Source organism: Azospirillum sp. CT11-132 (assembly GCF_047302835.1).
GTDB lineage: Bacteria > Pseudomonadota > Alphaproteobacteria > Azospirillales > Azospirillaceae > Azospirillum.
In genome coordinates this window covers 114,069-197,500 of sequence record NZ_JBGLZA010000006.1, presented here as the reverse complement: position 1 = coordinate 197,500, position 83,432 = coordinate 114,069, and the positions used below count along the sequence as shown (strand labels likewise).

Below are 83,432 nucleotides of genomic sequence, written 5' to 3'. Positions count from 1 at the left end.
TCGGCCCCTCCACCAAAGCGTCGGCGGAGCAATGAGCGGAAACGACCCTGCCCCAATCCATCGGGGCCTCAACCACCAGCGTCTTCGCTTCCGCAGGGCCGCCGCCGGTCGAGGGCAGGGTATATACGCAGACACTTGAGGCTCGTCCAGTGCAAAATGCACCGTCTCGCAAATTTGCCGTACCCCTCCTGCCTCGCCAACAGAGCACCCCCGGCGGCAATTTGATGCCGTCCTGCGCCATCGCACTTGCGGGACGGGCGAGCGGGAGACGATACAGGGGCGCTCCTGCCCTTTCCCGATCCGGCCATGCACGACCCTACCCTTCTGCTCGACGTTCTGTTCCTGCTGCTGGCCGCGATCCTGGTGGTCCCGCTGTTCCAGGCCCTGCGCATTCCGGCGGTGCTGGGCTATCTCGTGGCGGGCGCGATGCTGGGTCCGCACACTCCGGGGCCGGTGGTCGATCTGGCGGTGCCCCAGGTGCTGTCAGAGTTCGGCGTCGTCTTCCTGCTGTTCGCCATCGGATTGGAATTGCCGGTCTCGCGCCTGCGCGCCATGCGGCATTACATCTTCGGGCTGGGACTGATGCAGGTCGGGCTGACCAGCGCCGCCATCGGCCTTGCCGCCTGGTGGCTCGGGCTGTCGCCGGAGGCCGCCCTGATCGTCGGCGGCATGCTGGCCTTCTCCTCCACCGCCACGGTGCTGAAACTGCTGGTCGAACGGGGCGAGACGGTCGCCCGCTTCGGCCGGATTTCCGTTGCAGTGCTGATCTTCCAGGACCTCGCGGTCGTTCCACTGCTGACCCTGCTGCCGCTGCTGGCCGATCCGGATGCCAGCATTCCGCTGGCGCTGGCGCTCGCCGCGGCAAAGGCGGTGGCGGCGATCCTGGTCATCATGCTGCTGGGCCGCTTCGTCGTGCGGCCCGCTTATCGGTTCATCGCGTCGGCCGGCAATCCGGAGCTGTTCACCGCCACCAACCTGTTCGTGGTCCTGGCGGTCGGCTGGCTGACGGCGGAGGCCGGCATGTCAATGGCGCTGGGTGCCTTCCTGGCCGGCATGTTGCTGGCCGACACCGCCTATCGCCATCAGGTGGAGGCGGATATCGAGCCGTTCCGCGGGCTGCTGCTCGGGCTGTTCTTCATGACGGTGGGCATGTCGCTGGACCTGCCAGCCATGGCCGCCGAGGCGGAGACCATCGCGGCGCTGACCGCCGCGCTGCTGGTCGGCAAGAGCCTGCTGCTGTTCGTGCTGTGCCGGCTGTCGGGGCTTGGGCTGGCCACCTCGCTCAGGATCGGACTGCTGCTGTCGCAGGGCGGCGAGTTCGCCTTCGTCCTGATCGGCAAGGCGGTCGGACTGTCGGTTCTGGACGGTCATACCGGCCTGCTGCTGTCGTCCTCGGTGGCGCTCAGCATGGCGGTGACGCCGGCGATCGGCGCGGTCGCCCAACGCCTCACCCAATTGATCGAAGCGCGGATGGGTGCCGAAGCCTTCGGGATCGAGACCAGCGATCTGAAAAGCCATGTGCTGATCTGCGGCTATGGCCGCGTCGGCAAGGCGGTCGCCAAGCTGCTGACCGAGCACAACATCGCCTATGTGGCGCTGGACCTGGAGCCGCAGCGGATCGCCGCCGCCCGCCATGACGGGCTGCCGGTCTATTACGGCGACGCCAGCCAGGGAACCGTGCTGCGCGCCGCCGGGATCGAGCGGGCGCGGGCCGCCGTCATCACGCTGAACCGACCGGATGCCGCCCACCGCGCGGTGGAGGCGATCCATGCCACTGCCCCGAAGCTGCCGATCATCGCCCGCGCCCATGATCTGGGACAGAGCGCCACCCTGACAGGAGCCGGCGCCAGCGCCATCGTGCCGGAGACCATGGAGGCAAGCCTGCAACTGGCCGGTCTCGTCCTGCGCAGCGCCGGTGTCGAATCCGCCGCCATCGACCTCAGCCTGAAATCCTATCGGGACGGCAATTACCGCGCCTTGGCCGAGCAGAAAGTGGCTGAATAAAGGTCCTACCGCGCGAACACCCGGGCCCGGTCGATGTGGACGGCACAGCGGTCACCGGCGACGATGCCGAGCGTGGCGAGGCGCTCGCGGTCCATCTCGGCTTCCAGCACCAGACCGGCGAGGTCGATGTCGATGCGGGCGTCCGGGCCGACGACATGGATGCCGGAAATGCGCGCCGGCCCCCCTGCGGCCGGTGTGATACCGAGATCGTGCGGGCGGACATAGGCCACCGCCGGCCCCTGCACCCCGCCTTCGGTCGCAATGGCGAGCGCGCCGCCGCCGACGCGGGCGATGCCGCCGTCCACCGTGCAGTCGAGCCGGTTCACCTGTCCGAGGAACTCGTAGACGAAAGCGGAAGCCGGGTGATCGTAGACCTCCGCCGGGGTTCCGATCTGCTCGATCCGGCCCTGGTTCATCACCACCACGCGGTCGGCAAGTTCAAGCGCCTCCTCCTGGTCGTGGGTGACGAAGACGGAGGTGACGTGGATGTCGTCGTGCAGCTTGCGCAGCCAGCGCCGCAACTCCTTGCGGACCTTGGCGTCGAGCGCGCCGAAGGGTTCGTCGAGCAGCAGCACCTTCGGTTCGATGGCGAGCGCACGGGCGAGCGCGACGCGCTGGCGCTGGCCACCCGACAGCTGCGCCGGATAACGGCCGGCGAAGGGCGACAACTGCACCAGATCCAGCAGTTCGGTCACCCGCCGCCGGATTTCGGCGGAGCTTGGGCGTTGGCCCCGCGGTCGAACCTTCAGGCCGAAGGCGACGTTGTCGAACACGGTCATGTGGCGGAACAGGGCGTAATGCTGGAAGACGAAGCCGACCTGCCGGTCGCGAGGCTTCAGCCCCAGCGCCTCCTCCCCATTCAGCAGCAGGCCGCCGGCGTCGGGGCTTTCAAGCCCGGCCATGATGCGAAGCAGCGTGGTCTTGCCCGAGCCGGAGGGGCCGAGCAGGGCCAGAAGCTCTCCCGACCTCACCTCCAGATCGACGGAGTCGAGCGCGGTGAAGTCGTTGAAGCGCTTGGTGATGCCTGAAACCTGGATCGCCATGGATTGCGTTTCCTCTGCCTGCCGGCGATCAGTGCCGGGTCGCCGCCAGTTCGTCCCCGAAGCGCCACTCCAGCGCGGTCTTCACGACCAGCGTGACCAACGCCAGCATGGCCAGGAGCGAGGCGACCGCGAAGGCGGCGACGAAGTTGTATTCGTTGTAGAGAATCTCAACATGCAGCGGCATCGTGTTGGTCTCGCCCCGGATATGGCCGGAGACGACCGACACCGCGCCGAACTCGCCCATTGCGCGGGCGTTGCACAGCAGCACGCCGTAGAGCAGGCCCCATTTGATGTTGGGAATGGTCACCCGCCAGAAGGTCTGCCAGCCGGACGCGCCCAGCACCAGCGCGGCCTCCTCCTCGTCGGAGCCCTGTTCCTGCATCAGCGGGATCAGTTCGCGCGCCACGAAGGGAAAGGTGACGAAGATGGTGGCGAGCACCAGCCCCGGCACGGCGAAGATGATCTGGATGCCCATGTCGCGCAGATGGGCGCCGAACAGCCCGTTCAGGCCGAACAGCAAAACATAGATCAGGCCCGAGATCACCGGCGACACCGAGAACGGCAGGTCGATCAGCGTGATCAGCAGGTTCTTGCCGCGGAAATCGAACTTGGCGACGCACCAGGAGGCGGCGACGCCGAACAGCAGGTTGGCCGGCACAGAAATGGCGGCGACGATCAGCGTCAGCTCGATGGCGGCGACCGCGTCCGGTTCGGTCAGCGCCGCCCAATAGGCGTCGAAGCCGTGGCGCAGAGCCTCGACGAACACCGCCACCAAGGGGAGCAGGAGGAACAGCGCCAGGAACAGCAGGGCACCGCCGATCAGGAGGATGCGGACCCAGGCCGGTTCGGTCAGCGCCGACCGGGCGGGCGCCACCACCACGGAGGCCGGGGCGGTCAAGCTGGTATCAGCGGGCATGGCGTGACCTCATCCATTGCTGGAGGAGATTGAGGATCAGGAGCATGACGAAGGACACCCCCAGCATCGCGGTGCCGACCGCGGCTGCCCCCGCATAATCGTACTGTTCCAGCTTGATGACGATCAGCAGCGGCAGGATTTCGGTCAGGCCCGGCATGTTGCCGGCGATGAAGATGACCGAGCCGTATTCACCGATACCGCGGGCGAAGGACAGTGCGAAGCCGGTCACCAGGGCCGGCAGAATCGCCGGGACGATGACGCTGCCGAAGGTCTGCAGACGCGACGCGCCGAGCGATGCTGCGGCCTCCTCCTCCTCCGGCGGCAGATCCTGGAGAATCGGCTGCACGGTGCGGACGACGAAGGGAAGCCCGATGAAGGTCAACGCGATGGCGATGCCGAGCGGGGTGAAGGCGACCTTCATACCGAACAGCTCGTTCAACGGCTTGCCCAGCCAGCCGTTCGGGGCATAGAGTGCGCTGAGCGCGATGCCGGCCACCGCCGTCGGCAGGGCGAATGGCAGATCGACCAGCGCATCCACCAGCCGCTTGCCGGGAAAGTCGTAGCGCACCAGCACCCAGGCGACCAGGAAGCCGAAGATCGCATTGGTCAGCGCGGCGGCGAAGGACAGCCCGAAACTGACCTCGAAGGCAGCCAGCACCCGCGGCGTCGTCACCGCCGACCAGAAACCGCTCCAGCCGAGACCGCTGGACCTGACGATCAGCGCCGCCAGCGGAACCAGCACGATGACGCTGAGATAGCTGACCGTGAAGCCCAGCGTCAGCCCGAAGCCGGGAAGGACGCTGGGCTTCCGGAAGAGGGGAACGGTGGCGCGGACCGTCACCGCGCGCCCCTTTCCCGCCAGAGCAGTGTCGCTGTCGGCAGCGGCGACCATGGGTCAACGGCCCTTCTGGAAGATCTGGTCGAAGACACCACCGTCCGAGAAGTGCTTCTGCTGTGCGGCACGCCAACCCCCGAATTGGTCGATGGTAACCAGCTTAACATCGGCGAAGCGTCCCGCATACTGGGCCGCCAGTTCCGGCGACCGTGGACGGTAGAAGTTCTTGGCGGCGATCTCCTGTCCTTCGCGGGTGTAGAGGAACTGGAGATAAGCCTCCGCCACCTTGCGGGTTCCCTTACGGTCGACGACCTTGTCGACGACGGCGACCGGTGGTTCGGCGAGGATCGACAGGCTGGGAACCACGATCTCGAACTTGTCGGCGCCGAACTCCTGCAGCGACAGATAGGCCTCGTTCTCCCAGGCCAGCAGGACGTCGCCGATTTCACGCTGGGTGAAGGTCACAGTGGCGCCGCGGGCGCCGCTGTCCAGAACCGGGACGTTCTTCAGCAACTGCGCTACGAATTCCTTGGCCTTCGCCTCGTCGTTGCCGTTGGCCTGCATGGCATAGGCCCAGGCCGCCAGATAGTTCCAGCGGGCGCCGCCCGAGGTCTTCGGGTTGGGGGTGATGACCTGGACGCCCGGCTTCACCAGATCGTTCCAGTCCTTGATCCCCTTCGGATTGCCCTTCTTCACCAGGAACACGATGGTCGAGGTGTAGGGGGAGCTGTTGTTCGGCAGACGCCCCTGCCAGTCCTTCGGCAGCAGGCCGGCGTCGGCGATGGCGTCGATGTCATAGCCAAGCGCCAGGGTCACGATGTCGGCGTCCAGCCCGTCGATGACCGAGCGGGCCTGCTTACCCGATCCACCATGCGATTGACGCACGGTCAGGACCCGGCCGGTTTCCGCCTGCCAGGTCTTGGCAAAGGCCTTGTTGAACTCGACGTAAAATTCCCTGGTTGGATCGTAGGACACGTTCAGCAGCGTATCCTTGGAATCTGCGGCGGCGACACCCAGCCAAGCCACCGTCAGACCGGCAGCGAGAAGAGTGAGACGACGAAGCGACATGGCAGTGACCTCCTTCGGTGGCTGCCGATTTCCACGATATTCTTTCGTGGTATATCCGGCGCTTTTTCTATCTCTCTCGTAGAGTTTGCATGCGGACGGCGTGCTTGGGAAGCGGTTTTTTGCATCCGGCTGCGGGAAAACCGCGCGCTGCCGTCAACCCGTTGGCGTTACGGCGAAAAGTGGCTGGGGGAACTCCGTTCGGCATGGCGTGGCCATTCCCGTGTCTGACGGGGGATCATGATCGGAACCGGCAACTTTGCCGGTCTTGCCCTGTTGAGTACCGACAGATCGACATTGTCAGGAGCAAACACGATGGCTGGCCCTTTCCGGAAAGTGGGCACTGAACTCCCGAAGGCCGGCACCTCGCGGGGCATGGGGCGCCCCGCCATGTGGAGCATTCTGGGTATTCTTGCGGTTCTGGCCCTGCTGCTGCTGTTCTTCCCGACCTGGTAACGGTGGCCGGCGGCGATGCTGGTCTATGGCGATCAGGAGGTTTGCGAAGACCCGCGCCGCCGGATCGCGAGGCTGCGGTGCGGCCTTGCCGGCGGCGCCATGGCCGCCCCCGGTCCGGAGCGGCACGGCGCCCTGGTGACGCTGTTCATCGAAGCGGCCGAACTGGCGCAGGGGCTGGCCGATTGGGAATTCCACGCAGCGGGCATGGATGACCGCACGCCCGTGCAGGATGCGGCCATGGCGGTGGTGATGGAGCTTGCTGCCGGCGTCGCCGCATCCTGGCTGTTAGGCGGGCGGGTGGCCGTTCCACCGGACACCGCCGAAACTCTCGACGCGCTCGACCGGCTGGCCGCCCTGCCGCTGCCCGAGACGATCGGCACGCGCAGGGCCGAAGGCTATGCCTTCTACAGCCTCTACCCGGAAGCCTATCTGGAGGCGGCGGCGCGTCTGCCGCCGCGCTTTGCCGAATCGCCGGTGGTGATCGGACTGCGCAGCATCGGCACCGGGCTGGCGGCGATGGCGGCGGTTGCGCTGAAGGCGGCGCCGCCGGTGACGCTGCGGCCGATCGGCCATCCCTTCCGGCGGGAACTGCGGCTGTCGGAGAGAGTGCGCGCCGCCTTGCTGGCGGGTCCCGAGGCCGCCTATGTCATCGTGGACGAAGGACCGGGGCTGTCGGGCAGTTCCTTCGGCGCCGTGGCCGACTGGCTGGAGGCACAGGGGGTGGCGGCGGACCGGATCGCCTTCCTGCCCGGCCATGGCGGCGAGCTTGGCCCGCAATCCTCCGACCGCCACCGGCAGCGATGGGCAGAGGCGGTACGCCCGGTGGTCGGCTTCGACGACCTGTTCCGGTCCATGGATAGGCCGTTCCCGCCGCTGGAGCGATGGTTCGTGGACAGTCTCGGCCCACCCGTCGCACCGTTGGAGGATCTGTCGGGAGGCGGTTGGCGGCGGCTGTACGGCCGTTGCAATGGACTGCCGGCCAATCCGCAACAGGAGCGTCGCAAATTCCTGCTGCGCACAGCCACGGGATCATGGCTGCTGAAATTCGCCGGGCTGGGTAGTGCGGGGGAACAGGCGCTGGAGCGCGCCCGCGCCCTTCACGCGGCCGGCTTCACCGCGGAGCCGTCGGCGCTGCGCCACGGCTTCCTTGCGGAACGCTGGCTGGAGGACGCACGCCCGCTGACGGAGGGGACACCGGATGCCGTGGAGCGCCTCGCCGCCTATCTGGCCTTCCGCGCCAAACGCTTTCTCGCTCCGTCCGGGTCGGGCGCCGCCCTGACGGAACTGTTGACGATGGCGCGCACCAACATCGGCGAAGCGTTGGGCGACGGCGCCGCCAAGGCGCTGGAATGCTGGACGGCCGACCGGCTGGCCGAACTGGAAGCGGGCCTGCGCCGGGTCGTCACCGACAACCGCCTGCACCGTTGGGAATGGCTGCGGCTGTCCGACGGACGGCTGATGAAGAGCGATGCGCTGGACCATGCCTTCGCCCATGACCTGATCGGCTGCCAGGACATCGCCTGGGACGTGGCCGGCGGCATCGTGGAGTTCGACCTGTCGGACACGCAGGCCGAGGGCCTGTGTCGCTTGGTCGAAGTGGTCGTGCCGCTCGACCGCGGGCTGCTGGCCTTCTGCATTCCCTGCTACATCGCCTTCCAAATCGGTTATTGGACCTTCGCCACCGGCAGCGACCCGTCCGCAGCCAACGAACGACGTCGATACGAGGAGCGGTGGCTGCGAATCCGCTCGCCGTTCGAGGACGCGGGGATGATGACGTTGACACCCGATGGCGTCACTCCTATGGGTGGAAACGGATGCTGACCGAGTCCCGCCCGTCGAGGCGCCGCCGGCGGTCGTCGTGCCAACCGGGACCGTTCGAACGATGCATGCCTCCGACCTCCACGCCACCACGCTCACCGACCTGATCGCCCGGCTGCACGGTCCGGCCGGCACCGGGGAGGCCTTGAAGGCGATTTCGGAAAGCTGCGAAGCCGCGAGGGCGACAGGGCTGGGCGGCGATGCCGGGGCGATGGAGGCGCTGGACGCCGCGACCGCCAACCTGGACCCGATCCTGCGGGAATCGGCCCTGGCTGCCGTGTCCGGCGACCTGCGGCGATACCTGCGCATTCTGGACATGCTGGACGCCGTACTGGATCTGGCGTCGCTGGAGGGGATCAACCAGATCTACTGGTCCATGCAGCGCCAGCTTTTCCTGATGCGCATGGACATGGCGTCCGTGCCCGATTTCGTCACGGAGCACCTGTTTGCCTTCTACGAGCGCTTCCTGCGGCAGATCGCGTTGCGTCTGGGGCTGAGCCCGGCGGCAAGGCAGGCGGGGATGCCCGAGACCGGACGGGTCCTCATCGTGACGAACCAGTTCCTGTCAGCCGAACACCAGCCGTCGCGCGACCTGCTGCTGCTGGCGGTGCGGTTGCAGCGCGACCTTGGCAGGACGGTTCTGGTGCTCAACACCAACATGATGCCGGACCGCTATTACAGCCCCTTCATCCCGCCCTTCGCCGCCGCGTTGGAAGAGAGGCTGGCGGGGGAGCAGACGATCCGCTGCGGCGGCGAACGGATCCGCATGCTGTCGTCCACCGCGCCCGGTGTCACCGCGGAAAAGCTGGGCGGTTTCCTGTCGGCGGTGGAGGCGTTCGATCCCGATCTGGCGATCGCCTTCGGCGGCTCGGTGATCGTCGCCGACCTGCTGGAATGCGCGCGTCCGCTGATGTGCATCCCGACGACCAGCGGGCGGATCGTTTCGCTTGCCGACATCGTGCTTGATTTCGGCGGCCATGCGCCGCCGGCCGGCCATGGGCGGCTCGCCCGGTCCTGGCGCCCGTCGCGCTTCGGCCTGTCGCTGCGCCGCACCGGGGATACCGCGACGCGCGCCGAATTCTCTCTGCCGGACTCCGCGTTCGTCTGTGTCGTGGTCGGCAACCGCCTGGATGCCGAGGCTGACGGCGCGTTCCTGGAGCTGCTGGGGCGGATTCTGGACGCCGTGCCGCAGGCGCTGGTGCTGTTCGCCGGCGGGGTGGAGAGTTTGCCCGGACGGCTGGCCCTGGACGGGCATGCCGGGCAGCTGCGCAGCCTCGGCCATGTCGACCGGATGGAGGCGCTGATGTCGGTCTGCGATCTGTTCGTCAATCCGCGCCGCACCGGCGGCGGAGCGGGGGCGGCGCAGGCGATGGCGGGCGGCGTGCCGGTGCTGTCCTTCGACGGTGGAGACGTCGCCAGCGTGGCCGGCCCCTCCTTCCTGGTGGCCGACGACGCGGCCTTCGTCGCCCGTGCCGCCGCCCTGGCCGGCGATCCGGCGCTGCTTGCCGAAGCGCGGCAGCAGGCCCGCGCCCGCATCGCCGCGGTGGAGCGGGAAGGCGCCGACAACGCGCAGCTCTCCGCCTACATGGCCGAGGCGACCGGCCTGTTCGCGGCGCGGAGATAGCGCATGCGCTTCCTGCTCTGCGGACAGGGCACATCGGAAATCCTGTGGTCGATCCACGCCGCCCTGGTCGATCTGGGGCACGAGTCCGTGCTGGCGCTGCCCGACATCTCGCAGGATGTGATCGACCGCCGCATCGACGTCCTGTTCGTGCTGAATCTGTTCGAGATTCCCAGGCCGACGGTGGAGATGCTGCGCGCCTACATCGCACAGTTCGGCGGCCAGCCGGGCAAGGGGCCGGCCATCGTCCACATCTGCCTGAAGCACCCGCTGGAGGAGATCGGCGCCGGCACCGCGGAGCAGATCCGCGACGCCGACCGCTGGATGGCCGACAACGACGTTTCCATGTGGTGCATGTGCCAGGGTTCGGCGGAGCAGGCCGTCCGCCTGGGACTGAGCCGGGTCTTCCACGAGCCGCTGGGGGTTCATCGCTCGATCTGCACTGCTCCGGCAGCAGACGGCTCGGTCGACCTGTACAAGCGCTGGATGGCGCAGGACACGCCCGGGCTGCGGCGCCACCCCTATGCCGCGATGAAGGGGCACTCCGATGCCGGGGCCGATGCCGAAGCATCGGTGCGCGACCGTTTCCTCTATCTGGGGCAGGGTTGGCCGGAGCATCTGGAGTCCGGGCGCGACCCGGTTTCCCCGGCAATCCGGCGCGATGCGGAGGCGGTGGCCGCGGCGATGATGGAACGGCCGATGCTGCACCGGCTGCAGGCCATGGATTGCTGCGGGCTGGCGGACCGGGCGGCGGATCCAGCCTGGACCCTGGAGTTCAACCGGGCCTTCACCATCGCCTTCGCGGTGGAGAACCGGCACCGCTTCGCCAGCGCCCTGCGCCGTGGCTTCGGCGAGGGATTCTCGCTGTGGGGCAATGGGTGGGAGCGGTTCGGCCTCGAAGCCGGTCCGGTGTCGGCGGCGCCGCGCAACGCCTACCCCACCGCGGCGGCCTGCCTGGATTTCGGCAGCCTCGCCTACGACACGGTGATCTTCCCGAGGACGCTGGAGATCGTCAAACGGAACGGGCTGCTGGTGAGCTGGCGCCACGCCGACACCGCCCTGCTGTTCGGTCCATATGAAGATGAGCTGACCTTCACCGGTGAGGACGACGCCGTGCGCCTCCTCTCCGCATTGAGGGGCGACGCCGACCGCCGCGCGAGGCTGCGGTCGGCGTATCTGGAGCATTGCTTCGACGCCCTGGCACTGACCGCCATCCTGCCGCGGGTCATCACACGCGCCTGCGGCTGACCGAGCCTATCCCCGCTTTCGCCGCTGCGCCTTGCGGACGATCGCCTCGATGCAGTCGAGCACGCGGGCCGCGTTGGTGAGACGCCCGTCGGCGTCCGGCGCCTCCAGCGCGGCGGACAGCCGATCGTTCTGGGCGCGCAGGAAGCCCTTGGAGCGTTTCGCCAACGTCGCCGCCTTGGCCGCGGCGCGGTCGCCCCGCAGGGTGACGGCGACGCCAGCCGGGCCGCAGCCAAGCGACGCGATGCCCAATGCCCGGCAACGGCAGCGCAGGTCGGCGATGGCCAGCAGCCGCTCCACCGGGTCCGGCAGCGGGCCGAAGCGGTCCTCCATCTCCTCGCGCAGGGCGTCCAACTCGCCCGCCTCGCGGGTGCGGGCGATGCGGCGGTGCAGGCCGATGCGCAGCTCCTCCTCCGGGATGTAGGCGGACGGGATGCAATGCGGCACAGCGACCGTCACCTCCGGGTCCCAGCGGTCATCGGGCTGGCGGCGCAGCGTCCGCAGGGAGTCGGCCAGGATGCGCTGGTAAAGTTCGGTCCCCACCGCGCGCAGATGGCCGCTCTGGTCCTCGCCCAGCAGGTCGCCCGCCCCGCGCTGGTCGAGGTCGAGCATGCTCAGCACGAAGCCGCCGCCCAAACTCTCGATCACCTCCAGCGAGCCGAGCCGGCGGGCCGCCCGCTCCTCCAGCGGGTGGTCGGGATCGGTCAGCAGATAGGCGTAGCCCTGCACCGCCCCCCGCCCGACCCGGCCGCGCAGCTGGTGCAGCTGGCCCAACCCGAACAGGTCGGGGCGGAACAGCAGCAGCGTGTTGGCGCGCGGGATGTCGATGCCGGATTCGATGATCGGCGTCGCCAGCAGGATGTCGCTCTCGCCATCGACGAAGCCCATCACCGCATCGTCCGGCGCCGCCGCCCCCAGCCGGCCATGCGCCACCGCGATGCGGGCCGACGGCGCCAGTTCGCGGATCCACGCCTCCAGTTCGCCGAGGTCGGCGATGCGCGGAGCAACGCAGAAGGCCTGCCCGCCACGGCCCAATTCGCGCAGCAGGGCGGCGCGGGCGGTGGCGGGGTCGCGCGGAGTGACGGCGGTGCGCACCGGCCGGCGGCGGGCCGGTGGCGTGTCGATGATGCTGAGCCCGCGCAGGCCCGCCAAGGCACCTTGCAGGGTGCGGGGGATCGGCGTGGCGCTGAGCGCCAGACTGTGGACGCCCTTGGTGCGCCGCTTCAGCGCCTGCTTCTGGGCGGCGCCGAAGCGCTGTTCCTCATCCACCACCATCAGGCCGAGCCGGTCGAACCGGACATCCTTGGACAGCAGCGCATGGGTGCCGATGACGATGTCCACCGATCCGTCGGCCAGCCCGGCGCGCACCCGGTCGGCCTCGGGCTTGGCCATGGCGCCGGTCAACGGCTCCACCGTCACGCCGAAGCCGGCGAAGCGGCGGCGGAACACATCCAGATGCTGGCGGGCGAGAACCGAGGTCGGAGCCATCACCGCCACCTGATGGCCGGCAAAGGCCACCGCCGCCGCGGCACGCAAGGCCACCTCGGTCTTGCCGTACCCGACATCGGCGCAGACCAGATGGTCCATCGGATGGCCCTGCTGCATGGCGTCGAGCACGGCTTGTACGGCGCGCCGCTGCCCCTCGGTGGGGTCGAAGCCGAAGCGGGCGCCGAAACGACGCATGCGGTCGGCCGACGGGTCGATGACCGGAGCCACTTCGCGGGCGCGGCGGCGAGCCTCGCGCAGGATGCCCTTGGCTGTCTCGGCGATCTCCGCCTCCAGCACGGCGCGGCGTTCCAGCCAATGGGCGTTCTTCAGGCTGTCGAGCCTGGCGCCGGTGTCGGCGGAGCCATGGCGCCACAGCCGGTCGAAGTCGGCGGTCGGCACCAGCAGCCGGTCGTCATGGGCGTAATCCAGCACCAGGAAATCGGCAGCCGAATCCTCACCGTCGCCGGATGGAACGGTCTCCAGCCCGATCAGCCGACCGATGCCGTAGTCGAGATGCACGACGAAGTCGCCGGTCGCCAGTTCCGACGGGGCCAGCGGCGGCCGGGTCGCCGCCTCCGCGCCGCGATCCTCTCCATGGCGCGGCGCCACCAGCACCGTCATGCCATCGCAGACGAAGCCGTCGACGGTCCGCAGTGGCAACACGGCGCAGTCGCCCGCCGCCAGAGGCGGGTCGGGCCAGCGGTCCAGACACGGCACCGGACGCCCCAACAGCGAAGATGCCCGCTCCGCCAATCGGTCGGCCTCGCCCGAACCCGCGCCGGAGCGGGCGGCGAGCAGCACGGCCCTGCCCTCGCCGATCAGGGCGGCCGCACGCCGCAGCAGCGTGCGTTCGGTGCGCGCCGGCTCCACAGGGGGAACGGCCTTCACCTCGACCGGCCGCACGGAGCGGGCCGCCAGTTTCTCCTCCAACGCATCGGCGTCGATCAGCCGGCGTTCCAGTGCCGGGACCGGTAGCAGGCAGGGATCGTCACGGCGGATGCGCCGGTCCAGTCCGGCTTCCGTCAGATCGTCAGCCCGCGCCTCGATGCGGTCGCGCGCGCCGGCATCCAGCACGATCAGCGCATCCGGCAGCAGGTCGAGCAGCAGCGGGCAATCGTCGAAGACGTTGGGAAGCTGAAGATCGAAGCCGTAGGGTCGCCGCCCCTCCTCCAACTGTCGCCGCAGACCATCCGGCAGCGCGGACCCAAGTCCGGCAAGGCTTGCAGCCAGCCGGTCGAGCATCTCGGGCCCGACGATCAGGTCGGTGACCGGGCCCAGCGTAAGCTCGTCGATCGACTCCACCGAGCGCTGGGACACCGGGTCGTAGAGGCGCAGGTCGCGCACGATACCGTCGGCGATGTCGCAACGGACGGGGCGGTCGCAGTCGCCGGGGAAGACCTCCACCACCGCGCCGCGGATCGCCACCTCGCCGGGCTCGTCCACCCGGTCGTCCAGCACATAGCCGGTCCGGGCGAACCAGCCGCGCCACACCGTCTCGTCAAAGGCCATGCCCCGCGTCAGGCGGAAACATCCGCCCGCCCAGGCGTCTTGCGGCGGCAGCCGTTGCAGAGCCAGATCGGCCGAGGCCACCACCAGCCGGCCGGCGGTGGGCTTCCCCCCGTCGGCAAGCCGCATCAGGCCGGCGGCACGGCGGCCCAGCACGGCCCGCGATGGCGCGGCACGGTCACCGGCCGCGGTTTCGTCGATCGGAAGCAGGACGGTGTCGAGATCGGGGAACAGGTCGCCCACCAGCCGTGCCAGCCGGGTGGCGCGCGCGTCGCTGCGGGCGAGCAGCAGGATACCGCCCGGCCGGCGGGCGAGCGCGGCCAGCCGAATGGCAAGTTCGCCTTCGCTCTGCACGGATACTGTGGCGGGAGACGACGCCGGAACCGGGGTCGGCGCGTCGGGCGACGGATCGGCGACGGGGACTCCGTCAAGCATGATAGGCGTACATGGTGGGCAGGCTCCGGTCGTTGGCTCCGCGCACCCCTCGGGAGGAGGGACGGCGGGGCTGCGGAGGTTCAACACCGCCGGGTCCCCCCCGGTTGCCTACCCTTCAGTCTAGCGGAACTTTCCGGTTCAGTGCAGCACCAGCCAGCCGACCAGAACCGCCAGGAAGGCGCCGGCCGTCGACCCCAGCACGGTCAGCAGCGGCGACCAGCCCGCTCCGCCCGTCATTTCCGCCGATGCGCTGTCCAGGCCGCGCAGGCTCTGGTCCATCCGCATCAGGAACACTTCCAGCCCGCTGACCCGCTCCGTCAGTTCGCGCAGAGAGTCGGCGAGGGAGTCGGACCGTTCGCCCTGGGCCGTTTCCAGACGGGAAACATCGGCCCGCAGCCCCGTCACCCCCTCGCCCGCATCGCGCAGCATTCGGCCGATGGTCTGCTGGGCGGCGGCAAGCTGGCGCTGGTCGCGGCGGACCGCGTCGATCCGCTCGCCGATGCGCTGCAGATGCGGCGCCAGCAGCCGGTCGAGCCGCTGGTCCTCCGGGTTCGGCTGGGCGAAGGTCGCGGTCTCGCCGGTGGAGGGCGAGCGCACCACCGCCACCACCCGCGAGGGGTCCGCCCCCTCCGGCAAGGTCACCTCCGCCTCGAAGGCATGGGCACCGTCGCCGATGCCGCCGCCGACGAGATCGGGCCGCGGCCGGTCGGCCGCCACCCGCGCCAGCATTTCCGGCGGACCGCCGTCCCGCTCCAGCCGCAGTTCGACCTCCAGCCGGTCGGCCGGATGGTTGCCGTCCCAGGCCCAGCCGAACACCCGGCCACCCTGCAGGGCGTCGATGTGGCCGACGATGGCCGCCGCTTGCGGTGCGTCGATGGGATCGGCCACGGGGGTGGTCTCGCGAAGCTCGACGATCTTGGCGGTGGCGGACATGGGACCGGCTTCCGGTTGTTAGGCTGGAGAGTGCGTTTTCGCTTACGCCGCCTTGCGGTCGGTGGCGCGGCGCAGGGTGTGGCTGGGCATGCGGTGGGGGACGTAGTTCTCGTCCAGGAATTCCCGCATGTCGCGGTAGCGCTGGTAGTAGGTGCGGTTGAACTTCTCGAACAGGCTCTGGTCCCAATATTCCTCAAGGACGAACGGCTTGTCCGAATAGACGTTGTAGCAGGGGATCGCGAAGGTCTCCGCGAACTCCGCCGTGCGGCTGTCATAGCTGAAGTAGACCGACGGCGTGGCGTTCGACAGCGCCATCAGATTGCCGTGCAGGCGATAGCCCAGCACGAGGTCCTTCGACCGCACGAGGTTCTCATAGTCGGCGACGACGTCCGAGTACCACAGACGCTCACGGTACAGCGCGTCCATCTCGTCGTCGAAATACCATTGCTTCAGCCAGGCGCTGTCATGCAGGTGCGTCCAGGCCTCCGCCTTCTGCTCCTCGGTGCCCCACAGCAGCTTCTTCTCCTCCACCTCGCCCTGCATCATCAGCACGGTGTCGAAGCGGCGGGAGATGTCCTTCACGAAGTCGCGGTGGCGCTCCAGATACTTGCGCACGTCCGGCGAATAATGCTTGGAGACCTCGCGGCGCATGGTGATGCCGACCTTGCGCACGCTGTCGAGCGCCGGCAGGTCGATGCGCAGTTCCGGGTCGCGGTTGCGGAAGGCGGTCGGGCAGCCGACGATGCGGGTGTTCTTGATGCCCAGGTCCCACAGCACTTCGGCGGTGTAGGTGCCGCGAACGCCCAGCGTCGTCGACTTGTCGGCGATCATCCGCCAGATGCGCTTGCTTTCCTCGGTCAGCGTCAGCCTGCCGGTGGCCGGCGCCTGGGCGCCGACGCCGAAGGCGATAACGGGAATGCGCAGCTTCGCCAGCACCTGGATGGTCGCCGCCGGCCAGTCCATCGAATCGTGGATGTAGTTGCTGCCGCGCAGGAAGACGTAGTCGTATTCCGCATTGATCCGGTCGACGACCTCCTGCCGGAACTCGCGGATCTCCAGAACATCCAGCTTGTCGTAGGTCAGCAGCTTCAACGACGAGTCGAAGACGAACGCGTCACCGATGTTGTGATAGTGGTCGATGCTGCGCTGAATGTCCTGGTAGCTGTACCAACGCACGCAGTCGTGATCGTAGACTTCGCCCGACGGAATCATGACGAGGATGTTGGCCACGGCGGCTCTCCCTGGGTTGGGCGATAATAGGGGCGGATATTGCCCGGATCACCGCCGGGCTAAATCGAATCTTTGCACTGGGACTATGCTATAGGCCCTGCGGTTTTCGATCCAACATTACCAATATGTTCGGCGCTCTGTAGAATGGAATCTTCTCGATATTCGAAAATATCACAGCGCATTCCAACTTTTCCTTATCACGCCCGCTGCGCCACCGCGCGCTCAGGCATCGAGGGCGCGGCGCCGCCGGCGGCCAGCAGGGCGTCGAACACCTCAGAGTGCTGACGGGCGCATTCAGCGCGGTCGATTGGGCGGCGGATGCGCAGGCGCAGGCGGTCCCACAGGTCGGGCGTGGTCAGCGCCTCCGTCATGCGGTCCACCAGATCCTCGACGCTGCCGTTGCGGAAATGCAGGCCGTCGACGCCGTGGGTCACCTTCTCCGCCATGCCGCCGATGTTGCTGGCGATGATCGGGCGGCCATGCAGGAAGGCCTCCTGGATGACGACGGGGGAGTTCTCCCACCAGATCGACGGGATGATCATCCAATCGACGTCCTTCATCAGACCCGGCAGCTCGGCAGAGCGGTAGCTGCCGTAAAAGCGCACCCGGTCGCCGGCCTTCTCCACCGCATCGTTGAAGCGCTTCTGATAGGCTTCCGGCTGGCGTTCCAGGTTGCCGCCGAAAATCATCAGCGCGCCGTCCTCGCCCCAGGCCTTGTCGGAGATACGCGACACCGCCTCCACCAGCAGATGGGCGCCCTTGAACTCGGTCAGCTGGCCGAAGAAGGCGAAGCGGTTGCGCTTGCCGGCGCGGGTGACCGGACGCGGCGGGGCGATGCCCTCGATGGTCAGGCCGTTCTCGATCATGCGGAACTTCTCGCGCGGCAGTCCCCAATCGACATAGCGGTCGATCAGGAAGTTCGACGGGCTGATGTAGAAGTCGGCCTGTTCGAGGAAGGTCTTCAGGAACAGCTCGCGCTTGAAGAACTCGGCCTCGCCGATGTGGGGGAAGCAGCCGGCGCAGTCGGCCGGGCTGGCGCGGTAGCACAACGTGTTGCGGCTGGTCTTCACCATCTGGCCGTGGTGGTGGCAGATCGACAGGTATTCATGCAGCGTCACCACGATGGGCACGCGCGGCAGCGCCTGGCGCACCGCCTGGATGGTCTCGATCCCCAGCCCGAGGAAGTGGTGGAAGTTCACCACGTCCGGCTGCAGGTCGCGGACATAGCGGACGAAGTCCTTCTCCAGCCCCGGCAGGTTGCGGTTGGACAGGCGGAAATGGTCGTAGTCGTTGGCGTAATACAGCACCTCCCGCTCCTTCTGGCGCAGAGCCATCAGGGCGGAGCCGCGATGCTGGGCGATGGGCGGCGCCACGCGGGCCAGATAATGGCTTTCCCAGCCCGGCAGGTCGTGCAGGCCGTTGTGCAGGTTGTAGGAGGCGACCTCACCCCCGCCCAGCGAGAAGGAGGGGTGGCCATGGCTGATGATCAGCGCGCGCTTGGTCTTGCTCATCGTGTGACCGTTTGTCCGAGGCTGGGGGAGAAGTGGTTGTGTCGCTTGCCCCCACCCCGACCCTCCCCCGCTGGGCGGGGGAGGGAGTTTAGTGCAAGGGCGGCGGAGTTCCCTCCCCTGCGAAGCGGGGGAGGGTTAGGGTGGGGGCAATAACTCAGGCCGCGATCGACGCCTTCCAGCGCTCCGCGAAGCTCCATTCGTCGACCAGCGCGCTCATGCGCTCCAGCCTGGGGTCGCGGGCAGTGCGGGACTGTTCGTCGACGGCCACCAATCGAACCTTCGGCAGCCACAGGCAAGAGCCGCCGGCCGCCCGCACCCGCAGGCACAGGTCCAGTCCCTTCGGCTCCGGCCCGAGATAGCGGCCTCCGTCGGCCATCGCGCGGACCAGCAGTTCGCGCGGCAGCAGCGCGCAGTCGGCCGAGGCGGCATCGACCGCCGACGCCTCCTGCTCCTTCAACCAGTCGCGCGGGTAGCCGGCGAAGCGGCGCTCGTAGGTGACCATGCCGCCCGGACCTTCCACCGCGACGATGCCGGCGAAGCGGACCGAATGGTCCTCATACAGCAGGGTCGGGCTGGCCATCACCGGCGCCAGCGCGGCGGAGCCGACGGCGTTCGGCTTGCGGATCGCACGCTCCAGCGCCGACAGCCAGCCGCGCTCGGTCGGCAGAACCGACGGGGAGAGCAGCAGGACGCGGTCGGCGCGGACATGCGGCAGGGCCGCTGCGACCGCCTCGAACGGATCGGCGGCGCCGGGTGCGGCGACGAAGCCGACCGAGAGACGATAGAAGCCGGCGGCCTGCCGGACCATGCCGGCCAGCCGCTCATGCGTGCCGGCACCGGCGACCACCAGGATCTCCGCTTCGGCGAAGTCCGGGTCGTTCGCCATGCGGGCGAGGTTCAGGTCGACATCCTCGCGCCCGTCGCAGACCGGCAGGACCACCGACACGCGCGGGCTCTTCAGGGCGCGGCCCATCGGGTGCAGGACGGAGGACGGAGCCGCCTGCGACGCCGCCGCGGTGCGCAGCATCGGCCCCAGGTGGGTGGCGACGACGCGGTCGATGGAGGGGCTGTCGGGATTGACCGCCCCCAGCATGCGGCGCAGTGCATCACCGCTCGGCGGCTGGCAGGGCAGCGGCAGGAAGGCGATGCCGTCGGCCAGCGTCAGTTCCAGATGGAATTCGGCGTCGGCGGCGATGCCGGCCGGCTCGCGGGCGAAGGCGGTGAAGCCGTGGGAGTCGTTGCCCGGAGCCAAGCGGCCGGCGAACAGCGGGTCGTGGGCGAAGGCGTCGGACACGTCCTTGCGGGACAGCCGCGACCAATCGGTGTCCAGCCGCGCCGTCACGCCGGCGCCCTTTACCGTCACCGCGCGGACCGCCTGGGTGGGGTCAAGCAGCCAGCCGCAGACGAACAGCCCGGCCCCCGGAACCCGCACCGCCATGTCCAGCCCCATGCGCACCGGCGCCTGGATCTGAGACACCGTCTCCACCCCATTGTAACGGGCGGCGATGGCGGCGGCGACACCGCGGCGGGCGGCATCGCCCTGCAATTGGCCCAGCATGTCGCGGGCATGGGCGGAGGCGACGCCATCGGCCAACAACTGCCGGTGCTCGAAAATCGCCAGATGGCGCCAGCCGTCGGCGGCGCGGAAATGGATGCGGCGAATGGTGTCCGGCGCGGCGACCGGGCCTTCCAGAACGGTCAGCAGGCCGGAGGCATCGTCGGGCAGGTCGGGACGGTGGAAGGGCGCGGCGGCGCTGGCATGGGGGCGCAGATCGTCGGCCTCGACCAGCACAGGAGCAGTGCCGGCCGGAAAGCCGTGCGACCAGCCCTGCACCATCAGCGCACCGTCGCGGAAGCGTCCCAGCACCTCGGCGAAGCCATCGGGGCGGGAGGCCTCCTGCGCCAGACCGGACAGCAGGCGGGTGCGGCGGTCGCCGTCCCCCGCCTCGCCCTCGCCCATCTCCGGGCCGGAGAGCAGGGTCACGGCGACGTCCAGCGCCACGCCGAGCGACTGCGGCTGCACCTCGCGCAATGCCGCGACCAGATGGGCCGGGTTGGTGCGGACGTTGGACAGGCGCGGCAGCAGCAGGTGCTTGCCGTGGGCATCCTCAATCTCGATGCGGGACGGGCGCATGTGGGACAGTCCGGTGACACGGATGACGCCCAGGAACCAGCGCTCCCCCGCCCCGTCGGTCCAGCAGCCGCCACGGAAACGCCCGTCGATCATGCCGTCCAGCATCACGACGCTGTCGACCGGCAGGGGCTGGTCGATGGCGCCGAACAGCATCAGCGTGTCCTCGTCCAAGAGGACGGCGGCGGTGATGTCGGCCTTGGTGCTGCGGTCCTTCATCGGGTGCGATTCCCCTGGATAAGAGCTGCGGGTGCGAGAGTGGCGGATGTTGGGGACAGAAGTTCGCCGTAAAGCGCGAGGTGGAGCGACGCGGCCTCCTCCGTCGGGCGGACGGCGGGGATGTTGGCCGACAGGCGTTCCCACAGGTCGGGGTCGGTCATCGCGCGGGTCATGACACGGGCGAGGTCGGCGGGGTCGTTGGGGCGGACATGCAGGCCGTCGACGCCGTCGCGCACAGCCTCCGCCATGCCGCCGATGCCGCTGACGATGACCGGGCGGCGGTGCTGGAAGGCCTCCTGGATCACAAGCGGCGCGTTCTCCCACCAGATCGATGGCATCACCACCCAGTCGGCGGCAGCCATCAGCGCCGGCATCTCCTGCGGCCGGTAGGGACCGTGGGCGGAGGCGAGGCCGCGCGTCGCCTCGAAGCCGTCGGCCACCCGCTGGCGGAACTCCGGCGCCTGATAGAGGCTGCCGCCATGGACGGCAAGCGACGGGGAAAGGCCCTGCCACGCCATGCGGGCGACGGCGTCGAGCGCCACGGTGACGCCCTTGAACGGGTTCAAATTGCCGAAATAGGCGAAGGCGTCGCGCACCGCACCGGGGGCGAGGTCGCGCGCCGGGGCCGGCTCCACCGAGGGGCGGCTGTTCGCCATCACCTCGATCCGGGCGGGATCGAGGCCCCAGGCGACATAGCGGTCGCGCAGGAAGCGGCTGGGCGCCAGGAAGCGGTCGACAAGCCCGAACATCGCCTTGATGTGCTTCTCGCGCAGCAGGAACTGGTCGGCCGGCCGGTCGGGGAAGCAGCGGTGACAGGCATCCGGCGACGCCTTGCTGCAAAGCGCACGTGCTCCGCCTTCGCCGCGCGGCGGGGTGACCATCTGCCCGTCATTGGCGCAGATCGGATAATAATCGTGCAGCGTATAGACGATCTTCGCGTCCGGGCAGACGCGGCGGATCAGGAACAGCATCTCCACGCCCAGCAGAAGCGTGTGATGCACATGCACGACGTCCGGCCGAAAGGCGCGCAGCAGGTTGGACAGGTCGGGAACCAGCCCGTGCAGGTCGATCTGGCTTTGGTGGAAATGGTCGAAGTGACCCGCCCACAGCAGCACTTCGTCGGCGCTGCGGCCCAGCGTCTGGAAGCCGGTGCCGGGACGCGGCGCGCGGTGGGTGTCGTTGGTGCAGGCCAGGAACAGGCACTCGGCCCCCGCCGCCTTCAGGCCGCCGAACAGCTCGTGCGCGAAGATCTCCGTGCCGCCGGGATGAAGGCTCGGGTGATTGTGCGCAATCAGCAGCACCCGCGGCGGCCGGGCAGCCACCAGCGGACGCGCCGGCTGGCGCGGGGCGGGACCGGCCGCCGTGTGGTTGGCCGGGACCAATGGAAGGCGGCGGCGGCTCATGGCGCGGTCGCCTTCTCCAGAACCAGCAGGTCCTGGAAATTCTCGGCTTCGCGCTGGCCGCTCCAATGGCCGCGCATCACGGCGCGGGCAGGACGCAGGCCATGGGCGGCGAAGCGGCCGAGCAGGAACTCCTCGTCATAGGCGACGGCGGCGTTGGGATGCTCGGGATCAGCCAGCAGCTCAACGCCCGGCGCATCGCGGAAAGGCGGGCGCGCGGTGCCCTTGGCGATGCCGGCGCGCGCGGTGGCGTCCGCCAGGAACAGGCTGAGGAAGCAGCGCCCGCCCGGCTTCAGCATCCGCGCGATCTCCGCCGCATAGCGCTCGGTGTCGGCCGTGCGCAGGTGGGTGATGACGGAGGTCAGGATGACGAAATCGTAAGCACCCGCCTTGAAGGGCAGCGTCGCCGTTTCCCCCTCGATCCGGCCATCGGGATTGTAGAGGCCGTTGGCGACATCGAGATGGTGGAAGCGGAACTCCGGATAGGCCGGCGTGATGGTCGAGGCGCACCAGCGGATGCCGTCCAGCACGATGTCGATGCCATCGTAGGACGAGTCCAGATACTGGGTCAGTGGCAGCGCCATGCGGCCGACGCCGCAGCCGATCTCCAGCACCTTGTGGTCGGGACGCAGGCCGCCCAGCCGGACGAAATGGCGCAGGAACTCCGCCCCGATGGCGCGGAAATCGCCGTCGCCGATGAAATGCAGTTCGGGCGGCGGCACCGGCAGGAAGCGGTTGCGCGCGATCTGGGCGCAGAGCCATTCCAGCCGCGGATCGGTCTGGCGGCGCAGGACGGCAAGCTGCGGAGTCGGCACGATCGCGTTCATCGAGTCACCTGTGCTGTCTTGCGGGTGTGGCCAGCCTTGGAGGGCCGCACCTCGTCGTCGGCGCACCAGTCGCGCGCCATCAGTTCGTCCATGCGGTCGGCCCAGCGGCGGCCATGGAGCCAGCGGTTGTATTCGGAGGCGACCCCGCGGGTGTAGCCCTGGTGCCGGCCGATGGAGCGGCGCTCCAGATGGTACAGCTCGACCGACGGGGCATAGCGGATGTCGAGACCCTGGCCGCGGATGCGCAGGCACAGGTCCGAATCCTCGAAGTCGCCGATGATGTAGTCTTCGCAGAAGCCGCCGGCTGCGGTGAAAGCGGCGCGCGTGGTCAGCAGGCAGGCGCCGGTAACGCCGGGCACCGACCGCGGACGGCAGGCGGCGGCGAAGTCGCGCGGCAGGCCCTTGAAGTAATGATGGTTGTACCAGGCGCCCTGCAGGTCGCGGTCGAAATAGAGGCCGGCATGTTGGAGACTGTCGTCGTCGAACAGCAGCTTCGGCCCGATGGCGCCGATGCCGGGACGCTCCTCCAGCGCCGCGATCAACTGCGGCAGCCAGCCGGCGCGGTCGGGCACCACGTCGGAGTTCAGGAACAGCAGGCGGTTGCCGCGGGCGACCGCGACGCCGGCGTTGTTGGCGGCGGAATAACCGTAATTGGCGCTCTGCACCAGCAGCAGCATCGGCAGCCCGTAGAGGCCGTGGAAGCCGCGCAGCAGATGCACCACCTCGTCGCGCTGCTCCGGGCTGTCGAGCACGAAGACCAGTTCGGCATCGGCCATCGCCGGGTCGGTGGCGAAGCTGGATATCTGGAAGCGCAGGAACTCCAGCGTGCGGTAGAGCGGGATGATCACCGACACCGCGGGTTTGGCCTTGCGCTCGCCATAGACGACCAGTTCCGGTTCGCCACGGGTGGCGAGATGGGCGGCGTGCAGCGGGGCGACGGCCGGGCCGATGACGGTCTCCAGCAACTCCGGCGTGGCGAAGCGCGGCGGCAGGCTGCCCAGCACGGAGGCACGGGCGTCGGCATGGGCGCGCGGCCGCGGCGGCGGGACGAGGCGCAGGGCGCCACCCGACGCCAGCCGAAGCTCCGCCGTCACCTGAAGCGCCTCCGCCGGTTCCGGATTGCCGGGCAGATGCAGGACGAAGCCGCTGCGGTCGATGACGCCAGCGCCCGTGATGCCGTAGAGCTTGGCCACATCCTCACGCGGGAAGCGGTTGCCGAAGCGCTCCACACGGCGTTCGCCGCCGAAGGGAGTGCGCACCACCAACTCCGACGCCAGACCATGCGGATCATGCAGCCAGCCGGCGAGGAACAGCCCACCGTCCGAGGTGGGAACCGCAAGGTCGAGCGAGGCGCCGATCGGCCGCTTGGCGTCGGCGGCCTGCCGGCGCGGCAACGGGGCCAGCGCCTGCAGCTCGCTGACCGCCGATGCGGCGGACGCATCGCTTCGGCCGCGTTGGGCAAGGCTGGTCAACAGATAATGGCGAAGGGTGGCCGGCGTGTCGGGACGGGCGTTCAGCCGGTCGGTCAGGGTCGGCAGGCCGACCGGCTCCTCGGGGAAGCGGCGGCAGGCGACGCCGTTGGCGCCCAGCACCACCAGCAGGTTGCCCGGCGCGCACAGCCCACGGTCGATCAGCAGGTCGAAGGCGATGCGCCCCTTCCCCGCCGGATCGGCACCGACGCAGACATCGAAGGGCGCCCGCGCCAGCCCGTTCGGCGACAGCACGACCAGACCGCTGATGGCGCCGAAGCGACCGGACAGCGCGCCGGCACACAGCAGAAGTCCACCGCCCGCCGTCGCGCGGACCGCCAGATCGGCCGGCTCCACTGCACGGTCCAGCACCAGCCGGCGGCACAATGCTGCGAAGGCCGCATCGCGGCGAAGGGCCGGAGTGGAGCAGGCAAAGTCGAACAGGAAGCGCAACACCCGCAGCCGGGCCGTACCGTCCAGACTGCCGAGCAGCCCGGTGGGATCCAGATCGGCGGCGCCGGATTCGGTGCGAAGCTCGGCGATCACGCGGTTGTTGGCGATGAAGTGGATGGGCATCCGCGGGTCACGCGGTGCCGGCAGGATCGACAAAGCACGCCGCCCGCCCCAGCCGGTCTCGACGGTCAGCGTGGTGAAGGGCGGACGCACCGGCTCGCCGTCGACGCTCGGCGTGATCGAACCGACAGGGTCGGTCGTGCCGTCCGCCTTCCCGTCCATCGTCCAGGAGACGAGGAGGAAGCGGCGGCCCAGCGCCAGACGTTGGGCGGGGGCGATCGACACCGAATTCGGCAGGACGGCGATGACGGTCATTGATTGGGATTCCGGCAGCGTCGATGGATTTGAAAGTCGTAAAGGCGAACTTCGGGCAAAGGGGGACCGGCGGCGGCTTTGACACCACCGGTCCGTCCTTCTCAGGCGTCGCTTAAGAAGCGTCGTCCGATGAGTGCCCGGTTAGTGGATGACGAAGAAGTCGTTCGGGTGGTTGTGGATGTCCGCAGCGGAGACACCCTTCAGCGTGATGCTGTCGCCATGGCCGAGGTCGATCACGGCGTCGCCATGCTGGTCGGTGACACGGGCGGCCAGATCGGCGGCGTCGGTCACCTTCAGACCATTGATGTTGCGGGAGATCTGCAGGACGTCCTCGCCAGCCTTGAAGTCCAGGACCACATCCTGGCCACCACCGCCGGAGAAGATGAAGACATCGTGGCCGGCGCCGCCGGACAGGATGTCGTTGCCCTTGCCGCCTTCGAGGATGTCGTTGCCGTCATCGCCGAACAGCACGTCGTTGCCATCGCCGCCGGACAGCACGTCGTTGCCGGTGCCGCCATGCAGGATGTCGTTGCCCTTGCCGCCGTCGAGGATGTCGTCGTGGCCGCCGCCGGACAGGATGTCGTCACCCTTGCCGCCGGTCAGAATGTCGTTGCCGTCCCCCCCGGACAGCACGTCATTGCCGTTGCCGCCATCCAGCACGTCACGACCGGCGCCACCGATCAGAACGTCGTCACCACTCCCCCCCAGGATGATGTCGTCGCCCGAACCGCCGTCGATGATGTCGTTGCCGTTACCCCCCAGCAGCACGTCCGCGGCGGTACCGCCATGGATCACGTCCGCCCCGTTCCCCCCGAACAGAGCGTCATGTCCATCACCGCCGAGCAGAGTGTCGCTCCCGTTGCCCCCCAGCACCAGGTCGTTCCCCTGCCCGCCAACCAGCAGATCGTCATGATTCGTGCCGACATGCACGTCGTAGCTGCCCCCAGGAACCGTAGCCATCGTAGGTGTCTCCTTGCGATGTGATTAGGATTGTTGGGCCTTCTTTCGGCCTCGCTCAAAAGGCTGAGCTCGCCTTTCGGTGTAACCAAATCTATCGGGGGGATAGTGTGATAAAACTCGGGCACATGGAAGAGAAAGTTGAGTCAAGACAACGGATTCTTGCAGTAGAACGCATTGTCGATATTTTCAAAAAGACAGTTAGTCTGATTTGCATCGAATTTCTAAGCAGTTTACGTTTTAAAAAATGCTGGTCTATCCCTCATTCTGATTCCAAAAAGGCCCCGGACCTGTGTCCGAGCCAACCAAGATCCATTTTCGTTAAAGGATGGTTTTCAAATCCGGTTGGTCCAAACAAAGCCACAGAAGCCAAGGACGCATTGTCGCCTGACGCGTCGTCCCATTCGCGGATGTGCAAAAGGGCCGGCGTGGGGGACGCCGGCCCTTCCACGGGGCCGCTTGGCAGGGGATGGACACCCAAGCAAGGACCCCAGCCCACACCGGCCCGAACGGGGGAGGGCCGGGGGGATGGCGGTTCCGCTTACCGCTCGCGGAAGGCCCTCTGCAGGCCGTCGGTCAGCGGTGTCAGGAAATAATCGATGGCGCGGCGGGCGTGGCCGTGGATCATCACTTCGGCCGGCATGCCGGGATGCAGCTCGACATTCGGCAGGGCCTTCAGCTCCGCCGCATCCATGCTGATCCGTGCCGCGAAGTAATAGGCGCCGGTGCGCTCGTCCTCCAGCTGGTCGGCCGACAGCGAAACCACCTGCCCGGCGACCGGCGGCACGGCGCGCTGCCGATAGCCGGTCAGCTTCACCATGGCCTTGCTGCCGACCTCCACATTCTGGACGTCGTGCGGGGAGACGCGCGCCTCCACGATCATGGCGTCGTCCTGCGGCACGATATCGAGGATGCCGGCGCCGGTGGGGATCACGCCGCCTGGGGTGAAGAATTTCAGACCGGTCACCCGCCCGGCCTGGGGTGCGGTGACCGCCTGGCGCAGCAGCACGTCATCGGCGCTGCGCAGCCGTTCCGACAGGTCGGAAACGCTGGCCTGGGCCGCCTGGAGGTCGATCGAGACCTCCGACCGGCGGGTGTTGCCGATGTTGATCATGGTCAGCTCGGCGGCGGCAATGGCCTGCTCCGCCTTGGACTTGTTCGCCATCAGCTCGCCCAGCCGGCCTTCGGAGTCGGCGACATTCCGCTGAAGCTCCAGCATCCGCGGCTTGCGCTCGTATCCCTTCGCCAGCAGGCCCTGCACCACCCGCAACTCGTCCTGGGTGTAGCGCAGCCGGTCAGCGGTGGCGACGCGTTGGGCCTCCAGCGCCACGATCTCGTCGCGCAGCTGGGAGATTTGCTTGCGCTGGATTCCCAGCTGGGCCTCGTAGCTGTCATGGCGGGACCGGAACAGCCGCTCCTCCACAGACATCGCTTCGGCCGCCACCGGATTGTCGCGGGCGGCCTTCACCAGTTCCTCGGCGAACAGAGGATTCGGCGCGTCCGACTGTTCGGCGCGCAGACGTCCCAACTTTGCCAGCGCGGTCCAATACTGTCCCTGCAACTGCGCGACCACGGCCTGGCTTTGCGTGGAGTCCATCCGCAGCAGCACCTGGCCGGCCTGCACCAGGTCGCCGTCCTTGACCAGCAGGTCGCGCAGGATTCCGCCCTCCAGATGGGAAACGGTCTTGCGGTGGCTTTCCACCATCACCGTGCCGGCGGCCAGTGCGGCGCTGTCCAGGCTGGCGGTGAAGCCCCAGGTCAGGAAGCCGCCGAATCCGACCAGCACGGCCAGGGCACCCGCCAGCGCGGTGCCGCGCAGCGACGGTTCGACCGGCGCCATGTCGATAGTGGCGGTCCAGACGGGCTGGGACGCCAGAAGGGGTGTATCGCCGGTCATCGCTGTTCTCCGCTGCGGACGAGGCGGGTCACGCCGGCGGGTACGCCGCCCGGCTGCACCAGTTTCAGGACGTCGCTGCGGGCGCCGAAATGCTCGACGGCGCCCTCCTTCATCACCACCAGCTTGTCGGCGATGGCGACGATGGAGGGGCGGTGGGCGATCATCACCACCGTCGTGCCGTCGGCCTTCACCTTGTGAACGGCGTTCAGCAACGCTTGCTCGCCCTCATGGTCGAGGTTGGAATTGGGCTCGTCCAGCACCAGCAGGCGCGGACGGCCGAACAGGGCGCGGGCCAGTGCGATGCGTTGCCGCTGGCCGCCGGACAGGGAAAAGGCACTGTCGCCCACCGGCGTGTCGTAGCCGAAGGGCAAGCGGCCGATCATCTCGTGCACCCCCGCCAGCCGGGCGGCGCGGACGATCTCCGCCGGATCGGCGCTGGCCATGCGGGCGATGTTCTCGCCGATGGTGCCGTCCAGCAGGGCAACCGACTGCGGCACGTAGCCGACATATCTGCCGAAGCTCTCGCGCTCCCACAGATAGGTGCTGGTGCCGTCCAGATAGATGCCGCCGGCCGTCGGCTGCCAGACGCCGACCAGCAGTCGGGCCAGCGTTGATTTGCCGGCGCCCGACGGGCCGATGACGCCAAGCACCTCCCCCGCCTCGATCGCGAAGGAGACGTTGCGCAGCACCGGGCGGTTCAGCCCGGCCGGCACATGGCTGACGCGGTCGACGGTCAGAGCGCCAGTGGGTTGCGGCAGCGGCATGGTGGAACGGGCCGAAGCGCCGTTGTTCAGCAGGTCGCGGATGCGGCGGTGCGCCTCCAGCGCCTTTACCCATTGGCGCCAGCCGTCCACCAGCTGTTCGAAGGGATGCAGCAGCCGCCCGGTGATGAGGCCGGCGGCCATCATGCTGCCAGGGGTCACCAGATTGTCGATCACCAGCGTCGCACCGGCGGCGATCACGCCGACCTGAAGGATCATCCGAAGCGAGCGGGAGGACGCCGCCAGCCCGCGCGACAGGGTGGCGCCGCGGTCGATCATCCCGGCCGATCCGCTCTGCGCCGCCTGCCAGCGCCGGGCCAGGGCCGGCAGCATGCCCATCGCCTCGATGGCTTCGGCATGGCGGACAGTGCCGGCAATGTCGGCGAAGACGCGGGCCGAGGCCTCGTTCGCCTGGGCCATCGGCCGGCGGGTCAGCATGTCGGTCAGCACGCCCATCACCAGCAGTACCAGCGCCGAGATGATGGCGAGCACGCCATAGACCGGGTGAAGCAGGAACAGGATCGCCAGAAAGATCGGCGCCCAGGCCAGTTCCAGCGGGGCGGTCACGGCGCTGCTGGTCATGAAGCTGCGCAGGTCGTTCAGGTCGCGCATGGTCTGCGCCGCGTTGCGCGGCCCGCCCGACAGCGCGTCGACGATGGAGGCCTCCAGCGCCGGGACGTTGAAGCGGTGCGCGATCACGGCGCTGGTCACCAGGAAGGCGCGGGCGCGGATGAAGTCCAGCACGCCGTACAGCGCCAGCGCCCCCACCGCGATGATCGCCAGCATCGTCAGCGTTTCCAGGCTGCGGCTGCTCATCACCCGGTCGTAGACCTGCATGGTGAAAAGCGGCAGCACCAGCATCAGGACGTTCACGAACAGGCTGAGGACGCCGGCCAGCAACAGGCCCTGTCCGATCTTCCGGTAGGCTTGGGTCAGCAGGGGCCGATCCACGGAACTCATCTTCGATCCTTCCTGATGGAGGACTCGCCGGCTCGCGCGGCGCTTGAAATCGGGAAAACACAAAAAGCTGCCGGCGGCGACGACACGCGGGACAGGAAGCCGGCTGGGGGGATGCCGGATGCGGCCGGCCCGGGAACGGGAGGTCGCCTATGGATGGACAGATCCTGACGCGGGGGGAGGCGTCGGCGGACTTGGCACGGTTAAGCTTTACACCGGGGACATTTTAGAGACGTGTGACAAGTTTCGGCCCGCACTCCTTTCCAGCATCCGAAAAAGGGGTATCTTCGTCTCTCTAAGTCGCTGATAAAAAACGGGAAAACAGCGCTTCACCGAAGGTCTTAGGCCGTTGGTGGCGGTTTTTGCAGCCATCTGGTCAGACGCAGCCGACATCGTGCATGCTGCGACGCGATGAATTTGCGCAAGGCGCCGTGATCCCCCCATCCGGCCTGCCCTGCACCGCCCCCCGCTTTCCTTCCACCATGCCGGCCGCCCGTTTCAGGCTGCGGCCCAAAGACCGGTTCAAGGAAACCCACGCTCCATGACGACCTCGAAAACCATTCTCGTTACCGGCGGCGCCGGCTATGTCGGCAGCCACTGCGTGACGGAGCTTCTCGACCGCGGCCACCGGGTCGTGGTGTTCGACAATCTGCGTCAGGGCCATGCCGCAGCCGTTCCGGCCGAGGCGACCTTCATCCAGGCCGATCTCGCCGACGAGGCGGCGCTGGCCCGTGTGTTCGGGCAGTGGCGCTTCGACGCGGTGTTTCACTTCGCGGCGTTGTCCGTGGTCGGCGAATCGATGCGCGACCCGCACGCCTATCTGCACGGCAATACCGTCACCTCGCTGAACCTGATCCGCGCCGCGGTGAAGGCAGGGGTGATGAAGCTGGTCTTCTCCTCCACCGCGAACCTGTTCGGCTCGCCCAAGCGGATCCCGATCGACGAGGATGAGGCGATCGATCCCGGCAGCCCGTATGGCGAATCGAAGTTCATGATCGAGCGCGCCCTGCATTGGGCCGACCGCTGCCATGGTCTGCGCTCCGCCTGCCTGCGTTACTTCAATGCCGCCGGCGCCCATCCGAACGGGCAACTCGGCGAGGATCACAGCCCGGAGACGCATCTGATCCCGCTGGTGATGGACGCCGCCACCGGCAAGCGTCCGCACATCGAGATCTTCGGCGACGACTATGATACCCGCGACGGAACCTGCATCCGCGACTATATCCATGTCTGCGATCTGGCCGACGCCCATCTGCGGGTGCTGGACGCGCTCGATGAGCGGTCGGTCCGCTACAACCTCGGCAACGGCACCGGCTACAGCGTGCGTGAGGTGATCGCGTCGGTGGAGCGCATCACCGGCCGCACCGTGCCGGTGAAGGTCGGCCCGCGCCGCCCCGGCGACCTGCCGGTGCTGATCGCCTCGTCGGAGCGCATCCGCCGCGACCTCGGCTGGCAGCCGCGCTTCCCGGAACTGGACAGCATCATCGGCAGCGCCTGGGCATGGCGCAGCGCACATCCCAACGGCTTCCGCGGCCTTGCCGCCGCGGCGGAGTGAGTCAGCAGGAAGGACGACGGCAATGGTAGAGCCGGGATCATGGACGCGATGAGCAACCTGAACTGGGACGATGACGACGCGCCCGAACCGGGATCGGACGACAACTCCGGGGACCGGACCGGCGGCAAGCCCGGCGAGGCTCTCGACCTTGCCGACTTCCACGGCATGGCGCGCCTGATCGAGCGGATGCACCGCCGGTACCTCGATGTCGTCCGTGTCGGGCTGTCCAAGCAGGGCATCGAGGACATCGGACCGGTGCAGGCGCTGATGATCATGCTGATCGGCGAGGACGAGCTGTCGGTCCGCGACCTGATGGAGCGCGGCTATTACTTGGGCTCGAACGCGTCCTACAGCCTGAAGATCCTGGTCGACGCCGGATACATCAACCGGGCCGCCAACCAGCGCGACCGCCGCACCGCCCGCCTCCAGCTGACCGACAAGGGGCGGGAGCTGTGGGAGGGGCTGCGGCGGATGGAGCAGGCGCAGGCCGAGGCGCTGGTGCGCAACGAGACCGAGGTCCGCGACCTGAAGGCCAGCTACCGCACGCTCCGCCGGCTCGACCGGCTTTGGGGCGACATGGTCCGCTACTCCTGCCTCGATTTCGATTGAAGGTCTTCCTCCGATGCCGCAGCCGGGTGCCATGATGCCACACGCCGCCGCCCACCCCGACGCCCCCCACCCCAACGGCCTGTCGTCCAAGGACGTGGAGCGGCTGCTCGTCTCGCCGAACGCGGAAACGCGGATCGAGACGATGAACAAGCTGTTCCACGACCTGGAGGCGGGCGCGCTCAGCCCGGCCGAACGGTCGCTGGCGATCGAGGTGGTGCATTGCTTTGCCGGCGACGCCCAGGTGGCGGTACGCGAGGCTGTGGCCTGGCAGCTGCGCAACAGCCCGCTGCTGACCGAGGATCTGGCGGAGCGGCTGGTGCGCGACGTCGGCCGGGTGGCCTTCCCCATCCTGCGCGACGCCGCCGGCCTGACCGACGATCTGCTGCTGGACGTGCTGTCCGATCCCGATGCCGGCAAACATGTGGCGGTCGCCAGCCGCTCCAAGGTTTCGGCCCGTGTCTCCGGAGCGATCGCCGAGCGCGGCAACGTGATCGCGGTGACGGCATTGCTGCGCAATGACGGCGCCGAGGTGCCGGACAGCGCGATGAGCCGCGCGCTCGACCGCTTCGGCCGGGTCCGCATGGTCAGCGAGGCGGCGGCGACCCGTCCCGGCCTGTCGCTGGCGATGGTGGAGCGGGTGGTCGCCTTCGTGTCCGACAGCATGCGCACCACGCTGATGCAGGCGCACGGCCTGTCGCGCGAGCTGGTCGAACGGCTGGTGGAGCGCGGCCGGGAAGCGGCGACCATGCGCATGCTGCGCCCGGTGCTGCGCGGGGCCGAGGATATCGACGCGGTGATCCAGTGGCTGCACACCAACCGCCGTCTGACGCCGGTCCTGCTGTTCCGGGCGCTGTGTGCCGGCGACCTCGGGTTGTTCGTCGCCGGCATGGCGCTGCGCGCCGGAATCCCGCAGGAGAATGCCCGCCGGCTGGCCTGGGATGACGGCGAGCTGGGCATGGCGGCGCTGATGAAGAAGGCGACCGTCGCTCCCGGCCTGACCCACCCGTTCCAGGTCGCGGTCGGCGTCGCCAAGCGCATGGAGTATGAGGGCGGCGACGCCCAGCGCGAGGACTTCCAGTCGGAGGTCATCAGCGAGCTGTTCACCGCCTGCACGCCCACCAACGACTGGATGGTCGACGACCTGCTGCTGCAGCTGTTCGACCAGAAGTCCGACGAGGTGATCGACCGGGCGCTGGATCAGGCGGGGCTGCCCTTCTCGCCGGTGCGGACGGTGCAGTAATCGGGTCAGCCTCCTCCCGCCGTGGCGCCGGCAGTGACGCCGCGGAGGATGTCGGACATGCTGAGGATGGCCTCCGCCACCTCGATGATGCGCTTGTTCTGGTTCATCGCCGTCTTGCGGATCAGCTTGTAGGCTTCCTCCTCCGACAGGTTGCGGGTGGACATCAGCAGGCCCTTGGCGCGGTCGATCACCTTGCGCTCGTTGAGCGCCGCCTTGGCGGTCTCCAGCTCCAGGCTGACGTCGCGCAGGCGCTGGGACTGCGCCTGGACGACATCGAGGACGGAGCGCATCAGCTTCGGCCGCAGCCCGTCGGGGGCGTAGAGACCGGAGGCGTCCTGGCCGGACAGGATAGGATCGGCATCGACCAGGACCATGGCGACCGGCATCACCGCATCGGGGGCGCGGCCGTCGGCCTGTTCCAGATCGGCGCGGGCCTGGGCAAGCTTCGCCTCGCACAGCCGGCGGAGATCCTCGGTCAGGCGGTCCTCCACCGTCTTCAGCAGGTCCATGCGGCGGGTGGAGCGTTCGAACCAGACCTCCGGCGTGATGCCCGACAACTCGCCATGGCGGGCATCGTCGGCGAGCGCCACCGCACGCATCCGCTCCACCTCCGCCACCGCAGGGTCGGCCAGGGCGGTGCGGACGGCGGCGGCATGGGCGGGATCGGCGAACTCCGCGAAGATGCGGAAGGCTCGGTTCTGCGCGTCGATCAACTGGGCGAGGCGCGCATGTTCCGCCCCGTCGAAGCGCCCGCGCGAGAAGCCGGCGCTGGCGGTCGCCCGCTCCTGACCGGCGAATTCCTTGCCCTGGACGATGTTGAACAGGGCGACCAGGGCGCGGGAGATCGCCGGGTCGGCGGCGATGTCGGCGGCCTCGAACACCACGGACAACAGATGGCCGATGATGTCGGTGAAGGCCTTCACCGAATCCTGCGGCACCAGCGCCAGCGACGACACCTGACCGCGCAGGGCCGGCAGACCGTCCAGCGCGTGGAGCGCGATGGCGACGCGGCTGTAGAACTGCGCGCCGGAACTGAGGCGGTCGAGCTGTTCGTCCACCAGATCCAGCCGGTCGCGCAGCACAGCCTCCAGCGCCTTGGCGTCGGATTGCCAGCGGGCGCGGTCGTCGGCGAAGCGGCTGCCGCTGGAGCCCAGATAGATGGAGGAGGCGCCGCGTTCCTTCTGCAGGGCGTGGATGAGGGCGCTGAGATCGCGGACCAGGGCGCTGACCACCAGAAGCTGTTCGACGTCGCGGATGCGGCACAGCTTGGCGGCGCGAAGGAATCGCGTCGCGGCGGCGCTGGTCCCGCTTTCGGCCCCGCTTCCCCGACTCTGCTGCTCGATATCCATGCGGCCCGTTCCCCCGACATCGCCCTGCCCCACGGGTCCATACGCAATGGATATGCCAGCTTGAATGCGCCCGCGGACCGGGCGGGAATGCGGCTTTTGCGCGAGAGTCCAGAGGCGTTGCCGGAAAAATGGGCGGACTGTTGGCGCGAAGATGTGCAGCGCAACATCGAAGGGTTCGGCGCTGTTGTAAGAGAGTTTCCCCGTTTCGGAGTCGCTCCCATGATGACCAAGAACCCGTTCATGAGCGCTTGGCTCTCCTGGGCCAACCGCGCCAGCGGCATGTGGACCTCCGCCACAATGTCGGCGGCCAGGCGCAACCAGGCGGCGGCCCAATCGGCGATGATCAAGGCCATGATGACGCCGCCGAAATCCGGGCAAGGCAACTTCGCTTCCAAGCCGAAGCGGAAATCCAAGCCGGCGCGCTGAGCGGCGGGCCGGCCAAAGGGCAGCGTTGCCGCAGCCATGGCTTGACGGTGCGCGGAGGGAATGGCCAAATCCACCCCCTTCCGTTTCACGCGCAACCGTTCGAGACACGCCCCATGACCTCCGTTCGCATGCCTTCGTCGCGGCCGCCGTCGCGCTGGGCGAACCTGTTCACCGACCGGCCCGTCACCTGCATCGAGGATCTGCGGCAGCTGGCGGAATGGCGCGTGCCGCGGATGTTCTACGATTACGCGGATTCCGGCTCCTACACCGAGTCGACCTACCGCGCCAACGAGTCCGACTTCGGCCGGATCAAGCTGCGCCAGCGCGTGGCGGTGGACATGACCAACCGGACGCTGGCCAGCACGATGGTCGGCCAGCCGGTGGCGATGCCGGTGGCGCTGGCCCCGACCGGCCTGACCGGCATGCAGCATGCCGACGGCGAGATCCTGGCCGCCCGCGCAGCATCCAAGGCCGGCGTGCCCTTCACCCTGTCCACCATGAGCATCTGTTCCATCGAGGACGTGGCGGAGAACACCGACAAGCCCTTCTGGTTTCAGCTCTACGTCATGCGCGACCGCGCCTTCATCGACAAGCTGATCGACCGCGCCAAGGCGGCGGGCTGCTCCGCGCTGGTGCTGACGCTGGACCTGCAGATCCTCGGCCAGCGGCACAAGGACATCAAGAACGGGCTGTCGACCCCGCCGAAGCTGACCATCGGCAATATCCTGGACATGGCGACCAAGCCGCGCTGGTCGATCAACATGCTGCGCACCCACCGCCGTACCTTCCGCAACATCGTCGGTCACGCGACGGGAGTGAGCAACCTGTCGTCGCTGTCCTCCTGGACGGCGGAGCAGTTCGACCCGACGCTGAACTGGGACGACGTGCGCCGCATCCGCGACCGCTGGGGCGGCAAGCTGATCCTGAAGGGCATCCTCGATCCGGAAGACGCGGTGATGGCGGCGGAGACCGGGGCCGACGCGCTGATCGTCTCCAACCATGGCGGCCGGCAGCTGGACGGCGCGATTTCCTCCATCGCGGCGCTGCCGGCCATCGTCGAGGCGGTGGGCGACCGCATCGAGGTGCTGATGGACGGCGGCATCCGCTCCGGCCAGGACGTGGTCAAGGCTCTGGCGCTGGGCGCCAAGGGGACCTTCATCGGCCGCGCCTTCCTCTATGGGCTGGGCGCCGGCGGCGAGGCCGGCGTGGCCCAATGCCTGGAGATCATCCGCAAGGAGATGGACGTGACCATGGCCATGTGCGGCCTGCGCGATATCAAGGACGTGACCTCCAACATCCTGGCCGGGAAGCCGAATTTCGGGGTTTGACCAGGGCGGTTCGGGGGGCAACGTCAGCCCCCCGCAACGCTTCCCGCCCTGCCCTGTTGTACCGGGGCAACGTGCCACACCGGCATGTAACGGGGAGTGGTCCATGAGCGAACTCCGTGAGGGCAGCGCCACCGTCACCGCGGAGGCAGAGGCCTTCTATACCGAGAGCCTGAAGCTGCTGACCCAGTCGGGCATCCCGTTCCTGCTGGGCGGGACATACGCGGTCAGCGCCTATACCGGGATCAACCGGCCGACCAAGGACATCGATGTCTTCTGCTGCGGCGGCGATTTCCCGCGCATCCTCTCCCATTTCCAGGACCATGGCTTCGAGACGGAGATCGAGGACGAACGCTGGATCGGCAAGGTCAAGCATGGCGAGCTGTTCTTCGACGTCATCTTCAATTCCGCCGTCGCCATCAACCCGGTCAACGACCGCTGGTTCAAGGAGGAGCACCGCGCGGTGATCTGCGGCGCCGATGTGCGGCTGGTGGCGCCGACGGAGATGATCTTCTCCAAGTCCTTCGTCCAGATGCGCCACAAGTACGACGGGCCGGACGTGGCCCACATGATTTTGAAACAGCATGACAAGATCGACTGGAAACGGCTGCTCGCCCACATGGAGCAGTATTGGGAAGTGCTGCTGATCCACCTGCTGAACTTCCGGTTCATCTACCCGACCGAGCGGGACCGCATCCCCGACTGGCTGGTGGCGGAGTTGCTGGAACGGATGCAGGAACGCGCCAAGCTGCCGGTCGCCCAGACCCGCATCTGCCGGGGCCGGCTGTTCTCGCGCGAGGATTACCTGATCGACGTCACCCAGTGGGGCTTCGCCGACGTGGTCGGGGAGGAGGGCACGAAGGAGAATTTCAAGGAGACCAGCAATGGATGAGCGCAGACTGACCGTCGCCGCCATCGGCGACATCCATGTCGGCGAGACCACGCAATATCCCTATCGCGAGCTGTTCCAGGAGATCGCCGGCAAGGCCGACGTGCTGGCGCTGTGCGGCGACCTGACCAACCACGGCAAGCCGCGCGAGGCGGAGATCCTGGCCGACGCCCTGCGCTCCATCGGCATCCCGGTGGTCGCGGTGTTCGGCAACCATGATTACGAGTGCGGCCATCTGGAGGAGATCGAGCATATCCTGGCCCAGGCCGGCGTGCGGTTCCTGGATGGCGCGCCGCAGGAGATCGGCGGGGTCGGCTTCGCCGGGGTGAAGGGGTTCGGCGGCGGCTTCGGCAACCGGATGCTCGACAGCTTCGGCGAGCCGGCGATCAAGCAGTTCGTCCACGAGGCGGTGAACGAGGCGATGCGGCTGGAGAGTGCCTTGCGGCAACTGGACACCGAGCGGGTGTTCGTCGTGCTGCACTATGCCCCGATCGCCGCGACGGTGGAGGGGGAGCCGACGGAGATCTTCCCGTTCCTGGGGTCCTCGCGGCTGGCCGAGACCATCGACCGGTTCGACAATGTGCGGGCGGTGGCGCATGGGCATGCGCATCACGGGAGCTATACCGGGAAAACGCTACGGGGGACGCCGGTGTACAATGTGGCGCAGACAATCCCCAAGGAGACCGGGCGGCCCTATGCGCTGATCGAGGTTTGAGGCCGGCGGGAACATGCCGCTTCGGAAAAGGCATTCCCCCGGAGCCGACAGGTCGGGCTTCAAGCCGATGCGAAATCGGTCGATAGCGAAACCCCGCGCCAGTTGTCGAGGATCGCCCGGTCGGCGGCGTGCTTGGCCTCGATTGCCGCGACGGTGTCGCTGCCGAGCGGCAGCCTGACCGGCGGCTCGGCGTCATCGGCGAAGCGGACGAGCACATCGACGACCGTGACATGGATGCCGAGCGGCGCCGGTTCGGCGTGCAGCGCTTCCGACAGCCCTTCGACCGCGAATTTGGCGGAGCTGTGGACGCCGAAGCCGGCAGCGCCGCGATAGCCGCCGATGGAGGAGATGTTCAGGATGCGGCCGGACCGCGCCTTGCGCATCTGCGGCAGCACCACGCGGGTGACGTGAAGCCGGTGCGGCTGCGGCGCATGGCCTTGACCGGTCGCCGCAGCCGTGGTTCTCAGCTCGTTGCGCCCGTCCGCCGGACGGCCAGCTCGGTTCCCGCCTTGAGGAGATCGGCGTGTAGATAGCGGGCCGCCGCGAGGTAGTGGAAGACCGCCCAGAGGCCGGTGAGCGTTCCGGCGACCAGCACGTAGCGCAGCGACTGCTGCGGATCGGCCACCCGCGTCTCCAGCCAGTCGGACGCCCAGCCGATGACCTGCGGGGCGACGGCAAGATTGGCGATGTTGGCGACGAACAGCAGGATGGCGATGATCTGGGCCCGCATCGACGGCAGGACCGCGTTCTGCACCAGGGCGAGCGTCGGTCCGATATAGACGTAGGCGATCGGCACGAACACCCAAAGCATGATCTCGGCGACGAAGCGGGACTCCGTCAGGTAGGCGGCCGCGGATGCCCCGGTGCCGGCGAGGGCAGTAACGGCGACGACCCAGATTTGCCAGCGCGCATCGCGGCCGGCGCTCCAGTGCATCACCCAGGCCGTCAGCAGGATGGCCGCGGCCCCTCCGATCCCGTGCATCGGGCCGAGCAACGCCCCCGCCTCGCCAACGGACAGATGGTGGGAGCGGACCAGGAAGGACGGGGTCCACCAGATCAGGCCCCAGCCCCAGAAGGTGATCACCGTGGCGCCGGCCAGAATATGCAGCAAGGCCTTCTGCGTGCGAACGAAGCGCAGGGTGTCGCCGAGGCTCGACGTTCCGACGGCCGCATGGCTCGGGTCGAGCTGGCCGCGCCGGGGCTCCCTGACACCCAGCCACACGATTGCCGCCAGAGGCAGGCCGGCGATGCCGAAGGCGACGAAGACCGCCCGCCATCCATGATGATCGTTGATCCACCCGCCGCCAGTCGACCCGATCCAGGCGCCGACGGCGGCACCGATGCCGAAGATCGACATGGCGAACGCGCGCTTCGACGGCAGGAACTTGTCGGACAACAGGGCCTGGGACGGGGGCGTCCCCCCGGCCTCGCCGACGCCGACCCCGATCCTGGCGAAGAACAGGTGCCAGAACCCCTGGGCGTATCCGCAGGCGATGGTGAACAGCGACCATCCGGCAAGCGCCAGTGCCGTCATCTTCTTTCTGTTCGTCCGGTCGGCGAGGACGCCGAGGGGAATCCCGGCGGCGACATAGAAGATCGCCAGGGCGGTTCCCGTCAGGAATCCCACCGCGCCGTCGGACAGGGAGAACTCGGCCTTGATCGGCTCTATCAGGGTGGAGATGACGAAGCGGTCGGCGATGTTCATCGCGTACACGGCAGTCATCAGGAACAGGGCGATCCACCGGTCCGGCGATTCGACGGGCAATTCCGCCATGGACCGGCTCGCGGCTGGAACGGTATTCGGCTGGCCTACAGCTGCGGCTCCCTTCATCTTACGCTTCCTCCTCCTGTTTTGATTTTATGGGCGGAAAAAACCGGCCGGGGATTGGCCCGGGGCATCGAAAGGCTCAGGCTTCGGCGCGCGCCCGCCACAGCTCCCAGGCGAAGCGGCTGCGGACGCCGAGATCGAGGAACGGACGCGGCGGCAGGCCGGTGGGAGCGCCGAGGCTTTCCATATCGGCGATCAGCGGGTTGTCCTCGCCGCACGCCATATCAGCCGCCAGGACGCCGCCGATGGTCCCCTTGGCCACGCCGACGCCGTTCTGGCAGACGGCGGCATAGACATCCGGTGCCACGCGGGCGAAGCCGGGAGCGCCGTTCCGGGACAGGCAGATGTAGCCGGTCCAGGTATGCTCCATGCCGACGTCGGGCAGCATCGGGAAGCGTTGGTCGAACAAGCGCTTGTGCCCGGCCCCTATCGCGCGCCGGCGCTCGTCCGACTGGCGGAAGCCGGGACAGAAATGGATGTTCTGCCGGATCAGGATCCGATGGTCCGAGGTCCGCCGCATGGTGATGCCGGCGAAGGCGTTGGCGGGCGTAAGCCCCCAATTTTCCACCCCGCCCAGCGCGGCCCGCTCATCGGGCGACAGCGGGCGGCTCAGGCTGGCATGGGCGGCGAAGACCAGCAGCCGCCGCTTGTAGAAGCCGAACTTCTCGGCGAAGCCGTTGACCGCCAGGATCATCTTGGGGGCGCTGACGCTGCCGCCCGGCGTGGTCAGCGTGACGCCGTTGCGATAGTCGACCTGCGTCACCGGCGTGTTCTCATGCAGCCGGACATTCGCCGGCAGGCTGTCGGCCAGCCCGCGGCAGAGCGCGGCCGGGTTCAGCAGGACGCAGCCGGGGGTGTGGATGGCGGCGGAGAAATGAGGCGACCCCAAATCCTTGCGGAGGGCGTCGCGGTCGACCCAGCGATAAGGTTCGCCCAAGGCATCGAGTTCCTTGGCCAACGGCGTCAGGACCTCGGCGACCCCCTTCTCCGAAACCGCCGCATGGTATTTGCCGCGCAGGCTCCAATCGCAGGCGATGCCGTGCCCGTCCACCTGCCGCTTGAGGTAGGCGATCCCCGCCCGCGCGAGGTTCATGGAGCGGTGGGAGCTTTCAAGCTCCTCCAAGGAACTGCCGACAGTGTGCGGCAAGTCGATGGCGAAGCCGGAATTGCGGCCCGACGCGCCTTCGCCGGCCTGCTGGGCCTCCAGAACGACGACCGTCTGGTGCGGGCGGTTTTCCGCGAGCCGCCGCGCGGCGGCGAGGCCGGCGTATCCGGCGCCGACGACGACCCAGTCGGCCCGGATATGACCGTCGAGGCTGGGGCGGGGCGTGCGGCGGGGCAGGATCCGGCTCCAGCCATTCGTGCTGTCGTCGGCGGGAAGACGAGTGATTTCGTGCATCTTGAAATGCCTCAAGACCTTGCGGCTGCCCAATCGGCGGGATGGATCGCATAGACCACGAGCGCGTTCTCGGCCTCGTAGACGAGGTCGCTGCCCGCCGGCAGCCAGACGCTGTCGAAGGGTCCGGCCCGCAGCACGCCATGGGCGGTGTGAACGCGCAGATCACCGTCGAGCACGATCAGGACTTCGTCGTAGGGCACGGTCCATTCCAAGCGCGCGTTCCTGAGACGAACGAATCCGGTTCCCAGAACAGTCCCATCCTTCGAACCGGAGACTTCGGCCAATTCCGCCATCTGGCCGCCCTCCGCTCGGGGAACGAAAGCGAGATCGGCAAATCTCTCCACCCTTGGCGCGGCTTTCGGATGTCCCATGGCCGGTTCCTCCCTCGGTGCGTGGACTCGCTCAAGCACAGTGCGCAAGCGCGGCGGCAGGCCACGCCGTACACATCAGGCTTGTTTCCATACATGTCTGTATTGAGATAATCCGTACACCCTTGTATTGAGGGGGTCAACGGAAAAAATCTCCGGGTTTCACGGAGGGAGGGGACGAACTGGATGGGGTGCTCGGATCGACGGGCCACAGGACCGGCGGCCGGGTTGCGCGTCTGCTCCGCGCACCCGTTCACTGCCCTTGGGGGCTGTCTCGACATGGCAGTTTGGATGCCTCGCACGGCTCATGCGCCTGCCGTGCGTGCCGCTGGCAGGCCGGTGGCGTGCCTACCGGCGGTCAGCCCAGATGACGCCCGCGGAATGCATCGGCGGCCTGCCGATCCAGCGGCTTGCCGGTATAAGCCTCGTAATACCCTTCCAGAAGGGCAAGGCGGTCGGCAAGAGGCTCGCTGACTTCGAGCGTGTAGTAGCCGAGCTGCGAGTAATAAACGATCCGGGCGCGAACGAGCGCCTCCGGGGAGGGATAGCCGAAGCGGGAGAACAAGGATGTGAGGGCTTCCAGCCGCGTCTCGTCCGCCTCCCTGACGGACTTGCGGATGGGCTCCGACCGATGGGCCCATTCCCGCATGGCATGGTCGAGACGCGGGTCGAACCGTTCGGGGTCGATCCACGCCTCGAACAACGCCATCATGCCGTCGAGGAACGAGGGGGCTCCGCTGATCGCAGCCACCAAGCCGGCCGTGTTCTTCTGGGACCAGAAAGCGACGATACCGGAAAGAAGCTCGTCGCGATCCTTGAAATGCCAGTAGAAGCTTCCCCGGGTCACCGACAGGGCATCGGCAAGCCTGGTGATCCTGACCGCGTCGATTCCGTCTTCGATGAAGATGCCGATCGCGGCAGAAAGCCAATCGCTACGCCCAAGATGCCGAACCGCATCCTCTTGCCCCTGGCGTGCCACCTGCTCGATCAACTCGCGGCTTCTCACCGGCTCAACCCCCAAGGCTTTGTACGGTGAATCTGCAATACACCAAGATTCTGCAACCGTACACTGCTGATTGGGAAATGCAAGCGTACATTACCCGGCCGGAATGCCGACGGGAAAACGACGATCGCCCTCTCCGGGGATAGGGCGATCGGAAGCAAGAGAAGGAATGGCGCTCAGAACACCCAGAGCTGTTCCGGCGGCAGGTGCAGCCAATGCGTCCCGGCCGCCAAGGGCCGCCCGAAGGCCCGCAGCGTCTGGTCGCCGCAGCGGAAAACATGCTCCCAATGGCTGCCGAGATAGACCGAGGTCTCCAACTCGGCCGGGATGCGGTTCTCGCCGTGTCCGTCGACCACCTCGACCTGTTCCAGGCGGATGACGCCGGTCGCCTCGTCCGACACGGACTTGCCGGCGCGGTCCTTGCCCCACAGGGGGATGCCGGACAGGTCGATGCGGGCGTAGCCGCCGCGCTTGTCCTGCACGCGGCTGCGGATCTGGTTGTTGACGCCCATGAACTCCGAGGCGAACAGGCTGACCGGCTCGGTGTAGAGCTGTTCGGGAGTGCCGGCCTGGACGATACGGCCGCCGTCGAGCAGAACGATGCGGTCGGCGATCGCCATCGCCTCGATCTGGTCGTGGGTGACGAAGACGGCGGTCAGGTTCATCCGCTTGATCAGGCTGCGGATCCAGATGCGGGCCTCTTCGCGCAGCTTGGCGTCGAGGTTCGACAACGGCTCGTCGAGCAGGATGACCGGCGGGTTGTAGACCAGGGCACGAGCCAAGGCGACGCGCTGCTGCTGGCCGCCCGACATCTGGTGCGGGTAACGCTCGCCGAGATGGCCGAGGCCGACGCCCTCCAGAACGGATGCCACGCGCTGCTGGAGGTCGGCCTTCGGCACGTTGCGCAGGCGCAGGCCGTAGGCGACGTTCTCGAACACCGTCTTGTGCGGCCACAGCGCATAGGACTGGAAGACCAGACCCAGACCGCGCTTTTCCGACGGCACGTTGAGGCCGGCGGCGGCGTCGAACACCGGCTGGTCGCCGATGGAGATGACACCCCGCTTCGGCTCCTCCAGACCGGCGATGGAGCGCAGCAGCGTAGTCTTGCCGCTGCCCGACCGGCCGAGCAGGGCGACGATCTCGCCTTGGGCGAAGGTGGCGGTGATGCCCTTCAGGATCTCGGTGTTGCCGTAGGACAGGTGCAGGTCGTCGATGATGAGCTTAGCCATGGGAGCGTTTCCCGAAGAGCGACATCAGCAGCAGGCCGCCGCCGATCATCGCGATGTTGATGGTGGACAGCGCGGTGACGAGATCGACGGCGCCGGTTCCCCACAGCGAGACCAGCAGCGAGCCGATCACTTCGGTGCCGGGGGCCAGCAGATAGACGCCGGTCGAATATTCGCGCATGAAGGTGACGAAGATCAGCAGCCAGCTGGAGAACAGGCCGACCTTGATCAGCGGGATCGTCAGGTCGCGCGACACCCGGCCGGGGCTGGCGCCGACGATGCGGCCGGCTTCCTCAAGCTCGGGGCCGATCTGCAGCAGGGCGCCGCTGACCAGACGCATGCCGTAGGCGAGCCAGACCAGCGTGTAGGCGACCCAGATGGCGATCATGGTCTGGCGCAGCGGGGCCAGGAAGGGCGTGAACAGGAACACCCAGAAGATCGCCAGACCGGCGACGAGGCCCGGCATGGCGCGCGGCAGCAGCACCAGATAATCCATCAGCTTGGTCCAGCCCGACGGCCAGCGGTGGGCGGCGAGGTTGAGGACGGTGTAGACGCCGACCGACAGCGCTCCGCCGACCGACGCGATCAGCAGCGTGTTGACGATGCCGCGGGTCAGGTTGGGGAACTCCATCAGCTCGCGGAAATGGTCCAGCGTCAGCACGTCCAGCAGGTTGACGCCCTCGCCCCAGCTCGACACGAAGGCACGGAGCACGAGGCCGCTGAGCGGGACGACGACGGTGAACAGCAGCCACGCAGTGATCATCGCCGCGGCCGGCCAGCGCCAGACGCCGATCGACACCGGCTTCTGCGCCGCGGCCTTGCCCTTCACCGAGACGTAGCGGTTGGCGGCGCGCAGCAGGAAGCGCTGCAAGGCCACCAGCGGCAGGGCGATGCAGATGATCGCCACCACGACCACCGCCATCAGCTGGTAGGACGGGGTGCCGAGCTTGTTGGTGAGCTTGTAGAGGTAGGTGGCGAGGACCAGGATGCCTTCGGGGTCGCCCAGCACCAGCGGCAGGCCGAACAGCTCGAAGCCCAGGAAGAAGACAAGCACCGCCGAGTAGAGGATGTTCGGCATCACCATCGGCAGGCTGACGGTCATCGCCGTGCGCAGCGGGCCGGCGCCGGTCATCCGCGCCGCTTCCTCCACGTCGGAGCCGAGGCTGCGCAGCGCCGAAGAGGTGTAGAGGAAGATGTGCGGGACGTGGGTCAGGCCGGCGATGACGATCAGCATCCACTTGGAATAGAGATACCAGGGGACATAGCCGAAGGTGCTTTTGAACCACAGCGTGACGAAGCCGGCCGGGCCGAGGCTGACCACGAAGCCGAAGGCCAGCACCACCGACGAGACGAACATCGGCACCAGGATCACCGGCTCGATCCAGCGGCGGCCCGGCAGGTCGGTGCGGGTCATCAGGAAGGCCAGCAGCGCGCCGACCGGCACCGCGATGGCGGTCATGCCGAAGGCGATGATGCAGGAGTTGTAGAGGGCGTCGAAGAAATCCTCGTCGTCCAGAACGAACTCGTAGGCGCTGAGCGTAAAGGAGGTCTTGGGCTGGAAGAACGGCCCGTCGAGGAAGCTCTGGTAGACGACCAGCCCGATCGGGGCCAGCACGGCGATCGCCATGGCGACGATCACCGCGATGCGCGTCGCGCGGTTCATGGGGGATTTCCTTGAATTCGGCGGCTTTGGCGCCCTCCCCGTGGGGGATTCCCCCTCTCCCCCCCGGGGAGAGGGCCGGGGTGAGGGGGAGGCGTGGGGTGGATTTTAGGGGGAGCGCGAGGTTCGCAATTCTTGAAGACCCTCGCTCTGTGTCCCCCTCACCCTAACCCTCTCCCCGGGGGGGAGAGGGGACTCTGGCGGGGTCGAGAGGAGGCGTTAAATCACTTCCCCTGCAGGGCCTTCTGCCAGTCCTTCAGGAACTTCAGGCGCTTCACCTGATCGAGGTAGGTCAGCAGCTCCGGGCCGACATGGATCGGGCGCAGCGTGCTTTCCGGGATGCCGGCGGTCGGGTTGGCGCTCGCCAAGTCAGTGCGGATCGAGCCCATGTAGCGGGCCTGCATCGCCTGCTGGCCGTCCTTCGACAGCAGATAGTCGAGGAACAGCTTGGCGGCGTTCGGGTGCTTGGCGCCCTTCGGGATGAAGGCGATGCGCGACATCACGATGGTGTAGTCGGACGGCAGCACGACGCCCAGCGACTCCGGGTCCTTCTTCTGCCGCTCGAAGACGTAGGAGCCGATCATGTTGTAGCCAATGGTGTGCTCGCCCGAGGTCAGGCGCTCGATCATCGCGCCGGAGGAGGTGTAGAGCTTCACCCCGGTCTGGCCCATCGCCTTCACCAGATCCCAGGTGCCCTTGCTGGCCTGCACGTCCTGGGTGATGTAGAGGAAGCCGACGCCGCTGCGCTCCGGATCGTAGGAGGTGACCTTGCCCTTGTAGGCGTCCGGCTTCTCAGCGAGAAGCTTGGCGAGGTCGGCGTGGGTCTTCGGCACGTCGGCGGCGGGGACGACGCGCTTGTTGTAGGCGAAGACGATCGGCTCGGCGGTGGTGCCGAAGGCCTCGTTCTTCCAGTTGGCCCAGTCGGGGATGTTCTTGGTTTCCGGCGACGTATAGGACTGGGCGTAGCCGTCGTTGACCAGCTTCATCTGCAGGTCCATCGCCGACGACCACATCAGGTCGGTGGTGCCGGTGTTGGCCGCCGCCTCGCTGATGAAACGGTTGTACATCTCGGTCGAGTTCTGGTCGGCGTATTCCAGCTTGATCTTGGGATAGAGTGCCTCGAACCCCTTCAGGAGTTCCGACACGGCGGCCGCGTCGGTGGCGGAATAGATGCTGAGCGCGCCTTCCTGGTTCGCCGCCTCGATGATCTTGGCATAGGACGGGTCGTAGCCGGCGGGGACCGACTGCGCCTGGGCGGTGCCGGCGGTGAAGGCCGGAACGGTGATGGTCAGCGCGGTCGCGACCAGAAGGGCCAGTTTGGTGCGCATCTCTTCCTCTCCTGCGGTTGGTTCCCACGGCGCCGTTGCGGGCCGGGTTGGTTGGGCTTACAAGCGACTTTGTCGTGACTATAGGCGGCCAACCTGTCGTCAATCTGTCGCGGGTTGAAATTGTTGGCGGAACGGAACAGGGGCGTTCGGATGATGGCCCGGTCGGACGGAGGGTGCCGCCCTTGCGCATCCTGATCGTGGAGGATGACGCGGCCCTGGCGCGCGGGCTGACCGCGTCGCTGAAGCTGGCCGGCTATGCCGTCGACCATGTCGCGTCGGGAGAAGAGGCGGCGCGGCTGGAGCGGGCGGAGCCCTATGGGCTGGTGGTGCTGGATCTGGGATTGCCCGACCTGTCGGGGTTCGAGGTGCTGACGCGAATCCGCCGCCGCGGCTCCACCGTGCCGGTGATGATCCTGACAGCGCGGGAGGCGGTGGCCGACCGGGTGAAGGGGCTGGATCTCGGCGCCGACGATTACCTGCTGAAGCCCTTCGACCCGGCGGAGTTCGAGGCGCGGGTGCGCGCCCTGATGCGGCGCGGCCAAGGCACGCCGGTGCCGGAGCTGGTGTGCGGGGGGCTGCGCTACGACCGCTCCACCGCGACGGTGACGCTGAACGGGCGGGTGCTGGATTTGCGCAAGCGCGAACTGGCGGTGCTGGAGGGGCTGATCACGCGGGCCGGCAAGGTGGTGCCGAAGGACCGGCTGGCGGGGGAGGTGTTCGGGTTCGACGAGCCGGTGGCCCCCAACGCCATCGAGCTGTATGTCGCCCGGCTGCGCAAGAAGCTGGAGCCCGACGGGCCGCAGATCCGCACCATCCGCGGGCTGGGTTACCTGATGGAAGTCACATGATGGAATGCGGCTGATGGCGGTGTCGCCGGCGGATCGGCGGGAGCGCGTGCCGTCGCTGCGGCGCCGGCTGCTGACCCGGCTGCTGGTGCCGCTGGGGGCGCTGGCGGTCGGGCTGGGCGTCGGCGGATCGGCGCTGATCCACGGCTTCGTCCAGTCCACCCATGACCGGCTGCTGGCCGGCTCGACGCTCGCCATCGCCGAGCGGCTGGCGGTGGACGACGAGAATGGCGAGGTGACGGTCGACCTTCCCGCCGTCGCCTTCGGCATGCTGGAGAGCCAGGCGCGCGACAGCATCTATTACAACGTCGCCCATGAGGGCGGGGTCATCACCGGTTATCTCGATCTGCCGCTGCCGGACATCTCCAAGATGCCGACCAACGTCACGGTGTTCCGCGACGCGACCTATCGCGGTCATGAAGTGCGGGTGGCGGCGCAGATCCGGCGGCTCTATGGCGTGCCGCAGCCGGTGCTGGTCCAAGTGGCGGAAACCACGTCCGGGCGGCGCGCGGTGGAGGTCGATCTGTTGCTGTGGCTGACCCTGCTGGAGGTGGCGCTGGTCGGCGGCAGCGGGCTGCTGGTTTGGGGAGCGGTCGGGCGCGGTCTGGCGCCGCTGGGGCGGCTGCGGCGGGTGATCGACAGCCGGTCAGCGCGCGGCGGGATGGCGCTGGTGCCGCTGCCGCTGGCGGTGGTGCCGGTGGAGGTGCTGCCGCTGGTGATCGCCATCAACGGACTGCTGGCACGGCTGGACCAGTCCATCGGCACCATGCGCCGCTTCACCGCCGACGCCTCGCACCAGTTGCGCACGCCGCTGGCGGTGCTGCGCACCCATCTGGCTCTGCTACGCCGCTTCGGCACCGACAGCGCGGAGGGGCGCGCGGCGCTGGACGATGTCGAGGGGGCGGTGAAGCGGCTGGAACGGCTGCTGGTCCAGCTGCTGGCGCTGGCCCGCGCCGACGAGGACGCGCCGGCGATACCGGCAGCGCCGGAGGTGACCGACCTGCGGCAGGTGGCGATGGAGGTCGCCGCGGAGCAGGTGCCGGCGGCGCTGGCCCAGGATGTCGAGGTGCGATTCGAAGCACCGGAGGACGGTGACGCCGGCCTGCGGGCCGTGGGCAACCCGGTGCTGATGGGCGAACTGCTGGGCAATTTGCTGGACAACGCCATCCGCTACAACCGGCCGGGCGGAACGGTGACGGTGCGGGTTGGCCCCGGATTCGGGAGCGGACCTGTCCTGGAGGTCGAGGACGACGGCCCCGGCATCCCGGAGGCCGAGCGCGAGCGGGTGTTCGAGCGCTTCTATCGCCTGGACCGTCCGGGCGAGCCGCCGCGCACCGGCAGCGGGCTGGGGCTCGCCATCGTCCGCGCCCTCGCCGACCGGCTGGGGGCGGCCGTGCGGCTGGACGCCGGGCAGGACGGCCGGGGGCTGAAGGTGACGGTGATCCTGCGGCCGGCGGAGGGGGACTGATTGGGGCGGTTTCGGGGGATGCATGTATTTTGCCCGAAATCTCCCTCTCCCCCCGGGGAGAGGGGATGCCCTTCCCCGCCTCAACCTCTGCCATGACAATTTTGTTAACCTGAGCTGCGCGGATATTTCGCTGCCTTCGGTTGCCAGTTCGCAGCCGCAGGACTATCTGACCGCTCCGCGCAGACTGTGTCGGCAAGGTGTTGGAAGTAAATACAGTTCGGATAACGGACGATTATTTTCCCTCATCCCGGCGCGGCACGCGGAAGAAAGAAGCGGCTCTTGGCGTCTATTGCGCAGGAGACCGCGGAAAAAGGTCTGGTCGTCCCAAGGTGGACGGCCGAAAGAGGTTAGGGAAAGGGTCAGTCGCTATGCTTTGCAACATCGTCACCGTCGCCTCGCTGGGCGTCCTTCTGCTGTCGGGCATCGGCTTCAGCATCACCAAGACGCCGAAGCAGGACCGCCAGCATCAAACCGACATGCCGCGCCGCATCGCGGACGAGAACATCATGGGGTGATGCGTACCGCTGCCGCCGCTTGGCGGGAGCGCTTGTTTGTTGCCCTCTCCTGAACCGGCTACGGCATTCACACATCTCAGCATCACGTAAGACATTGGAATAAAGCAAATTTGTCGGCCGTCATTCCCGCGAAGGCGGGAATGACGCAAAGTTCCTTTTGTTCCAGACGCTTAGCAATACTTGAAACTGTGTGAATGCCATAGCCCCCGGGGAGAGGGTCAGGGTGAGGGGGAACCGCTTCATGGATCCCTTCGGCTACGCCGAACCCCCTCATCCCAACCTTCTCCCCGGGGGGGAGAAGGAGTTTTAAGAATCGCTCGCCAAAATCTTATCCACGGTGATCGGCAGGTCGCAGAGGCGTTTGCCGGTCGCGTGGTGGATGGCGTTGGCGATGGCGGCGGGGACGCCGACGATGCCGATTTCGCCGACACCCTTGGCGCCCAGTGGGTTCACGATGTCGTCATGCTCCTCGACGAAGATGACGTCGATGTCGTGGACGTCGGCGTTCACCGGGATGTGGTACTCGGCGAAATCGTGGTTCATAAAGCGGCCGAGGCGCTGGTCGGTCATCGTCTCCTCCTCCAGCGCCATGCCGATGCCCCACACCACCGCGCCCAGAACCTGGCTGCGCGCCGTCTTGGGGTTGATGATGCGGCCGGCGGCCACCGCGCTGACCACGCGGGTCACCTGCACCGTACCGAGATCCTCGTCCACCCGCACCTCCGCGAAAATGGCGGAGTGGGTGCCGAGCGCGTGCTGCATCTGCGACTTGTAATTGGGGATCGAGCGCGCCTCGTCCTCCAGCACCAGCAGGTCGTTGGCGCGCATCACCTCGGTGATCGACATGCGCCAGGACGGGTCGGATTTGGCGATCAGGCAGCCGTCGGCGAAGTGCAGGTCGTCGGCCTTCAACCCCTTCAGCGGACCGTCGTTCAGCCCGACCGCGAGGCCGGCCAGCTTGTCGCGCAGACGGTCGCACACCGCCTTCACCGCCGAGCCGACCGAGGACACTGTCCAGGAGCCGCCCTGCAGCGGCGCCATCGGCAGGTTGGTGTCACCAAGCTGGAACGACACCTTGTCGATGGGCAGGCCCAGAATGTCGGCGGCGATCTGCGTCATCGCCGTGTAGGTGCCGGGACCGATGTCGGCGGTGGCGCTGCCAACGGTCAGCGTGCCGTCGATGCCGAGCCGGGCCGATGCCACCGCCTGCCCCTGCATCGCGTCCCACACGCCCGCCGCCATGCCCCAGCCGATCAACTGGCGCCCCTCGCGCATCGAGCGCGGGGCATGGGTGCGCTTGTGCCAGCCGAAGCGTTCGGCGCCCTGTTGGAAGCAGGCGCGCAGCTCCTTGCTGGAGAAGGGCTTTCCGGTGTTGGGATCGACCTCGGTGTAGTTCTTCAGCCGCAGCTCCAGCGGGTCCATGCCCAGCTTGGCCGCCAGCTCGTCCATGGCGACCTCCAGCGCCGGGACGCCGGTGGCGGCGCCGGGGGCGCGCTGGTCGAGCGGGGTGTGGGTGTCCATGCGCGCCAGCTTGTAGTCGAGCCGGACATTGTCGCAGGCGTATTGCTGGCCAGACCAGTTGACCACGACCTCGACGTAATTCTCGGTCTGCGAGGATTCCTGCACCGCCTCGTGGATGATGGCGGTGAGGGTGCCGTCCTTCTTCGCGCCGAGCGCCACGCGCTGGAGGGTTTCCGGGCGGTGACCGAAACTGAACATCTGCGGGCGCGACAGCTCGACCCGGACGGAGCGCTTCAGCGTGGTCGCCGCCAGCACCGCCATGAACAGCTGGTGCTGCGGACGCAGGCCGGAGCCGAAGGCGCCGCCGACGAAGGGCGAGATCACCCGCACCGCGTCCTTCGACAGGTCGAAGACGTTGCAGACATAGGTCTGGGTGTTGATCGGCCCCTGCGTCTTGTCGTGGACGGTCAGCGTGCCGTCATTGTGGTAGATGACGGTGGAGGCGTGCATCTCCATCGGGTTGTGATGCTCGACCGCCTGGGTGAAGTTGAGGTCGATGCTGACCTCCGCCTCGGCCAGCGCCTTGTCGGCGTCGCCGCGCGGCTCGGGCGGAGGCTGGAAGCCGCCCTTGTCCTTGCCGGGGGTGAAGGCGTCGGCACTGGCGGCATGCAGGTCGGTCTGATGCTCGTCGGCCTCATAGGTGACGTGGATCAGGCGGGCGGCGTAGCGCGCAAGTTCGAAGCTCTCCGCCACCACCAGCGCGACGGGCTGGAGCGCGTGGTGGATCGTCGCGTCGTAGAGCGGGCGGAAGGGCGAGCCCTTCGGCGCGTCGTCGTCCTTCCACTTGCGGTCGAACCAGGGCAGGCTCGGCCGGTTCAGGTGGGTGAAGACCTGGAACACGCCGGGAAGGGCCAGCGCCTTGGCGGTGTCGATGCCGAGGATGCGGCCGCGGGCGATGGCGCTGGAGACGATGTAGCCGTGGGCGAGGCCAGGGGTGTTGAACTCCGCCGCGTATTTGGCGCCGCCGGTCACCTTCAGCCGGCCGTCGACGCGGCTGACGGGCTTGCCGATCTGGGCGCCGGGGCGGTCCAACTGATCGGGGATGGTCGGTTTGGCGATCATGGGTGCTCCACTCCGGCGGCTTCGGCCAGCGCCCGGACGATGGCGCGCTCGGCAAGTCCGATCTTGAAGGTGTTGTGCGACTGGCCCTTGGCCCAGCGCAGCAGGACGCGCGCGGCCTCGCGGAACGTTTCCAGCGAGGCGGGCTTGCCGGCCAGTTCGGCCTCGGCCGCCGGGTCGCGCCAGGGCTTGTGGGCGACGCCGCCGAGCGCGAGGCGGGCGGTGCGGATGGTCTGGCCCTCCAGTTCCAGGGCGGCAGCCACCGATACCAGCGCGAAGGCGTAGGAGGCGCGGTCGCGAACCTTCAGGTAGGTCGAGTGCTTGGCGAAGCCCTCGGCCGGCAGGTCGATGGCGGTGATGAGTTCATCAGCGGCCAAAGTGCTGTCGATGTGCGGGGTGTCGCCGGGCAGGCGGTGGAAGTCGGCGAAGGGGATGGTGCGCTCGCCCTTCGGGCCGCTGACGCGGACGACCGCTTCAAGAGCGGCAAGGGCGACGCACATGTCGGACGGGTGGACGGCGATGCAATGGTCGCTGGCACCCAGGATGGCGTGGATGCGGTTGACGCCGGTGAGCGCGCCGCAGCCGGTCCCCGGCTCCCGTTTGTTGCAGGGCGTGCCGGTGTCGTAGAAGTAATAGCAGCGCGTGCGCTGCAGCAGGTTGCCGCCGTTGGTCGCCATGTTGCGCAGCTGCGCCGAGGCGCCGGCCAGGATCGCCTTCGACAGCATCGGGTAGCGCGCCTGCACCCGCGCGTCATGGGCGGTGTCGGCATTGCGGGCGAGCGCGCCGAGACGCAGGCCGCCGCCGTCGGTGTCCTCGATGCGGTCGAGGTTGAGGCGGGAGATGTCGACCAGCCGCTCCGGCCGCATCACGTCGGCCTTCATCAGGTCGAGCAGGTTGGTGCCGCCGGCGACGAACTTCACCGCCGCTTCGGTCGTCGTGCCGGGCTGGCCCGAGACGCCGCGGAGCGCCGCGTCGACGCTGTCGGGACGGTGGTAGGAGAAGGCCCTCATGGCGTGCCTCCGTCCTTCTGCGCATCCATGACCTGACGGATCGCGGCGACGATGTTGGGATAGGCGCCGCAGCGGCACAGGTTGCCGCTCATCAGTTCGCGGATGTCGTCGTCGGTCCTGGCGTGGCCCTCCTCCAGCATGCCGACGGCGGAGCAGATCTGGCCGGGCGTGCAATAGCCGCACTGGAAGGCGTCATGCTCGACGAAGGCCTCCTGCAGCGGGTGGAGCGCGTCGCCGCTGGCCAGCCCCTCGATGGTGGTGACGGTCCGCCCCTCCGCCATCACCGCCAGGGTCAGGCAGGAGTTGATGCGGCGGCCGTCGACCAGAACGGTGCAGGCGCCGCATTGCCCGTGGTCGCAGCCCTTCTTGGTCCCGGTCATGTCGAGATGCAGGCGCAGCGCGTCGAGCAGGCTGGTCCAGGGGGCGACGCGCAGGGTCTTGCGGCTGCCGTTGATGGTCAGGGTGACGTCCATCGCTTCGGGAGGAGGCGCCGGCTGTTTGTGGATGTGGCCCTGGGACGCTGGACCTGTTGGCTGGGACATAACCGCTCCGACTGCTGGCAGGTGGGTTCCGCGAATGACTGCCGGGGGTAACAGCCGCCCTTCCGCTGCGTTCCGTCGATGGGGGATGCTCAGCTCCCTCTCCCGCCCCGGGAGAGGGAAGGGGCCCATGCGGAGCATGGGAAGGGTGAGGGGTGATCCGAGAAACCATGCGGTTCGGGATTCTTGGATTCCCCCTCACCCTCCCCACCTTCGGTGGGTCCCCTCCCTCTCCCGGGGCGGGAGAGGGCGTTTTTTACGGAGACCGCTGCCATGAAGCTTTCCGGTTCCTGCCGCTGCGGCGCCGTCCGCTTCACGCTGAACTCGCCGACGCCGGTGCCCTACATGCGCTGCTACTGCACCATCTGCCGCAAGAGCGCCGGCGGCGGCGGATACGCCATCAATCTGGGCGGCGACGCCGACACGCTGGAGGTCGAGGGGCGCGACGCGGTGGCGATGTGGCGGGCGCCGATGGAGGACCCCGACCATCCGGGACAGACCCACCTCGGCCCGTCGCACCGGCATTTCTGCAAGCACTGCGGCACGGCGCTGTGGGCGGAGGACCCGGCCTGGCCGGAGCTGGTCCATCCCTTCGCCTCGGCCATCGACACGCCGCTGCCGACACCGCCGGAGCGGGTGCACATCATGCTGGACTTCAAGGCGCCGTGGGTGGAGGTGCCGACGGGTCCGAACGACGTGCATTTCGCCCGTTATCCGGAGGAATCGCTGGAGGACTGGCACCGGCGGCACGGGCTGCTCGACCGCTGACGGCGCCTGCCGCCGAGACCCATCCGGTTCGGGATATGCCCGGCGGCTGCGACATCGACTCTACGAAAGAAAGGGTTACCACATGCCGGTTTCCTCTCCATTTTCATAAGTAAAAATGGGAGGAACGCCATGCTGACCCTGCTCTATCGCAGCGATGCGGTCTCTCTGCTGCCATTTTCGGCTTTGGCGGACATTTGTGTGCGAAGCTCCACAAACAATCGGCGTCTGGGCATCACCGGTTTCCTTATCGAACATGAGGGCACCTTTCTTCAGGTTCTGGAGGGTGAGCCGAAGGCGGTGAACGAACTCTTCCATCGCATCTCGCATGACGAGCGGCACTGCAACATGGCGGTGCTGGGGCGGTGGGAACGGAAGGGACGGTCCTTCGGCTTCTGGGCGATGAATTTCGGCCCGCTGGACGATCCGTCCTTCTGGCAGGGGGAGTTCGCCGATCTGCGCGACGGCGACGCCTTCCGGCGCAAGAGCAGCGATGCCGACACCGCGCTGGCGGTGCTGTGCCGGGCCTATGCCTTCGCCAGCATAGTCGCGGGGGCCGATCCGGTGATCGGCGGCTTCGTGATGGGATACCCGCGGGCGTTGCCGGGTCCGGTGACCGTCTGAACCGTCAAACATCTGATTCAATTGAGCCCTTGACTGGACGGCGCGTGCTCGTGCCATCGTCGCACCTCGCCCGGCCGCCGATGGCCGGCCGCCGAGGAGAAGCCCGTCGATGAACGCCTTGCGGCGTCTGTCCGCCCCTGCCCTGGTCCTGGCCCTTTTGGCCGCGCTGGTCGCCGCCAAACCCTGGCTGCACGGCCATCTGGAACCCATCGTCGGGCTGCCGCTGAGCGGCGGGTTCGACATCGCCGTCGCATCGGCCGCGTGGCTTGCCGCCGCCTGGGGCGGGGCGCGGGTGATCGACATGCTGGCGGCGGGCAACGGCGGCCGGCCGCCGCGCATCCCCCGGCTGCTGGCCGACCTGCTGCGCTTCTTCGTCTATGGCGTCGCGGTGCTGGCGATCCTGGCCTTCGTGCTGGAACAGCCGGTGACCGGGCTGCTGGCGACGTCGGGCGTCGCCATCGCCGTGCTGGGCTTCGCGCTGCGCAATATGATCGCCGACATCTTCGCCGGCATCGCCCTGAACATCGAACATCCCTATCGGCTGGGCGACTGGCTGGAGCTGTCCCCCGGCGTCGCCGGGCGGGTGGACGAGATCAACTGGCGCGCGACCCGGCTGATCGCCAGCGACGGCACCGCCATCGTCGTGCCGAACGGCATCGTCGCCGGCAGCCGCTTCGTCAATTACAGCCGCCCGAACCCGGCCTTCCGCGCCACCGTCCCGGTCCTGCTGGACCAGGAAGTGCCGGTGGAGCGGGCCAAGCGCATCCTGCTGTCGGCGATGCTCTGCGCCGACGGCGTGCTGCCCACGCCGCGCCCGGACGTGATCGTCGAGGCGGTGACGCCCAACGGCATCTCCTATCTGGCGCGCTTCTGGACCGACGACGGCGGCCGGGTGTCGCTGGTGCGCGATGCCGTGCTGACGGCGGTGCTGTCCAACCTCGCCCACGCCGGAATCGAGCCAGCCCGCCCCAAGCAGGAGGTCCGCCGACGCCAGACGGGGGCGCACGACACCGGCCTGCTGCGGCGCGGGCTGCTGCGCCAGTTGGAGCTGTTCGATGCCTTCGACGACAAGGAGGTCGACGCGCTGGCCCAGGCGATGCGCCAGTTCCACATCCCCGCCGGCACCGCCGCCGTTCGCCAGGGCGACGCCGGAGAATCGCTGTTCGTCATCGCCGAGGGTGTGTTCGACGTCCAGATCGCCGCTCCCACCGTCCCCGACACGGAGGACGGGCAGCGCTCCGGCGTGGTCCATCTGACGCGGCTGCGGCCGGGCGACCTGTTCGGCGAAATGTCGCTGCTGACCGGGCAGCCGCGCAGCGCGTCGGTCATCGCCTGCACCGACGCCGTGGTGTTCGAACTGTCGCGCGGCCATCTGGACCCGGTGCTGCGGCGCCGTCCGGAACTGGCGGAACGGCTGGCCGAACTGATGGCCGAACGCCAGACCCGCAACGTCAGCCAGTCCAAGCGCCAGCAGGGCGCCACCCCGCCGCCGCCGGCGGAATCACAGGCGCTGCTGGCGCGGCTGCGGGGCTTTTTCGGGCTTTAGGACAGATCATACCCTACGCATCATGCGAAAGCCGGAACGTCAACGCGCTGCGGATATGAGAAGCATCATCGGCCTCTCAATTTCATCCTTCAGTTCCGGATCAGTTTCGATCTGCTGTGCCGATGGAGCAAATTCTTCAACGGCTTGAATCGTAAAGCCAGTCCTGATCAGCGTATTCAGCGTGGTGCCGATGGTCCTATGATACTTCAATACTCCTTTGGCAAACCAGTCAGTGCGACGTTCTCCTTCATCAGAGTAGCGATTGACTAGCCATGCCTTGTGCCCGTCCTCATCGGTAATCCAATGTGGATTGGATGCTGCCATGAAGATCGGATGCTCTATTGTAAACACGAGTCGTCCACCTGGCACCAGAGCCTGATGGACCATTTTCACCAACCGCTGAAAATCCCTGATGTAATGGAAGGTTAGAGCGCTGTAAGCGAAATCGAAAGCCGCCGGCGGCAATTCCATAACTTCTATGTCCGCAATTCGATATTCGATTTCCGGATCGACGGTATTCGCTCTTGCGCGACGGATCATGTTCTCGGAAAGGTCAAACCCCAGCACTGAGGCTGCCCCTTGGTCACGCATCCACCTTGAAACCCAGCCGAAACCACACCCGAGATCGACCACACGCCTTCCCACCAGATCGGGCAGCATTGCGCGGATAGCAGGCCACTCCGGCGCACCGTCCAGGCCGTGCACTTGGCGAGGCAACTGGCTGTAACCAGCAAAGAATTCGGGATTGTCGTAGATATTCTGTGCCATGGCAAACTCCATCTATGATGATGGACGAGGCACAATACTCGTACTGAAGGCCTCGTCCATGAGGGGCGAGACCAGGGTACCGTCCGCTAACGATCAGTTATCGCGGCCGATCTCCCGGCATCCCGCCTGCTGGGATGCCGGCCAACCGGGCAACAATGTGGGTGTCCTTTTCAACCATTGAGGCAGGATATTCTTTGGATCCGGAAGCGTCAATACCGTCTTGCCTCCTCAATTCGCGACAAAGGAGCGAGGGTTCAGGGGGTGCACTGGGAAGAAATCATCGAGCCCCGCGAGCCCGGCCAATAAACCTCCGGGGCTGTGAGCAAGGTTGCCCGACGGTCTCCATCGTGGAACCTCGGGCCCTGCAGGACGTTATTCCGCACAGGTGCCGGTGGTGCAGTTTGGCCCTTCTTGCGGGTCGAGCGCCCCTTCGTCCTGAACCAACGAGGAGGCTCGACAGCCGATGTGCGGACTGAGTGGTGAAATTCGTTTCAAGGCCGGCGAGGCGGCCAGCACGGTGGCCGTACAGGCCATGTGCGACAAGCTGGCGCCGCGCGGGCCGGACGGCCACGGCCTGTTCGCCCATGGGTGCGTCGCCTTCGGACATCGCCGGCTGAAGATCATCGATCTCAGCGAGGCATCGCAGCAGCCGATGGTGGATGCGGCCCTCGGGCTCGCCATCGTCTTCAACGGCTGCGTCTACAATCACCGGGAACTGCGCGAGGAGCTGGTCGGGCTCGGCTACCGCTTCTTCTCCGACGGCGACACCGAGGTCCTGATCAAGGCCTATCACGCCTGGGGGCCCGATTTCGTCAAGCGCCTGAACGGCATGTTCGCCTTCGCCATCTTTGAGCGCGACAGCGGCCGGGTGGTGCTGGGCCGCGACCGGCTGGGCATCAAGCCGCTGTATCTGGCGGACATTCCCGGCGGCCTGCGCTTCGCCTCCACCCTGCCCGCCCTGGTGGCGTCCGGTGGGATCGACACCGACGTCGATCCGGTGGCGCTGCACCATTACATGAGCTTCCACGCCGTCGTCCCGGCGCCCTACACCATCCTGAAGGGCGTGCGGAAGCTGCCGCCCGCCACGGTCCTGATCGTGGAGCCCGACGGCACCCGGCGCGAAAACACCTATTGGTCGCTGACCTTCGGGCCGCAGTCCGGCGACGAGGGGCGCGATTTCGCCGACTGGCGCGAGCTGGTTCTGGAGACGCTGACCCGCGCGGTACGCTGCCGGCTGGTCGCCGACGTGCCGGTGGGCGTGCTGTTGTCGGGCGGGCTGGACAGCTCGCTGATCACCGCGCTGCTGGCCGAGAACGGGCAGAGCGGGCTGAAGACCTTCTCCATCGGTTTCGAGACGGTGGGCGACGAGCGCGGCGACGAGTTCCAGTATTCCGACATCGTCGCCAAGCATTTCGGCACCGACCACCACCGCATCTTCGTCGACAGCGCCCGCGCCCTGCCGGAGCTGACCGACTGCGTCCGCGCGATGTCGGAGCCGATGGTCAGCCACGACAACATCGGCTTCTTCCTGCTGTCGCAAGAGGTGGCGAAGCAGGTGAAGGTGGTGCAGTCGGGCCAGGGCGCCGACGAGGTGTTCGGCGGCTATCACTGGTATCCGCCGCTGCTGGACAGCAAGGACGCGGTGGGCGACTACGCCCGCGTCTTCTTCGACCGCGACCATGCCGGGATGGCGGAGGCGTTGGACCCGCGGCTGGTCGGCGAGGACCATTCCCGCCGCTGGCTGGAACAGCGCTTCGCCATGCCCGGCGCCGACCGGCCGGTGGACAAGGCGCTGCGGCTCGACACCACGGTGATGCTGGTGGACGATCCGGTGAAGCGGGTCGACAACATGACCATGGCCGCCGGGCTGGAAGCGCGCGTGCCCTTCCTCGACCACGAGCTGGTGGAACTGGCGGCCCGCATCCCGGCGGAGATGAAGCTGCCGGACGGCGGCAAATATGTCCTGAAGGAAGCGGCGCGGCGCGTGGTGCCGGCGGCGGTGATCGACCGGCCCAAGGGCTATTTCCCGGTGCCGGCGCTGAAATATCTGCGCGGCCCCTTCCTGGAGCGGGTGCGGGACGTGCTGAACGCACCGGCGGCGCGGGACCGCAGCCTGTTCCGCCGCGCGTATCTCGACCGGCTGCTCGCCGATCCGGAAAGCCACATCACGCCGCTGCGCGGGTCGAAGCTGTGGCAGGTGGCTCTGCTGGAATTCTGGTTCCAGGAACAGGGCCTGTAAGCGGTCGTCCTTACGGCCATTCCAAACGAAGAACGCTCCGCCGGCACATCCGGGCGCGGGACCGATCCGCGTCCCCGGATGTTGCCAATGCGAGGAGCCGCATCCGACGATCAGGGGGAACCCATGAGCTACGCCCGCGTGAAACCGCACCGGCTGGAGCGCGCCGCCAGCGCCACCCTGCGCCACACCCGCCGCTACACCGGCCGTCCGCCGGCGGGAGAAACCGAGGCCGACGCGCCGCGCGCCGACGTGGTGGTGGATTGCGGCTGGGGCCGGCTGATCTTCGCCCACACCTTCGACGATCTCGACCGCATGATCGAGACGCTGAGGCAGGAGGCGCCGGGCACCCGCGACATCGTCTTCTATCTGCAGGACCCGCATGTCGCCCTGTCGCGCGCGCCGCAGGAGCTGTTCCTCGACCCGTCCCACACCTTCCGCCTGTGGCTGACCGACTATCGCCCGTCGCGGGGCCGGCCGAAGGGCTACAGCGTCCGCCGGCTGCGCACGCGCGAGGATGCCGAGGGGGTGCAGCGCATCTATGCCCGGCGGCGGATGGTGCCGGTCTCCTCCTCCTTCCTGGTGGCGTCGCGCAACAGCCGGGTGCTGACCCATTTCGTCGCCTGTGACGATTCCACCGGCGAGGTGATCGGCTCGGTAACGGCGGTGGATCACGCCCATGCCTATGGCGATCCGGAGAACGGCAGTTCGCTGTGGTGCCTGGCCGTCGATCCGCAGGCGTCGTTTCCGGGGATCGGCGAAACGCTGGTCCGCACGGTGGCGGAGCATGTGCAGGCGCGCGGGCGCGCCTTCCTCGACCTGTCGGTGCTGCACGACAACGAGAACGCCATCGCGCTGTACGAGAAGCTGAATTTCCGCCGGATTCCGGCCTTCGCGCTGAAGACCAGGAACCCGATCAACGAGCGGCTGTTCACCGGTCCGCAGCCGGGCGAACGGCTGAACCCCTATGCCACCATCATCGTCAACGAGGCGCGGCGGCGCGGCATCGGCGTCGATGTGGTGGATGCCGAGGCCGGCTATTTCTGCCTGACCTGGGGCGGGCGCAGCGTGGTCTGCCGCGAATCGCTGAGCGAACTGACCAGCGCCATCGCCATGAGCCGCTGCGACGACAAGGCGGTGACCCGGCGCGTGCTGGAACGCGCCATGCTGAACGTGCCGGCCCAGGCGGTGGCCGGCGAGGGGGAGGAGAACGCGGCCTTCCTGGCGACGCATGGCCGCGTCGTGGTAAAGCCGGCGCGCGGCGAGCAGGGGCGCGGCATCACCGTGGACGTGCGCGACGCCGAGACGATGGAGCGCGCCATCGCGGCGGCCCGCCAGCATTGCGACACGGTGCTGCTGGAGCGGTTCTGCGAGGGGCAGGATCTGCGGATCATCGTCATCGACAAGAAGGTGGTGGCCGCTGCGGTGCGCCGCCCGGCCGAGGTCACCGGCGACGGCACCCACAGCGTGCGCGAACTGATCGAGGCGCAGAGCCGCCGCCGCGCCGCCGCCACCGGCGGGGAAAGCCATATTCCGATGGACGCGGAGACCGACCGCTGCCTCGCCGCCGCCGGCAAGAGCCTGGACGACGTGCTGGCGGCCGGCGAGGTGCTGCCGGTGCGCAAGACGGCGAACCTGCACACCGGCGGGACGATCCACGACGTGACCGACTGCCTGCATCCGGAACTGGTGGAGGTGGCGACGGTGGCGGCCCGCGCGCTGGACATTCCGGTGGTGGGATTCGACCTGCTGGTGGAATCGCCCGACCGGCCGGGCTACGTGTTCATCGAGGCGAACGAGCGGCCGGGCCTGGCCAACCACGAACCGCAGCCGACGGCGGAACGATTCGTCGACCTGCTGTTTCCCCAGACGCGGGGGGTGCTGTAGGCCCCCCTCTCCCCCCCGGGGAGAGGGCCGGGGTGAGGGGGATGCACCGCGTGGATTCTCGGTAAGGGGCCGCCACGCTACCCCCTCACCCTAACCCTCTCCCCGGGGGGGAGAGGGGACTTTCAGCAGGAGGAAAACCCAACCATGGCCGTGCCGCTGCCCATCGACATGGGCTATGTCACCGACGTCCTCTACCGGCTGCTGACCACGCCGAGCCCGACCGGATACACCACCGACGTGGTGCGGCTGTGCTGTGCCGAGCTGGAGCGGATGGGCATCCCCTATGAGCTGACGCGGCGCGGCGCCATCCGCGCCGACCTGAAGGGGGTGCGGGCCAGCCCGGACCGGGCGCTGGTCGCCCATGTCGACACGCTGGGCGCCCAGGTGAAGATGCTAAAGGACAATGGCCGGATGGAGCTGGTGCCGATCGGCCACTGGTCGTCGCGCTTCGCCGAGGGGGCGCGCTGCACCGTGCTGACCGACCGCGGCCCGTGGCGCGGCACCATCCTGCCGCTGAAGGCGTCTGGCCACACCTTCAACAAGGAGGTCGACACCCAGCCGGTCACTTGGCAACAGGTGGAGCTGCGCGTCGACGCCCCGGTCGCCAGCCGGCAGGATCTGGAGGAACGAGGCTTCAACATCGGCGACATCGTCGCCATCGATCCGCAGCCGGAATTCCTGGAAAACGGCTACATCGTCTCGCGCCATCTCGACGACAAGGCGGGGGTGGCGGTGATGCTGGGCGCGGCGAAAGCGGTGGTCGATGCCGGAGCCGCCCTGCCGGTCGATTGCCACCTGCTGTTCACGATCTCAGAAGAGGTCGGGTCGGGCGCCTCCTCGATCCTGCATCAGGACGTGGCGGAGATGGTGACCATCGACAACGGCACCACCGCCCCCGGCCAGAACAGCAGCGAATTCGGCGTCACCATCGCCATGGCCGACAGCACCGGCCCGTTCGACATGGCGCTGACCCACTCGCTGCTGACCCTGTGCCAGGCGCAGAACATCCCGCACCAGCGCGACGTCTTCCGCTATTACCGCTGCGACAGCGCGTCGGCCATCGAGGCCGGCAACGACATCCGCACGGCGCTGGTCTGTTTCGGCATCGACGCCTCGCACGGCTACGAGCGCATCCATGCGAACGCACTGGAAAGCCTGGTGCGGCTGCTGGTGCTGTACCTGCAGAGCCCGCCCCGGGATTGAGGGGCGGGATTGAGGGGGACGGTCAGCAGCCCGCCGTTCCGTCCCGCCGCACCTCTTCCAGCACGCGGCGGAGGTCGCCGGGGTGGAGTGGCTTGTGCAGGAAGGCGCAGCCGCGGCGCTGGCCCTCCAGCAGGGATTCGGGCGCCGTCTCGCCGGTCAGGACCACCGCCGGGATGTCGGCCTTGAACAGCTTGCGCACACGGTCGATCACGTCGAAGCCGGAGACTTTTCCCGGCAGGCGCAGGTCGGTCAGGATGGCGTCGGGCGGACCCTCCAGCCCATCGACCGCGGCGAAGACCTCGCGCATGTTGGATGCGGAGACGAAGGCGCAGCCCCAGCTTTCCAGGGTCAGCAGCAGGCCGGACAGCACCATGCTGTCGTCGTCCACCACCAGGATTCGCATGCCGTCCAACGGGACTGCCGCCGCCGCCTGATCGGCCGACGCCGTCGCGGACTGGGTGTCGGCGAGCGCCTCCTCCCCCTCCAGGCGGTCGACGGTGACGGCGAAGACCGAGCCGCGGCCGGAGCGCGACCGCACGTCGATGGGCGCGCTCAGCAGAACCGACAGGCGCCGCACGATGGCGAGGCCGAGGCCGAGGCCGCGCGTCGGGTCGCGGGCCGGGTTGGTCAGCTGGTGGAACTCGTCGAAGATGACGTCCAGCTTGTCCTGCGGAATGCCGAAGCCGGTGTCCCACACCTCGATCCGCCAGTGCCCGTCGCGCTTGCGCAACCCCAGCAGGATGCCGCCGCGCTGGGTGTAGCGGATGGCGTTGGCCAGCAGGTTGCGGATGATGCGGCCGAGCAGGATCGGGTCGCTGCGGGTGAATGCCCGACAGGGCAGATGGACGCGCAGGCGCAGCCCCTTCTCCTCCGCCTGGGGACGGAATTCATCGGCCAGCGATTGCAGAAGCGCGTCGAGCGACACCGGCTGCAGGTCGGCCTCCACCGTGCCGGCATCCAGCGTCGAGATGTCGAGCAGGGCGTTCAGCAGCTGCTCGCCCGCCGTCATCGCGTTGGCCAGCATGCCGGCGGTGCGGGTCGCCCGAGCGTTGCCTTCTACCTGGGTGGTCAGCGCGTCGAGGAACAGGCGCATCGCCTGGAAGGGCTGGCGCAGGTCGTGGCTGGCCGAGGCGAGGAAGCGGGAGCGCGCCGCCGTGGTGCGCGCCACCTCCGCCCGCATCGCCTCCTCCAGCTTCGCGATGGCGCCGTCCAGCGTCGCCGTCGCCAGCACCCCGACCACGCGGCCGTCGACCAGCAGCGGCGTGGCGCGCAGGCTCAGCGGCGGTTCGGTCGGCAACTGCAGCGCGGCGCCGTCGGGCGGCGTGGCAGGGCCGTCGGCGCCTCCTACCCCGTAGAGCGGGCGCAGCGCGTCGGCCACCGCCGGCCAGCCGCCGGGCAGCAGGGTCGGCCCGCTCTCGTCGCGGGTGGCGGCGCGCGGATGGTTGAGCAGGGAGGCCAGCGCCTCGTTGCAGCGGACGGCGGCCATCTCCGGCCCGCCGATCACCAGCATGGTCGGCACCGTCCCGGCCGCGCAGACGCGCCGTGCGTTGTCGAGACACTCGCGATAGCGCAGATCGGTCGGAGACATTGGGGTGGCCGAAGATCGGTGCATCGCGTCGGAGTCTCTCACATCGGTGTCGCCGGGGATCGGGGCGGGGATCGGAGTGTCGTGGAACGGCTGGAGGCTGATCGCCATCGTAATCGGCACCGGCACCGGATAGACCGTCGGACAGTTTCGAAAATCCCGCAGAGAATAAACGGACAAAGCGGCTTCCGAAATCACACGATGGCTCTACTCCCTTCCTATGCGGAAGGTGCTGGCCGAGGTCGCCGCATCAGATGATCCTCCACGAAGTATTTCCGACGCAGAAGCGCCATCAGCCGGGTCTTCAGGACATCCATCTCCTGCGCCTTGCCGACGAAATCGTCGGCACCGGCGTTCAAACTGATCATCAGCTGTTCCTCGTCGTCCTGGCTGGTCAGGATGACGATTTGGAAGAACAGGCCGCGCTGGCGCCGGAACCTGTCGAATCGTTCGCAGAGCTGGGTGCCGCTGGTGCCCGGCATCACGAGGTCGAGGATGACGCAGTCGAGCCCGCCGCCGGCCAGCGCCGCCACCGCCTCGTCGGCGTTGCGGGCGGCGGTGACGGTGCAGCCCTCCTGCTCCAGTTCGGCGCGCAGGAACTCGCGGTAGGTCGCGCTGTCGTCGACGATCAGGATATGGGCGCGGCGGAAGATCTCCGGCACGGTCGGCGGTGCGCTGCGCCGCTCCAGCAGCGCGCAGGCCTCCACCACCAGCGCCTTGGGGTCGGAGGGGTCGTGCTCCCCCTCGCCGCGGCCGAGCACCATGACGGCGGCGTCGCTGCGCGCGCGCAGGTCGGCGAGGCCGGTGGGGCCGGCAAGCTCGCCCTCGACGATCAATAGGTCCTGCGAATTGCCGGCGATCTCGGCCAGGGCCGGCTCCACGCCTTCGACGCAGACGGTCTCGACGCCGCGTTCCTCCAGCAGAAGCTTCAGCAGAAGCCCCTGCGTCTGGGAACCCATGACCACAAGGCTGCGGAGTCCGTTCATGGCGCCATCTTATCGTCGGAGGTCAGTTGCAGCAGCCGTCCGGCCACCCGGTCGAGAGGCAGTTCCTCCACGGCGCCGCCCAGGCGCACGGCGGTGCCCGGCATGCTGTGGATCACCGCCGTGGAAGCGTGTTCGGCAATCGTGTAGGCCCCCACCCGATGCATGTCCACCAGTCCCCTCGCTCCATCCTCTCCCATGCCGGTCAGCAGCACGCCGATGCCGGAAGCGCCATAGGCGCGCGCCATCGACTGGAACAGCACCTCGCCCGACGGGCGCTGGCCGCACACCATCGGGTCGCCGGACAGTTGGATGGCGCCGTTGTCCACCAGCATGTGCCGGTCGCCCGGCGCCACATAGACCGTGCCGGGACGAGGCTTCACTCCCGCCTCGCCCAGTTGGACCGGCAGCGGGGAGACGGTGCCCAGCCAGTTGGCGAAGCCCTCCATGAAGGGGGCGCCCATGTGCTGGACCACGAAGACCGGCAGCGGAAAGCCGGTCGGCAGCTCCTTCAGGACTTTCGCCAGCGCCGCCGGCCCGCCGGTGGAGGCGACGAGGCCCAGCCCGCGGAAGCGGCGGATGCGGCCGTCGGCGGTCACCGCCGCCTCGGGCAGGCGGCCGTCCGGGGATGGGGTTTCGCCGGACGCGCCGGACGCGCGGGCGGCCCGCGCGGTGATGCGGTGGCGGATGACCTTCACCTGACTCATGATGACAAGCTGGGTGCAGAGATGGTGCGCCACCGTCTGGTAGTCGGCGCGCGCCATGCTGCCCGGCTTTTCCACCACCGCCAGGGCGCCGGCCTGCAGCGCCCGCATCGGGATGTCGAGGTCGCGCACGTCGGACGCCACCACGACGATCGGCAGCGGGGTCTGCCGCATGATGCGGCTGGTCACCTCGAAGCCGTCGATGCCCGGCAAGCGGATGTCGAGCGACACCACGTCGGGGGCGTTCTTCTCGATCATGCGCAGTGCCTGCTCGCCGCTGGAGGCGATGCCCGCCACCTCCAGCCGCGGGTCGGCGCCGATGACGTGGCTGAGCAGCTGCTGGATGACCGGACTGTCCTCCACCACCAGCACACGGATACGACGGGTTCCGACACTGGGAGGTCCGGAGTGCGCCGCCCCGCTCACAGCAGCCGCCGGATGCCGGCCAGAAGCTCGTTCTGGTCGAACCGCGTCTTGACGATGTAGGCGTCCGCCCCCAGCCGCAAGCCGCGCTCGCGGTCCTCGTCGCTGGCGCGCGAGGTGACGAGGATCACCGGGATCTCCTCCAGCCGCTTGTCGGCCTTCACCGCCTGCAGCAGGGCGAAACCGTCCATCCGGGGCATCTCGACGTCGCTGATGATCAGGCCAACCTCCATCCCTTCCGAAAGGCGCTCCAGGGCCTCGCGCCCGTCCACGCACAGCGTCACCCGATAACCATGGGCTTCGAGGATGCTCTTTTCCAGCGTGCGGGTGGTGATGCTGTCATCGACGACCAGGATATGCGCCCGGGCAGGGGTAACCTCTTCCGCAGGTCGTGCCGGGGGCGGCAGGACGCTGCCGGGCAGCGGCATCAGGCCGGAGATGTTCAGCACCAGCGCCGGCCCGCCATCGTCCATCAGCACGGTGCCGAGATAGCGGCCGCTGTCGAGCCCGGTCTCCTCCGCCGCCGTCACCACCGTCTCCCGCGTCGCGACGAAGCGGTCGACCGCCAGCGCCAGCCGCCGGTCGGCCGCGCGGACGACCACCAGGGCCAGCGAGCGTTCGGCGGTGGGCACCACCGGCGCCTCCATGCCCAGCAGGGCGGCCAGCGAGGTGACGGGCGTCTCCTCCTCGCCGATGCGGATCATCGGGGTGCCGACGCCGGAGAACAGCGATTCGGCGGTGGCGGTGCGCAGCCGGACCACATCGGCCGACGGGATCGCCAGGATCTGATCCTGCACGGCGACGAAGACCAGACGCTGGCTGAGCAGGCTGAGCGGCACCTCGATGGTGACGGCGGTGCCGCCCTCCGGCCGGTCGGCGATGGTCAGGTTGCCCTGCAGCCGCTCCACCTCCCGCCGGGCGATGGGGAGGCCCATGCCGCGCCCGGCCAGTTCGGTGGTGCGCGAGGCGGTGGAGAAGCCGGGATGGAACAGGAACTCCGTCAGCCGCTCCAGCGGTATCTCCTCGGCGCCGGACAGCTCGTCGGCGTCGATCAGGCCGCGTTCGGCCGCCTTGCGCAGGATCGCCGCGCGGTCCAGCCCACGACCGTCATCCTCGATGCGCAGGAGCAGGCGCGCCCCCTCCACCGAGGCGGCGATGGTGACGCGCGCCGCCGGCCGCTTGCCCAGCGCCAGCCGTTCCGCCGGCGTTTCGATGCCGTGGCTGATGGCGTTGCGGGCGATGTGGAGGATGGGGTCCTTCAGCCGCTGCAGGACAGCGCGGTCGGCTTCCACCTCCAGGCCGCGGACATCGACCTCGACCTCCTTGCCCTCGGCCCGGCTGATGTCGCGGACCATGCGGCCGAGGCCGCTCAGCTGGTTTTCGGCCGGCAGCATGCGCAGGCGCCGCATGTCCTGCTGGAAGCCGCCGCCCCAGCGCCGCATCGACCACAGCAGCCGGTCATGGCTGCGGTGCGCGCTGTCGAGCGCGCCGCCCAGCGACCGGAAGCGGCGCTCGAAAGCCATCAGGGCGGGCAGCGCGCCGCGGCCGTCGAGCGCGTCGGCTCCATCCTCCGGCCGGGCCTCCAGCCGGGCGCCGCGGCCGAGCTGCACGCGCAGATGACGCCATGCGCGGTCGAGCGCCCGCCATTCCTGCCGCATCGCTCGGAGCTGCTCGCCAAGCCCCGCCTGCGCCTCCACCTCCGGCAGCAGGGCCGACGCGGTTTCCGACAGACGCTCCAGACCTTGGGCGGCGATGCGGACCAGGGCGGCGGAATCGGCGTCGACGGTGCGCTCGCGCTGGCGGGGAGGCCGGCTCCCGGCGGTACGGGCGGGGGATGCGGGAGCGGGAGCCGAAGGGGGGCCGCCGCTACGTCCGGCGGCCAGCGCGTCGAGATCGGCGAGCACGCCGGCCGTCTCCACCGCCCCGCCGCCCTGGAGCGACCAGGCGACCAGATCCTCGATGGCGTCGAGCGCGCGGCGGAACACGCCGACATTGGCGGCGTCGAGCGGGATCTCGCCCTTCTGCACGGCGATGAAGGCGGCTTCCAGCCGGTGGGAGATCGCCTCCACCTCCGGCAGGTCGACGGCGCGGGCGGCGCCCTTCAGGCTGTGGGCGCGCCGGTGGATGTCGACGAGATCCGGCGCGTCGCCCGTCGCCTCCGCATCGCGGAGCGCGTTGCGGATCGCGGCGAGATGGTCCTTGTGCTCCAGGTCGAAGGCGGCGAGCAGGCGCTGGCGGATGTCCATCAGGCACCTCTCCCGCCCGACGCTGGTCCCCTCTCCCCCCCGGGGAGAGGGTTAGGGTGAGGGGGATGCGCGGCGAGGATTCTCGGGAATTCACGCAGTGCATCCCCCTCACCCCGACCCTCTCCCCGGGGGGGAGAGGGGGAAACGCGCTGGCTTCGGCGGCGCATCGTCACACCCGGTAGTTCCGCACCGCCTCGACCAGACCCTGGCCGAGGTTGTTCAGGTTGGCGGCGGCGCCTTCCAGCTGGCGGGTGCCGGCCGCCGTCTGGCTGCTGGCCTCGCGGATGTTCTGCAGCGCCTGGATCACCTGCTCCAGGCCAATCTGCTGCTGGTTGGTGCCGGCGACGATCTGCTGGAAGGCCAGCACGCTCTCCTGGATGTTCTCCGCCATGGTGCGGATGGTCGATTGGGTGGCGTCGGTCTGGCGCTTGCCGGCGGCGACGCGCTTCACCGCCTCCTCCGTCAGCATCACCGAGGCGTTGATGCCGTGCTGGATCTCCGACAGGTTGGAGCGGACCTGGGCGGTCGCCTCCTTCGACTGGTCGGCGAGGCTCTTGATCTCGCCCGCCACGATGGAGAAGGTGCGGCCATGCTCGCCGGCCGCCGCCGCCTCGATGGCGGCGTTCAGCGCCAGCAGGTGGCAGCGCTCGGCGATGTCGTTGACCGTCACGATGATCTCGCCGATCGCCTGGGTGCGCTCGGACAGCATGACGATGTTCTCGGCCACCGCCTCGGCCTGTTCGCGGATGGCGTCCATCGCCTGGATGGTGTCGTCCACCGCCTTCATGCCGGAATGGCTGGAGGCCGCCACCGTCTGGGCGCCGTGCGAGACGTCCTGGGCGCGGCGGTTGATCTGGGCGCCGGATTCGGTGATCTCCGACAGGGTCGCCGTGGTCTGCTCCACCGCCGCCAGCTGTTCGGCGACGCTGGCCGACTGCTGCTGGGTCGAGGCGCGGATCTGGGCGGTGGCGGCGTGGACGCTCTCCGCCGTCTCGCGGGTGGTGCGGGCCATCGACTTCAGCCTGCCGGCCATCTCGTTCAGATGCTGGCCGAGGATGGCCAGCTCGTCCTTGCCGGCGATGGCGATCTCCTGCGTCAGGTCGCCGTGGCCGACCTTGGTGACGAAGTCGATGGCGCGGCCGAGCCGCCGGGTGATGGAGCTGCCGATCAGAAAGGCGACCCCAACCGCGATCAGGAAGACGACGACCAGCGCGATGACCGACGACTGGATGGCGGTGTTGTAGATCGACCGGATGTCGGCGCGGCCTGCCTGGGTCAGATGGTCGATGGCGATCTGGGCCTGGGCGATGCGCGCCTCCATGTTCTTGCGCAGTTCGTCCACCCGCTGACGGCGCTGCAGCGCGTCGGCGATCTGGTTGCGCTCCAGCATGGTGTAGATGGTCCGCGCCTCGTCGCCGACCATGGTGATGGCGCGGCTCATCTCGTTGACGGAGGTGTCCAGTTCGACCCAGCCCCGGCGGCGGCTGTCGGTCACGCCGGTCGAGGACCGTTCAGCCACCATCGCCCGCAGCTGGCCCAGCCGGTCGCGCAGCTGGGCGCCGACCTCGTCGTAATGGCGGCGCACCGGCGCCAGCAGGGCCGGGATCTCGGCGACCCGCCCTTCGGCATTTGCGATGGACACGGCGTTCAGCGCCGTCTCGCGCGAGCTGCGCAGTTCCGCCTGCATGTTGCTGACGTCCGTCACCATTTTGGCGGCTTCGTTGTCGTAGGTCGACACCGCCATGATGACGTCCAGCGCGTCGGAGAAGCGCGACATCTGATAGAGCGCCAGCAGCGCCGTCAGGACACAGACCACGCCGAATCCCAGGACCAGCTTGTGCGCGACTTTCATGTTCATTCTTGGACTCCAGCCCCGGACGGCTCTTCAGGTGGATCGGTCGGTTTCAGGTCTTCACGAGGTCGAGCAGTGCCACCATGTCGAGGATCGCCATGCGGTCGGCGGCGATGGCCCTGACCAGCGGCCCGGCCTCCACCGGGGCGGAGCCGCGCGGCGGCACGATGTCGGCCACCCGCTCCACATCCCGCACGCGCAAGGCCGCCGGACGGCCGGTGCCGGTGCGCAGCACGATGGCGTAGCCGAACGGGTCGGTCCCGGCATCGGTCCTGGACAGCAGGGCGGCGGATACAGTGGCCGACGGGCCGCTGCACAGCCGGTCGAGGTCGAACAGCCGCATCACCCGGCCGGCGACGGCGATCACCCCTAGGACGGTGGGCGGTGCCCCCGGCACGCGGGCCAGCCGCGGCATCGGCACGATATGGCCGAGATGGCGCAGCTCCAGCCCATAGTGCGTTTCGGCCCCGCGGGCGACCAGCATCGGAATGCCGACGCTCTCCTCCCCGTGGAGTTGCGGGATTTCGGCCAGATCCTCCGCCCGGCGGGCCAGCACGGCGTCGGCCCAGGGGCCGCGGCCGGCAAAGGTCGCCTCCAGGTCGGCGTTGCGGCGGGCCAGCTTCCTGTGCACCTCGTCCCAGTCGATCGCCGCACGGGCGGCGGCGCGGTCGGGGGAAGCGCTTTCGAGGGCGGCGATCAGCGGTGCGGCACCCGTCACCGCCCCTGCCCCTGCGCCGGCAAGCGTGTCGTCCATCAGCCCTCCTCACCGGTCAGCCAGAGGTCCAGCATGCCGCGCAGTTCCTGGACGGTCAGGCCGCCGCCCTCCGCCACCGCCTCGTCGTCGGGACGGCTCTCCAGCGCCTCGCGCGCATTGCGGAAATGGCGCTGCGCCGGGAGCAGCCGGCCGCGCCGCCAATAGGCCAGCGCCAGATGATAGTCGGCCAGAACGAATCGCGGGTCGAGATACAGCGCGCGCTTGAAGGCCGCCACCGGATCGCCGACGCCCAGTTCCTCCTCCACCAGTCCCAGCTGGTAATGGGCGCCGGGGTCGAGCCGGCTCGCCTCCACCCGGGCGAGACAGGCTTCCAGAACGGTCGAGCGCTCGTTGGTTTCGGCGGGCTCCGGCGGGGTCGGTGCGGCGGGAGGCGTCGCCGCCGGCGCGGACTTGCGGGCGCGCGGAGCGGGCGCGGCTTCCGGCGCCGGTCCGGTCGCGCGGCGGGACTTGAGCACGGGAGCCGGGGCCGCCGCTGCCGGGCCGGGGGACGGGCTGCGAACCGTCGCGGCCGGGGCCGCCGCTTCGGCCTGCTTGCGGTAGAGGGTGGCGCCGGGGACCGAGACCGGAATGAACAGCTCGTTCATCTGCGGACCGGCCTCGGCATGGCCGACCACCAGCCAGCCGCCGTCGGCCAGCGCCTTGTGCAGGTTGCCCAGCAGCCGGTGCCGCGTCGCCTCGTCGAAATAGATCATGACGTTGCGGCACAGGATGATGTCGAAATGCCCGATCCCGTGCGGATAGGAGGGGATCGCTCCATCCACGAGGTTGAAGGGGAGGAAGCTGGTCCATTGCCGGAATTTCGGCTTCACCGACCACAGCTTGTCCTGGCGGTCGAAGCAGGCCTCCAGCGTTTCCGGCGACAGGCCGCGCACCGCCCAGTCGCCATAGGCGCCGCGCCGCGCCTGTTCCAGGAAGGCGCCGTTGATGTCGGTGCCGACGATGTGGACCTGCCAGCCTTCCAGCTGGGCGGCGAAATGCTGCTTCAGCAGGATTTCGAGCGTGTAGGCCTCCGGCCCGATGGAACAGCCGGCGCTCCAGATCCGCAGAAGCCGGCTCGATTGGTTGCGGCGCAGGCATTCGGGGATGGCGACGGCACGCAGCGCGTCGAACTGCTCGATGTAGCGGAAGAAGAAGGTCTCCCCCACCGCCAGCTCGTTGATGAGCCCCTGATATTCGGCGCCGGTCGGCCCCTCCGCCTCCAGCGCGGCGAGATAGCCGCCGACCGTGGTGATGCGGCCGAAGGGCAGCCGGCGGTTGATCCGCTCGGCGAAGGCGGCATCCTTGTCGGCATAATAGGCGAGCCCGGTGGCGTCGATCACCATCGCCTTCAGGCGCAGGAAATTCGGATCGCGGCGGATCTTCTCGATCCCGGCGGCGACGGCGTTCGGCATCATGCGGCACCGCCCGCGGAGGAGGCCGGGTCCTGAGCGTGCTGCCACTGCGCCAGCCTGCGCTCCGCCACGGCGCGGAAGGCGTCGAGCAGCCGGCCTTCCGCCTCGCTGAGCAGCCGGTCGGGATCCAGCAGGGTCACGGTGCCGCCGCGGCCGGTCATCCGGTCCGGAAAGGCGCCGGCGGCACAGCCGTTGAAGGTCAGCGACGGGTCGGAGGGGGTGCGCTCGGCGGGATCGACCGCGGTGTCGCCGTGGACCCGGTCGGCCAGCAGCGCCGCCGGCCGCCCCTGCCAGGTGACGAGGAGCAACGGCGAATAGAGGTTCGGCTCGGCGGCCCCGGCGCCCTCCCCGGCCAGATCCAGCAGCACGTCCAGGCGCAGGACCGGAACCACCTCCCCCTGATAGCGGAAAACGCCCTCCACCGGCAGCGGCGCCGTCGGCAGCCGGTCGAGACGCGGCAACGGCAAAAAACGCCGCACGGACCCGACCGGCAGCGCCAGCGCCCGGCCGGCAACCGAAAACACGACGCAACGGAATGGCGACGGGGTGGAGACAGTTTGCGCTGGGTTTGGTGACATCCGTCCGTCGATGGTCTGGAATCCGACCGGGAACATGCCCCATCACGACCGGAATGCGAATTACGCCAATGGTTTACGCCGTAGGGCCTATGCCCCGGCCGCGATCGTCCCTGCCCTTTGCCGGATGGATCGGGCGGGCTACTCTGTTGCGGCAAGGATAAACCGGGACCAGGGAGAGAAGAGACGATGGCCGGCCGTTATTTCGAGGATTTCCGCATCGGCGACGTGATCGAATCGGAAGGGGCGACCCTGACCGACAGCCAGATCATGGATTTCGCCCTGCGCTTCGACCCGCAGCCCTTCCATATGGACGCGGCGGCGGCGGCCGACGGGCCGTTCCAGGGGCTGATCGCCAGCGGTTTCCACACCCTGTCGCTGACCTTCCGGCTGATCCGCGACACCGGCATCATCACCGGCACCAGCCTTGGCGGCTCCGGCATGGACGAGCTGCGCTGGCTGCGGCCGGTGCGGCCCGGCGACACCATCCGCGCCCGGGTCGAGGTGGTGGAGACCATCCCGTCGCGCCGCGGCGGGCGCGGCACGGTGCGGCTGGCCTACACCACGGTGAACCAGCGCGGCGAGCCGGTGATGACCTGCATCATGAACCACATCATCGCCGGACGGGGCGGCCCGCAGACCGTCGAGGTCTGAACGCCACGCCTCCCCCACCATGCCTTCGCCGCCTTCAGGCCCGCGCGGCCAGGGTGCGGATTGCCAGCGCGGCGGCGGAGGCGCGGTTTTCCACCCCCAGCTTGGCGAAGACCTGTTCCAGGTGCTTGTTCACCGTGCGCGGGCTGATGCCCAGGATCTCGCCGATGTCGCGGTTGGGCTTGCCGTTGGCGATCCACAGCAGAACCTCCGCCTCGCGCGCGGTGAGGCCGAGCGCGTCGCGGAGAATCGCCTCCTGCCGTCCGGCGGTCGGCTCGCTGAGGCGGAACAGGTACTCGTCGGGGTTGGCCGGGCTGAGATAGGTGAACTCCAGCCGCCGCACCCCCTCGCCGTCCGGCAGCTCCATCGTGAAGGTCTCCGCCGAGGCGCCGGGGGATGAGGATTGGCGCAGCCGGACCAGACCGGCGGCCAGGGAGGATGCCGCTTCGGGGCGCACGCCGTCAGGGCCGGGCAGCAGGCCGCCGAGCAGCCGCTCCGCCTGCGGGGTGCACCACAGCAGCCTGCCCTCCCCGTCCGTTGCCAGCAGGAAGCGGCCGGTGGCGTCGAGCGCGGCGCGGGCGCCGTAGGCGACGCGGGCGTTGGTCAGATGGACGCGGATGCGGGCGATCAGCTCGTCCACCACGATCGGCTTGGTGACGTAGTCGACGCCGCCGGCCTCCAGCCCCTTCACCACATGCTCGGTGTCGCTGAGGCCGGTCATGAAGATGACGGGGATGTGCGACAGGTGGGGGATCTGCTTCAGCCGCCGGCAGGTCTCGAAGCCGTCGAGGCCGGGCATCACCGCGTCCATCAGGATCAGGTCCGGGGTGATCTGGCTGACGAGGTCCAGGGCACTTTCGCCGTCGACGGCGACCAGCACGGTCAGGTCGGCCTGCTCGATGGCCTCCGTCAGGAATCCCAGCGTGTCGGGGGTGTCGTCCACCACCAGGATCATGTCGCGGCGCTTCATCCCGTCACGGCCCCATCTTCCGCCAGATCATCTTGGTCCAGATCGTCTTGGTCCTGCGCGGCGTCGCTCTGCGCCGCCGCCTCTTCCACCGCACGCATATAGCCTTTCAGGTCGAAGGCGCGCACCAGCGTTCGCAGCCGCTCGACGAAAGGCAGGGCGGCGGCATCCTCCGCCTCGATCTCGCGCAGCTTGGCCTCGATCCCACGAATATAGCCGATCCGGCCAAGCTGGCGCAGGTCGTCGAGATGACGCAGCGCCGGCTCCGGCGGGTGATTGGACGGCTCGGGGGCTTGATCGGCCGGCGCGGGCGGCGGGGCAAGCGGTTCCGCCGGCTTTTCCGCCGCATGGAGCCATTCCAGGCCGGTCAGCGCCTGCAAGCGGTCGAGCAGCGCGTGGATCTCGATGGGCTTGGCGACGAAGGCGTCATGCGGCGCCCGGCCGTCGCCCGGTCCCTGCGCCTCATAGGCGTTGGCGGAGACCATGATGATGCGGATGCGGTCGGCGAACTGGCGGCGCAGCTCCTCCGCCACGTCCCAGCCGCTTTCGCCGGGCATGGAGATGTCGAGCATGGCGACGTCGGGCTTGCACTGCGCCGCCAACTCCAGGCAGGTGGCGGCGTCGGACGCGGTGAACAGCACGAACCCAAGCGGACGCAGGATGTCGGTCATCAGCGCCAGATGGTCGCGGTCGTCGTCGGCCAGCAGGATGGTGATCTGCGGCCCGGCATAGCCGGTGATGGCGCGGCGCTCCACCTGCTCGCCCGGCCGGTGCATCGCCTCCGACAGCAGCAGGCGGACGGTGAAGACGCTGCCCCGCCCCGCTTCGCTGCGCACCGCGATGTCGCCCCCCATGATCCGGGTCAGCACCCGCGTGATGGTCAGGCCGAGTCCGGTGCCGGCCACCGCCCGCACCGCCGCCCCCCGCCCGCGCTCGAACGGTTCGAAGACGCGGTCGAGATCCTCCGCCCGGATGCCGATGCCGCTGTCGGCGATCTCGAACTCGGCGATCTGGCTGCGGTAGCGGACGGTCAGGGCGACATGGCCGCTCTCGGTGTATTTCACCGCGTTGGACAGCAGGTTGATCAGGATCTGCCGCAGGATCTTGCTGTCGGTGTGGACCCAGACCGGCAGATGCGGCACGCGGGCATAGCGGAACTCAAGCCCCTTGGCCGATGCCTGGATGCGGAACATGTCGGCCAGCTGGTCGAGAAAGTCGATCAGCTGCACCTTGTCGCGGCTGAGCCGGCGCAGGCCCGATTCGATCTTGGAGATGTCGAGCAGTCCGTCGATCAGGTTCGACAGATGCTCCGCGCTGCGGCGGATGACGCGGACGGCGTCCTGCGGGCGCTGGGTGCTGTTGCTCTCCAGAAGCTGGGCATAGCCGGAGATGGCGTTGAGCGGCGCGCGGATTTCGTGGCTGACGCCGATGATGTAGCGGCTCTTGGCGGCGTTGGCCGCCTCGGCCACCTCCTTGGCCTTCTGGAGGGCCGCGTCGGTGCGCTCGTGGGCGGCGATCTCGTCCATCAGCATGGCGGTCTGGCGGCCGGTCTCCTCCTCCGCCTTGCGGCGGCTTTCATGGGCCAGCACCAAGAGCCAGGCGGCGACACCGGACAGGATGAACAGGCAGACGAAGACGGTGACCAGCGCGGTGTGGATCGCCGCCCGCTCCGCCGCGTCGGCATTGGCGTACTGGAAGTCGATGACCAGCAGCACCCCGCCCAGCACCAGCGAGAACAGCGTCATCACCCCGATGAAATGGCCGGTGCGGGTGTGGACCCCGGCAGCCATGCGCTTGGGCAGGACCCGTTGCAGGCTGTGGGCGATCTGGTCGGCGAAGCGGCTGTCGGTCTTGCACAGATCGTGGCAGCGCGCCTCCAGCGTGCAGCAGAGCGAGCAGATCGGCGCGTCGTAGGCCGGGCAGAAGGCCATGTCCGGCCGCTCGAACTGGTTCTCGCAGATCGAACAGCGGACGGTCGCGCCCTCGCCGGGCAGTTGAGTGGACTTGCGGGCGATGTAATAGCGGCCCCCGGTTTTCCAGGCGATCAGCGGGGCGGCGGCGAAGGCGACGACCAGCCCAATGAAGGGGGCCAGCGCCTGGGCCACCGGGCCGAGAAGGCCGAAGAAGGCGGTGGTGGAGCACAGAACCGACAGGCCCATGGCGCCGGTGCCGACCGGGTTGATGTCGTAGAGATGGGCGCGCTTGAACTCGATCCCCGGCGGGCTGAAGCCGAGAGGCTTGTTGACCGCCAGATCGGCGGCGACGGCGCCCAGCCAGCCGACCGCAACGTTGGCGTAGAGGCCAAGGATGCTCTCGATCACGCCGAGGATGCCGATCTCCATCAGCAGCAGGGCCAGCAGCACGTTGAACACCAGCCAGACGACGCGGCCGGGGTGGCTGCGGGTCAGGCGGGAGAAGAAGTTCGACCAGGCGATGGAGCCGGCATAGGCGTTGGTGACGTTGATCTTCATCTGGCAGACGACGACGAAGATGCCGGTCAGCGCCAGCGCCGCGACGGGGGAGCCGAACACGTCGAGAAAGGCCATGTGGTACATGCTGTTGGGCTGCACCGCATCCTCCACCGCCAGCCCGTGCTTGATGGCGAGGAAGGCCAGCAGCGACCCCGCCGCCAGCTTCAGGCTGCCGATCACCACCCAGCCCGGTCCGCCGGCCAGCAGCGCCGTCCACCAGCGCACCTTGCCGATGCGCGACTGCGAAGGCAGGAAGCGCAGATAGTCGACCTGCTCGCCGATCTGCGGCAGAAGCGAGAGCAGGACCGAGGCGGCCATGCCGAAGGGCAGCAGCGACAGCCCGCCGTCGGGGGCGTAAACGCCGGGCAGCGAGGTCCATTGCGCCAGGGTTTCGCGGTCGAGCAGGAAGAAATAGGCCAGCGGCACGCATTGCAGCAGGATCCACACCGGCTGCGTCGCCCATTGCATGCGGCTGATGAAGCGGATGCCGTAGACGGCGATGGGGATCACCGCCAGCGAACTGATGACATGGGCGACCGAGGCCGGGATGCCCAGCACCATGGTCAGCCCGGCCGACATGATGCTGGCCTCGATCGAGAACAGGATGAAGGTGAAGGAGGCGTAGACCAGCGAGGTGATGGTCGAGCCGAGATAGCCGAAGCCGGCGCCGCGGGCCAGCAGGTCGATATCCACCCCGGCCTTCGCCGCGTGATAGGTGATCGGCAGCCCGACCAGGATGCTGAGAACCGCCACCGCCAGGATGGCGGCCATGGCGTTCTCGAAGCCGTAGGTCAGGGTGACGGCGGCGCCCAGCGCCTCGCAGGCCAGGAAGGAGATGGCGCCGAGCGCGGTGTTGGCGACCCGCCACGCGCTCCAGCGCCGCGCCCGTTCCGCGGTGTAGCGGAGCGCGTAGTCCTCCAGCGTCTGGTCGGCGGCGAGCTGGTTGTATTGCCGGCGTTCACGGACGATCCGTTGCCTCGCGCTCATGCCCGTCCGCCGTTCCCGCCCGTCGCCTGTGGTGGTCCGCATCGTCGGGAGTTTCGGGGTGGTTGGCAAGGTGCAAGAGCTGTGAAACTCCCTCTCCCGCCCCGGGAGAGGGAAGGGGCCCGCCGCAAAGCGGTGGGAAGGGTGAGGGGTTTGGCACGGAGCCATGCGGTTCGGGATTCTTGGCTCCCCCCTCACCCTCCCCACTTCGTGGGTCCCCTCCCTCTCCCGGGACGGGAGAGGGCGATCATTGACAGCGCCGGACCCTGTCTCTAGCTGTCGAACCTCACGACCCGGACAATCTGTGAAAGCCCAAGCATGACCGTCGAGCTTGTCGTTTGTGAAACCTGCCGCCGGCCGGAGGATCCGCCCGACGCCACGCGGCCGGGGGCGGAGCTGGTGGCGCTGATGGAGCGGGCGCTGGCCGACCAGCCCGATCTGGCGGCGCTGGTGCGGCTGCGGCCGATGCGCTGCCTGATGAGCTGCCGGCGCCCTTGCGCCGTCGCGGTGCGCTCCGCCGCGCGGATGAACTATGTGCTGGGCGACTTCGCCCCGGACGAGATGACGGTGGAGACGCTGACCGCCTATCTGCGCGCCTATGCCGCCACCGATGACGGGATCGTTCCGTTCAAGCAATGGCCGCAGGGCGTCAAGGGTCGTTTCGTTTCCCGACTCCCGCCGCTGGAGGAGCCGGACGGTCGGGTTTGACACATCGGGGCGGCGGTCCAATTATTGTTGGCAAGACCAACGATTTTTTCGCCCTTACGGGCGGGGAGGAGCGCCCGATGAAGGTCGACCCCGAGGTCCTGAATTGCGCCACCGGCCTGCTGCACATGGCGCGCGAGGCGGAACGCTCCAACGGCTGGGAAGCCGGCGACCTGCTGCGCACCACGCTGCGCCTGCTGGTGGTTGCCGGCGCCGACGGCCATGGCTGGGACGCCGACGACCTGTCGGAGGAAGTCCGCGATCTGGTCGAGGCTGTGCGGACGACCAATGCGGACGATGGGGCGTTCGGGGGCGCGTTCGGGGATGGGGAGATGGTGGTGCATTGAGAGGGGCGCTTGTCGCCGGGGAGAGTTAGACCCCCACCCTAACCCTCCCCCGCTGGGCGGGGGAGGGGATAAGTGCTTGTTCGGGAGAGTGGCGGCAGTCCCTCCCCCGCCCAGCTCTCGCACAAAGCTTCGCTTTGTGCTGACGCGGCAGGCGGACCGCAGGTCCGCTGAGAGCGGGGGAGGTTAGGTGGGGGTCTAGCGTCGCAAGAATCCGACTCCCCTACCCCTCCGAAACCTCCGGGTTCAGCTGGATCAGCACCTTGTCGATGCGGCGGCCGTCCATGTCGACGACCTCGAAACGGATGCCGTTCCAATGGAAATGCTCCGCCGCGGTCGGAACGTGACCGAAATGATCGAGCAGGAAGCCGGCGATGGTGTGGAAATCGCCCTCCCCCTTCATGTTCTTGACGCCGACCAGCGCCTCGACCTCCTCGACCGGGGTCATGCCGTCGACCAGCCAGCTGCCGTCCTCGCGCTGGACGGCGGCGGTGTCGCCTTCGTGGCTGCTGTCGGGCAGTTCGCCGGCGATCGCCTCCAGGATGTCGGTCATGGTGACCAGACCCTCGACGCTGCCGTACTCGTCCACCACCACCGCCATGTGGACGCTGGCCTGCTTGAACAGGTCGAGCAGGCGGAAGACCGGCGTGCCGTCATGGACGACCAGCGGCTGGACCATCGCCGCCCGGATGTCGAAGGAAACCCCCTTCAGCGACTGGTCGAGCAGCGCCTTGGCCGCGACGATGCCCTGCAACTCGTCGACGTCGCCGCGGCAGACCGGGAAGCGGGAATAGCCGCTGTCGCAGATCTCGCGGCCGATGGCGTCGGGACTGTCGTCGATGTCGAGCCAGATCAGGTCGGGGCGCGGCGTCATGATCGACCGCACCGTGCGGTCGGACAGATGCATCACCCCCTCGATCATCTGGCGCTCGGCCGGCTCGAAGACGCCGCTCTGGGTGCCTTCGGCGATCAGGGTCTTGACCTCCTCCTCCGTCACCGTCTGCTCGCGCGAGGTCGGCAGGCGCAGAAGCTTCAGCACCGCGTCGCTCGACACGCCGAGAAGCCAGACCACCGGGGCCGACAGGCGCGACACCGTCCGCATCGGGGCGGCGACCATGGCGGCGATCCGCTCCGACGAGATCAGGGCGACGCGCTTGGGCACCAGTTCGCCGATGATGAGGGAGAAATAGGTGATGGCGGCGACCACCAGGGCGAACGCGACGGTGTGGCCGTAGGGGGCGATCCAGGCGACCTGTTCGTCCAGCACGCCGCCGAGCCGTTCGGCCAGGGTGGAGCCGCCATAGGCGCCGGCGATGATGCCGGTCAGGCTGATGCCGACCTGCACGGTGGACAGGAAGCGGCTCGGATCCTCCGACAGCTCCAGCGCGACGCGGGCGCCCGCGCCGCCTTTCTCCTCGGCCATCTGCTGAAGCCGGGCGCGGCGCGCCGACACCAGCGCCATCTCCGACATCGCGAAGAAGGCGTTGAGCAGGATCAGCAAGACGATGACCAACAGTTCCCAGATCATGGCGTTGTGCCCTTTGGGGCGCTCCCTCAACCGATCAATTGTTGCGCCACGGCGACCGCCGCCTGCCCGAGACCGAGCAGGACGGCGGCGATGATGGCGATGGACAGAAGGCCGGCGATCAGGCCGGCCGAGACGAAGGCACCGTCGGATTCCATCAGCCCCAGCGCGATCAGCGCGATGGCGAAGGCAGGGGGCTGGTTTCCGAAAACGATGGGAAGGGACAGGATGCCGGCCAGAACCATCACCGCCAGCCCCAGCAGCCGTTCGGCGGTGGGACCGGCCAGCGCCGGCATGCGTGGGCGCAAATGGCGCTCCACCCGCTCCGCCCAGGGCTTGGCCCGGCGGATCACGCCCAGGAAGGCCTTGCGGTCGAAACTGGCCGCCAGCATGCGGCGCGGCAGCCAGGGGCCATGCCGGCCCAGCGCCATCTGGGCGCCGAGCAGGATCATCGGCACGCCGGTGGCGGTCGACAGGCCGGGAACCGGCAGCACGTTGGGAATGGAAAGGATCAGCAGCAGCGCGCCGAAGGCACGGTCGCCCAGCGCGTCCATAATCTCGCCGAGCGAGATTCGCGAAGACGTCTCGCCGGGCGGAATGCGGGACGGTACGGCCGGATCGTTGGAAAGGGGATCGCCGGTGGCGGCCCCGGTGGCGGCGCCGCGCGTCAGGAAGTCGTCCAGCAGGTCCGAAACGCGCGCACAACTCCCTTCCGCACTGGCCCTTTCCGGACTGGGATGGGGTGCGTCGTACGACCTGGGGGACGACCCGGGAGGTCGATCTTTGCTCACGGCTCTCCCCGATGCCGGAAACGGGATCGGAGCGGGCCGGGCGAAGGATGGCAGGAACCCATGGACCTTTCGCGTCGCGGCGGTAGCGATCTCCCTTCTACAGGAAGGGCGGAGAAAGCGCCAGCGCCGGTTGAGGTCGGACCGGGGAACGGACAGTAGGGCGCGCCCTGCCCGTCCAGGCTATTGGCGCTTCTGCATGACGAAGGCCAGGCGCTTCGTCAGGTCGGCCTTCGAGACCGGTTTCACCAGGTAGCCGGAGATGCCATAGGCGATGGCGCGCTTCACCACATCCGCCTCGCGGTGGCCGGTCAGCACCAGCACCGGCAGGTCGGCCAGCGGGTTGCCGGTGGCGGTGCGCAGGGCGTGCAGCAGGTCCAACCCGGTCATCCGCGGCATCTCCAGGTCGCAGATCGCCACGTCGACGTCCTCGCCGTTCTTGCGCAGGATGTCGAGCGCCTGGACGCCGTCCGCCGCCTCGAACACCGTCCGCAGCCCGATGTCGTGCAGCAGCCGGTAGATCAGCTTGCGGGTGAAGTCGTCGTCCTCGACCAGAAGCACACCGAGATCATGTATCGTCCGGACCTGGCGGGTCCGCCCACCTGCCTCCACCACCATGACGCTCTCCGCTCCGCCTGTGTTCACCCGGACGCTGGCCGCGCGGCCGGACGACACAGTTTTCTGGATGTATTGTTGCGCAGTCGTTAACGGAATCGCCATTGCCGGACGACGGACACCCGGATCCCGCCGACGGGGAATGGCAATCGGGCACGCAACGTCCTATCCTTGCCACCCGCCGCAAGGCCAGCCCTTCCGAACCGATCAGGACCGCTCCTCCCTTGACCCCGCCGCCCGCCGCCCCCTGTCCCCCTTCGGCAGTTCGCCCGACGCAGCGATGTTCGCCGCCGTGGTGGAGGCCAGCGGCGGCGGCATCGCCGTGTCCGACGCCACCCTCCCCAACCACCCCATCGTCTATTGCAACCGCGCCTTCCTGGAGATGGTCGGCTATGCGGCCGACGAGGTGATCGGCCAGGACGGCAGCTTCCTGCAGGGGCCGGCCACCGACCCGGAGACGGCGTCGGCCATCCGCGCCGCGCTGGCCGAGGCGAGGCCACTGTCGGTGGAGGTGCTGAATTACCGCAAGGACGGCACCGCCTTCTGGAACGCGCTGAGCCTGCGGCCAGTGCCGGGGCCTAATGGTTCGACGCGCTGGATCGCCGCCTCCTGCGCCGACGTCACCCACAGCCGCCGGTCGCAGGAAGAACTGCGCGACGCCGAGGAGCAGCTGACCAAGCTGGCGGCCGAGACCTTCGCCCTGGCCGAGAAGCTGGACGGCGCGCGGGAGGAGGCGGAGGCCGCCCGCATCGCGGCGGAGAACGCCAGCCGCGCCAAGTCGCGATTCCTGGCGATGATGAGCCACGAGCTGCGCACGCCGATGACCGCGGTGATCGGCATGGGCGACCTGCTGATGGGCAGCGGGCTGAACGACCAGCAGAAGGCCTTCGTCAAGACGCTGCGCTCGTCGGCCGACACGCTGATGACGATCCTGAACGACGTGCTCGACTTCTCCAAGATCGAGGCGGGACAGCTGACGCTGGAAGAGATCGACTTCTCGCTGCCCCGGCTGGTGGAGGACGTGGTCCAGCTGTTCCTGGTGCGGGCGGCGGCCAAGGGGCTGAGCCTGTCGGCCTCCATCGCCGAGGATACGCCGCGCCACATCCGCGGCGACCCGACCCGGCTGCGGCAGGTGCTGTTCAATCTGGTGTCCAACGCCATCAAGTTCACCGACCGCGGCGCCATCGAGATCGCCGTGTGGTCGCCGGACCCTCCCGTTGGCCCGTCGAGCGACTTGGGCGCGCCGGATGGCTCCGTGATCCTGCGGTTCGAGGTGCAGGACAACGGCATCGGCATGACGGCGGAGCAGCGCGCCCGCCTGTTCGATGCCTTCGTCCAGGCCGACGTGTCGACCAGCCGCAAATATGGCGGCACCGGGCTGGGGCTGGCG

General features: G+C 68.4%; 66 protein-coding genes (1 of these 66 only partly in view). 25 read left to right on the top strand and 41 right to left on the bottom strand.

Going from position 1 to position 83,432, the window contains the following annotated elements; translation table 11 throughout:
• Nucleotides 1-306: 306 nt before the first annotated feature.
• Nucleotides 307-2,004 (top strand): monovalent cation:proton antiporter-2 (CPA2) family protein, encoded by a 1,698-nt coding sequence (locus ACCD06_RS24865; protein WP_413344255.1) that lies wholly within the window; start codon nucleotides 307-309, stop codon nucleotides 2,002-2,004.
• A gap of 5 nt (nucleotides 2,005-2,009) precedes the next feature.
• Here ACCD06_RS24865 and ACCD06_RS24860 read toward each other — a convergent pair whose 3' ends face one another.
• Genes ACCD06_RS24860 through ACCD06_RS24845 form a run of 4 tightly spaced genes read right to left on the bottom strand, consistent with a single transcriptional unit; the run spans nucleotide 2,010 to nucleotide 5,866 of the window.
• Entirely contained in the window at nucleotides 2,010-3,047 is a 1,038-nt protein-coding gene (locus ACCD06_RS24860; RefSeq protein ID WP_109075735.1) for a sulfate/molybdate ABC transporter ATP-binding protein, read from the bottom strand.
• A 28-nt stretch (nucleotides 3,048-3,075) separates the two neighbouring features.
• Nucleotides 3,076-3,963: a sulfate ABC transporter permease subunit CysW gene (gene cysW / locus ACCD06_RS24855; protein WP_413344253.1), complete on the bottom strand. Its 888-nt coding sequence runs from the start codon at nucleotides 3,961-3,963 to the stop codon at nucleotides 3,076-3,078.
• Nucleotides 3,953-4,855, bottom strand: coding sequence for a sulfate ABC transporter permease subunit CysT (cysT, locus tag ACCD06_RS24850; protein ID WP_413344251.1), 903 nt, complete (start codon nucleotides 4,853-4,855; stop codon nucleotides 3,953-3,955). Before cysT ends, cysW begins: the two co-directional genes overlap by 11 nt.
• Nucleotides 4,856-4,858: 3 nt before the next feature.
• Complete coding sequence (locus ACCD06_RS24845) at nucleotides 4,859-5,866, bottom strand: sulfate ABC transporter substrate-binding protein (RefSeq protein WP_413344249.1); 1,008 nt, start codon at nucleotides 5,864-5,866, stop codon at nucleotides 4,859-4,861.
• 237 nt (nucleotides 5,867-6,103) lie between these two features.
• Here ACCD06_RS24845 and ACCD06_RS24840 point away from each other — a divergent pair, with 237 nt between their 5' ends.
• From ACCD06_RS24840 to ACCD06_RS24825, 4 genes are all read left to right on the top strand, one after another.
• Nucleotides 6,104-6,319 carry a hypothetical protein gene (locus ACCD06_RS24840; protein ID WP_136703772.1) on the top strand — a complete coding sequence of 72 codons (216 nt, stop codon included), beginning with the start codon at nucleotides 6,104-6,106 and terminating at the stop codon, nucleotides 6,317-6,319.
• Nucleotides 6,320-6,334: 15 nt separating this feature from the next.
• The gene (locus tag ACCD06_RS24835; protein WP_413344247.1) at nucleotides 6,335-8,140 is read left to right on the top strand and encodes a hypothetical protein; all 1,806 of its coding nucleotides are present in this window, start codon (nucleotides 6,335-6,337) and stop codon (nucleotides 8,138-8,140) included.
• A gap of 61 nt (nucleotides 8,141-8,201) precedes the next feature.
• On the top strand, nucleotides 8,202-9,761 hold the full coding sequence (locus ACCD06_RS24830; protein WP_413344245.1) for a glycosyltransferase: 1,560 nt from the start codon (nucleotides 8,202-8,204) through the stop codon (nucleotides 9,759-9,761).
• A gap of 3 nt (nucleotides 9,762-9,764) precedes the next feature.
• Nucleotides 9,765-11,006: a hypothetical protein gene (locus ACCD06_RS24825; RefSeq protein WP_413344244.1), complete on the top strand. Its 1,242-nt coding sequence runs from the start codon at nucleotides 9,765-9,767 to the stop codon at nucleotides 11,004-11,006.
• Nucleotides 11,007-11,012: 6 nt separating this feature from the next.
• Here the strand turns inward: ACCD06_RS24825 and ACCD06_RS24820 are convergent, their stop codons facing one another.
• The 11 genes from ACCD06_RS24820 to ACCD06_RS24770 form a co-directional block, all read right to left on the bottom strand.
• A complete protein-coding gene (locus tag ACCD06_RS24820; protein WP_413344242.1) occupies nucleotides 11,013-14,432 on the bottom strand; it encodes a DEAD/DEAH box helicase in 3,420 nt (1,139 codons plus the stop codon).
• A 138-nt stretch (nucleotides 14,433-14,570) separates the two neighbouring features.
• Nucleotides 14,571-15,365, bottom strand: a complete 795-nt coding sequence (locus tag ACCD06_RS24815; protein WP_413344240.1) for a hypothetical protein — start codon at nucleotides 15,363-15,365, stop codon at nucleotides 14,571-14,573.
• A 42-nt stretch (nucleotides 15,366-15,407) separates the two neighbouring features.
• The gene (locus tag ACCD06_RS24810; protein WP_136703767.1) at nucleotides 15,408-16,595 is read right to left on the bottom strand and encodes a polysaccharide pyruvyl transferase family protein; all 1,188 of its coding nucleotides are present in this window, start codon (nucleotides 16,593-16,595) and stop codon (nucleotides 15,408-15,410) included.
• A gap of 197 nt (nucleotides 16,596-16,792) precedes the next feature.
• Nucleotides 16,793-18,106 carry a glycosyltransferase family 4 protein gene (locus ACCD06_RS24805; RefSeq protein WP_413344238.1) on the bottom strand — a complete coding sequence of 438 codons (1,314 nt, stop codon included), beginning with the start codon at nucleotides 18,104-18,106 and terminating at the stop codon, nucleotides 16,793-16,795.
• A gap of 154 nt (nucleotides 18,107-18,260) precedes the next feature.
• Complete coding sequence (locus ACCD06_RS24800) at nucleotides 18,261-20,456, bottom strand: hypothetical protein (RefSeq protein ID WP_413344236.1); 2,196 nt, start codon at nucleotides 20,454-20,456, stop codon at nucleotides 18,261-18,263.
• Entirely contained in the window at nucleotides 20,453-21,859 is a 1,407-nt protein-coding gene (locus tag ACCD06_RS24795; RefSeq protein WP_413344234.1) for a glycosyltransferase family 4 protein, read from the bottom strand. The genes ACCD06_RS24800 and ACCD06_RS24795 overlap by 4 nt, the downstream gene beginning before the upstream one ends.
• On the bottom strand, nucleotides 21,856-22,683 hold the full coding sequence (locus ACCD06_RS24790) for a class I SAM-dependent methyltransferase (RefSeq protein WP_413344231.1): 828 nt from the start codon (nucleotides 22,681-22,683) through the stop codon (nucleotides 21,856-21,858). The genes ACCD06_RS24795 and ACCD06_RS24790 overlap by 4 nt, the downstream gene beginning before the upstream one ends.
• Nucleotides 22,680-24,980: a glycosyltransferase gene (locus tag ACCD06_RS24785; protein ID WP_413344229.1), complete on the bottom strand. Its 2,301-nt coding sequence runs from the start codon at nucleotides 24,978-24,980 to the stop codon at nucleotides 22,680-22,682. Before ACCD06_RS24785 ends, ACCD06_RS24790 begins: the two co-directional genes overlap by 4 nt.
• A 141-nt stretch (nucleotides 24,981-25,121) precedes the next feature.
• The gene (locus ACCD06_RS24780) at nucleotides 25,122-25,940 is read right to left on the bottom strand and encodes a calcium-binding protein (RefSeq protein ID WP_136703762.1); all 819 of its coding nucleotides are present in this window, start codon (nucleotides 25,938-25,940) and stop codon (nucleotides 25,122-25,124) included.
• A gap of 538 nt (nucleotides 25,941-26,478) precedes the next feature.
• The gene (locus tag ACCD06_RS24775; protein ID WP_413344227.1) at nucleotides 26,479-27,834 is read right to left on the bottom strand and encodes an HlyD family type I secretion periplasmic adaptor subunit; all 1,356 of its coding nucleotides are present in this window, start codon (nucleotides 27,832-27,834) and stop codon (nucleotides 26,479-26,481) included.
• Nucleotides 27,831-29,555, bottom strand: coding sequence for a type I secretion system permease/ATPase (locus ACCD06_RS24770; RefSeq protein WP_109157194.1), 1,725 nt, complete (start codon nucleotides 29,553-29,555; stop codon nucleotides 27,831-27,833). The genes ACCD06_RS24775 and ACCD06_RS24770 overlap by 4 nt, the downstream gene beginning before the upstream one ends.
• A 538-nt stretch (nucleotides 29,556-30,093) precedes the next feature.
• Between ACCD06_RS24770 and galE the strand changes: the two genes are divergently transcribed.
• From galE to ACCD06_RS24755, 3 genes are read left to right on the top strand one after another with little or no spacing between them, the layout of a single operon-like run.
• Nucleotides 30,094-31,107 (top strand): UDP-glucose 4-epimerase GalE, encoded by a 1,014-nt coding sequence (gene galE, locus ACCD06_RS24765; protein ID WP_109157193.1) that lies wholly within the window; start codon nucleotides 30,094-30,096, stop codon nucleotides 31,105-31,107.
• Nucleotides 31,108-31,146: 39 nt separating this feature from the next.
• Nucleotides 31,147-31,716 (top strand): winged helix DNA-binding protein, encoded by a 570-nt coding sequence (locus ACCD06_RS24760; protein ID WP_109157192.1) that lies wholly within the window; start codon nucleotides 31,147-31,149, stop codon nucleotides 31,714-31,716.
• A gap of 31 nt (nucleotides 31,717-31,747) precedes the next feature.
• Entirely contained in the window at nucleotides 31,748-32,956 is a 1,209-nt protein-coding gene (locus ACCD06_RS24755; protein WP_247874550.1) for a DUF2336 domain-containing protein, read from the top strand.
• A gap of 5 nt (nucleotides 32,957-32,961) precedes the next feature.
• On the opposite strand, the gene ACCD06_RS24750 is transcribed toward ACCD06_RS24755, so the two are convergent.
• Complete coding sequence (locus ACCD06_RS24750) at nucleotides 32,962-34,305, bottom strand: nitrate- and nitrite sensing domain-containing protein (RefSeq protein ID WP_413344224.1); 1,344 nt, start codon at nucleotides 34,303-34,305, stop codon at nucleotides 32,962-32,964.
• A gap of 87 nt (nucleotides 34,306-34,392) precedes the next feature.
• Here ACCD06_RS24750 and ACCD06_RS24745 point away from each other — a divergent pair, with 87 nt between their 5' ends.
• From ACCD06_RS24745 to ACCD06_RS24730, 4 genes are all read left to right on the top strand, one after another.
• Nucleotides 34,393-34,731 carry a hypothetical protein gene (locus ACCD06_RS24745; protein ID WP_413344222.1) on the top strand — a complete coding sequence of 113 codons (339 nt, stop codon included), beginning with the start codon at nucleotides 34,393-34,395 and terminating at the stop codon, nucleotides 34,729-34,731.
• A 113-nt stretch (nucleotides 34,732-34,844) separates the two neighbouring features.
• Complete coding sequence (locus tag ACCD06_RS24740; protein ID WP_413344220.1) at nucleotides 34,845-36,059, top strand: L-lactate dehydrogenase; 1,215 nt, start codon at nucleotides 34,845-34,847, stop codon at nucleotides 36,057-36,059.
• A 103-nt stretch (nucleotides 36,060-36,162) separates the two neighbouring features.
• Nucleotides 36,163-36,948, top strand: a complete 786-nt coding sequence (locus tag ACCD06_RS24735; RefSeq protein WP_413344218.1) for a hypothetical protein — start codon at nucleotides 36,163-36,165, stop codon at nucleotides 36,946-36,948.
• Nucleotides 36,941-37,660 (top strand): metallophosphoesterase family protein, encoded by a 720-nt coding sequence (locus ACCD06_RS24730; protein WP_295837233.1) that lies wholly within the window; start codon nucleotides 36,941-36,943, stop codon nucleotides 37,658-37,660. Before ACCD06_RS24735 ends, ACCD06_RS24730 begins: the two co-directional genes overlap by 8 nt.
• 59 nt (nucleotides 37,661-37,719) lie before the next feature.
• On the opposite strand, the gene ACCD06_RS24725 is transcribed toward ACCD06_RS24730, so the two are convergent.
• From ACCD06_RS24725 to ACCD06_RS24690, 8 genes are all read right to left on the bottom strand, one after another.
• Complete coding sequence (locus ACCD06_RS24725) at nucleotides 37,720-38,127, bottom strand: SDR family NAD(P)-dependent oxidoreductase (protein WP_413344821.1); 408 nt, start codon at nucleotides 38,125-38,127, stop codon at nucleotides 37,720-37,722.
• Nucleotides 38,124-39,434: a spinster family MFS transporter gene (locus ACCD06_RS24720; protein WP_413344216.1), complete on the bottom strand. Its 1,311-nt coding sequence runs from the start codon at nucleotides 39,432-39,434 to the stop codon at nucleotides 38,124-38,126. Before ACCD06_RS24720 ends, ACCD06_RS24725 begins: the two co-directional genes overlap by 4 nt.
• Nucleotides 39,435-39,567: 133 nt before the next feature.
• Nucleotides 39,568-40,887: an NAD(P)/FAD-dependent oxidoreductase gene (locus ACCD06_RS24715; RefSeq protein ID WP_413344213.1), complete on the bottom strand. Its 1,320-nt coding sequence runs from the start codon at nucleotides 40,885-40,887 to the stop codon at nucleotides 39,568-39,570.
• Nucleotides 40,888-40,898: 11 nt separating this feature from the next.
• Nucleotides 40,899-41,180 (bottom strand): ethanolamine utilization protein EutQ, encoded by a 282-nt coding sequence (locus ACCD06_RS24710; RefSeq protein WP_247874549.1) that lies wholly within the window; start codon nucleotides 41,178-41,180, stop codon nucleotides 40,899-40,901.
• Nucleotides 41,181-41,613: 433 nt separating this feature from the next.
• On the bottom strand, nucleotides 41,614-42,246 hold the full coding sequence (locus ACCD06_RS24705; protein ID WP_413344211.1) for a TetR/AcrR family transcriptional regulator: 633 nt from the start codon (nucleotides 42,244-42,246) through the stop codon (nucleotides 41,614-41,616).
• A 188-nt stretch (nucleotides 42,247-42,434) separates the two neighbouring features.
• The gene (locus tag ACCD06_RS24700; RefSeq protein ID WP_109157183.1) at nucleotides 42,435-43,487 is read right to left on the bottom strand and encodes an ABC transporter ATP-binding protein; all 1,053 of its coding nucleotides are present in this window, start codon (nucleotides 43,485-43,487) and stop codon (nucleotides 42,435-42,437) included.
• Nucleotides 43,480-45,147 carry an ABC transporter permease gene (locus ACCD06_RS24695; RefSeq protein ID WP_413344209.1) on the bottom strand — a complete coding sequence of 556 codons (1,668 nt, stop codon included), beginning with the start codon at nucleotides 45,145-45,147 and terminating at the stop codon, nucleotides 43,480-43,482. The genes ACCD06_RS24700 and ACCD06_RS24695 overlap by 8 nt, the downstream gene beginning before the upstream one ends.
• A 221-nt stretch (nucleotides 45,148-45,368) precedes the next feature.
• Nucleotides 45,369-46,472, bottom strand: coding sequence for an ABC transporter substrate-binding protein (locus ACCD06_RS24690; protein ID WP_413344207.1), 1,104 nt, complete (start codon nucleotides 46,470-46,472; stop codon nucleotides 45,369-45,371).
• 182 nt (nucleotides 46,473-46,654) lie between these two features.
• On the opposite strand from ACCD06_RS24690, the gene ACCD06_RS24685 reads away from it, so the two are divergent.
• The 3 genes from ACCD06_RS24685 (at nucleotide 46,655) to ACCD06_RS24675 (ending at nucleotide 49,300) form a co-directional block, all read left to right on the top strand.
• Entirely contained in the window at nucleotides 46,655-47,320 is a 666-nt protein-coding gene (locus ACCD06_RS24685; RefSeq protein ID WP_149199424.1) for a response regulator transcription factor, read from the top strand.
• 13 nt (nucleotides 47,321-47,333) lie between these two features.
• Nucleotides 47,334-48,785 carry a sensor histidine kinase gene (locus ACCD06_RS24680; RefSeq protein WP_413344204.1) on the top strand — a complete coding sequence of 484 codons (1,452 nt, stop codon included), beginning with the start codon at nucleotides 47,334-47,336 and terminating at the stop codon, nucleotides 48,783-48,785.
• Nucleotides 48,786-49,153: 368 nt separating this feature from the next.
• The gene (locus ACCD06_RS24675) at nucleotides 49,154-49,300 is read left to right on the top strand and encodes a hypothetical protein (protein ID WP_169054973.1); all 147 of its coding nucleotides are present in this window, start codon (nucleotides 49,154-49,156) and stop codon (nucleotides 49,298-49,300) included.
• Between the two features lie 306 nt (nucleotides 49,301-49,606).
• Here the strand turns inward: ACCD06_RS24675 and ACCD06_RS24670 are convergent, their stop codons facing one another.
• From ACCD06_RS24670 to ACCD06_RS24660, 3 genes are read right to left on the bottom strand one after another with little or no spacing between them, the layout of a single operon-like run.
• Complete coding sequence (locus ACCD06_RS24670) at nucleotides 49,607-51,883, bottom strand: xanthine dehydrogenase family protein molybdopterin-binding subunit (protein ID WP_413344201.1); 2,277 nt, start codon at nucleotides 51,881-51,883, stop codon at nucleotides 49,607-49,609.
• Nucleotides 51,880-52,890, bottom strand: coding sequence for an FAD binding domain-containing protein (locus ACCD06_RS24665; RefSeq protein ID WP_413344199.1), 1,011 nt, complete (start codon nucleotides 52,888-52,890; stop codon nucleotides 51,880-51,882). The genes ACCD06_RS24670 and ACCD06_RS24665 overlap by 4 nt, the downstream gene beginning before the upstream one ends.
• Nucleotides 52,887-53,363 (bottom strand): (2Fe-2S)-binding protein, encoded by a 477-nt coding sequence (locus ACCD06_RS24660; protein ID WP_211103589.1) that lies wholly within the window; start codon nucleotides 53,361-53,363, stop codon nucleotides 52,887-52,889. Before ACCD06_RS24660 ends, ACCD06_RS24665 begins: the two co-directional genes overlap by 4 nt.
• A 339-nt stretch (nucleotides 53,364-53,702) precedes the next feature.
• On the opposite strand from ACCD06_RS24660, the gene ACCD06_RS24655 reads away from it, so the two are divergent.
• The 3 genes from ACCD06_RS24655 to ACCD06_RS24645 all read left to right on the top strand — a co-directional run bounded on the left by ACCD06_RS24655 (nucleotide 53,703) and on the right by ACCD06_RS24645 (nucleotide 56,364).
• Nucleotides 53,703-54,197, top strand: a complete 495-nt coding sequence (locus tag ACCD06_RS24655) for a GFA family protein (protein ID WP_109156486.1) — start codon at nucleotides 53,703-53,705, stop codon at nucleotides 54,195-54,197.
• A gap of 129 nt (nucleotides 54,198-54,326) precedes the next feature.
• On the top strand, nucleotides 54,327-54,818 hold the full coding sequence (locus ACCD06_RS24650; protein ID WP_413344197.1) for a BLUF domain-containing protein: 492 nt from the start codon (nucleotides 54,327-54,329) through the stop codon (nucleotides 54,816-54,818).
• Nucleotides 54,819-54,927: 109 nt separating this feature from the next.
• Nucleotides 54,928-56,364, top strand: a complete 1,437-nt coding sequence (locus tag ACCD06_RS24645; protein ID WP_413344195.1) for a cyclic nucleotide-binding domain-containing protein — start codon at nucleotides 54,928-54,930, stop codon at nucleotides 56,362-56,364.
• Between the two features lie 39 nt (nucleotides 56,365-56,403).
• Here the strand turns inward: ACCD06_RS24645 and ACCD06_RS24640 are convergent, their stop codons facing one another.
• A complete protein-coding gene (locus ACCD06_RS24640) occupies nucleotides 56,404-57,132 on the bottom strand; it encodes a class I SAM-dependent methyltransferase (protein ID WP_109156495.1) in 729 nt (242 codons plus the stop codon).
• Nucleotides 57,133-57,595: 463 nt separating this feature from the next.
• Here ACCD06_RS24640 and ACCD06_RS24635 point away from each other — a divergent pair, with 463 nt between their 5' ends.
• The 3 genes from ACCD06_RS24635 to ACCD06_RS24625 all read left to right on the top strand — a co-directional run bounded on the left by ACCD06_RS24635 (nucleotide 57,596) and on the right by ACCD06_RS24625 (nucleotide 62,458).
• Nucleotides 57,596-59,371, top strand: a complete 1,776-nt coding sequence (locus ACCD06_RS24635; RefSeq protein ID WP_413344193.1) for an N-acetylglutaminylglutamine amidotransferase — start codon at nucleotides 57,596-57,598, stop codon at nucleotides 59,369-59,371.
• A gap of 123 nt (nucleotides 59,372-59,494) precedes the next feature.
• Nucleotides 59,495-61,255, top strand: a complete 1,761-nt coding sequence (gene ngg / locus ACCD06_RS24630) for an N-acetylglutaminylglutamine synthetase (protein ID WP_413344191.1) — start codon at nucleotides 59,495-59,497, stop codon at nucleotides 61,253-61,255.
• Nucleotides 61,256-61,399: 144 nt separating this feature from the next.
• On the top strand, nucleotides 61,400-62,458 hold the full coding sequence (locus tag ACCD06_RS24625; RefSeq protein ID WP_413344189.1) for an osmoprotectant NAGGN system M42 family peptidase: 1,059 nt from the start codon (nucleotides 61,400-61,402) through the stop codon (nucleotides 62,456-62,458).
• A gap of 22 nt (nucleotides 62,459-62,480) precedes the next feature.
• Here ACCD06_RS24625 and ACCD06_RS24620 read toward each other — a convergent pair whose 3' ends face one another.
• The 8 genes from ACCD06_RS24620 to ACCD06_RS24585 form a co-directional block, all read right to left on the bottom strand.
• Entirely contained in the window at nucleotides 62,481-64,154 is a 1,674-nt protein-coding gene (locus ACCD06_RS24620; RefSeq protein WP_413344187.1) for a hybrid sensor histidine kinase/response regulator, read from the bottom strand.
• Nucleotides 64,155-64,261: 107 nt separating this feature from the next.
• Nucleotides 64,262-65,029 (bottom strand): response regulator transcription factor, encoded by a 768-nt coding sequence (locus ACCD06_RS24615; RefSeq protein WP_413344185.1) that lies wholly within the window; start codon nucleotides 65,027-65,029, stop codon nucleotides 64,262-64,264.
• Nucleotides 65,026-66,102, bottom strand: coding sequence for a chemotaxis protein CheB (locus ACCD06_RS24610; RefSeq protein ID WP_413344183.1), 1,077 nt, complete (start codon nucleotides 66,100-66,102; stop codon nucleotides 65,026-65,028). Before ACCD06_RS24610 ends, ACCD06_RS24615 begins: the two co-directional genes overlap by 4 nt.
• A gap of 50 nt (nucleotides 66,103-66,152) precedes the next feature.
• Complete coding sequence (locus tag ACCD06_RS24605; protein ID WP_413344181.1) at nucleotides 66,153-68,399, bottom strand: response regulator; 2,247 nt, start codon at nucleotides 68,397-68,399, stop codon at nucleotides 66,153-66,155.
• Nucleotides 68,400-68,568: 169 nt separating this feature from the next.
• A complete protein-coding gene (locus tag ACCD06_RS24600; protein WP_109156780.1) occupies nucleotides 68,569-70,257 on the bottom strand; it encodes a methyl-accepting chemotaxis protein in 1,689 nt (562 codons plus the stop codon).
• Nucleotides 70,258-70,303: 46 nt separating this feature from the next.
• Nucleotides 70,304-71,005: a chemotaxis protein CheW gene (locus ACCD06_RS24595; protein WP_413344178.1), complete on the bottom strand. Its 702-nt coding sequence runs from the start codon at nucleotides 71,003-71,005 to the stop codon at nucleotides 70,304-70,306.
• The gene (locus ACCD06_RS24590; RefSeq protein WP_413344176.1) at nucleotides 71,005-72,420 is read right to left on the bottom strand and encodes a CheR family methyltransferase; all 1,416 of its coding nucleotides are present in this window, start codon (nucleotides 72,418-72,420) and stop codon (nucleotides 71,005-71,007) included. Before ACCD06_RS24590 ends, ACCD06_RS24595 begins: the two co-directional genes overlap by 1 nt.
• Nucleotides 72,417-72,995, bottom strand: a complete 579-nt coding sequence (locus ACCD06_RS24585) for a chemotaxis protein CheW (protein WP_413344819.1) — start codon at nucleotides 72,993-72,995, stop codon at nucleotides 72,417-72,419. Before ACCD06_RS24585 ends, ACCD06_RS24590 begins: the two co-directional genes overlap by 4 nt.
• A gap of 186 nt (nucleotides 72,996-73,181) precedes the next feature.
• On the opposite strand from ACCD06_RS24585, the gene ACCD06_RS24580 reads away from it, so the two are divergent.
• On the top strand, nucleotides 73,182-73,646 hold the full coding sequence (locus ACCD06_RS24580; protein WP_109156784.1) for a MaoC family dehydratase: 465 nt from the start codon (nucleotides 73,182-73,184) through the stop codon (nucleotides 73,644-73,646).
• Between the two features lie 34 nt (nucleotides 73,647-73,680).
• Here the strand turns inward: ACCD06_RS24580 and ACCD06_RS24575 are convergent, their stop codons facing one another.
• A complete protein-coding gene (locus ACCD06_RS24575; RefSeq protein ID WP_413344174.1) occupies nucleotides 73,681-74,613 on the bottom strand; it encodes a response regulator in 933 nt (310 codons plus the stop codon).
• Nucleotides 74,610-78,068 carry an ATP-binding protein gene (locus tag ACCD06_RS24570; protein WP_413344172.1) on the bottom strand — a complete coding sequence of 1,153 codons (3,459 nt, stop codon included), beginning with the start codon at nucleotides 78,066-78,068 and terminating at the stop codon, nucleotides 74,610-74,612. The genes ACCD06_RS24575 and ACCD06_RS24570 overlap by 4 nt, the downstream gene beginning before the upstream one ends.
• Before the next feature lie 315 nt (nucleotides 78,069-78,383).
• Between ACCD06_RS24570 and ACCD06_RS24565 the strand changes: the two genes are divergently transcribed.
• Nucleotides 78,384-78,773 (top strand): DUF1636 domain-containing protein, encoded by a 390-nt coding sequence (locus ACCD06_RS24565; RefSeq protein WP_413344170.1) that lies wholly within the window; start codon nucleotides 78,384-78,386, stop codon nucleotides 78,771-78,773.
• A gap of 77 nt (nucleotides 78,774-78,850) precedes the next feature.
• Nucleotides 78,851-79,117, top strand: coding sequence for a hypothetical protein (locus ACCD06_RS24560; protein WP_136703734.1), 267 nt, complete (start codon nucleotides 78,851-78,853; stop codon nucleotides 79,115-79,117).
• Between the two features lie 220 nt (nucleotides 79,118-79,337).
• On the opposite strand, the gene ACCD06_RS24555 is transcribed toward ACCD06_RS24560, so the two are convergent.
• The 3 genes from ACCD06_RS24555 to ACCD06_RS24545 all read right to left on the bottom strand — a co-directional run bounded on the left by ACCD06_RS24555 (nucleotide 79,338) and on the right by ACCD06_RS24545 (nucleotide 82,045).
• On the bottom strand, nucleotides 79,338-80,642 hold the full coding sequence (locus ACCD06_RS24555; protein ID WP_136703733.1) for a hemolysin family protein: 1,305 nt from the start codon (nucleotides 80,640-80,642) through the stop codon (nucleotides 79,338-79,340).
• Nucleotides 80,643-80,668: 26 nt separating this feature from the next.
• Nucleotides 80,669-81,430: an exopolysaccharide biosynthesis protein gene (locus ACCD06_RS24550; protein ID WP_136703732.1), complete on the bottom strand. Its 762-nt coding sequence runs from the start codon at nucleotides 81,428-81,430 to the stop codon at nucleotides 80,669-80,671.
• A 180-nt stretch (nucleotides 81,431-81,610) separates the two neighbouring features.
• Nucleotides 81,611-82,045, bottom strand: a complete 435-nt coding sequence (locus ACCD06_RS24545; RefSeq protein WP_109156453.1) for a response regulator — start codon at nucleotides 82,043-82,045, stop codon at nucleotides 81,611-81,613.
• Between the two features lie 139 nt (nucleotides 82,046-82,184).
• On the opposite strand from ACCD06_RS24545, the gene ACCD06_RS24540 reads away from it, so the two are divergent.
• On the top strand, nucleotides 82,185-83,432 hold the 5' portion of the coding sequence (locus ACCD06_RS24540; RefSeq protein WP_413344167.1) for an ATP-binding protein. 972 nt of this gene lie beyond the right edge of the window; the window shows 1,248 of its 2,220 coding nt (coding positions 1-1,248); its start codon is at nucleotides 82,185-82,187; the stop codon falls past the right edge of the window.

Coding starts and splice junctions, on each gene's coding strand:
- ACCD06_RS24865 (WP_413344255.1), top strand. CDS start 307: ATGCACGACCCTACCCTTCTGCTCGACGTTCTGTTCCTGCTGCTGGCC.
- ACCD06_RS24860 (WP_109075735.1), bottom strand. CDS start 3,047: ATGGCGATCCAGGTTTCAGGCATCACCAAGCGCTTCAACGACTTCACC.
- cysW (WP_413344253.1), bottom strand. CDS start 3,963: ATGCCCGCTGATACCAGCTTGACCGCCCCGGCCTCCGTGGTGGTGGCG.
- cysT (WP_413344251.1), bottom strand. CDS start 4,855: ATGGTCGCCGCTGCCGACAGCGACACTGCTCTGGCGGGAAAGGGGCGC.
- ACCD06_RS24845 (WP_413344249.1), bottom strand. CDS start 5,866: ATGTCGCTTCGTCGTCTCACTCTTCTCGCTGCCGGTCTGACGGTGGCT.
- ACCD06_RS24840 (WP_136703772.1), top strand. CDS start 6,104: ATGATCGGAACCGGCAACTTTGCCGGTCTTGCCCTGTTGAGTACCGAC.
- ACCD06_RS24835 (WP_413344247.1), top strand. CDS start 6,335: ATGCTGGTCTATGGCGATCAGGAGGTTTGCGAAGACCCGCGCCGCCGG.
- ACCD06_RS24830 (WP_413344245.1), top strand. CDS start 8,202: ATGCATGCCTCCGACCTCCACGCCACCACGCTCACCGACCTGATCGCC.
- ACCD06_RS24825 (WP_413344244.1), top strand. CDS start 9,765: ATGCGCTTCCTGCTCTGCGGACAGGGCACATCGGAAATCCTGTGGTCG.
- ACCD06_RS24820 (WP_413344242.1), bottom strand. CDS start 14,432: ATGCTTGACGGAGTCCCCGTCGCCGATCCGTCGCCCGACGCGCCGACC.
- ACCD06_RS24815 (WP_413344240.1), bottom strand. CDS start 15,365: ATGTCCGCCACCGCCAAGATCGTCGAGCTTCGCGAGACCACCCCCGTG.
- ACCD06_RS24805 (WP_413344238.1), bottom strand. CDS start 18,106: ATGAGCAAGACCAAGCGCGCGCTGATCATCAGCCATGGCCACCCCTCC.
- ACCD06_RS24800 (WP_413344236.1), bottom strand. CDS start 20,456: ATGAAGGACCGCAGCACCAAGGCCGACATCACCGCCGCCGTCCTCTTG.
- ACCD06_RS24795 (WP_413344234.1), bottom strand. CDS start 21,859: ATGAGCCGCCGCCGCCTTCCATTGGTCCCGGCCAACCACACGGCGGCC.
- ACCD06_RS24790 (WP_413344231.1), bottom strand. CDS start 22,683: ATGAACGCGATCGTGCCGACTCCGCAGCTTGCCGTCCTGCGCCGCCAG.
- ACCD06_RS24785 (WP_413344229.1), bottom strand. CDS start 24,980: ATGACCGTCATCGCCGTCCTGCCGAATTCGGTGTCGATCGCCCCCGCC.
- ACCD06_RS24780 (WP_136703762.1), bottom strand. CDS start 25,940: ATGGCTACGGTTCCTGGGGGCAGCTACGACGTGCATGTCGGCACGAAT.
- ACCD06_RS24775 (WP_413344227.1), bottom strand. CDS start 27,834: ATGACCGGCGATACACCCCTTCTGGCGTCCCAGCCCGTCTGGACCGCC.
- ACCD06_RS24770 (WP_109157194.1), bottom strand. CDS start 29,555: ATGAGTTCCGTGGATCGGCCCCTGCTGACCCAAGCCTACCGGAAGATC.
- galE (WP_109157193.1), top strand. CDS start 30,094: ATGACGACCTCGAAAACCATTCTCGTTACCGGCGGCGCCGGCTATGTC.
- ACCD06_RS24760 (WP_109157192.1), top strand. CDS start 31,147: ATGGACGCGATGAGCAACCTGAACTGGGACGATGACGACGCGCCCGAA.
- ACCD06_RS24755 (WP_247874550.1), top strand. CDS start 31,748: ATGATGCCACACGCCGCCGCCCACCCCGACGCCCCCCACCCCAACGGC.
- ACCD06_RS24750 (WP_413344224.1), bottom strand. CDS start 34,305: ATGGATATCGAGCAGCAGAGTCGGGGAAGCGGGGCCGAAAGCGGGACC.
- ACCD06_RS24745 (WP_413344222.1), top strand. CDS start 34,393: ATGCGGCTTTTGCGCGAGAGTCCAGAGGCGTTGCCGGAAAAATGGGCG.
- ACCD06_RS24740 (WP_413344220.1), top strand. CDS start 34,845: ATGACCTCCGTTCGCATGCCTTCGTCGCGGCCGCCGTCGCGCTGGGCG.
- ACCD06_RS24735 (WP_413344218.1), top strand. CDS start 36,163: ATGAGCGAACTCCGTGAGGGCAGCGCCACCGTCACCGCGGAGGCAGAG.
- ACCD06_RS24730 (WP_295837233.1), top strand. CDS start 36,941: ATGGATGAGCGCAGACTGACCGTCGCCGCCATCGGCGACATCCATGTC.
- ACCD06_RS24720 (WP_413344216.1), bottom strand. CDS start 39,434: ATGGCGGAATTGCCCGTCGAATCGCCGGACCGGTGGATCGCCCTGTTC.
- ACCD06_RS24715 (WP_413344213.1), bottom strand. CDS start 40,887: ATGCACGAAATCACTCGTCTTCCCGCCGACGACAGCACGAATGGCTGG.
- ACCD06_RS24710 (WP_247874549.1), bottom strand. CDS start 41,180: ATGGCGGAATTGGCCGAAGTCTCCGGTTCGAAGGATGGGACTGTTCTG.
- ACCD06_RS24700 (WP_109157183.1), bottom strand. CDS start 43,487: ATGGCTAAGCTCATCATCGACGACCTGCACCTGTCCTACGGCAACACC.
- ACCD06_RS24695 (WP_413344209.1), bottom strand. CDS start 45,147: ATGAACCGCGCGACGCGCATCGCGGTGATCGTCGCCATGGCGATCGCC.
- ACCD06_RS24690 (WP_413344207.1), bottom strand. CDS start 46,472: ATGCGCACCAAACTGGCCCTTCTGGTCGCGACCGCGCTGACCATCACC.
- ACCD06_RS24680 (WP_413344204.1), top strand. CDS start 47,334: ATGGCGGTGTCGCCGGCGGATCGGCGGGAGCGCGTGCCGTCGCTGCGG.
- ACCD06_RS24675 (WP_169054973.1), top strand. CDS start 49,154: ATGCTTTGCAACATCGTCACCGTCGCCTCGCTGGGCGTCCTTCTGCTG.
- ACCD06_RS24670 (WP_413344201.1), bottom strand. CDS start 51,883: ATGATCGCCAAACCGACCATCCCCGATCAGTTGGACCGCCCCGGCGCC.
- ACCD06_RS24665 (WP_413344199.1), bottom strand. CDS start 52,890: ATGAGGGCCTTCTCCTACCACCGTCCCGACAGCGTCGACGCGGCGCTC.
- ACCD06_RS24660 (WP_211103589.1), bottom strand. CDS start 53,363: ATGGACGTCACCCTGACCATCAACGGCAGCCGCAAGACCCTGCGCGTC.
- ACCD06_RS24655 (WP_109156486.1), top strand. CDS start 53,703: ATGAAGCTTTCCGGTTCCTGCCGCTGCGGCGCCGTCCGCTTCACGCTG.
- ACCD06_RS24650 (WP_413344197.1), top strand. CDS start 54,327: ATGCTGACCCTGCTCTATCGCAGCGATGCGGTCTCTCTGCTGCCATTT.
- ACCD06_RS24645 (WP_413344195.1), top strand. CDS start 54,928: ATGAACGCCTTGCGGCGTCTGTCCGCCCCTGCCCTGGTCCTGGCCCTT.
- ACCD06_RS24640 (WP_109156495.1), bottom strand. CDS start 57,132: ATGGCACAGAATATCTACGACAATCCCGAATTCTTTGCTGGTTACAGC.
- ACCD06_RS24635 (WP_413344193.1), top strand. CDS start 57,596: ATGTGCGGACTGAGTGGTGAAATTCGTTTCAAGGCCGGCGAGGCGGCC.
- ngg (WP_413344191.1), top strand. CDS start 59,495: ATGAGCTACGCCCGCGTGAAACCGCACCGGCTGGAGCGCGCCGCCAGC.
- ACCD06_RS24625 (WP_413344189.1), top strand. CDS start 61,400: ATGGCCGTGCCGCTGCCCATCGACATGGGCTATGTCACCGACGTCCTC.
- ACCD06_RS24620 (WP_413344187.1), bottom strand. CDS start 64,154: ATGGCGATCAGCCTCCAGCCGTTCCACGACACTCCGATCCCCGCCCCG.
- ACCD06_RS24615 (WP_413344185.1), bottom strand. CDS start 65,029: ATGAACGGACTCCGCAGCCTTGTGGTCATGGGTTCCCAGACGCAGGGG.
- ACCD06_RS24605 (WP_413344181.1), bottom strand. CDS start 68,399: ATGGACATCCGCCAGCGCCTGCTCGCCGCCTTCGACCTGGAGCACAAG.
- ACCD06_RS24600 (WP_109156780.1), bottom strand. CDS start 70,257: ATGAACATGAAAGTCGCGCACAAGCTGGTCCTGGGATTCGGCGTGGTC.
- ACCD06_RS24595 (WP_413344178.1), bottom strand. CDS start 71,005: ATGGACGACACGCTTGCCGGCGCAGGGGCAGGGGCGGTGACGGGTGCC.
- ACCD06_RS24590 (WP_413344176.1), bottom strand. CDS start 72,420: ATGATGCCGAACGCCGTCGCCGCCGGGATCGAGAAGATCCGCCGCGAT.
- ACCD06_RS24585 (WP_413344819.1), bottom strand. CDS start 72,995: ATGTCACCAAACCCAGCGCAAACTGTCTCCACCCCGTCGCCATTCCGT.
- ACCD06_RS24580 (WP_109156784.1), top strand. CDS start 73,182: ATGGCCGGCCGTTATTTCGAGGATTTCCGCATCGGCGACGTGATCGAA.
- ACCD06_RS24575 (WP_413344174.1), bottom strand. CDS start 74,613: ATGAAGCGCCGCGACATGATCCTGGTGGTGGACGACACCCCCGACACG.
- ACCD06_RS24570 (WP_413344172.1), bottom strand. CDS start 78,068: ATGAGCGCGAGGCAACGGATCGTCCGTGAACGCCGGCAATACAACCAG.
- ACCD06_RS24565 (WP_413344170.1), top strand. CDS start 78,384: ATGACCGTCGAGCTTGTCGTTTGTGAAACCTGCCGCCGGCCGGAGGAT.
- ACCD06_RS24560 (WP_136703734.1), top strand. CDS start 78,851: ATGAAGGTCGACCCCGAGGTCCTGAATTGCGCCACCGGCCTGCTGCAC.
- ACCD06_RS24555 (WP_136703733.1), bottom strand. CDS start 80,642: ATGATCTGGGAACTGTTGGTCATCGTCTTGCTGATCCTGCTCAACGCC.
- ACCD06_RS24545 (WP_109156453.1), bottom strand. CDS start 82,045: ATGGTGGTGGAGGCAGGTGGGCGGACCCGCCAGGTCCGGACGATACAT.